Genomic DNA, 115343 nt, shown 5'->3' with positions numbered 1-115343 from the left:
GCGTATCTGGTTGAAAAGGCGCGCTTTTTGCATCACCCGGTCATGTCCGGCCGGGTCCCGCCGGCGCAGCCCTGTTCAGGCGTTCGCGGCCGCCTCGACGATCCACGCCGCGGCGCGTTCGGCCAGCATGATCGTGGGGGCATTGGTGTTGCCGCTGACCAGGGTCGGCATTACCGAGGCGTCCACCACCCGCAACCGGCGCAGGCCGTGCACGCGCAGCTGCGGGTCGACCACGGCCTCGGCATGGGTGCCCATCGCGCAGGTGCCGACCGGGTGGTAGATGGACTCGGCCTTGGCGCGGATGAAGGCGACCAGGGTCGCATCGTCCAGGTTGTCGCCGGGCGGAAAGATCGGTGCGCCACGCCAACGGTCGAAGGCGGGCTGGCCCAGGATCGCCGCGGACATGCGCACGCATTCCTTCATCATCGCCAGGTCCACGCCCTCGGGATCGCCCAGGTAGTTGGCCTCGATCCGCGGCGGCGAGGCCGGGTCGGCGTCGCGCAGGCGGATCCGACCCCGGCTGCGCGGGTGCAGCGCGCAGGCATGCAGGGTGTAGCCATCGCCGGGCAGGCGGTGGCGGCCATGGTCATCGAGCATGGCGGGCACGAAGTGGAACTGCACATCGGCGCGTGCGTCGCTGGCCAGCGCGGAGCGGGCGAAGCCGCCGGCTTCGGCGATGTTGCTGGTGCCGGCGCCGCGATGACCGCGCAGGAAATAATCGATGGCGATGCGCAGCTGGTTGCTGCGGTCGTAGCTCACCCCGGGATGGGTGTGGACCAGGGTGCAGATGTCCAGGTGGTCCTGCAGGTTGCCCCCCACCCCGGGCAGGTCCGCGCGCGGGCTGATGCCGTGCCCGCGCAGTGCCCTGGCCGCGCCGACGCCGGACAGCATCAACAGCTGCGGCGAGTGGACCGCACCGCCGCAGAGGATTACTTCGTTGCGGGCCGCGGCATGCCGGTGCTGGCGACCGTGGCGGTAGTACACGCCGGTCGCGGTGTCACCGCGGAAGCTGAGCACGGTGGCACGCGCGCCGGTCAGCACGGTCAGGTTGCGGCGCGCGCGTGCGGGGTGCAGGTACGCGGTCGCGCTGGAACAGCGCGCGCCATCGCGCTGGGTGACCTGGTACAGGCCCACGCCGAGCTGCCGCGTGCCGTTGAAGTCGTCGTTGCGGGCGTGCCCGGCCTCCGTGGCGGCCGCCAGGAACGCGTCGGACAGGGGGTTGTGGTGGCGCAGGTCGGACACCGACAGCGGCCCCGCATCGCCGTGCAGCGCGCTGGCGCCGCGGCTGTTGGCTTCGCTGCGCACGAACCACGGCAGCACCTGCGCCCAGTCCCAGCCGGTGGCCCCGGCGGCGGCCCAACCGTCGTAATCGGCGGCCACCCCGCGCACGTAGCACATCGCATTGATCGAACTGGAGCCGCCGAGCACCTTGCCGCGCGGCCACCACAGGCGGCGCCCGTCCAGGGCGGGCTCGGGCTCGGTGTCCAGGTTCCAGTTGATGCGCCGGTTGTTGACCAGGCGGGCCAGGCCGGCCGGCATGTGGATGAAGGGATTGCGGTCGCGCGGCCCGGCTTCGAGCAGCAGCACCCGGCAGTGCGGGTCGGCGCTGAGCCGGTTGGCCAGCACGCACCCGGCCGACCCGGCGCCCACGATGATGTAGTCGTACATGGTTCCCCTCGAAGACGGACCGCTCCCCAACGGTGCCCTGCGAGCATAGGGCAGGGCGGCCGGCAGCGGGGGACCGGATTGCGGCCACGCTGCGTTGCGCGGATGAGCCGGCAAAGGCTGGCGATGTTGCGGTGCATCGTTTACCTTGCGCGCTCTGCTGCCGGGAGTTGCCACGATGCCGCCGTTGTCACGCCGCCCGAACCGGGAGTGGGTGCGATGAGTGCTGCAGCACCGGCACCGGTGCGGTCGGGGCTGCGGGGGGCGCTGCGGCAATCCCCGCCGCTGATCTGGGCGTGCCTGTACTTCTTCTGCCTGCTCAGCGGCTACTACGTGCTGCGCCCGGTGCGCGAGGCGATGGCCGCGTCGGCCGACCCGAGCGCGGTGTTTCCACCGTGGCTGATCGACTGGTTCAGTGCGCACGGCATCGCCCTGCAGGACTTCGTGCTGCAGGTCCTGTTCACCTGCGTGTTCCTGATCATGCTGGTGCTGCAACCGCTGTACGGCGCGGTGGTCAGCCGCTATCCGCGGCGGGTGTTCCTGCCGGCGGTGTACGTCTTCTTCATCGTTTGCCTGCTCGGGTTCTATCTGCTGTTCGACAGCGGCGTGCCCGGGCGCGGCATGGCGTTCTTCTTCTGGGCGGCGGTGTTCAACCTGTTCGCGGTCGCGGTGTTCTGGAGCTTCATGGCCGACGTGTTCTCCAACACGCAGGCACGTGCGGTGTACGGCTACATCGGTGCCGCCGGCACCGTGGGCGCCTTCCTGGGGCCGATCATCACCTCGGCGCTGGTGCAGCGGATCGGCATCGCCAACCTGATGCTGGTCTCGGCCGGCTTCCTCACCGCCTGCCTGGGGTGCATCTGGCGACTGCGGCTGTGGGCCGTGGCGCGCGAGCAGGAGCAGCAGCTGGCCTCGGGCGAAACCCCGATGGGCGGCAGCGTACTGGACGGCCTGAAGCTGATCGCGCGCGAACCGCTGCTGCGCTGGCTGGCGGTGCTGGTGCTGTTCGGGGTGGGCATCGGCACGCTGCTGTACAACGAGCAGGCCTCGATCGTGCGCCGCCTGTACACCGACCCCGCGGCCAGCACGGCGTTCTTCTCGCGGGTGGACCTGGCCGTCAATGCGCTCACCCTGCTGCTGCAGCTGGGCCTGACCCGCTGGCTGTTGTCGCGCCACGGCATCGCCCCGGCGCTGCTGATCCCCGGCTTTGCGATCATCGTCGGCTTCTCGGTGCTGGCCGCCTCGCCGTTGCCGATGCTGGTGGCGCTGGTACAGATCATGACCCGCGCCAGCGAGTTCTCACTGGCCAAGCCCGCACGCGAGACGATCTTCACCCGTGTGGACCGCCAATGGCGCTACAAGGCCGGCGCGGCGATCGACACCGTGGTGTACCGCGGCGCGGACCTGACCTTCGCCTGGGTGCACAAGGGGCTGTCGCTGTTCGGGTCGCACGCGGTGTTCGTCGGCGGCCTGGTGGTGGCCGCTGCGATGACCACGGCCGCGTTCGGCCTGCTGCGCGAAGAAAAGAAGCTGCCCGGCGAACGGCCGGAGTAAGCTCTGCTCAACTCATCGAGGCCTGCCCATGTACTGGACCGCACTTTCCCTGACCCTGCTGGTCGCCTTGCTGCACGTGTACTTCCTGGTCCTGGAAATGTTCCTGTGGACGCGCCCGCTGGGCCTGAAGACCTTCCGCAATACGCCGGAGAAGGCCGAGACCACCCGCGTGCTGGCGGCCAACCAGGGCCTGTACAACGGCTTCCTGGCCGCAGGCCTGTTCTGGGGCGTGTTCGATCACCTGCCGATGCTGGTCAACTTCATGCTCGGCTGCGTGATCGTGGCCGGCTGCTACGGCGCCTGGAGCGTGAACAAGCGGATCTTCTTCGTCCAGGCCGTGCCGGCCCTGCTGGCCGTGGCCGCGTGGTGGATGGTGCCGGCCTGACCGGTGCCACCGGCCCCTCGATGGGGGGCGCGGTGGCAACGATCAACGCTTGAGCGGCGACACCCACATCTGGATGTGCGCGTCGAACACCGGGGTGCCCGCGTCGTCGCGCACCTGCACATGGACCGGCAGCGCGTAACCGGCGTCGGCGGCCACGATGGGCTGGGCCGGCGTGGCCACGGCATGCTGGGTTCCGGTGGCCTTGGCCAGGTACGTCACCTCCATGCCCTTGGGGATCCAGCGCATGCCCTTGGGCAGCGACGCATCCACCATCAGCCCGGCGGTGAGCTCGGCCAGGTTGCACAGCGCGATCGCGTGCACGGTGCCGATATGGTTGGTGACCTTGCGGCGATGCGCGATGCGGCCTTCGCAGCGACCGTTCTCGAGCAGGGTGATGCGCGGGGCGATGCTGGCGAAGTAGGGCGCCTTGAAGCACACCGCGCGCGAGAACAGCCAGGTGCCGGCAGGCCAGCGCTGCAGCCGTTGGTAGAGGTTCAACAGGGGAGCGGACATGGACGTCTCTCAAAAAAACGGCGGACCGAAGTCCGCCGTTGTTGCTCACATGGCTGCGTGGATCATGCCGCTTCCTGCGACTGCTGGTCCTTGCGTTCGCGGTCGTAGTAGCCGGCCGAACGCAGCTCGTGCGGATCGAAATCGTCCACCGTGATCGTTTCCAGGGTCAGCGCGCGCAGCTCTTCCAGCAGCGTGCGCTCGTCCTGGGTGATCACGCCTTCGGCCACGGCTTCGTCCAGCTGGGTGGTGAAGTCCAGGGCTTCGATACCCTTGGTCTTGACCGCCTTGATGAACTTGCGCTCGACCGGCTCGGCCATGATCGCCTTGGACAGGTAGCTGTTGATGCGGCCACCCGGGTTGTTCTCGCACGGGGTCAGGAACACGCCACTGGCCAGACGGTCGCGGGCTTCGTTGGGCGCCATCAGCAGCGCGGCCACGCGGTGGCCCAGGCGATCGCCCGGTGCTTCGGCGCGGCGGCCGAACGGGAAGATCAGCAGCCACATCAGCCAGCCGATCGGACGGATCGGGAAGTTGCGCAGCGCCGCCGACAGCGAGGTCTCGATCGTGTGCACGCTGTCATGGAAGGCCCAGGCCAGCAGCGGCTGGTCGGCGACGGGGGCGCCTTCGTCGTGGTAACGCTTGAGCATGGCGCTGGTCATGTAGATGTGGCTCAGCACATCGCCCAGGCGGCCGGACAGCGATTCCTTGAACTTCAGCTTGCCGCCGAGCGTCATCATCGAGATGTCGGCCATCAGCGCCAGGTTGGCCGAGTAACGGTCCAGCTTGCGGAAGTAGCGGCGGGTGTAGGCATCGCCCGGGGCCGCGCCGAAGCGGGCGCCGGTCAGGCCGAACCAGAACGAACGCACGGCGTTGGAGATGCCGAAGCGGATGTGGCCGAACAGGCTGCGGTCGAAGTCCTGCAGGCCGGCCTTGGTATCCGGATCCTGCGCGGCCTTCATTTCCTTCAGCACCCACGGATGGCACAGGATCGCACCCTGGCCGAAGATCAGCAGGCTGCGGGTCATGATGTTGGCACCCTCCACCGTGATCGCGATCGGCGCGGCCTGCCAGCTGCGGCCGGCGAAGTTGCGCGGCCCCAGGATGATGCCCTTGCCGCCGATCACGTCCATCATGTCCGAGATCACCTCGCGGCTCATGGTGGTGCAGTGGTACTTGGCGATCGCCGACGGTACCGACGGCACATCGCCGCGGTCCACGGCAGCGGCGGTGGCCTGGCACAGCGCGCTGATCGCATACGCCTTGCCGCCGATCCGGGCCAGCGCTTCTTCCACGCCCTCGAAGCGCCCGACCGACAGGCCGAACTGCTTGCGGATGCGTGCGTACGCGCCGGTGATCACCGCGCCGGCCTTGGCACCACCACTGGCGGTGGAGGGCAGGGTGATCGAGCGGCCCACGGCCAGGCACTCGTTGAGCATGTTCCAGCCCTTGCCGGCCTTCTCGGCGCCGCCGATCAGCTGGGTGAGCGGAATGAACACGTCCTTGCCGCGGATCGGACCGTTCTGGAAGGTCGAGTTGAGCGGGAAGTGGCGACGGCCGATTTCCACGCCGGCGGTGTCACGCGGCAGCAGCGCCAGGGTGATGCCGATATCGCGGGTGCTGCCGATCAGGCCGTCCGGGTCGTACATGCGGAACGCCAGGCCGATCAGCGTGGCCACCGGGGCCAGGGTGATATAGCGCTTGTCGAAGGTGAGCTTGACGCCGAGCACCTGCTCGCCGTTCCACTCGCCCTTGCAGACGATGCCGTAATCGGGGATCGAGGTGGCATCGGAGCCCGCGAACGGACCGGTCAGGCCGAAGCAGGGCACTTCGCGGCCATCGGCCAGGCGCGGCAGGTACTGGTCCTTCTGCGCCTGGGTGCCGTAATGGTTGAGCAGCTCACCCGGGCCGAGCGAGTTGGGCACGCCGACGGTGGAGCTGACCACGCTCGACACCGAGGCCAGCTTCTGGATCACCTTGTGGTGGGCCAGCGCGCTGAAGCCCAGGCCGCCGTATTCCTTCGGGATGATCATGCCGAAGAACTTGTTCTTCTTGATGAAGCTCCACAGTTCCGGCGGCAGGTCGGCGTAGACGTGGGTGATCTCCCAGTCGTTGACCATCTTGCACAGCTCTTCGACCGGGCCATCCAGGAAGGCCTGTTCCTCGGCGGTGAGCTGCGGCTTGGGGTAGTTCAGCAGGATGTTCCAGTCCGGGTCACCGGTGAACAGCTGGCCTTCGAAACCGACCGAACCGGTTTCCAGCGCGATGCGCTCGGTCTGCGACAGCGGCGGCAGCACCTTGCGGAACACCTTCATCATCGGTGCGGTCAGCAGCGGCTTGCGGATGAAGGGCAGCAGCAGCGGCACGGCGATGACCGCCACGATGGCGGCGGCAACGAGGGTGGCGGTCTGGTTGACGTACGGAATGAACCAGCAGGCGGCCAGCAGCACGAGGCTGACGATCGTCCAGGTGATCAGCCGCATCCGATGGTAGGCGACGAAGGCGCCCGCCAGCAGGATGGCCAGGAAGGGAACGACAATGCTCATGAGCGTGCTCCGGTGACGTGCTCGGTAGTGGCGGACTGTGCCACGGCGGAGGCCGAGGGCAACACGTCCAGATAGTCCAACACAGTAGCGGTAAAGGCGTTGTTGTCGTCACCGGCGACCATGTGCGTGGCCTCCGGCAACTGCACATGGCGCGCATGCGGCACCAACGCGAGGAATTCGGCCACCGTCTGCGGGGTGACCAGGGTGCTGCGCCCGCCGCTGACCAGCAGCAACGGGCATTTCACCTGGCGCGCCGCCTCGGCGAGCGCGTCCTGGTGCTGTTCGCTGTCGCGTGCCAGTTCGGCGACCAGGCGCGGGTCCCAGTGCCAGCGCCAACGGCCGTGGCCGTCCTCGCGCAGCAGCGCGCGCAGGGAATCGTCGGACTTGCGCGGGCGGTGCGGCATGTAGGCCGAGATCACATCGGCGGCCTGCGACAGGGAGGCGAAACCGTCCGGGTGGGCGGTCATGAACATCAGGATGCGTTCGACCCCGGCGGTATCCCAGCGCGGAGTGATGTCCACCAGCACCATCGCCGAGAACAGGCCCGGCCAGCGCGATTCGGCCAGCAGCCCGAACAGGCCGCCCATCGAGGCGGCGACCAGGATCGGCGGCTGCGGTTGTTCGCCGGCCAGCACGATCAGGTCATCGGCGAACTGTTCGCCGTGGTAGGCACGTTCGGCCGGGTTCCAGTCCGAGTCGCCGTGGCCGCGCGCATCATAGGCAAGCGTCTGGTAACCGGCCGCCGCCAGCGAGTGGGCGGTGGCATTCCACGCATGCCGGGTCTGGCCGAAGCCATGGGCGAACAGCACCGTGCCACGGCGCCCCGGCGAGGAGCGGGTAGCGGCCAGCACGGCGTCATGCGCGCCGGTCAGTCGCTCATCTTCAAAACGGGGCAGGGTAGCGGAAGGATTGACCATACTCGCTAGTATGGACCTGGCCGGTGGCATGTCAATACTTGGGGGTATGGTGATGGCGGCCGTGGTCCGCGAACGCCGCCACGGCAGGGCTGGCGAGGGCCCGGGCACGGTCCCGCACCGCGCTTTTGGCGGACACGGACCCCGGCGTATGGTTAAATCGTCGGCATGAATGAACCTGACGCTTCCGCCGGCGAGCCACGTGCCGGCCGCAACAGCCGCCTGAGCGCGGAAGACTGGGCCCAGGCCGCCCTGGACCTCATTGCAGAACAAGGCGTTGGTGCGGTGGCGGTCGAGCCGCTGGCGCGTCGCCTCGGGGTGACCAAGGGCAGTTTCTACTGGCATTTCCCCTCGCGCGATGCCCTGCTGCAGGCGGCGCTGGAGCGCTGGGAGCTGTTCGAGCAGGAGCAGGTGTTCGGCAGCCTCGAAGACGTGCCGGACCCGCGCGTGCGCCTGCGGCAGCTGTTCCAGGTGGTGGCCCACGAAGTGCAGCCGCACATCATCTACAGCGAGCTGCTCAAGGCGCTGGACCACCCGATGGTGCGCCCGGTGATCGACCGCGTGTCGCACCGCCGCCTGGAGTATCTGGTGGCCTCCTTCCGCCAGGCCGGCCTGAGCCGTACCGATGCGCAGCACCGCGCGCGCCTGGCCTATGCGGCCTACGTCGGCTTCCTGCAGTTGTCGCTGCAGTTGCAGCAGCCCAAGCAGGCGCGCGAGGATTTCGAGGCGTATGTGGAGCACGTGATCGAGACGCTGATCCCGATCGGCTGAAGCAGCGCCGGGTTGCAAGCGAAAAGGCCGCGGAGACGCGGCCTTTTTCGTGTCCGGCCGCTGCGCACGATGTACGTGGGCCGGAAAAGACAACGGCCCCTTTCGGGGCCGTTGCTTCAGGACATCAGATCGCGTGCAGCGGCGATCAGAAGCGCTGGGTGTACTGCATGAAGAAGTAACGGTCGAAGTCCAGCATCGGATCGATCGAACCGGAGCTGTTGTTGGTCTGCGAGTAGCTCATCGGCGGCTGCTTGTTGAAGATGTTGCGCGCACCGACGGTGACCGTGCCATTCCACGGCGCGGCCCAGCTGACCGAGACGTCCTGGTAGGAGATCGAGCCCTTCTTGTTGGCACCTTCGCCGCCGCCCCAGCCACCGTTCGGGGTCAGGTAGGTCGGGTCGTTGCACTGCTCGGCCGAACCATCGAAGCAGAAGTCGCGGTAACCACCGTAGTAGCGCATGTTCCACTGTGCCGACAGGTCACCCTTGGCCCAGTTGACGCCCAGGGTGGCGCGCACGCGCGGGAAGTTCCAGTAGCCGGCGTAGTTGTCCCAGTCGGCCGTGGCATCGCTCTTCTGGCGGTAGGCCACCAGGTAGTTGCTGTCCAGGTGCACCGAGAACTGACCGACCGCGAACTCCGGCAGGCGGTAGTTGGCGCCGAAGTTGTAGCCTTCGGTTTCCAGCGAACCCAGGTTGGTGTTGCCGCGGCTCAGCGAAACGACCTGGCCACTGGCAGCGTCACGGGTGTAGTTACAGAACGAATCGACGCCGTTGTAGCACTGCTGCAGGACGTAGGTCGCCGACACGGCGGTGATCACGTTGTCGATGGTGATCTTGTACCAGTCCAGCGAGAAGTCCAGACCCTGGACCCAGCGCGGGCTGAACACCAGGCCGACGGTGCGGGTCTTGCTGTATTCCGGCTCCAGATCCGCGTTACCCACACCGGCCTGGAACGGCGCGATGCTCTGGCTTTCGCGGGCGGCAACCGGCGCGCCTGCGCTGTCTTCCTGGCGGAAGTTGGCCGGCAGGCCTTCGCCGGCGCAGCGGGCAGCCGCGGTCGCGTTACCGGTACGGATGCCCAGCAGCGAGTCGCACGGATCGGTGAAGTAATCGAAGGTCTGCGAACCGCCACCGAAGGTGTCGTCCAGGGTCGGGGCGCGGAAGCCCTTGCCGTAGGTGGCGCGGACCAGCAGGTCTTCGACCGGCTTCCAGGTCAGGCTGAACTTGCTGTTGGTGGTGTCACCGAAGCGGTCGTAGTCGGAGTAGCGGCTGGCCACGTCGAACGACAGTTCCTTGGCGAACGGCAGATCCTTCAGGACCGGGATCATCAGCTCCAGGTAGACTTCATCGGTCTTGTAGCGGCCGCTGGTGGCGCCGGCAGCAAGATCGGTGGTGTAACCGGCAGCGGACAGCTGATCCGGGTAGTCATAGCCTTCGACGGTGCGGTGTTCCACGCCCGCTGCGAAGGCGAATTCGCCCGCGCCGCCCGGCATGTCGAACAGGCCGCCGGTGATGTTGGCGAAGTACTGCTTGCTGACGCTCTGCTGGGTCGCCTGGCTGATGGTGTTGACGTACTTCAGCGCATCGGCGGTGGAGGCCGACGGGCCGCCCAGGATGTTGAACGGGGTGCACTGGCCGGCCGACAGGCTGGTGCCCAGCGCGATCGGGTTCAGCGCGCTGCCGCACTGGACCACGCCCTGGCTGTTCAGGAACGACGGGCCCAGGGCCTTTTCGAGGGCCAGCAGGTTGATGTTGCCGGTGCTGATCTGGGTGACATCGAACTTGTTGTAGTTCATGCCCACGTCCCAGTTCCAGCCGTGGGAGCCGACGTCGAAGGCACCTTCAAACGCGCCGTCGAAGTGGTAGGACTTCACGTTGTTCTGCGAGACGCGCGGAATCTCGATGGTACGGCGGTACCAGTCGGTGATTTCGACGCCCACCGGGTTGTAGTAGCTGTCGGCGCTGATGTAGACCGGGTAGGTCGGCTGCGCGTTGGCGCTCAGCGGGTAGCCGGCGACCTGGCGGGTCGAGTCGCGCTCGGAGTACATCACGGTCGACTTGAAGCTGATGTTCGGATTGAACTCGTAGCCCACCGAGGTGAAGATCGACTTGGTCTCCGACTCCTGCTGCAGCATCATCTGCTGGGTGGAGTTGAAGCGGTCGTCGCGGGTCACGCCGGCGTGGTAGTTGGCGATGTTGCGCGAGTCCGCGCCGACGCCGACGCCATCGAAGGTGCCGGTGTGGTTGATGACCTGCATGTTCGGCGTCCAGACGCCGTCAGCGGCACCGACGATATCGCCATCGTCGTTGAGGTAGTTGCCGGCGCCCGGGGTGCCTTCGGCGCGCGGATCGGAGAAGCGACCCCACGGACCGGTGGCGCTCAGGCCGGCGTACGGGAAGTTCGGGCCGTAGGTGTAGCGGGTCAGCTCACGGTCCTTGGCCCACACCGGATCTTCCTTGGTGTAGCTGGCGCCGAACACGATCGAGGCACGCTCGCCGGTGGTGCCGGCGGTGAACGAGTACGACTGCTTCTGGCCATCGCCGCGACCGTTCTGGCCGATCAGCGCGGAGGCTTCAGCGCCTTCGAAGTTCGAGCGCATGATGATGTTGACCACGCCGGCGACGGCATCGGAGCCGTAGATCGCCGAGGCGCCGTCCTTCAGCACTTCGATGCGCTCGATCAGCGCGCTCGGAATGGTGGACAGATCGGTGTAGCCGGCCAGGCTGGAGGTCCAGCGCTTGCCGTTGACCAGCACCAGCGTGCGGTTCTCGTTCAGGTTGTACAGGTTGACGTACTGGCCGCCCTGTTCCGGGTTGGAGGTCAGCACCGCAGCCTTGCTGAAGTTCTGGGTGCCCGACACCGACAGGTTCTGCAGGATGTCGCCGACACTGACCAGGCCCGACTTCTTGATGTCCTCGGAGGACACGGTGAAGATCGGCTGCGCGGTTTCCACGTCGACCGAACGGATGCGCGAACCGGTGACCTGGATGCGATCCAGGTTGGTTGCGCCGGTGGCCTCCTGGGCCTGGGCGGTGCCGCCGGCGGCGGCGCTCGCGACCAGCGCGACAATCACCGCGTCGCGCAGCTTGTTGGACTTAAAGTTCATTGCTCTCTCTCTCCAAGGGAATCTTGGGTATTCACTGGGGTGTTTGCCTGTAGCGGCACCAAAACGGCAGCGCCAACAACCACGAGGCTGACTCGATAGTAACTGCGGATTCCCAAGAATTAAAGTCGCGTTAATACAGGCTGTGAGCGACTTCACCTGTTTCAAACTCCTTCCAAATCAATCACATCACCCTACACATTGCCCAATTTCGTCTCGTTGGTTAAGCAATGGTGAAGAAAATAGTTGCAATTGATTTGTCACGGTTTGTATCAACGCGTGTCTCATCACGTCATTGGGCACGGTCATGCCTTGACGCGCGCAGCCAATGCATGTCACCGCGCGGGCGCGAAATCCTATTGAAATCAGGCATCAACGCCATTGCTGCGGCATCGCCGACCGGTCCACCGCCAGGCCGCGGTGCCCTGGAGGGGCTCACCCTGCGCGTCGTGCGTGCCTCGCGCGCAGAAGGAAGAACCAAAAAAAACGCGCCGGCGGGCGCGTTTCTTTCGACACACTCCGGGCGCGCCGGATGCGGGGGGCTCAGAGATCCTGTTCGTAACGGACGTACGGCACGGTGCCTTCGTCGGTGCTCTCGTTACGCGGTGCGAACGGGTTCTTGCCACGGGTAATGACGTTTTCGGCGCCGACGGTGAGCTGGCCACTCCACGGGGTCCGCCAGGTCAGGCCAACGCCCAGGCCTTCCCACTTGCCGGGCTGCCCCGGCACATCGACCACGCGGCCGATGATGTTGCCGCTGAAGTTGCCGTAGCCGGCACCGATGGTGAGGCTCTTGCTGTCCCAGCGGTCCACGATGGCCGGCGAGGCGTCGGACAGCGGGACCAGGCGCGCCTTGGCGTAGGTGCCGCCAATGGACACAAAGCCTTCGCGGCCGATGTTCTTCTGGCCGAACACGGTCAGGTCATTCTGCTCGGCGCGCAGCGCCGGCGACTTGTTCGGCGCTGCCAGCCAGGCCGGCAGGGTGTCGCGGCCGCTGCCGGCAGTGATGCCGACACGCCCGCCCGGGCGGTTGAAGGCCGCGGTGCCGGTGACCCGGCGGCTGATCGAGGTGGTGTCGTCGTCGTCGCCCAGGCTGGCCAGCATGCAATGGCTGGCCAGGCCGCTGATGCTGGTGCCGCGGCTGCTGTTGCAGAGCAGGCCCAGCGAATCGCCCGAGGACAACCCGAAGGCGGCATCCAGCGAGCTGCGGCCGAAATGCCAGCGTGCCCCGGCCGACTGTTCGCCGGTGGGCTCCAGGTACAGCAGGGCCTCGACCTTGCCGCTGCCCTTGTTCCACACCGGCAGCACCGTGCTGTCCTGGCGGGGCTTGGTCTGCGCATGCGCGCCCGGGATCGCGGCAAGGGCGATCACAAGGGCCAGCGGTAGACGCAGAAGGGAGCGCATGGGAACTCTCAGACAGCAGGGGTGAGCACAAGTTCCCGCCGAAGCGGGAGATTGATCCTAGGATGTTTATGATTTCTTAACAAGTCTTGGTTCTCCCCAGAACAAAACTCGTGCGGCGATTACTGAAGCCGTTCAGGTGCCGGCGCGGATACGGCGGCATCGCTGAACAGTATGGCGAATTCCGTCAAGGGAAAGTGATACTCCCGTCCGCAGAATTCGCAGCGCACTTCCACCGCCCCGGTCGGCTCGGCGGCGGCGCGGGCCTCGGCTTCCCCCAGCGACTGCAGCATGCCCTCGACCCGCTCGCGCGAGCAGGAGCAGTCGAAGCGCAGGGGGCGTTCGCCCAGCAGTTCCGGCTTCTCTTCATGGAACAGGCGGTGCAGCAGCACGTTGCCGGCCACCTCCAGCAGTTCCTGCTTGCCCAGGGTCTCGAACAGCGCACTGGCACGCGACCAGCCGTCGTGGTCGCCTTCGTCCCCCGGCAGCTTCTGCAGCAGCAGGCCGGCGGCACGCTCGCCATCGGCGGCCAGCAGCAGGCGGGTGGGCAGCTGCTCGGACTGGCGGAAGTAGTCTTCAAAGGCCTCGTCCAGGCCTGCGGCGGTCAGCCCGACCAGGCTCTGGTAGCGCTGCGGTTCGCGCGGGTCCAGGCCGGGGTTCTCGATGGTGATCGCCAGCAGGGCGTCGTCGCCCAGCGCGGTCAGGTCGCGCGGGGCGTCGCCACCGCCCTCGGCCAGCTGCACGATCCCGCGCAGGGTGCCGGCGGCGGTGCATTCGGCGAACAGGGTGCGCATGGCCGTGTTGCTGCGCAGCTGGATCGACAGGCGTCCGTCGACCTTGGTGTGGCCGGTGAACAGCGCCGAGGCCACGCTGGCCTCGCCGAGCAGCTCGGCGGCGGCCGGCGGGTAGGTGGCGTGGGACAGGATCTCGCGCCAGGTGGCATCGAGGTGCACGTGCACGCCGCGGACGCCGGCATCGGGAAGCAGGAAACGGACAAGGGTGTCGGATTGGGCGGTCATCGGTTCGGTGGCTGCGCTTAAAGGGGGGCGGTTGCCGGATAATGCGCCGACAATCGTGCAAGCAAAGGATGCACCACTAATGGGGGCAGAGCGCAGCAACCTCAAGGCCGAGCCAGGCCTGGACCCGTCGCGTCCGCGGCGTTGGCACTGGAAGCGCCTGTTGTGGCTGCCGGTGCTGTTCGCCGCCTTCAGCGTGCTGCAGGTGCTGGTGCTGCGGTTCGTCGACCCGCCGCTGTCCACGGTGATGCTGTGGCGCTACGGCGAGGCGCTCGGCCAGGGCGAGTGGGACTACCGGCTTCATTACCAGTGGCGCGACCTGGACCAGATGGCCCCGAGCCTGCCCATCTCCCTGGTGGCCGCCGAAGACCAGCGCTTCCCCGAGCACAATGGCTTCGACCTGCAGGCGATCGAGAAGGCGCGCGACCACAACGCAAAGGGCGGGCGCCTGCGCGGGGCCAGCACGATCAGCCAGCAGGTGGCCAAGAACCTGTTCCTGTGGCAGGGACGCAGCTGGGTCCGCAAGGGCCTGGAGGTCTGGTACACGGTCCTGATCGAGGCGCTGTGGCCGAAGGCGCGGATCCTGGAGATGTACGCCAACATCGCCGAGTTCGGCGATGGCATCTACGGCGCGCAGGCGGCGGCCCGCCAGTACTGGGGCAAGGACGCGGCGCGCCTGAGCGCGGCGGAAAGCGCGCGGTTGGCGGCCGTGCTGCCCGCGCCTCGCCGCTACAACGCAGCCAGGCCGGGCCCGTACGTGCAGCGGCGCGCGGCCTGGATCCAGCGCCAGGCGCGGCAGCTGGGCGGTCACGCCTACCTCGGCGAGGATTGAGCATTCATGCAGGTGATGGGCTGACGCTACAATCGCCGCATGAATCCCCAGCGCCTTACCGTCGTCGTTGCCGCCCACAATGAGGCCCTGGTCCTGCCGATGCTGCACCCGCGCCTGCGCGCGGTGCTTGACGGCCTGGCGGGCATCGACGGCCGCGTGCTGTATGTGGATGACGGCAGTACCGACACCACCTGGGCGGTGATGCAGGCCCTGGCCGAGGCCGATGCCTCGGTCGGTGTGTTGCGCCTGTCGCGCAATTTCGGCAAGGAGGCGGCACTGACCGCCGGGCTGGATTTCGTCGACGACGGCGCGGTGATGATCCTCGATGCCGATGGCCAGGATCCGCCCGAGCTGATCCCCGACTTCGTCGCGTTGTGGCAACAGGGCTACGACAACGTGTACGGCACGCGCCTGGTGCGGGACGGCGAAAGCTGGCTAAAGCGTTCCACCGCCAAGGTGTTCTATCGGGTGATCGGGCGCTTGTCGAAAACGCCGATCCCGGCCGACACCGGTGATTTCCGGCTGCTGTCGCCGCGCGCGCTGGCCGCCCTGGGCCAGCTGCGTGAACGCCACCGGTTCATGAAGGGGCTGTTCGGCTGGGTCGGGTTCCGGCGCAAGGCGTTGCCCTACCACCGCCATGCGCGGCTGGTGGGGGAGAGCAAGTTCGGGCTGTGGAAGCTGTGGAACTTCGCGCTGGAGGGGATCACCGGTTTTTCCACCGCGCCCTTGCGGATCACCACCTACCTGGGCCTCGCCGCTGCCGGCTTCGCGTTCGTGTTCGCCATGTGGATCGTGGCCAAGGCCGCGCTGTACGGCGACCGGGTGGCGGGCTGGCCGACCATGATGGCGGTGATCCTGTTCCTGGGCGGGGTGCAGCTGATCGCGCTGGGCCTGATCGGGGAATACCTGGGGCGTTTGTACGAGGAATCCAAGCAGCGCCCGCTGTACCTGGTTGACACCTGGCATGCACCGTTCGTGGCAGACTCGGGCCTGCATCCCATCGGTGGAGAGCAGCGAGATGACCACGGTACGGCAGCTGTTGGAAGGCAAGTCCCCTGAGGTTTTCGCGGTCGCCCCGGACGCGGCGGTGATCGACGCGATCCGGTTGATGGCCGACAAGGGCATCGGCGCGGTGGTGGTGATGGACGGCCGGCAACTGGTCGGCATCCTGTCCGAGCGCGATTACGCGCGCAAGATCGTGCTGCACGAACGTTCCTCGCGGACCACGCGGGTGAGCGACATCATGACCGCCAAGGTGGTGACGGTGGCGATGACCGAACAGGTCGAGCACTGCCTGCAACTGGTCACCGACTTCCGCATCCGGCACCTGCCGGTGGTGGAGGCGGGCAGCGTGGTCGGGGTGATCTCGATCGGTGACCTGGTCAAGTCGGTGATCGACGAACAGGCGCAGAAGCTGGACCAGCTGCAGCAGTACATCGTGGCCGGGTGACCTGCACGCGCGCCGCACGTGCGGCGCCGTGACGACGAACGAGCCCGCTGGCGCGGGTATCCGGGCAGCATGGGCCAGCCCGCGTTACTTCGCGTAGCGGCCGCCGCAGTTGGTGTCCTTGCCGGGGCCGGTTTCCAAGGTGGCCAGCAGCGCGGCTGGCGGGGTGATGGTGGCCAGGGTGACGGCGATCGCGCCGCGCAGGCCCAGCGCCTTGAAGTCCGGGCGGAACGAGGGATCCTTGAACGACCCACCGATCCGCAGCGGCGAGCGCAGGGCGAGGATGCTGATGTCCTTCGGGCGCGGGCGCAGCAGCAGGTCCAGCTGTTCCTGCCTGAGATCCACGGTGCCACTGCCGACGATCAGCGTATCGCTGGTGTCGAAGGCGAGCGCGCGCGAGGTCATCACGCCGTTGTCCACGCCGAAGTCGCCGAACGCGCAACGCAGCGGAATCTGCTTGTCGCCGGTGAACAGGAATTTCAGCGACTCGGCGACGTCCAGGCCGGCCAGTTCCATGATCAGGTTGCCGACATGCCCGCGGCCGATGCCGACAGCGACGTTGCCGTCGGAGCTGCCGAGCATGGCGGCCACCGAGTTGCCGCTGCCGGCCAGGTCGACGTCACCGCTGACGCCGCCGGAGGCCTGCTCGGCCAGCTTGGAATCGGGCATCAGCTTGCCGAGCTGGATGTTGCGCAGGCTGGCCTTCAATTGCGTGGAAATGGTGTCCTTGCGCGCGTCCATGCGGATGGTGCTGCGGATGTCGCCGCCAGCGACGCCGAAGTTGAGCGGGTCCAGGCGCAGCAGGCCGGCGTCGAGCTTGAGGTGGGCGTCCATGTCGTCCAGCGGCAGCGCGGGCGAATTGATGCGCTGTGCCTTCCAGCGCACGTCGGCATCCATGGCGCGCAGCTTGGTGAGGTTGTACGGCGTGTCGGGCAGGATCCGGGCGCGGGCGGCGAGAGCAGCCGCCTTGGCCTTCTGTTCGGCGTTGGCGGTTTCGCCGGCGCCGGTGCGCGGCGGGGCCCCGATGAAGCCGGCGAGGTCATCGAAGTCCAGGCGCTTGGACACCAGGTCGGCCTTGAGGAACGGGCGCGCGCCGCCGACATCGATCTGCGCGGTGCCGCCAAGGTCGCTGTCGCCGGCGGTGCCGGTGAAATCCTCGTAGCGCCAGATGTCGTTGTCGCGCTTGAGCCGGCCGTTGAGGCGGTATGGCGGGGTGGAGGGCATGGCCACGCCGATCAGCGGGAACAGGTCTTCCATGTCCTGGCCGCTGAGCATCAGCTGCAGGTTGAACACGCGCAGGGCGAACGGGTTGGTGAGGGTGCCGCTGGCGATGGCATGGGTGCCACCGGCGCGCCCGTCCAGATGGATGCGGAACGGGTGGTCGCTGTTGGTCAGTTCCAGCGGTGATTCGGTGTTGCCGTCCAGCGAGAAGGCGTTGCCCTTCCAGCGGCCCTTGCCCTTGACCAGCAGCGGCGGCGCGCTGTCTTCGTTCCGCGGCTTGCCGCTGTTGAGGGCGACCAGCACGTCGGTGCGGCCGGCGGCGTCGAGGAACTGCAGGCGGCCATCATCGATGCGCAGGCGCTGCAGTTGCGGCGGGTTGCCGGTGGACGGCCCGAGGAAGTCCCAGTTGCCGGGGGTGTCCTTGCCGGGCCCGGTTTCGAGGAGGAGGTCCGGGCGGGTGAGGCGCACCTCGGGAATGTGGACCTGGCCGCGCAGCAGGGGCCAGACGCGGAGGGCGATTTCAACGCGGTCGGCGCTGGCCATCTGCGGGGTCTTGGCCCAGTCGGCGTTGGCGAAGGTGATGCGGTCGGCGCGGATCGTCGTGGTGCGGCCAAGGTCGACGTCGAGGTCGCCATTGATGTGCAATGCGCGACCGGTCTTGGCCTGTACGGCGCGCTCCACCGGGCCCTTGAACCAGTTCCAGTCCCAGAGCGCGATCAACAGCAGCAGGGCCGCGAACAGGAACAAGAAGAGGGCAAGCCAGCGCTGCCCGCGCTTGCCAGGACGCTGCCAGCGCCAACGGCGGGCGGCAGGGGACGGAGCGGGGGAGTCGACAGTGTTCACGCGCTCCATCCTTGCCTGTTCATCGTGCAGGGGGCGCGAAGCATTGGTAAGGATGGTGTCAGGGTGGGGTGTTTTTTGCTTTGGAGGCGTCGGATCAAGCCCTCAAAGAATCTGCGCCGTCACCGCAACGAAATGACAGACGCTGCCGCCGATCACGAACAGGTGCCAGATCGCGTGCGAGTAGGGGATCGATTCGCGGTGGTAGAAATAGGTGCCCAGCGTGTAGGACAGGCCGCCGGCAAGCAGCCAGCCCAGCGTCCAGCCATCGATCGAGGCCCACATCGGCTTGATCGCCACCATCACCATCCAGCCCATCGCGATGTAGATGATCGTCGACAACAGCTTGAAGCGGCCGGTGAAGAACAGTTTGAAGATCACCCCGGCAAAGGCCAGCGCCCAGATCGCGGTGAACATGCCCCAGCCCCACGGACCGCCACGCAGCCCGATCAGAGTGAACGGCGTGTACGTGCCGGCGATCAGCAGGTAGATCGCGCAATGGTCGAACACCTTCAGGCGACCCTTGACGACCGGGTGCTGGACCGCGTGGTACAGGGTGGAGGCGGTGTACAACAGCAGCAGCGCTACCCCGAACACGATTGCGCTGGCCAACTGCCAGCCATCGCCGTAGATCGCGGCCAGGGTGATCAGCACCGCACTGGCGGCGAGCGCGGCCACCGCGCCGAGCCCGTGGGTCAGCGCGCTGGCGATTTCTTCACGTACCGAAGCAACTGTAGTCATGGCGATCGACAATGCGGGGAGGGGGGACCCGCTCCCCCCTATCATCGCCGCGTTGGCGCGCGCATGCACGCGCGCCTGTTCAGTCGCCGTGTCAGGACACCGAAATACTGTGTGCCGCTTCGCGCGTGGCGGCGAAGCGCACATCCGGCGCGCGTTCCTGCGCCAGCTGCAGGTTGACCCGCGTCGGTGCCAGGTACACCAGGTGCCCGGCGGCGTCGATGCTGAGGTTGCCCGCGTTCTTCTCGCGGAACTCCTCCAGTTTCTTCTCGTTGCTGCAGGTCACCCAGCGCGCGGTGGTGACGCTGACCGGCTCGAAGGTGGCTTCCACGCCGTACTCGTCCTTCAGGCGGTAGGCGGCCACGTCGAACTGCAGCACGCCGACTGCACCGAGGATCAGGTCGTTGCTCATCAGCGGGCGGAAGAACTGCGTGGCGCCTTCCTCGGACAGCTGGGCCAGGCCCTTCTGCAGCTGCTTGAGCTTGAGCGGATCACGCAGGCGCGCGCGGCGGAACAGCTCCGGGGCGAAGTTCGGGATCCCGGTGAAGCTGACGGCCTCGCCTTCGGTGAAGGTGTCGCCGATGGAGATGGTGCCGTGGTTGTGGATGCCGATCACATCGCCCGGCCACGCCTCGGCGGCGATCTCGCGATCGCTGGCCATGAAGGTCAGCGCGTTGGCCAGCTTCATTTCCTTGCCGGTGCGCACGTGGAAGGTCTTCATGCCGGCCACGAAGCGGCCCGAGCAGACCCGCATGAAGGCCACGCGGTCACGGTGCTGCGGGTCCATGTTGGCCTGGATCTTGAACACGAAGCCGGTCAGCTTGGATTCTTCCGGGGCGATCACCCGGCCAGTGGTGGCGCGGGCCTGCGGCGACGGCGCGTGCTCGACGAAGAAGTCCAGCAGCGGCTGCACGCCGAAATTGTTCACGCCCGAGCCGAAGAACACCGGGGTCTGCTTGCCGGCCAGGTAGGCCGCCAGGTCGAACGGGTGGCTGGCGCCCTGCACCAGCTCCAGCTCGTCGCGCAGGTCGGCCAGCATGCGCTCGCCGATCTTTTCGGCCAGGCCCGGCGAGTCGATCGACGGGAAGATGGTCGAATCCTGGCGGGTGAAGTTGCGGCCCTGTTCGTACAGGTGCACTTCGCCGCTGATCAGGTGGACCACGCCCTTCAGGCGCTGGCCCATGCCGATCGGCCAGGTCACCGGCGCGCACTGGATGCCGAGCACGCTCTCGACCTCGTCCAGCAGGTCGATCGGCTCCTTGCCCTCGCGGTCGAGCTTGTTGATGAAGGTCATGATCGGGGTGTCGCGCAGGCGGCACACTTCCATCAGCTTGATGGTGCGCTCTTCCACGCCCTTGGCCACGTCGATCACCATCAGCGCCGAGTCCACCGCGGTGAGCACGCGGTAGGTGTCCTCGCCGAAGTCGGCGTGGCCGGGGGTGTCGAGCAGGTTGACGATCTTGCCCTCGTAGGGGAACTGCATCACCGAGGAGGTGACCGAGATCCCGCGCTCTTTTTCGAGCGCCATCCAGTCGGACGTGGCGTGGCGGGCGGCCTTGCGGCCCTTCACCGAGCCGGCCATCTGGATCGCACCGCCGAACAGCAACAGCTTTTCGGTCAGCGTGGTCTTGCCGGCGTCAGGGTGGGAAATGATGGCGAAGGTGCGGCGGCGCGCGGCTTCGTTGGCGACTTCGGACATGGCGTGACGCGCCCGCCCGGGGCGCTTTTCTTGGAGATGAGCCCTCCAGTATAGCGGGGGCTGGACGCAACCGGGGTCAGGGTGCGCCCGGCGCGCCGTCGCTGTCGCTCTCGCGGGCGAAGTGCAGCTCGCCCTGCGGGGCCACGATCCGCACCGGCACCGAACGCAGCTGCATGCCGCGATTGGCCTGGACCACGAAGTGCAGGTGCGGGGCGGTGCTGTAGCCGGTGTTGCCGGACAAGCCGATGCGCTGGCCGGCCTCGACCCGCTGGCCGCCGCGCACCAGCACGCCGTTGGCCTGCAGGTGGGCGTAGACGGCCATGCTGCCGTCCTCGTGCAGGACCCGGATGAAGTTGGCACGCTCGCGGTCGCGGCTCGGATCGCGGCCGTTTTCGTGGAAGTTGCCCTGCACCTGCATGACCCGGCCGGCGCGCGCGGCCAGGACCGGGGTGCCTTCGGCGAGGGCGAAGTCGACCGCGTCGCGGTTCTCGGCATCGGTGTGGCTGAAGCGCCCGCGCGGGGCCTGGGTGACCTGGAAGCGCCTGGCGTCGAACGGAAGCAGGTAGGCGACGTCCTGCGGGCTGGCGGCCGGGTCGCCGGGCACCGCATCCAGCAGCAGGTCCAGCCGCGGCACCTCGGCCGGGAGCTGCAGGCGCGAGACCACCACGCTGGCCGAGCCCGCCAGCACCGTCTGCAGCGGCAGGCCCGGCAGGGCGGCGGCGCCGGTCGGCTGGCGCAGCGCGACCTGGACCGGGCCGAACAGGTGGTTGTCCACCCGTGCCTGCCAGTGGCCGCCGCCGCCGTCGAGCCTGACCGTGGCGATGCCGGCACCGCCGGTAAGCGTCGGCCGGTCGGCCGCAGCCTGATCGACGAGCCCCCAACCGGCACGCCACGCGGTGGCGTCGGCGGGAGACGCGGCCTGGGCGGCCAGGGGGGACAGCAGCAGGGTCAGCAACAGCGTGCGGCGCATGGCGGGCTTCCGATGGCGATGGCGGCGACTGTACGCAACTGCCTCTGTTCAGGAAAGCGGCCAAGCCCGTGCGGCGGGGCGGGGCCGCCGGCCTGATGAGAAAAAACTATATCGCTTCATCCCGATGAAAGGATTGACATATGCGGAAAGGGCTGGCATCGTGGCTCCACCATCGAGACCGGCAGAGGGACAGGCCCTTTGAAGCCGGGGCAGCCCGCAGACGCGCAAGCGACCTGCGTAGGTGCCAAATCCTGCGGAGACCGTTGGCGTCTTCCGAAAGATGGTTCGACCCGTGCACCGTGCGTGCACCTCGAACGCGAGCTCCGCGAAAGCTCGATGGCCGTTTTCCTACTTTGGATACCGCCATGGGTTTCGCCACCGCTACCGCTGTTGCCACCGACGCCTTCGCCCCGATCAGCGTCCCGCTCGACGCCCACCCGCACGCCGTGCGCGGCGAGATCGCCGCGGTGCTGTCGATGCGCCACGCCGGGGTGCGCCCGGTGCGCCTGCGTTATGAGCTGGTCGGCCGTGCCGGCGCGCCGGTGGTGGTCCTCGCCGGTGGCATCTCCGCCCACCGCCACGTGGCCGCCAATGTGGACTTCCCCGAAAAGGGCTGGGCCGACGGGCTGGTTGCCCCGGGTCGCGCGCTGGACCCGGCGTCGCTGCGCGTGCTGGCGTTCGACTTCATCGGCGCCGACGGGGCGCTGGACGTGCCGATCGACACTGCCGACCAGGCCGATGCGCTGGCCCTGCTGCTCGACCATCTCGGCATCGCCCAGCTGCAGTGCTTCGTCGGCTATTCCTACGGTGCACTGGTGGGCCAGCAGTTCGCCATCCGCCATCGCCAGCGCCTGCTGAAGCTGGTTGCCGTCAGCGGCGCGCACCGCCCGCATCCGTATGCCGCCGCCTGGCGCGCGCTGCAGCGGCGTGCGGTGGCGCTGGGCCAGCTGCAGTGTGCCGAAAGCCATGGGCTGGCGCTGGCCCGCCAGTTCGCGATGCTCAGCTACCGCACCCCGGAGGAGTTCGGCGAACGTTTCGATGCGCCGCCGGAGCTGGTCAACGGCCGCGTGCGCGTGGCCGCCGAGGACTATCTGGACGCGGCCGGCGCGCAGTACGTGGCGCGCACCGCAGTGGATGCGTACCTGCGGCTGTCCGAATCGATCGACCTGCACCGCGTCGACCCCGCCGCGCTGCTCGTGCCCACCGTGGTGGTCGCCGTGGAAGGCGATCGCCTGGTGCCGCTGGCCGACTGCGTCGGCCTGGTCGAAGGGCTGGGCCCGCGCGGCAGCCTGCGCGTGCTGCGCTCGCCCTATGGCCACGACGCCTTCCTCAAAGAAACCGATCGCATCGACGCGATCCTCGCCACCGCCATCCGTTCCCTGGGAGAAACCGCATGAGCCAGTCCACCGGTACCGAGCCGACCTGTAGCCGCGTCACCGCCGCCGTGCGCGCCGGCATCGACCGCGACACCGCCCACGGCGCGGTGACCCCGCCGATCGTGCTGTCCTCCAACTTCAGCTTCGATGGCTTCGGCAACAAGCGCCAGTACGACTACACGCGCAGCGGCAACCCGACCCGCGACCTGCTGGGCGAGGCCCTGGCCGAGCTGGAAGGCGGCGCGGGCGGGGTGATCACCTCCACCGGCATGGGCGCGATCAACCTGGTGCTCAACGCGCTGCTGCAGCCGGGCGACACCCTCGTGGTGCCGCACGACGCCTACGGCGGCAGCTGGCGGCTGTTCAACGCGCTGGCGAAGAAGGGCCACTTCGGCCTGATCACCGCCGACCTGACCGACCCGCGCTCGCTGGCCGACGCGCTGGCGCAGTCGCCGACGCTGGTGCTGATCGAGACCCCGTCCAACCCGCTGCTGCGCATCACCGACCTGCGTTTCGTCATCGATGCCGCGCACAGGGCCGGGGCCAAGGTGGTGGTGGACAACACCTTCCTGTCGCCGGCGTTGCAGCAGCCGATCGCGTTCGGCGCGGACGTGGTGCTGCATTCGACCACCAAGTACATCAACGGCCACAGCGACGTGGTCGGCGGCGCGGTGATCGCACGCGATCCGGCGGTGCACGAGCAGCTGGTGTGGTGGGCCAACGCGCTGGGCCTGACCGGCTCGCCGTTCGATGCCTTCCTGACCCTGCGTGGCCTGCGCACGCTGGGCGCGCGCCTGCGCGCGCACCAGGAGAACACCGCCGAGGTGGTCGACCTGCTGGTGGCCAGCGACGCGGTCGCCAAGGTGTATTACCCGGGCCTGGCCGACCATCCCGGGCACGCGATCGCGGCGCGCCAGCAGGACGGCTTCGGCGCGATGCTGTCCTTCGAGCTGGCCTCGTGCCCGGGCGATGACCCGCACGCGGCGGTGCGCGCCTTCGTCGATGGCCTGCGCTGTTTCACCCTGGCCGAGTCGTTGGGTGGGGTGGAGAGCCTGGTCGCGCATCCGGCCACCATGACCCACGCGGCGATGACCCCCGAAGCGCGCACGCACGCCGGCATCAGCGACGGCCTGCTGCGGTTGTCGGTAGGGATCGAGGCCGCCGAGGACCTGGTTGCCGACCTGCAGGCCGGGCTGGAGCGCGCGCAGGCGGTGATCGACCTGCACGCCAAGGCGGCGCTGCGCAAACAGGTGGATGCATGAGCGCGGTGCTGGACCTGCATCCGCCTGCCACGCGCGGGCGGCGGCTGGCGCTGCTCGGCACCGGCACGGTCGGGACCGCCTTCGTGCAGCGCTACCAGTCGCTGCAGGCGCGTGGCCTGCTGCTGCCCGCGTTCTCCTGGCTGGCCAATTCACGCACGGCGCGCGCCTGCGAACAGGCCCCCGAGCACGAACTGCAGCAGGCCAACCTGGCCACGCGCGGGGCGCCGGCCCTGCAGCCGTGGGCCGAGGCGGAAGGCCTGCAGCGCGGCGACGTGGTCGTGGATGCGACCGCCAGCGACGAGGTGGCCCACTGGCACGAACACTGGCTGGCGCGCGGCGTGCACGTGGTCACCGCCAACAAGCTGGGGCGCGGCGCGCAACTGGCGCGCGCGCAGGCGATTGCCGACAGTGGCCACGGCGGCGCGGCGCATTACGGCGACAGCGCCACCGTGGGGGCGGGGCTGCCATTGCTGAGCAGCCTGCGTTCGCTGGTGGCCGGGGGCGACCGCATCCATCGCGTGGAAGGCGTGCTGTCCGGGTCGTTGGCCTGGCTGTTCCACCACTACGATGGCCAGCGGGCGTTTTCCGCGTGGGTGCGCGAGGCCGCAACGGCGGGCTACACCGAGCCGGACCCGCGCGTGGACCTGTCCGGCGAGGACGTCCGCCGCAAGCTGCTGATCCTCGCGCGGGCCAGCGGCATCGCGCTGCGTGCCGAGCAGGTGCAGGTGGATTCGCTGGTGCCGGCGGCGCTGGCGCAGCTGGCGCCAGCCGATGCGTTGGCGCAGCTGTCGCTGCTGGACGCGCCGTTGCAGCAGGCCTGGCAGCAGGCACGCGGGCAGGGCGGCTGCCTGCGCTTCGTCGGTGGTTTCGACCATGACGGTGCCTCGGTGGGCCTGCGCATCCTGCCGCAGGACCACCCCCTGGCCGGCGGCGCACAGACCGACAACCGCGTCGCCATCCACAGCGATCGCTACCAGTCCCAGCCGCTGCTGATCCAGGGGCCGGGGGCCGGCGCCGACGTCACCGCGGCAGCACTGCTGGATGACGTGCTGGCGATCGTGCGTCGGTAGGCAATGTGTCGCTGGTGGCAGGTAGAACCGAGCCACGCTCGGCTGCCATTAGCGCGATAGACGACCGCACCGACAGGGAGAGCCGAGCCACGCTCGGCTGCCCTTAGCGCGATGGCCGACCGCACGGGCAGGTAGAACCGAGCCACGCGCGGCTGCCGTTCGCGCGATAGACGACCGCATCGACGGGTAGAGCCGAGCCACGCTCGGCTGCCGTTCGCGCGATGGCCGACCTCACAAGCAGGTAGAGCCGAGCCACGCTCGGCTGCCGTTCGCGCGATGGCCGACCGCATCGACGGGTAGAGCCGAGCCACGCTCGGCTGCCGTTCGGGCGATAGACGACCGCACCGACAGGTAGAGCCGAGCCACGCTCGGCTGCCGTTCGCACGATAGACGACCTCACAAGCAGGTAGAGCCGAGCCACGCTCGGCTGCCGTTCGCGGGATAGACGACCGCACCGACGGCGCCAGAGATGCAGCCGAGCATGGCTCGGCTCTACCGGTGGGCGTCCTTCAGCGCCTTCAGCAACGCTGCGTTGAATCGCTTCGGGTCCTGCACCTGCGGCGAGTGGCCCAGATCGTCGAAGCTCACCAGCGTGGCCCCGGGGATGGCGGCGGCCGCCGCCTTGCCCAGCGCGGGATAATCGCCCAGCGTGGCCTTCAACGCGGGAGGGGCGAGGTCGCGGCCGATCGCGGTGCGGTCGGTCTGGCCGATGAACAGGGTGGTCGGAACGGTGATCCGCGGCAGTTCGTAGACCACCGGCTGGTTGAACACCATGTCCGAGGTAAGCGCCTGGCTCCAGGCCACGGCCTGCTTGCCCGGGCCGTCGTACATGCGTGACTGCATGCTTACCCACTGCGCGTACGCGGGCTTCCATTGGCCGTTGTAGTACACCTCGAGCTGGTACTTTTTGATGCTGTCGAAGCTGGTCTTCAATTCGCCGGCATACCAGGCATCCACGCTGCGCCACGGCACGCCCTTGGCCTTCCAGTCTTCCAGCCCGATCGGGTTGACCAGCGCCAGGTGGCGCAGCTTCTGCGGGTACATCAGCGCATAGCGCGCGGCAAGCATGCCGCCCATCGAATGGCCGACCAGGTCGACCGTCGCCGCGTCCAGGCCGAGGTGGGCGAGCAGGGCGTGGGTGTTGGCGGCGAGCTGGCCAAACGAATACTGGTAGCGCTCGGGCTTGCTGGATTTGCAGAAGCCGATCTGGTCCGGGGCGATCACCCGGTAGCCGGCGGCGGTGAGCGCGGCGATGCTGTCCTTCCAGGTGGCCGCGCAGAAGTTCTTGCCGTGCAGCAGGACCACGGTGCCGATCGGTGTGCCGCGCGGGGCAACGTCCAGATAGGCCATCTCCAATGGCTGGCGCTGCGATTCGAACGCGAAGATCTTGACCGGGTAGGGGTAGTCGAAGCCTTCCAGGCGCGGGCCGTAGGTGTCGGCGGCGAGGGAAGTCAGCGGCAGGCAGGCGAGCAGGGCGGCGGCCAGGATGCGCATGGCGGTCTCCGGAGGGGGAAGCCCGACTTTACTCGAGCCGCCGCGATGACGCTGCCGCGTAGAGCCGACCGTTGGTCGGCTGCATTTCCCCGGGATGGTGGAGCAGCCGACCAACGGTCGGCTCTACGTGGGGGATTTGAGCGGCCGACCGGCGGTCGGCTCTACCTGGGGATTCGAGCAGCCGACCAACGGTCGGCTCTACGTGGGGGATTCGAGCGGCCGACCGGCGGTGGGCGCTACCGGGATTCGGGCAGCCGACCAACGGTCGGCTCTACGTGGGGGATCCGAGCAGCCGACCAACGGTCGGCTCTACCGGGGAGCGGCTCAGCACTCGATGACGTTGACCGCGAGGCCGCCGCGGCTGGTTTCCTTGTACTTGTCCTGCATGTCGCGGCCGGTGTCGCGCATGGTCTTGATGACCTTGTCCAGCGAGACCTTGTGCTTGCCGTCGCCGCGCATGGCCATGCGCGAGGCGTTGATCGCCTTGACCGCGCCCATCGCATTGCGCTCGATGCAGGGGATCTGCACCAGCCCACCGATCGGGTCGCAGGTAAGGCCGAGGTTGTGTTCCATGCCGATCTCGGCGGCATTCTCGATCTGGCTGGGGTTGCCGCCCAGCGCGGCCACCAGGCCACCGGCGGCCATCGAGCAGGCCACGCCCACTTCGCCCTGGCAGCCGACTTCGGCGCCGGAGATGGAGGCGTTTTCCTTGTACAGGATGCCGATCGCCGCCGAGGTCAGCAGGAAGTCGAAGATGCGTTGTTCGTTGGCGCCGGGGCAGAAACGGTCGAAGTAATGCAGCACCGCCGGCAGTACGCCGGCCGCACCGTTGGTCGGCGCGGTGACCACGCGGCCACCGGCGGCGTTTTCCTCATTGACCGCCAGGGCGTACAGGTTCACCCAGTCCAGCGTGGTCAGCGGGTCGCGCATGCCCGCTTCCGGCTTGGACGACAGCTCGCGGTACAGCGCCGGTGCGCGACGCGACACATGCAGGCCGCCGGGCAGGGTGCCTTCCTGGCGGATGCCGCGGGCCACGCAGGCCTGCATCGCGCCCCAGATCTCGCGCAACTGCTCGCGGATCTCGTCTTCGCTGCGCCAGCACTTCTCGTTCTCGAACATCATCTGGGCGATGCTCAGCCCGCTGCGCGCGGTCTGCGCGAGCAGTTCGTCGCCGCTCTTGAACGGATACGGCAAAGGGGTTTCATCGGGGACGATGCGGTCGTCGGCGGCATCGTCCTGGTTGACCACGAAGCCGCCGCCCACCGAGTAGTAGTCGCGGGTGGCGATCACCTGTTCGTCGGCGTCATAGGCGGTGAAGCGCATGCCGTTGGTGTGGTAGGGCAGCTTCTGGCGCTTGTTCAGCCCCAGGTCGCGCTTCTCGTCGAAGGCGATTTCGTGGGTGCCCATCAGGCGGATGCGCTTGCTGCCGCGGATGCGGTCCAGCGTTTCGGGGATGATGTCCGGGTCGATCAGGTTCGGGCGCTGGCCTTCCAGGCCGAGCAGCACGGCCTTGTCGGTGCCATGGCCGCGCCCGGTCAGTGCCAGCGAGCCATACACGTCGGCACGGATGCGCACCACGTCCTGCAGCCTGCCCGGGTCCAGCAACCAGCGGTGCACGAAGCGTTCTGCAGCCTTCATTGGTCCCACGGTATGCGAGGAGCTCGGGCCAATGCCGATCTTGAAAACGTCGAACGTGCTGACAGCCATGATTGCCAAACTGCGGGTATCGGATGGAGCGCTATTCTATGCTGTCGCAGGCGCCGACCTTGATTGCGGCGCAACATTTCCCAAGGCGGGTGGGCCGGTGTTTACCTTGTTCCAGCGTGATGACTGCCATCTGTGCGACCAGGCCCTGGCGGTGCTGGCACAGGCCCGCGTGGCCGGACTGGACAGTGTGTTCATCGATGACGAGCCGGCCCTGGAGGCCCGCTACGGCCTGCGCGTGCCGGTGCTGCGCGACGCGCAGGGGCGCGAGCTGGACTGGCCGTTCGACGTGAAGACGTTGCAGGCCTGGACCGGAGGCAAACCGTAGAGCCGACCGTTGGTCGGCTGCCCTGAAGCGCCGGCTGCCCTGAAACCCGGGCTGCCCTGAAACCCCGCCTGCCTTGACTGCCCCGGCTGTTTGACCGCTTTGCCTGCCCTGGCTGCCGTGACGGCGCGAGGAGCGAGGGTAGCCGACCAACGGTCGGCTCTACGGGGTTGGATCCTCTTTACGCAGCGCCGGCCAGCGGCCGGCGCATCCCGCCTTACTTCGCTTTCAGCACGACCTTGGTGCTGATCGCGGTTTCGTTGGGGATGGTCTTGGTGTCGGTCCAGTCGCCGCCGCCCACGCCGAAGTCCAGACGCTTGACCGTGGCCTTGCCGCTCAGCACCGGCTGCGCGCCCGGGGTCCAGGTGAAGGTAAGCGTGACCGGCTTGCTCACCCCGCGCAGTTCCAGCGTGCCGTCGGCGGCGTACTGGTTGTTGCCCAGCGAGCGGAAGGTGGTGGCGCTGTACTTGGCCTGGGCAAACTTGCCGACGTTGAAGAAGTCCGGCCCCTGCAGGGTGGAATCACGGTCGCTGTTGCCGCTCTTGGCGCCGGCCAGCGGGATGGTCACGTCCAGCCGGGAACCGTCCAGTTTGGCCGCGTCGAAGCTGAGCTTGGTGTCGAAGCCGGGGAAGGTGCCGGTGAACACTTCACCGTCGTACTTGGTGGCAAACACCAGCACCGAGCCGGGGGCCTGCACGTAGTCGGCGGCCAGCACCGGTGCGGTGGCCATCAGCCCGGCAAGGGCGGCGGCGACAGCCGCGGGAGTGGTGAGCTTGATGTTCATGGTCAATCCTTCTGGGGGGAGGCAAGCCAGCCCTGCGGCAGCATGCGCGCAAGGGTGGCATCGCGTTGGTAAAAATGGTGGTAAAGCGCGGCGCCGGCATGCGCCAGCACCACGGCGATCAGCAGCCAGAAGCCCCATTCGTGGATGGCGTGCGAGACCTGGGTCAGGCCTGGGTCCGGCCCACTGAGCTTGGGCACGTCGACCAGGCCGAACCAGCGGAACGGGCGCAGCCCGCTGGCCGAGTCGTACAGCCAGCCCGACAGCGGGATGGCGAACATCAACACGTACAGCAGCCAATGCGTGGCCGATGCGATGCGCTCCTGCCAGGTGGGCGTGCCGGGCACCGGCTGCGGTGCCCCGGCGTACAGCCGCCAGCCAAGCCGGGCCGCCACCAGCACCAGCACGGTGATGCCCACCGACTTGTGCAGGGTGTAGATCCAGAAGTACTTCGGCGTCTTGGGGAACTCACCCATGGTCAGCCCGAGGATGCCCATGGCAAGGATCAGCAGGGCGATCAACCAGTGCAGGGTCTGGCTGACGCCTCCCCAACGGGTCGCGGTGTTCAGGGCTGTCATGGCGTGGTCTCCTGGACCGGCGGTGGGGATGGGGCGTTGGAGGGGGACTGCGGCGATGGAGTTCCCTCGGCATCGACCGGCGGTGTGTCCTGCGGATCAGCGGCAGAGCGGTCACGCACGGCCTCGGCCTCGATGCGCAGGTCCACCGCGTCGCCGATCATCGACGGCCAGCCCGCCACGCCGAAGGCGCTGCGGCTGAGCGTGGCGGTGGCGGAAAACCCGGCGGTGCGGCGGAACGGCGGCAGTGGATGGCGCTTGAGTGCATTGAGGGTGACCGCCAGGGTGACTTCGCGGGTCACGCCATGCAGGGTGAGCTGGCCGACGACGTTGGCGTGCCCGGCATCGATCGGTTCCACCCGGGTGGACACGAAACGCGCCTCGGGGAAACGTTCGCCATCGAGCAGGTTGCGCGCCAGGGTGGCGGTGTTCCACTTCGCATCGCCCAGGTCCAGGCGCTGGATCGGGACGGTCACGTTGAGCGTGGCCGAGGCCCAGTCCTGCGGGTCGAACACCAGCACGCCTTCGCTGCCCGACACGGTGCCCAGCGCATGCGAGAAGCCGGCATGCTCCACCGCGAACAGCACGCGGGTATGCACCGGATCGAGCCGGTAGGAATCGGGCGCGGCCAGCGCCGCCAGCGGGGTGGCGCACAGCAGCAGGGCAAGGGTCAGGCGCTGGATCACGGGCCGGGCTCCATGGAGGTCTGGGCCGATCATACGCACAGCGCCGTCATGCCCAGCAGTGCCATGGCTGCAACAGATCGTGGTGGGCCCGGAAACAGCGCTGCATGCGGTGCGGCGTGGTGCGGGCCGCGATCACAACGAGGTGTTCCCGCGGTGTCGGCATCGGTGCGGGCGAGCTCCCGCGCCGCCCCCACGCGCCGGCCGCGCGGGCGCGCGCGCAGGCGCTGTGGGACAATCAGCCGCTACAGGGAGATCTGGATGGCGATGGGGACGCGTAGCGGGTGCGCGGGCATCGTGTTGCTGCTACTGGGCATGTGCACGGTACCGGCAGCGTCGTGGGCCGCGGGGATAACGGCAGGAACAGCGGTAGAGACGCCGCGCATGCGCCGGCTGGGTGCCGCCGAAGGCATGCCCTCGCGCATGGTGCTGGCATTGGCCCAGGACCGCCAGGGCTACGTCTGGGCCGCCACCGATGATGGCCTGGCGCGCGTGGACGGCGTCGGCCTGCGCGTGTGGCGGCATGACCCCGGCGATCCCGACTCGATTCCCGGCAACGAAGTCGAAACCCTGCTGGTGGACCCGCTGGACCGGGTCTGGGTGGGGGCCAACGGCGTCGGCCTGAGCATGCTGGCCCCGGGCCGCGAACGCTTCGAGCGCTTCCCCGACCTCAACGCGCGCTGCGACGGCCAGTTCTGGGCGCTGGCGTATGCGGCCAAGTCGCTGTGGATCGGCACCAACCGGCACGGCATCTGCCGCCGCGAGGAAGACGGCACGCTGGTGCAGTACCACGCCGACCCGGCCGACCCGGCCAGCCTGCCCGATGACACCATCTATACGCTGCTGGCCGACCCGCAGGGGCGGGTATGGGTGGGCACCGGCAGCGGCGTGGCGCGCTGGGACGGCAAGCGCTTTACCCGGATCGCGCCGGACCAGCTGGGCGGCAAGAGCGTGTTCCGGCTGACCCGCGAACCGGACGGCACGGTCTGGGCCGGCACCCAGGAGGGGCTGTTCCGGATCGACGCCGACGACAGCGTGCGCAAGGCGCCCTGGACCCTGAGCGCGGACGTGCGCGCGGCCACGGTGGTCCATGATCGCAACGGCGGCTACTGGCTGGGTACCGCCGATGGCCTGTACCGCGGCGACCAGGACACGGCTCACCTGTTGGCCGGCGATGCCGGCAGCGGCTTCCTCACCGCACGCAGCGGCGTGCTGGACATGCTGCAGGACCATGAAGGCGGCCTGTGGATCGCCATGCTCACCCAGGGCCTGGCCTACCTGCCACCGGACTGGAAGCGCTTCTCCACCTGGTACCAGCTCGACGGCAAGCCGCTGGACAGCGTGTACCTGCTCAGTGCCGCCGCGGCCGACAACACCTTCTACATCGCCGGTGCGCACGGCATCTACCAGTTGGACGCGCGCGGCACGCTGCGCCAGATCGCCGACGACACCCGCTTGGGCGTGGGCGCCAACTGGTCGCTGTTGCCGCGCGCCGATGGCGCGTTGTGGATCGGCCGTGCCGGTCGCCTGGGCCTGTACCAGCCGCGTACCGGGCAGCTGCGCGAGTGGAAGATCGGTGGCGGCTCGGATGTGCGCCAGCGCATCGACCTGATCCGCCAGGCGCCGAACGGCGAGCTGTGGCTGTCGATCATGAACTTCGGCATCCAGCGCCGCGATGCCGACGGCAAGGTGCTGGACACCATCCGTATCGACGAAGGGCGCGGACTGACCGAAAACCCGGTCGAACAGATGCTGTTCGACCCGCGTGGACAGCTCTGGATCATGGGGGACATGGGCCTGCTGCGGTGGAGCGAGGGACGCTTCGAGCAGGTCCCGGGCATCTCGCGCGGCAGCATCTTCGACATCGCCTGGGCCGGTCCCGACGAGCTCTGGCTGGCGCGCAACGGTGCATTGGAACGTTACCGCTGGGACGGCCTGAGCATGACCCTGCGCGAACGCGTCGGCGCGGCCGAGGGCCTGCCGGCGGTGTCGATGGGCGGGGTGGTGATCGGCCGCAAGGGGCAGGTGTGGGCGACCACGCCGCGTGGGCTGGTGCGCTGGGACGGCCCCCAGCGCCGGTTGCGCATCTATGGCGAGCGCGATGGCCTGCCGGACGTGGAATTCAGCGGTCGCCCGCCGGTGCGCGCGGCCAATGGCCGGGTACTGGCGGTCACCGCGACCGGCTTGGTCAGCTTCGATCCGGACGCGCCGGACCTGCCGATACCGCCCTCGCAGTTGGTGATCGACAACGTGCAGGTGCGTCGCGACGATGCGCAGGGGCAGCAGTCACTGCCACCGGATGCGCCGATCGTGCTGGGCCCGCAGGACCGCGACCTGATCATCACCGCGCGCCTGCTGTCCTTCGCCAATCCGCAGGGCAACCGCTACCGCTACCGGGTCTCGGGGTACGACCAGAACTGGGTGATGCAGGCGGCCGACGGCGAGCGGATGCTGTCGCGGCTGCCATCGGGGCAGTACGCCATCGATGTGCAGGCGGCCACGCCGCAGGGGCAGTGGACGCCCGCGCGCACGCTCAGCGTGGAGGTGCTGCCGCCGTGGTGGCGCAGCGGCTGGGCGATCGTGGCCTACGTGCTGTTGTGGCTGCTGCTGGTGGCCGCGCTGGCCTATGTGGCGCGGGTGCGCCTGCGCCGACGCCAGCAATGGCAGCTGACCGTGCACAAGCAACAGATCGCCGAGCAGGCCTCTCAGGCCAAGAGCCAGTTCCTGGCCACGCTCGGGCACGAGGTGCGCACGCCGATGACCGGCGTGCTGGGCATGAGCGAACTGCTGCTGGCCACGCCGCTGGACGAACTGCAGCGCGGCTATGCCGCCTCGATCCAGCATGCGGGCACCCACCTTCTGCGCCTGGTCAACGACGCGCTGGACCTGGCGCGCATCGAAGCGGGGCGCCTGGAGCTGGACATCCGTCCCTTCGACCTGATGTCGATGCTGGCCCAGGTGCAGGCCCTGATGGAGCCGATGGCGCATCACCGCGGGCTGGCCTTCGAGCGCAGCTTCGACCTGCCGGGGCCGGTGCAGGTGAGTGGCGATGAAATGCGCGTGCGCCAGATCCTGATGAACCTGCTCGGCAACGCGATCAAGTTCACCGAGCGCGGCCACGTCGGGCTGGGCGTCACCCTGCTCGAGGGCGGCCTGGGCGTGGCGTTCGAGGTCTCCGACACCGGGCCGGGCATCAACGCCGACCAGCAGCAGCGCTTGTTCCATCGTTTCGAACAGGCCGATGGCCCGCGCACCGCGTCGCGCTACGGCGGCAGCGGGCTGGGGCTGGCGATCTGCCAGGAACTGGCGGTGGCGATGGGCGGGCGGATTGCCATCGACAGTCGTCCCGGCCATGGCGCGCGCTTTACCGTGCAGTTGCCCTTGCCGTGGTCGCTGCACGGCAGCGCGGTGCCCGTTGATGCCCAGGACACCGCGCGGATCGCGTTGCCGCCGCTGCGGATACTGCTGGTGGAAGACGACCCCACCGTGGCCAAGGTGATCACCGGGCTGTTGCGGGCACGTGGCCATGAGGTGTTGCACGTGCTGCATGGGCTGGCGGCATTGTCCGAAGTGTCGGCCGGTCGTTTCGACGTGGGCCTGCTCGACCTGGACCTGCCGGCGCTGGATGGCATCGCCATCGCGGGGCAATTGCGTGCGATGGGCTACGAGCTGCCGTTGATCGCGGTCACGGCCCGCTCCGATGCCTATGCCGAGCAGCAGGTGCTGGAGAGCGGATTCGACGGGTTCCTGCGCAAGCCGGTCACCGGCGACCTGCTGGTCGATGCGATCGCCAAGGCGCGTGCACTGCGACAGGCCGACGCCTGAAACGGCACGGTCGCGCTGCAAAATAGGCGGCCTGTTTTGATCGGCTCTGTTCGATGTGAACTGGCGCTGGAAAAAGTGTGATCTGCCGCAATTGCGGGCCGCCTCGCGCGGCGCGAACGCTTTATCGTCGCCCCGATGATTGTGATGGGGTGGATGTAGGTCGTGGCCTGGAAGGTGGCACGGGCGTGCGCAGGCGCGTTCGGGTTGGCAGTGCTGCTGGCCGCGGCGCCGTATGTGATGGCCTCGAACGTGCTCGACCTGCCGTGGCCGCGCCCGTTGGAACGCAGGGATGGCTTCACCGGGATCGGTGTCCGCGCGATGGCCGAAGATGCCACGGGCTATCTGTGGATGGCCGGCAGCGACGGACTGCTGCGGTTCGACGGACGCCGGGCACGGGTCTGGCGGCGCGAGGACGGGTTGATCGATGAGGCGCTGTACGCGCTGCACATCGATGCCCGCGACCGCCTGTGGCTGGGCACGGCGTCGCACGGGCTGGTGATGATGTCCGCCGACCGGCAGCGTTTCGAGCATCTGCCCGACCATGCACCGCGCGCGCTGCGCCACGGTGCCATCCGCGCGATTGCCAGCGATCACACCGGCGCGCTGTGGGTGATCGGTGCGGACCGCCAACTGTACCGGCGCCTGGCTGACGGCCTGGCGTGGCAGCCGGTGGCGGTGGACGCCGCGGCGGCGACCGCATTGGCCCGTGATCGCGATGGCGTCGTATGGGTGGGCACCGACCACGGCGTACGCCGTCTGCGCGGTGGGCGCGCCGAGCGGATGGGCGCGCTCGCTGGTGCGGTCACCGCGCTGTGGGCCGATCCGCGCGGCGGCGTGCACGTGGCCAGCGCCGCGGGGTGGACGCTGCTCGACGGCGCCGGGCGGGCGCATCCGCCGCCGGTCCGCGGGCAGCCACTGCTGCGCAGCGAGGAGGGTGCGTTGTGGTTGCAGCAGGACACCGGGCTGGTTCTGCAGGAGGGCGTGCGCACCCAGGCGATTCCCCTGCGCCCCTTGCACGGTCCGCGCACCGACGGGGTGGAGATGCGCCAGGCCTTGCAGGATCGGCACGGCGATATCTGGTTGCTCAGCCGCGCCCATGGCCTCTGGCGCTTGCCGGCGCATTGGCGTGCATTCACCGCGCTGCCGAGCGCCGAAGATGGCCTGCCCGGCCTGCGCAGCCACTACGCGCTGGCCCTGGCCGGCGCCGCGGACGGGCGATTGTGGGTGGCCGGCAGCCAGGGCCGCCTGCAGCGGATCGACCTGCGCACCGGTGCCAGCAGCGATCACCTTGAGTACGCGCACGCCGGTTTCAGTGCGACCGCGGTCGGCATGGCTGAAGACAGCCAACACCGGCTGTGGCTTGCCAGTGGCGGGCAGATGCTGCGCTACGACGCGGTGCGCAGGACCGTTCGGCGCTGGCCACTGGGCCTGGCGCCCGGCAACGCGGCGTTGCAGCTGCAGCCCTGCGCCGACGGCAGCGTGTGGCTGGCCCATCCGGCGCAGATCCAGCAGTGGTCCGCACAGGGCGTGCGCGAACGGGCGCAGTCGCCGCAGGCACTCGGCCTGGCCGCTGGCATGGCGACGCGGCAATTGCTGTGCGATCGCGAGGGCCGGTTGTGGGCCACCGACCGGGACGGGCTGAAGCTGTGGGACGCCACGCGCGGGCGCTTCAGCGCCGCCGAGCCGCCGGGGCCCGCGGTGGCGGCTGTCGCCGAAGCCGACGATGGCAGCCTGTGGCTCAGCCGGCAGGATGTGCTGGAGCGCTACCGCTGGGACGGCGATGCGTTGCAGCGCATCGATCGCATCGACGCGGCGGTCGGGTACCCGCAGGTGCGTGCGGAGGCGCTGGTGGTGGACGCCCGCGGGATCGTCTGGGCGGGGGCCGCGCGCGGCCTGGTCCGGCTCGATCCCGCGCACCGCCAGGTGCGTGTGCTGGGCAGCGCCGATGGCCTGCCGGCGCAGGAAATCCTTGGCCAACGGCTGGTTCGCCTGCGCAACGGGGTGCTGGCCGCCGCGGTGCGCGAGGGCGGGCTGCTGCTGCACGAGCCCGGCAGCATGCCGCAGCGCCCGGCGCCGCCCGCACTGGTGGTCAACGCGGTGCGGCTGCAGCGCAACGACACGGCCGTGAGCCTGCGCCCGGACAGCGAACCGATCCTGCTGGGCAGCGGCGATCGCAACATCCAGGTGGCGGTGAACCTGCTGGGGCGCGGCGACCCCGATCGCATCCAGTACCGCTTCCGCCTGCCCGGGCACGATCGCGACTGGATCGATACCGGCGCGGTCGCCCAGCGCATCTTCGACAGGCTGCCGGTCGGCGAGCATCGCCTGTTGATCCAGGCACGCCACGGCGAGGGGACGTGGTCGTCGGCGCACGTCGTGCTCGGGGTCGCCCCCGCGTGGTGGCAGACCCCTGCGGGCAGGCTGGGGCTGGTGGTGGCGGCGTTGCTGGTGCTGCTGGCAGGCGGGCGCGGGGTGCGCTGCCTGCTGCGGCGGCGGCAGCGGCGCGATGCCTTGCGGGGGCGCTACCGCAGCGCCGAACAGGCCTCGGCCGAGCGCACCCGCTTCCTTGGGCAACTGGGGCAGCGCATCCGTCTGCCGATGACCGCCGTGTCCGGTTGGAGCGCGTTGCTGCTCGACGGCCCGCTGTCGCCCCGGCAACGCGCGCAGGTGGACAGCCTGCACCAGGCGGGGCTGCACCTGGTACAGCTGGTGGACGACGCGCTTGACCTGGCCAGCATCGAAGCCGGGCGCGTGCACCTGCAGCCGGCGCCGTTCGTCCCTGCGCTGTTGTTGCAGGATCTGCACGCGCTGTTGCAGCCGGTGGCGCAGGCCAAGTCGCTGCGGCTGGAATGGCACAGCACGCTTGCCGCGGATTGCTGGCTGCACGGCGATGCGCGCCGGCTGCGGCAGATCCTGTTGAACCTGGTCGGCAATGCGCTCAAGTTCACCCGGCACGGGCGGGTCGAGGTCGCTGCGCGCCGCGGCGATGCCGGTGACGGGCTGGTGCTGGTGGTGACCGACACCGGGCCCGGAATGACGGCCGCCCAGCTGCAGCGCCTGTTCCAGCGTTTCGAGCAGGCCGACGGCGCGGCCACGCTGGCGCGCCACGGTGGCAGCGGCCTGGGGTTGGCGATCAGCCGCGAACTGGCGCAGGCGATGGGCGGTGACATCGAGGTTCACAGCCAACCCGGCACCGGCAGTTGCTTCCAGGTCTGGCTGCCGCTGGCAGACGCGCGTGCGCCGCTGCTGGCTGCTGCGGGTGAGACCGGCCCGGTGGTGGCCCTGCGGGTGCTGCTGCTGTGGCACGGGCCGACCGCGGAGGTCATCGCCGCGCTGCTGGCGGCGCAGGGGCTGGAGGTGAGCTGCCCGGACCTGCACGCAGGCGAGCGACCGCAATGGCAGGGCCCGCACTGGGACCTGGTGGTGGCCGACCCGGACCGGCGCATCGACGCCGCGCCGATCGGCGCGCTGCTGTCGCAACGGCTGCCGGGCGTGGCGCGGCTGGCGCTGACTGCACGCGCCGATACCGGTGCCGAGCGTGACGCCTTGGCCGCCGGATTCGATGCTTTCCTGCGGCTGCCACTGGAACGTCGCGCATTGCGCGCCGCGTTGATGCACTGCATGGCGTCGCGATGAACGCCTGCGTGTGCCGTCGTGCGGGATGGGGCTGGGTGCTGCTGCTGTTGGCCGCGCTGATCTGCGAAGGTGCGGCGCAACCGCTGGAAGCGGTGCGCTTCACCACGGCCGACGGCCTTCCGTCCAATGCAGTGCACCAGGTGGTGCAGGACCGCCACGGCTACCTGTGGTTCGCCACCGAGGATGGGCTGGCGCGCTTCGACGGACGCCACTTCCGTGTCTGGCAGCGTGAGCAGGGGCTGGCTGGCACGGTGCTGACCCGGCTTGCGCTGGATGCGCAGGACCGCCTGTGGATCGGCACCGCGCAGGGGGCGGTGATGCGCTTGTCCGCCGACCGCACGCGGATCGACCCGGTGGTCGGCGTGCGTGGCGCGGCGATCAGCGCGCTGCTGGCCGACGGCGACGGGGTGTGGTTTGGCGTGCGTGGCGGCGGGTTGTACCAGTGGCAGGCGCCGCACCGGCTGCGCCATTACCTGCCCACCCTGCGCGGTGATGGCGTGCCCGCTGGCGATGTCGAACACCTCCAGCCCCATCCTGCCGGCGGGGTCTGGGTCGGCACCAGCGGCGGGCTTGCCCTGTGGCGCGACGGCCGCTTCCGGCGCCCCGCGGCGCCAGGCCTGGCCACGGCGGCGATCACCGGGATGGCCGGTGATGCGGCCGGCACGCTGTGGATCAGCACTGCGACCGGACGATGGCGCAGCGAGGGCGACAGTGCGGTGCAGATCGTGGCGGGGGCCGCGGGGTCGCGCGTGTTGGGCATGGGCGCGGACGGCGCGCAGTGGCTGGCCGATGGGGGACGGGTGTGGCGGCAAGCGGGCGACGGCAGCGCAGTGGCAGAGGTCGGCCTGGCGGTGGTGGGACGCGAGGCACCGCCGCACCTGCAGAGCGTGTTCGAAGACCGCCAGGGAGGGGCGTGGTTGTTGGGGCGGTACCTGGGCGTGTGGCGGCTGCCGCCGCTCTGGCAGCACTTCCGCGCGCAACCGGCGCCGGCCCGGCGACAGGGCGTGGATGGCGTGATTGCCGCGGCCGGCAGGATCCGCGCTGAGCTGGCCTGTGCGGGGGACCAGCAGTGGCGGCTCCATGGCGAGCGGCTGGAACGGCGCGTCGCCGGCGGGCACTGGCAGCGCGTGCGCTGGCCCCTGGCAGGCAGTGCGGCCGAACACGGCGCGGTGTCGCTGCACTGCATGCCCGAGGGCGGCGTATGGCTGGGGGGCCGGCACGGCCTGCTGCGCTGGGACGGCGAGCGCCTGGTGAGCGTGGAGGGCGCGCCCGGGGAGGTCAGCGCGCTGCACGTGGCTGCGGATGGCGCGCTGTGGGTCGCCGTGCCCGGTGCGCTGCAGCGCTACGCCTGGCACGACCTGGCATTGCGGCCCGGTCTACGGCTTGATCACCGCGATGGCGTGCCGGCCGGCCAGCTGCACGCCATCGCCACCGATGCCGCCGGCGTGGTGTGGGCAACCTCCGGCAGCGGCCTGTTGAGGATCGCGCCGGACCGCCGCGAGGTGCGTGCGTACTCGCGCGATGACGGCATTCCCGAGGCCGTGCTGCAGGCGGGCCTGCAGGCGCAGGGCACGCAGATGCTGGCGATCGGCCGCAACCGGGCCACGCTGGCGTTCGCACCGGACGCGCTGGAGCGTCCCGCCTCGCCACCCGCGCTGGTGATCGAACGCGTGCAGTTGCGGCGCGGTGGCCAGCGGATCAGCGTGCCGGTACTGCCACCGCTGCGCCTGCATGCCGATGACCGTGACATCCAGATCACCGCGCGGGTGTTGTCCGCGCAGCTGGACCCGCGCCAGCAGTATCGCTTCCGGCTGCGCGACGGCGCGCAGCGCTGGAGCCATACGCGCAGCCGCGGCACGATCGGTTTTCCGCAGCTTGCACCGGGCGCGCATGTGCTGCAGTACCAGCAGCGCGGCGGCGATGGGCACTGGTCGGCGGTGCAGGAACTGCCGCTGCAGGTGCAGCGCACGGGCTGGCAGCATCCGCTGGTACACCTGCTGCGCGCGCTCGCGTTGATCGGGGTGTGCGGGGTGGCCGGCTGGCTGTGCCGGCGCGCGCTGGCCCAGGCACGGCGGCGGCGCACGGCGCTGCAGCGGCGACGCTGGGCCGAGCAGTCGGCGCAGGCCAAGGCACGCTACCTGGCAACCTTCGGGCATGAACTGCGCACGCCCCTGACCGGGGTGCTGGGGATGAGCGAACTGTTGCTGGCCGACGTACAGGACCGCGTGCAGGCGCAGCGTCTGCGGCGCATCCAGGAGGCGGCCCGCGCGTTGCTGGGGATCGTCGACCAGGCGTTGGACGATGCGCGCATCCAGGCCGGGCGATTGCCCTTGCAGTCCGCCCGCGTGGATCTGCTGGCAGTGCTGCAGGGCTGGCAGCGCTGGGCATGCGAGGCGTTGCCCGTGCAGGGCAGCGGCCTCACCCTGCAGGCGCACCTGCCGGGCCAGCGCTGGGTGCAGGCGGACCCGCACCGGTTGCGGCAGTTGCTGGAGAGCGCGCTGCAGGCCGCGGTCGAGGCGTGGCGGTCCGGCCCGCTGATTGCGCGGGTCGCCTGGCTGCCCGGGCGGGCCGGCATCCTGCTGGAGATCCTGGCGCCGGTGCGCGCCGTGGCCCGGTCCGCTGGCGTGGTATCCGGCGCGGCCCTGGTGCGGGCGCAGGCCTGTGCCCGCGCGCAGCACGGCCACCTGCGGCTGCACGCGGTGCCGGGCGGCGGCGGACGGCTGGTGCTGAGCCTGCCGCTGGCCGCCGCCGATGCGGACGACCGTGCCGACCGGGTCGACACAGGCCCCACGGGCGACGGCGCGTGCGAGGGCAGGGTGCTGCTGGTCGAGGACGATCCGCTGGTGGCCGAGGTCCACGCCGGGCTGCTGGCCGCGCGCGGGGTGCAGGTGGTCGTCGCCGCGCACGCGCTGGCCGCGCTGTCCGAGCTGGCCACGGCCGACGTCGACATGCTGCTGCTCGACCTGGACCTGCCGGGCATGGACGGCTGGCAACTGCTGCAGGTGCTCCAGGCGCAGCACTGCCAGGTGCCGGTCGTGGTGCTCACCGCCCGGGCCGACCCCGACCTGGCCGAGCGCGTGGCCACCGCCGGGGCGGTGGGCCTGCTGCACAAGCCCGCCGCTGGCGACGCGCTGCATGCCGTGGTGCGTCAGGCCCTGCGCCGCTGAGCGGATCGTCGCCACGCGGCGAACCGTTTACCATGCGGGCCTGGCCCCAGGCTTCGGCACGCCGCGTCCACGCGGCTTCGATCCGCTGGCGCGCCTTCCACGGACGACTCGGGAGATCCATTGGTGGTGCCTTTGCGTTGGCTGCTCCTGATCGGGATCGCGTGGCTCTGGCCGTTGCTCGGCCATGCCCAGCCGGTGCCGCCAACGCCGCGCCAGCTGACCGTGTTCGATGGCCTGCCGTCCAACACGGTCAACCGCATGGCCGAGGATGGCTACGGCTACCTGTGGATCGCCACCAACGATGGCCTGGCGCGCTACGACGGCCGCACCTACCGGGTATGGCGCGCCGAGGATGGCCTGCGCGACAACCACGTGTGGAGCGTGCACGTGGACGCACGCAACCAGCTGTGGATCGGCACCGAGAATGCCGGGCTGGCGATGATGTCGGCCGACCGCCGCGAACTGCGCTTCTTCGACCGCGCCAGCCACCCGGTGATCGGCAGCAACACCATCTGGAGCATCACCTCCACCGCCGATGGCGCCGTCTGGTTCGGCACCTATGAAGGGGGCCTGCATCGGCTGGACCGCAGCGGCAACGTGACCCGCTACATGCCCGAGCATGGCAACCCGCGCAGCCTGCCAGCCGCGTCGGTCACCCAGTTGGCCACCACCCGCGATGGCAGCCTGTGGGTAGGCACCAAGGCGGGGCTGGCGCGCTGGACCGGGCGCGACTTCGAGCGCATCGCCAGCCGCGACATCCCGCACGAGATCATCAACGGGCTCACCGCCGAACTGGACGGCAGCCTGTGGATCGGCACCAACTCGGGGGTGAAAGTGCGGCGTCCGGACGGCCAGTTCGAGCCTGCACCGTGGCAGGTGACGCCCGGCGACCAGGTGCTGGGCATGATGCTGCGCGATGAGCAGGGCGGGTACTGGCTGGATACCCGTTCCGGCCTGGGCCGCGCCTACGACAATCAATACCAGCAGGTGCCGCTGTACAGCGCGGTGGCGCGCGGCCAGGTGCGACCGAACTGGACCGGTGCCTACGAGGACCGCGAAGGCGGCATCTGGCTGGCCAGCATCAATGGCGGGCTGTGGCACCTGCTGCCGCGCTGGTGGCAGTTCTCGGTGCTGTCGCGGCTGGAGGACGATCCGGGTTCGTTGCGCAATGCCTACGTGCTGGGCATGGGCGCGGCCGCCGATGGCGGGGTCTGGACGGTGGGCACGCACGGTGCGCTGGACAAGTTCGATCCGGTCACCGGCACCGTCACCCAGCATCGCACCTGGGTGGATGGCACCGAGTGGCTGCAGTCGGTGCTCGAGGACCCGCGCGGGCAGGTCTGGATCGGCTCCAACAACGCATTGCTGCGCTATGACCCCCGGCAGGACGCACTACGCCGCTGGGGCCGTGATGCGGCGGTGGATGCGGCCATGGAGGGCCAGGTGGAATCGCTGGCGCTGTGCGATGGCGGGCGGGTATGGAGCGCCGCCTCGACCGGGCTGCAGCAGCGCGACCTGGACGGCCGCGTGCTGCATCGGATCGTGAGCGGCCACGCCGGCCTGGCCGCGGGCCAGTTGGCGTTGGACCTGGTCTGCGGCAGCCAGGACCATCTGTGGGTGGCCACCAACCAGGGCCTGCTGCAATGGGTGCCGGCACGGTCGCGCTTCGAGCCGGTGCCGGGGGCGCCGCCGGCGGCGATCCATGCGCTGGCCATCGCCGATGACCAGAGCGTGTGGCTGTCCGAGGAAGGGCGCCTGAGCCAGTACCGCTGGCAGAACGGGCGCCTGTTGCTGCAGGCCGTGATCGGCGGCGGTGCCGGCTATCCGGAAGTGTCGGCCACCGGGCTGGTGGTCGATGCCCAGGGCGTGATCTGGGCCGCCAGTGCGCGCGGCCTGATCCGGGTCGACCCGCAGATGGGCAACGTGCGCCTGTATGGCGTGCACGACGGCCTGCCGAGCCAGGAGTTCCGCCGCAGCACGCTGACCCGTACCGCCAGCGGTCGCATCGCCGGGGGCACCCCGGCCGGGGTGGTGGTGTTCGATCCACGCCAGGTGCGCCCGTCCAACCGGCGCGCGCCGCTGGTGATCGAGCGCGTGGAAGTGCGCCGCGGCGACCGCGTCGCCGACCTCACCCACCTGACCCCGCTGGAGATCGCCGACGCCGACCGCGACCTGCGGATCGTGGCGCGGTTGCTGTCCTTCGCCGATTCGTCCTCCAACAACTACCGCTATCGGCTGGCCGGGTACGACCCGGACTGGGTGGAAGTGGGCCCGGCCGGCGAGCGTGTGTTCTCGCGGCTGCCGCCCGGGCGCTACCGGCTGGAAGTGCAGGCGCGTTCGGCCGACCAGGTGTGGTCGCGGGTGCAGTCGCTGGAGTTCCGGGTGCAGCCGCCGTGGTGGCGCAGCCTGTCCGGGCTGCTGGTGATGACCTCGATGGCGCTGCTGCTGATGAGCCTGTTCGCCTGGCTGTACCGGCGCCGCCTGCAGCGCAAGCATGCCTATCAGCTGGCCCTGCACAAGCAGGAGCTGGCCGAGCAGGCATCGGCGGCCAAGACCCGCTTCCTGGCCAACCTGGGCCATGAGGTGCGCACGCCGATGACCGGGGTGCTGGGCATGAGCGAGCTGCTGCTGGGCTCTGCGCTGGACCCGCAGCAGCGCAGCTGGACGGCGTCGATCCGGCATGCCGGCGAGCACCTGCTGCACCTGGTCAACGACGCGCTGGACCTGGCCCGGATCGAATCGGGCCGGCTGCAATTGCAGGCGCAGCCGTTCGACGTGCACAACGTGGTGGACGATGCCTGCACGCTGATGGCCGCGCTGGCCGAGCAGAAGCACCTGCGCTTCGTGGTCGACAACCAGTTGCCGGCGGGGTTGGGCAGTGTCGGCGATGCGGTGCGCGTGCGGCAGATCCTGCTCAACCTGCTGGGCAACGCGGTCAAGTTCACCACCCACGGCGAGGTGCGCCTGACGGCGACCACGCTGGCGGCCGACCGTGGCCTGCATTTCGAGGTGTCCGACACGGGCCCGGGGATCAGCAGCGACCAGCAGCAGCGCCTGTTCCGCCGCTTCGAGCAGGCCGACGGCGCACGCACGGCGGCGCAGTACGGCGGCAGCGGGCTGGGCCTGGCGATCTGTCGCGAACTGGCGTTGGCGATGCAGGGCCAGATCGGGGTGGAGAGCCAGCTCGGGGTTGGCACGCGCTTCAGCGTGACCCTGCCGTTGCCGCTGCACATCGCCGCGGTATCGAGCGGGCTCGACGGCCAGGGCCTGGGACAGCGGCTGCCGCCGTTGCGGATCCTGCTGGTGGAAGACGACGCCACCGTGGCCAGCGTGATCACCGGTCTGCTGGGCGCGCGCGGGCACCACATGGTGCATGCCGAACACGCACTGGCGGCGTTGCGCGAGGTCAGCGAGGCGCCGTTCGACGTGGCGCTGCTGGACCTGGACCTGCCGGGCCTGGGCGGGATCGAACTGGCCGGGCACCTGCACAACCAGGGCTATGACATGCCGATGATCGCGGTGACCGCGCGCACCGATCCGGACATCGAACAGCAGGTCCGTGCGGCCGGGTTCCGCGGCTTCCTGCGCAAGCCGGTGACCGGCGAACTGCTCGTGGACGCGATTGCGCGCGCACTGCGGGCCGCGCGCGGGCAGGGGCAGTGATCGGCCGCCGGAGCGGCGGTTCGCAACGGTCATCGGGCCAACGGCCCGCGACGACTACTCGGCAACCTCCTCCACATCGCGCGGGGAGGGGCGGGTGTCGGGCAGTTGCCAGAAGATGACGGTGGAAGTGAGGGTAATGGCACCGACGCAGACGAAGGTGGCATGCAGGGCGGCGGTGGCACCGCGCAGCGCGTCGAGATGATCGAAGGCGGCCAGCAGGCTGCCGGCGGCGGCCGCACCGAAACCGGTCGCCAGCATCATCACCATCGACAGCAGGCTGTTGCCGGCGCTGGCGAAGTCGCGGTCCAGGTCACGCAGGGTGACGGTGTTCATGACGGTGAACTGCAGCGAATTGACCGCGCCGAACAAGGCCAGCTGGATGACGCGCACCCACAACGGCTGGCCGGGGGTCATGAAGATGAAACTGGCCATGGCCAGGCCGACCAGCACGGTGTTGACCATGAGCACGCGACGGTAGCCGAAGCGTTCGACCAGTTTGACCGCGTAGCGCTTGGAGAGCATGCCCGCGGCGGCCACGGGGATCATGAGCAGGCCGGCATTCATCGGGCTCATGCCCATGCCGACCTGCAGCAGCAAAGGGATCAGCAGCGGCATGGCGCTGCTGCCGATCCGCGAGAACAGGTTGCCGAGGATGCCGATGCGGTAGCTGGGCACGTGGAACAGGGCCAGCGAAAACAGCGGTGCCGTCGAGTTGGCGGCATGCAGCCAGTAGCCGACCAGGGCGGCGAGGCCGGCAACGGTCATCAGCATGACCAGGGCATGCGGGGTGGCCATGCCGGAGATGCCGTCCAGGGCGAGGGAGAGCACGACCATGCCGAAGGCGAGCATGAGGTAGCCGGCGATGTCGAAGCGGGTGCGGTGTTCGGCGTAGTGGTCGGGCATGACCTTCATGGCGGCGATGTAGCCGATGACGCCGATGGGCAGGTTGATCAGGAAGACCCAGTGCCAGGAGGCGACTTCGACCAGCCAGCCGCCGAGGGTCGGGCCGATGAGCGGGCCGATCAGGGCGGGGATGGCGATGAAGCTCATGGCGCGCAGGAATTCTTCGCGCGAGACCGAGCGCATGACGGCGAGGCGGCCGACCGGCAGCAGCATGGCGCCACCGATACCCTGCAGGACGCGGGCGCCGACCAGCTGGTGCAGGGTCTGGGCGAGGGCGCAGGCGAGCGAGCCGAGGGTGAACAGGATGATGGCGACGAGGAAGGTGCGGCGGGTACCGAAGCGGTCGGCGATCCAGCCGGAGGCGGGGATGAACGTGGCGACGGCGAGGGCGTAGCTGAAGACCACCGACTGCATCTGCAGGGGGCTTTCGCCGAGGCTGCGGGCCATGGCGGGGAGGGCGGTGTTGACGATGGTGGAATCCAGCATCTGCATGAAGATCGCCAGCGATACCAGCCACAACAGGGGCCGGATCGAGGCGTAGCTGCTGGTCGTCATCGTGCGCACCCTCATCAACGAGGGGCACATGATCGCCGATGTGGGGTCAGGGCGCGGTCAAGGCGGTGTTTCGGACCGGTTCGGCAAAGCCGGCGATCGCGTGGATCGTGATGCCGCACTGCGCGCGGTATCCACGCATGGCGTGGATCTACGGGGTTTTTACGTCGTGGCTCATTGGCGGGGCGGTGTGCACGCGGATCCAATCATGGATCCACGCCATGCGTGGATGCTCTCCGTTCCGACGCCATGAACCTGGGCGGTCTTCTTCGGCTGGGGGTGAACGTCGGACGGGTTGATTGCGCCGTGGTCGCGCGGCTTCGGCTGGCGTTGCCGCGCTGCGCGCGGTATCCACGCATGGCGTGGATCTACGGTGGAACGTCACGGGTCATTGGCGGGGCCGTATTGACGCGGATCAATCGTAGATCCACGCCATGCGTGGATGCTCTTCGTTCCGGCGTCATGAGCCCGGACGGTCTTCTTCGGCCGGGATTGAACGTCGGGCGGGTTGGTTGCGCCGTGGTCGCCCAGGCTTCGGCTGGCGTTGCCGCGCTGCGCGCGGTATCCACGCATGGCGTGGATCTACGGGTTTTTACCTTGCGGTCATTCGCGTAGATCCACGCCATGCGTGGATGCATTCCGTTCCGGTGCTGCGCGGCCACCGCTGGGGTGGCGTTACGGGCGCTGGCTGATGCGGTGCACGGCGTCCACCAGCACGCCGACGTGGTCGGGATTCATGTCCGGGGACATGCCGTGGCCGAGGTTGAAGACGTGGCCCTCGCGGGAACCGCCGTTGCCCTGGGCGTAGCTGTCGAGCACGCGGCCGGCGGCGCGTTCGATGGCGTCCGGGTTGCCGTAGAGGGTGGCCGGGTCGAGGTTGCCCTGCAGGGCGACGCGGCCGCCGGTGCGGGCCACGGCGTCGGACAGGTCCAGGGTCCAGTCGACGCCGAGGGCGTCGGCGCCGGTGTTGGCCAGGTCGGCCAGGTGCAGGCCGGTGCCCTTGCCAAACAGGATCAGCGGGGTGCGCTGGTCGCCTTGGCCGCGCTCGAGTTCCTGCGCGATGCGGGTGAGGTAGCGCAGCGAGAATTCACGGTACATGCCGGGGCTGAGCACGCCCCCCCAGGTGTCGAACACCTGCAGGACCTGGGCGCCGGCGGCGCGCTGGGCCGACAGGTAGGCGATGACCGCATCGGTCACCACCGAGAGCAGCTGGTGCAGGGCGGCCGGTTCGTTCAGGGCCATCGCCTTGATGCGGGCGAAGTCCTTGCTGCCGCCGCCTTCGACCATGTAGCAGGCCAGCGTCCAGGGGCTGCCGGAGAAGCCGATCAGCGGGACCTTGCCGTCCAGTTCGCGGCGGATCACCCGCACCGCGTCCATCACATAGCGCAGTTCGGTTTCCATGTCCGGCACCGCCAGTTTGGCGATGGCGGCAGCGTCGCGCACGGGATGGCGGAACTTGGGGCCTTCGCCGTCGACGAAGTACAGCTCCAGGCCCATCGCGTCGGGAATGGTGAGGATGTCCGAGAACAGGATCGCGGCATCCAGGTCGAAGCGACGCAGCGGTTGCAGCGTGACTTCGCAGGCGATGTCCGGGTTCTTGGCCATGGCCAGGAAGCTGCCGGCCTTGGCGCGGGTGGCGCGGTACTCGGGCAGGTAGCGGCCGGCCTGGCGCATCAGCCAGACGGGGGTGCAGTCCACCGGTTCGCGGCGCAGGGCGCGCAGCAGGCGATCATGGCGGGAGGGGCTGGTCACGGAACGCTTCCTTGGGATCTGGTGGCGCGGGGCCGAATGGGGTGAGTGCGGCGGTGGCCGCTCAGTGCGGCGGATCGCCGCTGGTGTAGGTCACTTCGTAGCCGCGGTGCAGGTGCGCATCGCGCGCCTTGTCGAACGCGGCCAGCGCCAGGTCTTCCTCCAGGTACAGCTCGCGGCGCAGTTGCCCGCGCCCGCCGATCGGGCCGGACTCGAGCAGCAGCTCCCAGCCACCGAACAGGTCCGGTTGCAGGGTGAGCTGGAGATAGCGGGCCGGATCGGCACCGCGGGCGTGTTGGTGCAGGAAGACGCGCATGCCCCGATTGTAGCCGTGAACGCCGGAGGCGGCCGTCAGCGACGGGGCAGGTGCGGCGGAACGTCGCAGGCTCAGCCGGCGGCGAGCACGCGCAGCACGTCGGCCTCGTCGACATCGCCGACCACTTCGGCGTGGCCGATCCCACGCCACAACACCAGGCGCAGGCGCCCGGCGACGTTCTTCTTGTCCAGCCGCATCCGCGCCAACAGCGCCTCGGCGGCCAGGCCGGCGGGAATGGCCACCGGCAGTTCGTAGTGCAGCAGCAGGTCGCGCAGCTGCGCGGTATCGGCCTCGCTGCTCATGCCCAGCTGGGCGGACAGGCGCGCGGCCAGCACCATGCCCACGGCAACCGCTTCGCCATGGTTGAGGTTGTCGTTGCCGGGCGCACCGTAGCCCTGTTCGGTCTCGATGGCATGGCCGAAGGTATGGCCGAGGTTGAGCAGGGCGCGTTCGCCCTTCTCCAGCGGGTCGCGGGCCACGATGTCGGCCTTGTGTTCGCAGCTGCGCGCGATCGCCTGGGCCAGCGCGGCGTCATCGCCGGCCAGCAGCGCGGCACGCTCGGCCTGCAGCCACTGGAAGAAGAGCGGGTCGCCGATGGCGCCGTACTTGATCACCTCGGCCAGCCCGGCACGCAGTTCGCGGGGCGGCAGGGTGCGCAATGCCGCGGTATCGGCGATCACCGCGCGCGGCGGATGGAACGCGCCGACCAGGTTCTTGCCTTCGGGGATGTCCACCGCGGTCTTGCCGCCCACCGAGGAGTCGACCATCGCCAGCAGCGAGGTGGGCAGCTGTATGCAGTCCACCCCACGCATCCAGCACGCTGCCGCAAAGCCGGCCAGGTCGCCGACGACACCGCCGCCGAGGGCCAGCACGCAGGCATCGCGGGTGGCGCCGAGGGCCGCCAGCGCGGCGATCGCCGCGCCGAAGTTGGCCAGGGTCTTGGAGGCTTCGCCGGCGGGCAGCACCAGTTCGCCGATCCGCAGGTCCGGGCGGGCAGCGAGCAGGGCCGACTTCACCCCGGCCAGGTACAGCGGGGCCACCGAGGAATCGCTGAGCACCAGCACGTGGCGGCCGCGCACATGCTGGGCCAGCAGCGCGCCCTGGCCGAGCAGGCCCGGGCCGATGTGGATGGTGTAGGGGGTATCGCCGCCAACGGCGACGGTGCGGGGGGAGGTCATGCGGAGGTGTCCTGTCGCTGCCATTGCGCCGCCAGGCGCAGGACCAGCTGCGCGGTGGCGTCGGCGGGGGTGTAAAGATCGGTGTCCAGGGTCAGGTCGGCCAGCTCGCGGTACAACGGGTCGCGCAGGGCCGCCATCTCGTGCAGCACCTGTTCGCGGTCCGGGCGCTGCAGCAGCGGCCGGGTGCGGTCGCGCGCCAGCCGCTCCAGCTGGGCGGCCACGCTGACCCGCAGGTAGACCACGAAGCCGCGGCGCGCGATCGTGGCGCGGTTGCCGGCATCCAGCACCGCCCCGCCGCCGGTGGAGACCAACTGATTGCGCCCGTCCAGCACGGCCTGCAGCACCTGCCGCTCGTGCTGGCGGAAGCCGGCTTCGCCGGAGTGCTCGAAGATCGTGGGAATGCTGGCGCCGGCGGCATCGACGATGGCCTGGTCGGCATCGACGAAGTCCAGCGTGAAGCGCTCGGCGAGGCGGCGCCCGATGCAGGTTTTGCCGGCGCCCATCGGGCCGATCAGGATCAGGTTCGGAGCGGGATTCATTACCCGCGATCCTAACATCTCCGTGCCGCGGCCTTTACGCGCCGGCCCCCATGGTGGATGGCGCGGAATCTCCCGCGCGCAACCGGAGCCTGTCCATGTCAGTGGCCAAAATCATCGAGATCAACGCCTCCTCCAAGACCAGCGTCGAAGACGCGGTACGCAGTGGCCTGAAGAAGGTGTCCGAGACGGTCAAGGGCATCCAGGGCGCCTGGATCAACGAGACCAAGGTGGTCACCGACGGCGAGGGCAACATCACCGAGTGGCGGGTGAACCTGCGGGTGACCTTCCTGGTCAGCTGAGTGGCCGCACCTGTCGCTGGTCATCCAGTGCGATGACCCGGTCGGCCAGCGCCGGCAGGGTGCGCAGCGCCTGGCGGCTCACCCGCTCGTAGTACTGCACGAACCGCTCCAGCTGGGCGCGGCTCATGCTGCTGCGTTCGGGCTGGGCGGCCTGCAGGTGTTGTTCCTGCTGCCAGCGCCAGCGCGGCACGACGGCGAAATCCGGCGGTTGCAGGAACCACAGCCGGTCGCAGCGCTGCCACAGGGCGGGGTAGTCCTCGGCCAGGGCCTGGTTGCACCAGCGCCGCCAGCGCCCATCGGCGTCGGCGTCGCGTTCGAGCGCGTTCAACGGCGGTTCCAGCGCATCCTCGGCCTGTGCCGGGGTGCCCAGGAACCAGCCTTCGAACACCAGCAGATCCAGCGCGGCGTCCACGCGTGGCCAGTCGGCCGGCGCTACGCGTTCGTCGGCCAGTTTGTCGAAGCGCGGCAACGCCACCGGCTGGCGCGCGGCGATCGCCGCCAGGGTGGCGTGCGCCAGTGGCAGGTCGTGGGTGCCGGGCGGGCCGCGGGTAAGCAGCAACGGGTGCACCTGCCGTGCCAGTCGCTGGCGCTGCGCGCGGGTGAGGTAGAAATCGTCGATGGACAGCGTGGCCGCGCGCAGGCCGCGTTGGCCGGCCAGGGCCACCACCTGCGCGGCCAGCGTCGATTTGCCGCTGCCCTGCAGGCCGCTGATCGCCAATACTGGCACTCCCGTGCCCGCCGCCAGCGCTTCGTCCAGTGCCTGGGCGACCAGTGCATCGGGAAATCCCTTGTTGCGGGGCATGTACGCGGTGGCAGGCATGCGGTGACAATAAACCCAAATCGAATGGCAAGAAACCAACCATGACCGATCTGTATACCGAAGCACTGTCCACCTTCGCCGCGCTGTTCGAGGAGGCCCGGCACAGCGCGGAAGTCGAACCCAATGCGATGACCGTCGCCACCGCCGACAACAGCGGCCAGCCCTCGGCGCGCACCGTGCTGCTCAAGGCGTTCGATGCACGCGGCTTCGTCTTCTACACCCACCTGGACAGCCACAAGGGGCGTGAGCTGCGTACCAATCCGCGTGCGGCGCTGCTGTTCCTGTGGCGCAGCCTGCGGGAAGCGGGCATCCAGGTGCGGATCGAAGGCAGCGTCGAGCAGGTGGCCGATGCCGAAGCCGATGCCTACTTCGCCTCGCGGCCGCGCATGAGCCAGATCGGCGCGTGGGCCTCGCTGCAATCGAAGACGTTGGCCTCGCGCGAGGAATTCGACGCGCGCGTGGCCACCGCCGAAGCCAGCTTCGCCGATCGTGAGGTGCCGCGCCCGGACGGCTGGAGCGGGTTGCGCGTGGTGCCGCAGCGGATCGAGTTCTGGTATGGCGCGCAGTTCCGCCTGCACGAGCGCTGGTGCTATGAGCGCGATGCCGACGGGCAATGGACCAAGCGGTTGCTGTTCCCCTGACCGCCGGCAGCCCGGGCACGGCATCGGGATCTGGGTAGCCCCTGGCCGATCGCGACGCGCGGTGCTGCGGGGCACGCTGGCCGCCGCCGCAGGCCGAGCGCGGCATGGTCAGCCTGCGTGCGGTGGTGCGCGGCATGCGCGCGCCCTCCGGCCGGGGTGGGACGTGGCGGTGGGCAGCGGCCGATGGGCGTGGGAAGCGCCCTCGGCGCGCTAGCCGAGCCCGGCCTCGCGCAGCCGTCGCCACAGGGTGGTGCGGGAAATGCCCAGTTCGGCGGCCAATCGGGCCCGGTTGCCGTCAAAGCGCGCCAGCAAGCTCGGCAGGCTGTCCGCGCCTGCGGCCGGGGGCGCGCGCGCAGGCACTGCAGCGCCTGCCCGACCCGTGGCGTCCAGTTCCGGCAGCCACGCCAGCATCGTCGCTGCTGACAATGCGCCGCGCTCGGGCGGCCAGTGGATGCGCAGGCGATCGACCATGTTGCGCAGTTCGCGCACGTTGCCCGGCCACGGGTACTCGCGCAGCCGTGCCAGCGCCTCCACCGACAGCGGTGCATCGGTGCCGGCCAACTGGCGGAAGAAGTGGGCGACCAGCAGCGGGACATCCTCGTGGCGTTCGTGCAGGGTCGGCAGCGCGATCCGCAACGCAGCCAGGCGGTAGTAGAGATCGCGGCGGAAGCGCTGCGCGTCCACCAGCGTCTCCAGGGTCTGCAGCGTGGCGGCCACCACGCGCACGTCCACCGCAGTCGGCTCGGTAGCGCCCACGCGCAGTACTTCGCGCTCTTCCAGCACCCGCAACAGCCGGGTCTGCAACGGCAGCGGCAGTTCGCCGATCTCATCGAGGAACAGGGTGCCGCCCTCGGCGGCTTCGACCAGGCCGACGCGCCCGCCGCGCCGGGCGCCGGTGAACGCCCCTTCGTTGTAACCGAACAGCTCCGCTTCCAGCAGGGATTCGCTGATCGCCCCGCAGTTCAGTGCGACGAAGCGGCCCCGGCGGCCACTGGCGGCATGCAGTTGCCGCGCCACCAGTTCCTTGCCGGTGCCGGTGGCGCCGGTGATCAGCACGGTGCTGTCGTAGGGCGCATACAGTGCGATGCGCTCGCGCACCTGCTGCATCGCCGCGCTGTCACCGAGCAGGGCGTGGTCGGTATCGCGCGGCCTGGCCGGTGTCCGTCGCCGTGGTGATGGCGCGCCGGAGCGGGCCAGGGTCTGGGTCAGCTCCAGCGCGTGTTCGAACGCCTGCCGCACTGAATCGGCCGAGTACAGCAGCACCCCGGGCAGGCCCACCTGCTCGGCATGGTCGATGGCCATGCCGGTGCCCACGATCACTTCGATGCCGTTGGCGCGCAGGTCGGCGATGCAGTCGCGCGCGTCTTCGCGGGTGACGAAGCGGCGATGTTCGATGTCCAGCTCGAAGCTGTGCTGGAAGCTGCCGAAGGTCGGCACGTCGGTGGCATGGGTGACCAGGCCGATCCGCGGGGCGATCCGGCGCGCGCGGGCCAGCGCTTCCATCAGGTCGAAACCGTTGGCCTGGATCGGCACCAGCGGCACCTCCAGCCGGCTGCGCAGGTAGGCCGCATTCGAGCCGCCGGCGATCACCACGTCGCAGTGTTCGCGGCGCAGTCGCTGGCCGATCACATCCACCGCCTCCTCGAAGCCAAGGTTGATCGGCACGATGCGCGCGCGGCGGTCGAACTCCGGGATCACATCGCCGAGCAGCCCGGTCAGGCGCGACACGCTGACGGTCCAGATCACCGGAAGCTGGCCGGCATCCGGGTCAGACAGGCGGGAACGGTGGCGGGGCAGGCTGATCGACATGGCGATGTTTCAATGTTTCAGTTGCAGCATGGTACAGATGTTTCAATGTTTCATGGTGAAACGCCGCGGTCACGGTGATGTCGCAATGAAATCAGACACTTGCAAGCTGGCACGGCCCTTGCGCCTGTCACCCCGTCAACCACGATGGAATGCCGCATGAGCACCCCTGTTTCCTCCGCTGGCGCCCGGTTCCGCGCCGCCCTGGCTGCCGAATCGCCGTTGCAGGTGATCGGCGCGATCAACGCCAACCACGCCCTGCTGGCCCAGCGCGCCGGCTACCGGGCGATCTACCTGTCCGGCGGCGGCGTCGCGGCCGGCTCGCTGGGCCTGCCGGACCTGGGCATCAACACCCTGGAAGACGTATTGATCGACGTGCGCCGCATCACCGATGTGTGCGACCTGCCGCTGATGGTGGACATCGACACCGGCTTCGGGCCGAGCGCGTTCAACATCGCGCGCACCGTGAAGTCGTTGATCAAGGCCGGCGCGGCGGCCTGCCATATCGAGGACCAGGTCGGCGCCAAGCGCTGTGGCCACCGCCCCGGCAAGGAAATCGTCACCCAGGGCGAGATGGTCGACCGGGTCAAGGCCGCCGCCGATGCCAAGACCGACCCGGACTTCTTCCTGATCGCGCGTACCGACGCCATCCAGGTGGATGGGGTGGACGCGGCCATCGAGCGCGCCATCGCCTGCGTGGAGGCCGGCGCCGACGGTATCTTCGCCGAGGCTGCCTATGACCTGGCCACCTATCGCCGCTTCGTCGACGCGGTGAAGGTGCCGGTGTTGGCCAACATCACCGAGTTCGGCAAGACCCCGCTGTTCACCCGCGATGAACTGGCCTCGGCCGGCGTCGCCATCCAACTGTTCCCGCTGTCTGCGTTCCGCGCCGCCAACAAGGCCGCCGAGAACGTGTATGCGACCATCCGCCGCGACGGCCACCAGCGTAATGTGGTCGATGCGATGCAGACGCGCGAAGAACTGTACGACCGTATCGGCTACCACGCCTTCGAGCAGCAGCTCGACGCGCTGTTCGCCGCCAAGAAGTAACCCGGCACCATTTGTTTTCTGGAGGGATCATGAGCGAAGCAACCACCGCCCCCGGCTTCAAGCCGAAGAAATCCGTCGCCCTGTCCGGCACCGCTGCGGGCAACACCGCGCTGTGCACGGTGGGCCGCAGTGGCAACGACCTGCACTACCGCGGCTATGACATCCTGGACCTGGCCAACACCAGCGAGTTCGAGGAGATCGCCCACCTGCTGGTGCATGGCAAGCTGCCCACCCGTGCCGAGCTGGTGGCCTACAAGGCCAAGCTGAAGTCGCTGCGCGGCATCCCGGCCGCGGTCAAGGCCGCGCTGGAAGAGCTGCCGCCGTCGGCGCACCCGATGGACGTGATGCGCACCGGCGTGTCGGTGCTCGGCTGCGTGTCGCCGGAGAAGGACGACCACAACCACCCCGGCGCGCGCGACATCGCCGACAAGCTGATGGCCTGCCTCGGCTCGATGCTGCTGTACTGGTACCACTGGAGCCACAACGGCCGCGCCATCGACGTGGAAACCGACGACGACTCCATCGGCGGCCACTTCCTGCACCTGCTGCATGGCGAAAAGCCGCAGGATTCGTGGGTGAAGGCGATGCACACCTCGCTGATCCTGTACGCCGAGCACGAGTTCAACGCCTCCACCTTCGCCTGCCGCGTCATCGCCGGCACCGGCAGCGACATGTACAGCTGCATCACCGGCGGCATCGGCGCGCTGCGTGGCCCCAAGCACGGTGGCGCCAATGAAGTGGCCTTCGAAGTGCAGAAGCGCTATGACAGCCCCGATGACGCCGAGGCCGACATCAAGGCCCGCGTCGAGCGCAAGGAAGTGGTGATCGGCTTCGGCCATCCGGTGTATACGGTCAGCGATCCGCGCAACAACGTGATCAAGGAAGTGGCGCGCGAGCTGTCGGCCGAGCAGCAGAACGTGAAGATGTTCGACATCGCCGAGCGCCTGGAAACGGTGATGTGGGACATCAAGAAGATGTTCCCGAACCTGGACTGGTTCAGCGCGGTCAGCTACCACATGATGGGCGTGCCGACGGCGATGTTCACCCCGCTGTTCGTCATCGCGCGCACCTCCGGCTGGAGCGCGCACATCATCGAACAGCGCATCGACGGCAAGATCATCCGCCCCAGCGCCAACTACACCGGTCCGGAAGACCAGGCCTTCGTGCCGATCGACCAGCGCAGGTAAGACCGACGTACCGCACCCGTTCGCGGGTGCTTTGCGGAACAGGCCGGCGCGATGCCGGTCTGCTCCGTTGCGGCGTCGCTACTCCTTCTTTGCCGGTGTCACGACGCCCCGGCCCGCCAACAAGCAGCTATCGCCAGCCATGAATACTCAGTACCGCAAGAACCTCCCCGGCACGTCGCTGGACTATTTCGATACCCGCGCCGCCGTCGATGCCCTCCAGCCCGGTGCCTATGCCACGCTGCCGTATACCTCGCGCGTGCTGGCCGAAAACCTGGTGCGCCGCTGCGACCCGGCCACGCTGGAGCCCTCGCTGCGCCAGCTGATCGAGCGCCGCCAGGACCTGGATTTCCCGTGGTTCCCGGCACGCGTGGTGTGCCATGACATTCTCGGCCAGACCGCCCTGGTCGATCTGGCCGGCCTGCGCGACGCCATCGCCGATGCCGGCGGTGACCCGGCGCAGATCAATCCGGTGGTCCCGACCCAGCTGATCGTCGATCACTCGCTGGCGGTGGAATTCCCGGGCTTCGACAAGGCGGCGTTCGAGAAGAACCGCGCCGTCGAGGACCGCCGCAATGAAGACCGGTTCCACTTCATCAACTGGACCAAGAAGGCGTTCAAGAACGTCGACGTGATTCCGCCGGGCAACGGGATCATGCACCAGATCAACCTGGAGAAGATGTCGCCGGTGGTGCAGGTGCGCGATGGCGTGGCCTTCCCCGATACCTGCGTGGGCACGGACAGCCATACCCCGCACGTGGACGCCCTGGGTGTCATCGCCATCGGCGTGGGCGGCCTGGAAGCGGAGAGCGTGATGCTCGGCCGTGCCTCGTGGATGCGCCTGCCCGACATCATCGGCGTGGAACTCACCGGCCGCCCGCAGCCGGGCATCACCTGCACCGACGTGGTGCTGGCGCTGACCGAGTTCCTGCGCAAGGAGCGTGTGGTCGGTGCATGGATCGAGTTCTACGGCGAGGGCGCCAATGCGCTGACCATTGGCGACCGCGCCACCATCTCCAACATGACGCCGGAGTTCGGCGCCACCGCGGCGATGTTCTACATCGACCAGCAGACCCTGGACTACCTGCGCCTGACCGGCCGCGAAGACGCGCAGGTTGCCCTGGTGGAAACCTACGCCAAGGCCACCGGCCTGTGGGCCGACGATCTGGTCACCGCGCAGTACGAGCGCGTGCTGCAGTTCGACCTGTCCACCGTGGTGCGCAACATGGCCGGCCCGTCCAACCCGCACAAGCGCGTGGCGACCACCGACCTGGCCGCCCGCGGCATCGCCGACGAAGGCAAGCTCGCCTCGGGCAAGCTGGAACAGGCCGATGGCCTGATGCCCGACGGCGCGGTGATCATCGCCGCGATCACCAGCTGCACCAACACCAGCAACCCGCGCAACGTGATCTCCGCCGCCTTGCTGGCGCGCAACGCCAACCGCGCCGGCCTGACCCGCAAGCCGTGGGTGAAGAGTTCGCTGGCGCCCGGTTCCAAGGCGGTGCAGCTGTATCTGGAAGAAGCCGGCCTGCTGACCGAACTGGAGCAGATGGGCTTTGGCATCGTCGCCTTCGCCTGCACCACCTGCAACGGCATGAGCGGCGCGCTGGACCCGAAGATCCAGCAGGAAGTGATCGACCGCGACCTGTATGCCACCGCCGTTCTCTCGGGCAACCGCAACTTCGACGGCCGCATCCACCCGTACGCCAAGCAGGCGTTCCTGGCCTCGCCGCCGCTGGTGGTGGCCTACGCGATCGCCGGCACCGTGCGCTTCGACATCGAGAAGGATGCGCTCGGCCACGACGCCGACGGCCACCCGATCACGCTGAAGGACCTGTGGCCGAGCGACGCCGAGATCGATGCAGTGGTCAAGGCCTGCGTCAAGCCGGAGCAGTTCCGCAAGGTCTACGACCCGATGTTCACCTTCAAGGTGGAACACGGTGCACCGATCAGCCCGCTGTACGCCTGGCGCCCGCAGAGCACCTACATCCGCCGCCCGCCGTATTGGGAAGGTGCGCTGGCCGGTGCCCGCAGCCTGACCGGCATGCGCCCGCTGGCGGTGCTCGGCGACAACATCACCACCGACCACCTGTCGCCGTCCAACGCGATCATGGCCAGCAGCGCGGCCGGCGAATACCTGGCGAAGATGGGCCTGCCCGAGGAAGACTTCAATTCCTACGCGACCCACCGTGGCGACCACCTCACCGCGCAGCGGGCGACGTTTGCCAACCCGAAGCTGATCAACGAGATGGCCGTGGTCGATGGCCAGGTCAAGCAGGGGTCGCTGGCGCGCGTGGAGCCGGAAGGCGAGGTCACCCGCATGTGGGAAGCGATCGAAACCTACATGGAGCGCAAGCAGCCGCTGATCATCATCGCCGGTGCCGACTACGGCCAGGGCAGTTCGCGCGACTGGGCCGCCAAGGGCGTGCGCCTGGCCGGCGTGGAGGCGATCGCGGCCGAAGGCTTCGAGCGCATCCACCGCACCAACCTGATCGGCATGGGCGTGTTGCCGCTGGAGTTCAAGGAAGGCGTCAACCGCAAGACCCTGGGCATCGACGGTACCGAAACCTTCGACGTGCTGGGCGAGCGCGTGCCGCGCGCCGAGCTGACCCTGGTCATCCATCGCCGCAACGGGGAACAACTGCGGGTGCCGGTCACCTGCCGTCTGGATACCGCTGAAGAGGTCTCCATCTACGAGGCGGGCGGCGTGCTGCAGCGGTTCGCCCAGGACTTCCTGGAATCGGCGCAGGTCGCCTGATTCCCTCCGCATCGCGACGGCCCGGCGACGGGCCGTCTTTCCATCAGGACTTCGACATGGCGTTTCTCCCCCAGCTCCGCATCCCCGCCACCTACCTGCGCGGGGGCACCAGCAAAGGTGTCTTCTTCAGGCTGACCGACCTGCCTGCCGCTGCGCAGGTGCCCGGCCCGGCGCGCGATGCCCTGCTGATGCGCGTGATCGGCTCGCCGGACCCGTATGCCAAGCACACCGACGGCATGGGCGGGGCCACCTCCAGCACCAGCAAGTGCGTCATCATCGCCGCCGCGTCGGTGCCGGCGCATGACGTGGACTACCTGTACGGCCAGGTCGCGATCGAGACCGCGTTCGTGGACTGGAGCGGCAACTGCGGCAACCTCAGCACCGCGGTCGGCCCGTTCGCGATCAGCAACGGGTTCATCGACCCGGCGCGCATCCCGCACAACGGCACCTGCACGGTACGCATCTGGCAGGCCAACATCGGCAAGACCATTCTGGCGCACGTGCCGATCGTGGATGGCCAGGTGCAAGAAAGCGGTGATTTCGAGCTGGACGGGGTGACTTTCCCGGCCGCGGAGATCCAGCTGGAGTTCCTCGATCCCTCCGACGATGGCGAAGGCGATGGCGGGTCGATGTTCCCCACCGGCAACCTGGTGGACACCCTGGACGTGCCCGGCGTGGGCAGCTTCCCGGTGACGATGATCACCGCCGGCATTCCCACCATCTTCCTCAACGCCGCCGACCTGGGCTACACCGGTACCGAGCTGCAGCCGGCGATCAACGAGGACAAGGCCGCGCTGGCCCGCTTCGAAGCGATCCGCGCGCACGGCGCGGTGCGCATGGGCCTGATCGACAGCATCGACCAGGCCGCCACCCGCCAGCACACGCCCAAAGTGGCCTTCGTCGCCCCGGCCCAGGACTACGTGTCCTCCAGCGGCAAGCAGATTGCCGCCAGCGCGATCGACCTGCACGCCCGCGCGCTGTCGATGGGCAAGCTGCACCACGCGATGATGGGCACGGCGGCGGTGGCGATCGGCACGGCGGCGGCGATCCCGGGCACGCTGGTCAACCTGGCCGCGGGCGGTGGCGCGCGCGAGGCGGTCACCTTCGGGCATCCCTCCGGCACGCTGCGGGTGGGCGCCGAAGCGCGCCTCGTTGACGGTCAGTGGACGGTCACCAAGGCCATCATGAGCCGCAGTGCACGCGTCTTGATGGAAGGCGCGGTGCGGGTACCCGCCGACACGCTATAGCTTCAACAGGAGATCACGATGTCCGGTCACGACCGCAACGCGAACCAACGGCCGCCGTGGGATGCGGTCATGACCGACATCGTCGACTACGTGCGCGACTACCGGGTGGAGTCGCCGCTGGCCTACACCACCGCGCGCCACTGCCTGATCGATTCGCTGGGCTGTGGCCTGGCCGCGCTCGCGTTCCCGGCCTGCAGCAAACTGCTCGGACCGCTGGTGCCCGGGATGCGCGTGGTCAACGGCGCGCGCGTGCCGGGAACCCGCTTCGAGCTGGACCCGGTGCAGGGCGCCTTCAACATCGGCGCGATGGTGCGCTGGCTGGATTTCAACGACACCTGGCTGGCCGCCGAATGGGGCCATCCGTCCGACAACCTGGGCGGCATCCTGGCCACCGCCGACTGGCTCAGCCGTAACGCCGAGGCATTGCGGCGACCGCCGCTGACCATGCGTGACGTGCTGGCCGCGATGGTCAAGGCGCATGAGATCCAGGGCTGCCTGGCGCTGGAGAACGCCTTCAACCGGGTCGGGCTGGATCACGTGGTGCTGGTCAAGGTTGCCTCCACCGCCGTGGTGGCGCATCTGCTGGGCCTGGACCGCGAACGCATGCTCAACGCGGTCTCGCTGGCCTGGGTTGACGGCCAGTCGCTGCGCACCTACCGCCACGCGCCCAACACCGGCTCGCGCAAGAGCTGGGCGGCCGGGGATGCGACCAGCCGCGCGGTGCGGCTGTCGTTGATGGCCGCAGCCGGCGAGATGGGGTACCCCAGCGCGCTCACCGCGCCCACCTGGGGCTTTTACGACGTCTCCTTCGGCGGCCAGCCGTTCCGCTTCCAGCGCCCCTATGGCAGCTACGTGATGGAGAACGTGCTGTTCAAGATCAGTCATCCGGCCGAGTTCCATGGGCAGACCGCAGTGGAAGCGGCCATGCAGCTGCACGCGCGCATGCGCGCGGCGGGCCGGCGCTGCGAGGACATCGCCCACATCACCCTGCGCACCCAGCAGGCCTGCCTGCGCATCATCGACAAGCCCGGCCCGCTGCATAACCCGGCCGATCGCGACCATTGCGTGCAGTACATGGTGGCCATCGCGCTGATCTTCGGCCGGTTGGTCGCCGAGGACTACGAGGACGATGTCGCCGCCGACCCGCGCATCGATCCGCTGCGCGCGAAGATCACCTGCGTGGAGGAGCCGCGCTACACCGCCGACTACCTGGACCCCGACAAGCGCAGCATCGCCAACGCGCTGGAGGTGGTGTTCGCCGACGGCAGCCACCTCGACGCCGCCGTCGAGTACCCGCTGGGCCACGCCCGCCGCCGCGCCGAAGGCATCCCGCTGCTGGAGGACAAGTTCCGCGCCCACCTGGCCGCCACCTTCCCGACCCGGCAGCAGCGACGCATCCTCGATGCCTCGCTCGACCCGGTGGTGCTGGAGGCGATGCCGGTGCACGACTATGTGGAGTTGTACGTAGCCGGGTAGCGCCGAGCCATGCCCGGCTGCCCGTTGCGAGGCAGGGACCGGGTAGAGCCGAGCCATGCTCGGCTGCTCGTCGCGGGGCAGGCACCGGGTAGAGCCGAGCCATGCTCGGCTGCTCGTCGCGGGGCAGGGACCGGGTAGAGCCGAGCCATGCTCGGCTGCTTTTGCCGGCCGAGTTCGCGTACGCCGGACATCCAGCGCCTGCCCGCGTTTCAACCTCGGCGAAGCCGCACCGGTCGGCCGGGGAAAGGCTTCGGGCGATTTGCCGCGCTGGCGCGCGGGTGCCGAGCATGGCTCGGCACTACCGGTGCGCGTCGGGCGCCCGGGCGACGGCACCGCTCGGTTCCTGGACGCGGGCAGGCACCCGGGTAGAGCCGAGCCATGCTCGGCTGCTCTTGCCGGCCGAGTTCGCGTACGCCGGCCATCCGACGTGTGCCCGCGTTTCAACCTCGGCGAAGCCGCATCGGTTGGGTGGGGAAAGGCTTCCGGCGGGTTTCCCGCGCTGGCGCGCGGTTGCCGAGCATGGCTCGGCACTACCGGTGCGCGTCGGGGTGCCCGGGTGACGGCACCGCTCGGTTCCTGGACGCGGGCAGGCACTCGGGTAGAGCCGAGCCATGCTCGGCTGCTCTTGCCGGCCGAGTTCGCGTACGCCGGCCATCCGACGTGTGCCCGCGTTTCAGCCTCGGCGAAGCCGCGTCGGTCGGCTGGGGAAAGGTTTCGGGCGGGTTTGCCGCGCTGGCGCGCGGGTGCCGAGCATGGCTCGGCACTACCGGTGCGCGTCGGGGTGCCCGGGCGACGGCGCCGCTCGGTTCCTGGACGCGGGCAGGCACCCGGGTAGAGCCGAGCCATGCTCGGCTGCTCTTGCCTGCGGACTTGGCATACGCCGGACATCAAGCTGCCCGCATTTCAACCTCGGTGAACCCGCGCCCGTCGGCCGGGGCAAGGCTTCGGGCGGTTTGCCGCGCTGGCGCGCGGTTGCCGAGCATGGCTCGGCACTACCGGTGCGCGTCGGGGTGCCCGGGTGACGGCACCGCTCGGCTGCTTGTCGCGGAAGGTACCCGGGTAGAGCCGAGCCATGCTCGGCTGCTCTTGCCGGCCGAGTTCGCGTACGCCGGCCATCCGACGTGTGCCCGCGTTTCAGCCTCGGCGAAGCCGCGTCGGTCGGCTGGGGAAAGGCTTCGGGCGGTTTGCCGCGCTGGGGCGCGGCTGCCGAGCATGGCTCGGCACTACCGGTGCGCGTCCGGTTCCCCGGGCGACGGCGCCGTTCGGGCCGGCCCGGCCCTTATACTGGCCGCCTTGTTCAAGGAGCGACATCATGGCTATCCGCAGTCGGGTCGGGCAGTGGGGCTGGAAGGGAATCGTGGGGCTGGCGCTGGCCGCCGGCCTGGCCGTCGGCATCGGCGGCTGCAAGCGCAACGAGAGCGGGCAGTTGCCCACACCCTCCGGTGCGCCGATCGCGGCCAAGGCCGAGAAGGTGAGCGGGTTCACCCTGGTGCGGGCCTATCCCGACCAGAAGGGCGACGGCGTCTCGCTGGCGCTGGAATTCTCGCGGCCGCTGGTGGGGACCCAGGACTTCGACAAACTGGTCCGCTTCGCCGAAAAGGTGGGCACCGAGGACAGCAGCTGGACGCTCTCCGATGACGGCCTGACCCTGCGCTACCCGTTCGTGGAGGCGGCCAAGGAGTACAACCTGATCGTCTCGCCCGACCTGCTCGCCGCCGACGGTAGCCGGATCGGCAAGGAATTGCGCCAGAAGGTGTTCAGCGGCGAGCTCAAGCCGGTCGCCGGCTTCGCCTCGCAGGGTAGCGTGCTGCCGGCTAAGGACAGCCGCGGCCTGCCGGTGGTGTCGGTGAACGTGCAGGAAGTGGACGTGGAGTTCCTGCGCGTGCGCGAGAAGGAACTGCCGCGCTTCTTCAGCCAATACCAGCGCGGCGGGCGCCGTGGCAGCTGGGAACTGGACAGCGAGTACGGCGACAAGACCCCGATGTCGCAGCTGGCCGAGCCGGTGTACGTCAATCGTTTCGTGCTGGGTGGCAAGCAGAACGAGCGCGTCCTGACCTACCTGCCCACCCAGGACATCAAGGAGCTGCAGGAGCCGGGCCTGTACTTCGCGGTGATGAAGCGCAGCGGCTCGTTCGACAGCGAGTTCGACACCGCCTTCTTCACCGTCAGCGACATCGGCCTGCACACCCGCGCCTACAAGGACAAGCTGTTCGTGCACACCGCCTCGCTGCAGAGTGGCGCGGCGCTGAAGAAGATCGAGCTGCGCATCCTCGATGGCAAGGGCGAGGTGGTGCTCAAGGGCAACACCGATGGCAATGGCAACGCGCTGCTCAATTACACCCTGGACGCCAGCCACGTGCTGATCGCCAGCAGCGGCGCGGACACCTCGATGCTGCCGTTCAACCAGCCCGCGCTGGACCTGAGCGAGTTCGCGGTGGCCGGTCGCGACAATGCCTGGTTCGACGTGTTCGCCTGGTCCGGGCGCGACCTGTATCGCCCCGGTGAAACCGTGCGCATCTCCGCGCTGCTGCGCGACAACGATGGCAAGCCGACCAAACCGCAGCCGGTGTTCCTGCGCCTGAAGCAGCCCGATGGCAAGACCTTCCGCGAGACCCGCCTGCAGCCGGGCGAGCAGGGCTACCTGAGTTTCGAGCAGCTGATCCCGGCCGAGGCGCCGACCGGGCGCTGGCAGGTGGAATTCCGCACCAATCCGGCCAGCAAGGACGCCATCCAGGGCATGACCCTGCGCATCGAGGAGTTCCTGCCCGAGCGCATGAAGCTGGACCTGGACAGCGCGCAGAAGACCCTCAAGCCCGGCGAGCCGCTCAAGCTGATCGCCGATGCGGCCTACCTGTATGGCGCGCCGGCCGACGGCAACCGCTTCACCGCGCGCCTGGCCGTGGCCGCCGAGCAGTCCCCGGTGGAATCGCTGCCGGGCTACTTCTTCGGCGACCCGACCACCGAGCTGCCGCGTGAAGCGCGCGACATCATCGACACCGAATTCCCCGCCGACGGCAAGCTGCGCCAGGACGTGGCCCTGCCCGACGAGGTCAAGCCGACCGCGCCGATCGCGGTGGTGCTGTCCGGCAGCGTGTACGAAACCGGCGGCCGCACCGTCACCCGCACCCTCAAGCGGGTGATGTGGCCGGCGCCGGTGCTGGTGGGCGTGCGCCCGCTGTTCAATCCCGACGACGGCGCCGATGCCAACGGCAACGCCCGCTTCGAGCTGATGCGCGTGGACGCGGGCGGCAAGCCGCAGCCGGCCAAGGGCCTGAAGGTCACCCTGGTGCGCGAGCTGCGCGACTACCACTGGACCTTCAACGACAACCGCTGGGACTACGACTTCACCCGGCGCTTCGAGAACAAGGAGACCCGCACCGTCGATGCCGGCAGTGCGGCGGTGGCCATCGATGTCCCGGTGGAGTGGGGCGAGTACCGCCTGGACGTGTTCGATCCGGGCACCGGGCTGACCAGCCGCTATCCGTTCCGCGCCGGCTGGAGCTGGAACGACGACAACCGTGGCCTGGATGCCCGCCCGGACAAGATCAAGCTGGGCCTGGACAAGACCGGCTACAAGGCCGGCGACACCGTGCGCGTCACCGTCACCCCGCCGCACGCCGGCAAGGGCATCCTGATGGTGGAAAGCGACAAGATGCTGTACGTGCAGGAGATCGACGCCAAGCCGGGCAGCACCTTCGACATCCCGGTCAGTGCCGAGTGGGAACGCCACGACGTCTACATCACCGCGCTGGTGTTCCGTGGCGGCAGCGCGCCCAGCAAGATCACCCCGGCCCGCGCGGTCGGCGTGGTGCACGTGCCGATGGATCGCAAGGCGCGCCAGGTCGCGGTGGGCCTGTCGGTGCCCAAGCAGATGCGCCCCGAGCAGACCCTGCCGGTGGCGGTGAGCGCACCGCAGCTGGCGGGCAAGGTCGCGCACGTGACCGTCTCGGCGGTGGACGTGGGCATCCTCAACATCACCCGCTTCCCGGTGCCCGATGCGGCCGGCCACTTCTTCGCGCAGCGGCGCCTGGGCGTGGATGCCTATGACATCTACAGCCGGGTGATCGAGAGCTTCGACGGCAGCAGCGGCAAGCTCAAGTTCGGTGGCGACATGGCGCTGGCGGCGATGCCGCAGGCCAAGCGACCGACTGCGCGGGTGCAGACCGTGGACCTGTTCTCCGGCCCGGTGAAGCTCGATGCCAAGGGCATCGCCCGGATCGCGCTGAAGGTGCCCGATTTCAACGGCACCCTGCGCGTCTCCGCGGTGGTCTACTCCGATGACCAGTACGGCAAGCGCGACATGGAGACCGTGGTGCGCGCGCCGATCCTGGCCGAAGCCAGCATGCCGCGGGTCCTGGCCCCGGGCGACCGCAGCACGGTCACCCTGGATGTGCAGAACTTCACCGGCAAGCCGGGCGAGTTCAAGGTGCAGGTCGATGGCATCGGCCCGCTCACCCTGGGCGAACCCAGCCGCACCCTGCAGCTCAAGGCCGACGCCAAGAGCACGCTGAGCTTCCCGCTGAGCGCGCGCGAGGGCTACACCGTGGCCAAGGTGCGGGTGCGGGTGGACGGCAACGGCTTCAAGGTGGACCGCCGCTATGACCTGCCGGTGCGCGCGGCCTGGCCGCAGGTACTGCGTGCGCAGACCCGTACGCTGGACCCGCTGGCGGCCGTGGAGATGGGCACCGGCCTAGCCGATGGCCTGATGGACGACTCGGTGACCGCGCGGATGCTGGTCAGCGCGTTGCCGCCGATCCCGTTTGCCAGCGCGCTCAATGGCGCGTTGAAATACCCCTACGGCTGCGCCGAGCAGACCACCAGCAAGGGGTATGCCGCGCTGATGCTGGACGAGGCGACCTCGGCCATGCTCGGTGCCGACGGCCTGGATGCCAAGAGCCGCCGCGAACGCATGGAAGGCGCGTTCGGCCGCTTGGCCTCGATGCAGGTGGCCAACGGCAACTTCTCGATGTGGGGCGACGACGGCTACGTCAATCCGTGGCTGACCCCGTACATCGCCGAGTTCCTGCTCGATGCCAAGGACGCCGGCTTCGCGGTACCCGATGGGGTGCTGCAGAAGGCATTGAACCGCCTGAGCGAAGACCTGTTGTCCGGCGGCAACCAGTTCTACGGCGAGGACCGCCGCGAGAACCTGAAGTTCGCCAACCAGGCGTATTCCGGTTACGTGCTGGCCCGGGTCAACCGTGCCCCGCTGGGCACGCTGCGCGCGCTGTACGACAACGAGCGTGGCAAGGCGCTGACCGGCCTGCCGCTGGTCCACCTGGGCATCGCGTTGTCGCTGCAGGGCGATCACAAGCGTGGCGATGCCGCCATTGCCGCCGGCTTCGCCAAGCCGAGCAGCGAGCGTCCGCAGTACTTCGGTGACTACGGCAGCGCGGTGCGCGACGATGCGTTGATGATCGCGCTACTGCACGAGCGCAAGTTGTCCAAGCCGGCCTATGACGCACGCGCGGTCGACCTGGGACGGGCACTGGACGCGCGCCGCAACAGTGGCTGGATGTGGCTGAGCACCCAGGAACAGGTCGCCATCGCGCGCCTGGGCAAGGCGCTGGCGGCCAACCAGAAGAAGCTGGTGTCCGGCGAGCTGGCGGTGGGCGGCGAGGTGGAGGCGATTGCCGCGCGCCGCATGTTCGGGCGCAGCTTCGACTACGCCGCGCTGGCCAAGGGCGTGCGTTTCAGCCCGCAGGGCGAGCCGCCGATGTTCGCCAGCCTGGAAGTGGCCGGCATCCCGCGCACCGCGCCGGAGCCGGACAACCGCCACCTGGGCGTGGAACGCACCTGGTACACCACCGACGGCAAGCCGTGGACGCCGCGCGCGCTCAAGGAAGGCGAGGCGCTCATCGTGCGGGTCAGCATCACCCCCAACCTGGACATGCCCGATGCGCTGCTCACCGACCTGCTGCCGGCGGGCCTGGAGATCGAGAACTTCAACCTCGGCGATGCCAAACAGTGGGCCGACGTGGTGGTGGACGGACTCAACGTCAACGACCGCGGCGATGCGGCCACGCTGCGCCACGAGGAGTTCCGCGACGACCGCTACGTGGCCGCGCTGAAGCTGTCCAAGGGCAGCACCGCCAAGGTGTTCTACCTGGTGCGCGCGGTCACCCCGGGCACCTATACCGTGCCGCCGCCGCTGGTGGAGGACATGTACCGCCCCGACCTGCGCGGGGTGGGGCGCAGCAACCCGACCACGCTGACCGTGGTCCAGCCCTGAGCCGGGCGCGGGCCGTCGCTCCGGCGATGGCCCGCACGTTGCCGGCGTCGATGTGATGAAGTCTTTCCTTTCCCCGCGCTTCACCGGTCCTGCGCGGCGCTGGCTGTTGCCTGCGCTGCGGTGGGGCACCGCCGTACTGCTGGCCCTGCTGCTGGTGCTGGACCTGGCGTTCCCGCCGCCGCTGCCCAAGGCGCGCGACACCAGCACGCTGGTGGTGGCGCGCGACGGCACGCCGCTGCGCGCGTTCGCCGACGGCGACGGCGTCTGGCGCTATCCGGCAGCGGCCGACAGCGTCTCCCCGCTGTACCTGCAGGCCTTGCTCAACTATGAAGACCGCTGGTTCTGGCGGCACCCGGGCATCAATCCCTGGGGCATGCTGCGCGCCGGCAAGCAATGGCTGCTGCAGGGCCGGATCGTGTCCGGCGGGTCGACCCTGACCATGCAGGTGGCACGCATCCTGGACCCGCATTCGCGCACGCCGTGGGGCAAGGCCAAGCAGATGCTGCGCGCGGTGCAGCTGGAAGTGCACCTGAGCAAGGCGCAGATCCTGGCGCTGTACCTGGAGCGCGCGCCGTACGGCGGTACCATCGAAGGCGTGGAGGCGGCGAGCTGGGCCTACCTCGGCAAGCCGGCCGCACGCCTGTCCCAGGCCGAAGCCGCGCTGCTGGCGGTGCTGCCACAGGCGCCCAGCCGGCTGCGTCCGGATCGCCACCCCGAAGCGGCGCAGCGCGCCCGCGACAAGGTGCTGGAACGGATGGTGTCCCTGGGCGTGTGGACGCGCGAAGACGTGGATGACGCGCGCATCGAACCCGTGGTCACCCGCGCGTTGCAGCCCCCGCTGCATGCCGCCCTGCTGGCCCAGCGCCTGCGCACGGCACAGCCACGCGCGGCGCGGATCGAAAGCACCCTGGACATCGACCTGCAGCGCACCCTGGAAGAGCGGGTGTCCTCGTATTTCTCGCAGTTGCCCGAGCGCACCTCCGCCGCGCTGCTGGTGGTGGACAACCGCACCCTGGAAGCGCGCGCCTACGTGGGCTCGGTGGCCTTCGGCGACAAGCAGCGGCTGGGCCACGTGGACATGGTGCAGGCCTGGCGATCGCCAGGCTCCACGCTCAAGCCGTTCCTGTACGGGATGGCCCTGGACGACGGGCTGATCCATTCGGAAAGCCTGATGGTGGACGCCCCACAGGCCTTCGGGGGCTACCGCCCGGGCAATTTCGATGCGGCGTTCAACGGCCCGGTGAGTTCGGCCACCGCGTTGCGGCTGTCGCTCAACGTGCCGGCGGTGGACCTGCTGGACCGGGTCGGCTCGGCACGCTTTGCCGCGCGGCTGTCGCATGCCGGCATCAACCTGCGGTTCCCGCACGGCAGTGCGCCCAACCTGTCGCTGATCCTGGGCGGCACCGGCGCGCGGCTGGAGGACCTGGTCGGCGCATTTGCCGCTTTCAACCGCAACGGCATCGCCGGGCGCGTGCGCTACACCGCGGCCGATCCGGTGATCGAACGCCGGCTGATGTCGCCGGGTGCGGCCTGGATTACCCGCGAGGTGCTCGAATCCAATCCGCGCCCCGGCTACGGCAGCGGCACCTTCGATGTGACCGGGCGCCCGCGCGTGGCCTGGAAGACCGGCACCAGCTACGGCTACCGCGACGCGTGGGCGATCGGCGGCACCCGTCACTACACGGTGGGCGTGTGGGTGGGACGGCCGGATGGCACGCCGCTGCCGGGGCAGTACGGCGCGGTGACCGCGTTGCCGTTGATGTTCGAGGTGGTGGACAGCCTGCCACGCCAGGCCGGCGATGCCAGCGCGGCGGCGACGCCGGCGAACGTGACCCGCGAGACGATCTGCTGGCCGACCGGTGAGCTCGCCGAACGCACCGAAGACGCGCTATGCCAGCGTCGCCTGGATGCCTTCATCCTGGACGGCGTGGTGCCACCGACGTTTGCCGAGCGCGATGCGCGCCTGTGGCAGCCCGGCCGCCAGCGCTTCAACGTGGATGCACGCACCGGGTTGCGGCTGTCGCCGGATTGCCGCCTCCCGCATGAGATCGAGACGCGCGAGATCGCGCGCTGGCCCGCCTTGCTGTCGCCCTGGCTGCCGCAGGCGCAGCGGCATGCGGCGCAGTTGCCGGCGCTGTCGCCGGACTGCAGCGACGATGGCCGCGAGAGCGGTGGCAGCCTGCACATCGATGGCCTCAACGACCGCGCCACGCTGGCGCGCGCGCCCAATGCCGAACACGGCGTGCGCCTGCAGCTGCGAGCGTTGGGCAATGACAACAGCGTGGACTGGTTGCTGGACGGGCGCTGGATCGCGCGTACCGAAGGCGCGCGCCTGTTCCAGCGTGACTTCGAGGAAGTGGGCGAGCATACGCTCACCGCACTGGCCGCCGATGGCGCCTGGACCCAGGTGCGGTTCCGCATCCTGCGCTGACGTGCCCGCCGCAGGTCGCGCACTAGCGCCGGCCAACGGCCGGCACCAGCGTTCCGGGATGCCCGGGGGCTGCAGCCGCGGGGTTATTCCCCGATCCACCCATCGAGCAGGTCGGCGAACTCGTCGGCGTGTTCCTCTTCCTGCGCCAGGATCTCTTCGAGGATGCGCTTGGTGGTGGTGTCCTTGTCGCCCACGAAGTTGATCATCTCGCGATAGCTGTCGATGGCGATGCGTTCGGCGATCAGGTTCTCGCGGACCATGTCGCGCAGGTCCTTGCCTTCCTTGTACTCGGCATGCGAGCGCGCGGTCAGCGTGGCCGGGTTGAGGTCCGGTTCGCCACCGAGCTGGACGATGCGTTCGGCCAGCTTGCCGGCGTGCGCCTGCTCCTGCTGGGCGTGTTCGAGGAACTCGGCCTTGACCGCGTCGGCGAGCATGCCCTTGGCCATGAAATAGTGGCGGTAGTAACGCAGCACGCACACGTACTCGGTGGCCAGGGCATCGTTGAGCAGCTTGATCACCGCCTGGCGATCGGCGGTGTAGCTGTCGGTGATCGCACCATCCTCGATGTCCTTGCGCGCCTTGGCGCGCAGCGTGGCGGTATCGCTGATGCCCGGCGGCCGTGCGGCGTCCTGGGCGGGGTGGTCGTTGGCGGCGGGTTGCGGGGTGTGCTTGGCTGGCTTTGACATGGCTGGCCGGGTTCCTTTGTTGCGTGGGTTCAGCTGGGCAGATGCGCCAGCACGTAAGTTGCCGAGGACACCTCGAACTGGCCGGGGTCCTCGATGAAGGCCTGCCGCACCACGCCGTCCTCGACATACAGCGCGAAGCGGCGCGAGCGCAGGCCCATTCCCGAGCTGCTGGCATCCATTTCCAGGCCGAGCGCGCGGGTCAATTCACCATTGCCGTCGGACAGCAGCTGCAGGCCATCGGGTACATGCTGGCTTTCGCCCCAGGCCTTCATCACGAACGGATCGTTGACCGCCATGCAGAACACGTCGATACCGCGATGGCGGAAATCGGCGAAGTGCTCCACATAGCCGGGCAGGTGGCGGGCCGAACAGGTCGGGGTGAACGCGCCGGGTACCGCGAACAGCACCGCGCGGCGGCCGTCGAACAGGGCATGGGTATCGATGGTCTCCATGCCCTCGCGGATACGCTTGAGGGTGACTTCGGGAATGCGGTCGCCTGCTTGGATGGTCATGCGGACTCCTTGGACGCGCCCAGCGTAGTGAGCGGGGTGGGATGGCGGCGTCAAAACGTTGAAAGCCGGTGCTGCAGACCCATGTCAACGGCAACGCGGTGCAGCAGGGGCCAGCATGGGCGCCCTGCGGCGTGGGCGCATTGCGCAGGATCATGCCGGGGCGTCACGGCACGGCCGGCGCCAGCCGCTAGAATTGTCGGGACGGTGCCCGCCGGCGCGGGCGACCGAACTTATTCGAGGTGTATCGATGGAATTCAAGGATTACTACGCCACGCTCGGGGTGGAACCGAGCGCGGGCGACGCGGAAATCAAGACCGCCTACCGCCGGCTGGCGCGCAAGTACCATCCCGACGTCAGCAAGGAGGCCGGCGCGGAAGACAAGTTCAAGGCCGTCAACGAGGCCTATGAAGCGCTGCGCGACCCGCAGAAGCGCGCCGCCTACGACCAGCTCAAGGCGCAGGGCTACCGGCCCGGCGAGGAGTTCCATGCGCCGCCGAACTACGGCGGCGGGCAGGGCTTCGACTATGAGGAAGTGTTTGGCGGCGGGGCCGGCGGTGGCGGCTTCAGCGACTTTTTCGAGAGCCTGTTCGCGCGCCAGCGCGGCGGTGGCGGCCGCGCCAGTGGTTTCGGCGGCGCCAGCCAGGGCCCGCAGCCCACCCGCGACACCCGCGCCAAGCTGTCGGTGCCACTGGAGGCCGCCCACCAGGGTGACAGCCTGCGCATCAACGTCAACGGCAAGCAGCTGGATGTGCGCGTGCCCAAGGGCATCCGCCCGGGCCAGGTGATCCGCCTGACCGGGCAGGGCACCGGCGGCGGCAACCTGCTGCTGGAAGTGGAGTACGCCGAGCACCCGCAGTTCGAGGTGGACGGCCGCAACATCCTGTACACCCTGCAGGTGACGCCGTGGCAGGCCGCACTCGGCACCAGCATCAGCGTGCCCACGCTGGGCGGCTCGGTGGAGTTGAAGGTGCCGGCCGAGTCCGATGCCGGGCGCAAGCTGCGCCTGCGTGGGCGGGGTCTGCCGGGCAATCCCGACGGCGACCAGATCGTCGAACTGGAAATCGTGGCCCCGGCGCCCACCGAAGAGGCGCAGAAAAAGGCCTACAAGGCGCTGGCCAAGGCATTTGGCGAGAAGGTCTGATTGACGGGCGTACCGGCCAACGGTCGGTACGTGCCGCAGGTGGGTACCGGCCGACGGCGGGTACCTGCGGGCGCCGCATGCCGACCCGGCGTCGGCATGCGGCGCGCCGCGGCGCTTACGGCGCCGGCGGTTCCTGGTTGCTGAATACCCGCTCCAGCACCTCGGACAGCTCGTCCTCGGAGAACGGCTTGGTGATGTAGGCCTTGGCGCCCTGGCGCATGCCCCACATGCGGTCGGTGTCCTGGTCCTTGGTGGTCACCAGGATCACCGGGATGTGCTTGGTGCTGGCATCGCGGGCCAGTGTGCGGGTGGCCTGGAAACCGTTGAGGTTGGGCATCACCACATCCATCAGCACCAGGTCCGGCAGCTGCGCCTTGGCCGCTTCCACGCCGGCCGCACCATCGGTGGCGGTCAGAATCTGGTGCCCGAGCTTTTCGACGATGCGCTGTATCCCCAGCAGCTGCGACGGTGAATCGTCGACGATCAGAATGCGTGCCATGTTGTTCCCCATGTGATGCCCAGCAGTGTAGTGCTGCGCGCGCATGGCCGGGAAGCTCCCGGCCTGCCGTCCGTCGCCTGCCTGCGACGCTCAGTCGATCCGCACCACGGTGCGCCCCAGCGAGCCGCCGGCCAGCATCGCCTCGAACACCGCCGGCAGCCCGTCCAGGGCCACTTCGCGCGTGCAGATCGCCGCCAGGTGGCCTGGCTTCCACTCGCCGGCGAGGCGTTGCCAGACCTGCTCGCGCAACGCGCGCGGGGCCGCTGCCGAGGACACCCCGAGCAATGACACGCCGCGCAGGATGAAGGGCATGACCGTCATGTCCAGCGCCGGGCTGGCCGCCAACCCGGCGCTGACCACGCTGCCGTAGGGCACGGTCTGCGCCAGCAGGCTGGCGAGCATCGGCCCACCGGCATTGTCCAGGCCGCCACCGAAGCGCGCCGATTCCAGCGGGCGGGCCGAGGCCAGCGCGTCGCGCGGCAGCACCTGGCTGGCGCCCAGGCCGCGCAGGAAGTCGGCCTGGTCGGCCTTGCCACTGATCGCGTGCACCTCGAAGCCGGCGCGGCTGAAGATGGCCACTGCCAGCGAGCCGACCCCGCCGGTCGCGCCGGTGACCGCCAGCGGCCCGTGGGCCGGGGTGAGCCGGTTGTCGGTCATGCGCAGCAGCGCCAGCGCGGCGGTGAAGCCGGCGGTGCCCAGCACCATCGCCTCGCGCGGGCTCAGGCCGGCGGGCTGGGCGATCACCGCGGCCGATTCCAGCCGGACGTACTGGCTGTAGCCGCCATCGCGGGTCTCGCTGAGCCCGCAGCCGGTGGCCAGCACCGCGTCGCCCTCGCGGTACGCGGGGTCGGTCGAGGCCACCACCGTGCCGGCCACGTCGATCCCGCCCACCAGCGGGAACCGGCGCAGGATCCGGCCCTGGCCGGTGCCGGCCAGGGCGTCCTTGTAGTTCACCGAGGACCAGTGCGCGCGGATCACCACCTCGCCCGGGTTGAGCTGGTCCAGCGCGACCGACTCGATGCCGCTGCGGTGGCCGTTGTCGTCCTGGTGGATGCGGAAGGCGTTGAACCGGTCGGGGATAGCCATGAAGATGCCTGACAGGGGAAGGATGGACCACCTTACCCGCAGTGGCCCCCGGCGGCGGCGCGGGATGAATCGCGCCCCGCTGCGGCCTTGCCCTTCCAATCCTGTCGATCGGCCCCATCTTGTAGAATCGAGCAGGATTCACGGTTGACGGTGCGGAATGACCCGCAGGCAACCTTTCACTGATGGAGCGTGCATGGCCTGGAATACACCCGGCGGCAACAAGGGCGGACAAGGTCCCGACGAGAATCGACGGGGGCCGTTCGGTCCCCGCGGCAGCGGCAACGGGGGCGGTTGGGGCGGTTTTCCCGGTCCGCTCAAGGACATGTTCGACGGCAATGTCCTGCGATGGGTCGCCGGCGCGGTGGTCCTGCTGCTGGTGTTCTCCAGCTTCCAGTTGATCGGCGAACAGGAACGCGGGGTCGTGCTGCGCTTCGGCCAGTTCTCGCGGATCCTGCAGCCCGGCCCCAATATCAAGCTGCCGTGGCCGATCGAGTCGGTCGACAAGGTCAACGCCACCCAGATCAAGACCTTCAGCAGCCAGGTGCCGGTGCTGACCCGTGACGAGAACATCGTCAACGTGTCGGTCAACGTGCAGTACCGCATCGACGATCCGCGCCTGTACCTGTTCGGCACGGTCGCGGCCGACCAGGTGCTGGAGCAGTCCGCGCAGAGCGCGGTGCGTGAGCAGGTCGGCCGTGCCGACCTCAACGCGGTGCTCAACAACCGCGGCCCGCTGGCCGTGGTCGCCGAAGAGCGCCTGCAGGCAGCGCTGAAGGCCTATCGTACCGGTCTGTCGGTGACCGGGCTGACCCTGCCCGACGCGCGTCCGCCGGAAGAAGTGAAGCCGGCCTTCGACGAGGTCAACGGCGCCCAGCAGGTCAAGGAACGCCTGATCAACGAAGCCCAGGCCTACGCGGCCAAGGTGGTCCCGGAAGCCCGCGGCCAGGCCTCGCGTGCCCGCACCACCGCCGAAGGCTACAAGCAGGCCGTGGTCTCCAAGGCCCAGGGTGATGCCGAGCGCTTCAGCCTGCTGCAGGTCCAGTACAAGGACGCCCCGGAGGTCACCCGCAAGCGGCTGTGGCTGGAAACGGTGGAGCAGGTGCTGGGCCAGAACCGCAAGATCATCGGTGGCGATGGCCGCCAGCTGATCTACGTGCCGATGCCGGCCGACAACCGTACCGGCGCCGCCCCGGCCGCCCCGGCCATCACCCCGGAAGTGATGCTGCCGTCGCTGCCGGCCAGCACCCCGGTGGACGGCGTACGCAACACCGAGCGCCCGACCACCCGCCCGACCGGTCGTGAAGGAGTCAGCCGATGAAGAGTTCCCTTTGGATCGGGCTGGCCGTGGCCGCCCTGCTGGCCCTGCTGGGCTCGGTGTACGTGGTCCGTGAGGACCAGACCGCGATGGTGCTCAACCTGGGCAAGGTGGTCCGTGCGGACATCAAGCCGGGCCTGCACTTCAAGGTGCCGCTGGTGGAGACCGTGCGGGTGTTCGACCGTCGCTTCCAGGTGCTCGACACCGCGCCGGCGCGCTACTTCACCGCCGAGCAGAAGGACGTCAGCGTCGACTTCTTCGCCATCGGCTACATCTCCGACGTGCGCGACTATTACCGCGCCACCGGCGGCGATGCCAGCGTGGCCAACGCCCGCCTGGCGCCGATCATCACCGACTCGCTGCGCAACCAGATCAACTCGCGCACGCTGCAGCAGCTGGTCTCCGGTGACCGCAGCGAACTGATCGCCAACCAGCTGACCGGCATCAACACCTCGGTCAAGGACCTGGGCATGCAGATCATCGACCTGCGCATCAAGCAGATCGACCTGCCCACCGACAGCCAGGTGATCAACGATGTGTACGAGCGCATGCGCGCCCAGCGCAAGCAGGAAGCGGCCAAGCTGCGCGCCGAGGGTGAGGAGCAGTCGCTGACCATCCGTGCCCAGGCCGACCGCGACAGCACCGTGATCGTGGCCGAAGCAGAACGCGATGCGCAGCAGATGCGCGGTACCGGCGATGCCGAAGCCGCCCGCATCTATGGCAAGGCCGGCGCGGCCGATCCGTCGTTCTACGCGTTCTACCGCAGCCTGGAGGCGTATCGCGGTTCGATGGCCGACGGCAACGGCGTGATCGTGCTCGACAAGAACGACCCGTTCCTGCAGTACCTCAAGAACGATCGCTGAGGCGACATCGCCAGGGTCGCGTCCGCTCGATCCTGCGTCCACGGGGCCCGGTCACACAACCGGGCCCCGTGCTTTTTCCGGAGTTGCATGCATGAAAGACCTGTTTTCGGCCGTGTGTCTGGTCGCCGTCCTCGAAGGCCTGTTCCTGTTCGCCGCACCACGGGCCTGGAAGCGCATGGCCGAACACCTGTTGATGCTGCCCAGCGTCGCCCTGCGCCGCTGGGGCGGGGTGATCCTGCTGGCCGGCCTGACCACCTTGTGGTGGCTGAGACACTAGGCGGCGCGGCCGCGACCGGATCGGTGCCGGCCCGCCTGGCCGGGCGCGACAGCGCAGGGCTGAGCGGCGGGTGAAGACGGCCGCGGCCAGGGTGGCACCGGACCCCGGAAACCCGGATAATGCACAAAAGCCGGACGGGCCTCCCCGTTCGGCTTTTTCCGTGTCTGGGCCTTCCATCGCCGGCCGCTCCCCGTTTGGAGCCGCCACCCCCGCGCTGGCCAGCCCTGCCATGGTTTACCCGTCCGCGGCCCCGATGGCCGCAACATATGAGGAGCCCATCATGGGTCAGTCTGTCGTAGTGCTTGGTGCCCAGTGGGGCGATGAAGGCAAGGGCAAGATCGTCGATCTGCTCACCGAGGAAATCGGTGCCGTAGTGCGTTTCCAGGGCGGCCACAATGCCGGCCACACCCTTGTCATCAATGGCAAGAAGACCGTGCTGCACCTGATCCCGTCGGGCATCCTGCGTGCCGACGCGCTGTGCCTGATCGGCAATGGCGTGGTGATCTCCCCGGCTGCCCTGCAGAAGGAAATCGCCGAGCTGGAAACCTCCGGCGTGGAAGTGCGTTCGCGCCTGAAGATCTCCCCGGCCGCGCCGCTCATCATGCCGTACCACATCGCCCTGGACCAGGCGCGCGAACGCGCTGCCGGTGGCAAGGCGATCGGCACCACCGGCCGTGGCATCGGCCCGGCGTACGAAGACAAGGTGGCGCGCCGCGGCATCCGCATCGCCGACCTGCATTACCCCAAGCAGCTGGAAGAACTCCTGCGCACCGCGCTGGATTACCACAACTTCGTGCTGACCAATTACCTGAAGACCGACGCGGTCGACTTCCAGAAGACCTACGACGAAGCGCTGGCCTTCGGCGAGTACGTCGAGCCGATGAAGTCCGACGTCGCCGGCATCCTGCACGACCTGCGCAAGCAGGGTAAGCGCGTGCTGTTCGAAGGCGCCCAGGGCGCGCTGCTGGACATCGACCACGGCACCTACCCGTACGTCACCAGCTCCAACACCACCGTCGGCGGCGCACTGGCCGGTGCCGGCGTGGGCGCGGACGCGATCGACTACGTGCTGGGCATCGCCAAGGCCTACGCGACCCGCGTCGGCGGCGGCCCGTTCCCGACCGAGCTGGATGACGAAATCGGACAGGGCATCCGCGATCGCGGCGCCGAGTACGGCGCCTCGACCGGCCGTCCGCGTCGCTGCGGCTGGATGGACATCGTCGCGCTCAAGCGCGCCGTGGCCATCAACGGCATCAGCGGCCTGTGCATCACCAAGCTGGACGTGCTGGACGGCATGGAAAAGCTGAAGGTCTGCATCGCCTACGAATACCGCGGCAAGCGCACCGAATACGCGCCGCTGGACGCGCAGGGCTGGGAAGAGTGCACCCCGGTGTACCTGGAGTTCCCGGGCTGGACCGAGAACACCCATGGCATCACCAACTGGGACGACCTGCCGCCGGCCGCCCGCGCCTACCTGCGCGCGCTGGAAGAGCTGGCGGGCTGCCCGGTGAGCATCGTCTCCACCGGCCCGGACCGCGACCACACCATGGTCCTGCAGGATCCGTTCGCCTGAGCCCCGGTCGTGCCGAGCCATGCTCGGCACCGCCAACCGGCCATACGTAACGCAACAGCGAAAAGCCCCGCGAACGCGGGGCTTTTTCGTTGTGCCAGGGCCACGCGCCTGGAACCTGAGCTGCTTGCAAATACCCAATATGGGTATTAACGTACCCAATATGGGTACGAAATCTCCCGCACCTCGCCTTCCGTCCAACCGATCATCTGGCTTGGCTGACGCTCTGTTCACCCAGACCCAGCAACGCGTGTTGGGGATGTTGTTCGGACAGCCGCATCGCGCGTTCGGGGTAGCGGAGCTGATTGCATCGATCGGCGCGGGCTCCGGTGCGGTACAGCGGGAGTTGGCCAAGCTGGCCGCTGCCGGCTTGGTCAGCGTCAGGGCATCGGGGAACCAGAAGCGCTACCAGGCCAGCGCCGAGTCTCCGATCCATGACGAACTGGTGGCGATCGTGCAGAAGACCGTCGGTCTGGCCGCGCCACTGCGCGAGGCGTTGCTGCCGCTGCAGGAGCAGATCTCCGCCGCGTTCGTGTACGGCTCCATTGCCAAGCGTACCGATACCGCACGCAGCGACATCGATCTCATGATCCTGTCCGACACGCTCGGCTATGCCGAAGTGATGCAAGCGTTGGATGGGGCCGAGGGGCGGCTGGGGCGACCGGTGCATCCGACGCTGTATTCAAGCGCTGAATTCACATCGCGGGTTCACGATCAAAATTCCTTCTTGATGCGCGTGCTGGAGCAGCCCAAGATCTGGATCATTGGAGAACATGATGATCTCAGCGCTGGACAATCTGGCCGGACCGGGTAAATCACTCAGCGCCGAACGGCCTGATCCGCGGGAAATCGCAGGGTTGCAGCGATCAGGACTGGCCCGGCTGCACGATGCACGCAATACCTCGCTTTCCCTGGAGAGCCGCTTCGACCTGGCCTACAACGCGGCGCACGCGCTGTGTTTGAGCGCGCTGCGACAACACGGCTTTCGGCCGGCGCAGCGCTACATTGTTTTCCAGGTCCTTCCGCATACGCTCGGCTTGGGGCCAGAGGTATGGCGTGTGCTGGACAAGTGCCATCAGCAGCGCAATGTCGCAGAGTACGAGGGCGAACTGGACGTCAGTGAGCGTCTGGTGCTGGATTTGATCATCGCCTGCGACCAGGTGCGCCGGGCAATGGGGCTGAACGACTGAGCGGGCGCCTGCGGCCTGGTGCTGAGCCCATCAGCCATGCCCACCCCCAAACGTGAACCGACGCCGTTCCGTTAAGACTACGTGATCAAGAACGCGCCCGCGTGGGCCGATAACCCGGCACCCCCCACGTTTGGATGCAGTCATGGATTTCTTGAGGAACGTCAGCGTCGTCTGGCGTCTAGGTATGGGCTTCGGCCTGTTGCTGCTGCTGGTCGCGGCCGTGGTCGCCACCGGCGCCACCGGCAGCGCGGTGCAGAAGCATGCGATGCAGGACGTGGTCGACGTCGGCGTGGCCAAGGTGCGGCTGCTGTCGGAGATGCTCGACGCAAACAACCAGATGATGGTGGTGCGCCGCGAGATGCTGATCCGCCAGGGGCAGGGCCGCGACGCCGACGAGGCGCGCATCGCCGACCTGGTCAAGCGCTACGAGGCCAGCTGGACCGCCTACCAGGCGCTGCCGGGCGATGCGGCGGGCAAGAAGATCGGTGAGCAGATCGCGGCCAGGCGTGCGGTCGCGCGCCCGTTGAACAAGCAGACCAGCGAGCTGATGGGGCAGGGCGACTTCCCAGCGGCGGTCGCCCTCACCCTGGGCCCGGTGCAGGAAGCGGCCAACGGCTGGAACAAGGCGCTCGCCAACGGCGTGGCGTATGAGGAAAAGGAAAGCCGCGCGGCAGCCGCCGAGGCGATCCGTCTGGGCGAACGCACCCTGCTGCAGCTGCTGGTCCTGGGCGGGATCGCGCTGCTGGTCGGTATCGCCGCCTCCGTGCTGATCGGCCGCAGCCTGACCGGGCCGCTGGCACGTGCGGTGGGCCTGGCCGACCGCATGGCCCGTGGCGAGCTGGACCAGGACTTCCGCCTGGGCGGACGCGATGAACTGACCCTGCTCGGCAATGCCATGGGCAGCGTGCGCCAGAACGTGCAGGCCGCGATCACCGCGCAGTTGCAGATGGCGCAGCAGCACGAAGCCGGTGCGATCAGCTACCGCATGGATGCCGCCGCATTGCCGGGCGACTACGGGCGCATGCTGCGCGCGACCAACGAACTGGTCGGCTCGCACGTGGACGTGCAGTCGCACATGGTCGATGTGATGGGCGAGTACGCCATCGGCGAGCTCAGCCGCGACCTCGACAGTTACCCGGGCGAGAAGGCGCTGCTGACCCGCACCATGGCCACGGTCAAGGCCAGCCTGATGGCGATCAACCAGCAGATCGACACCCTGGCCAGCGCCGCGCGCGCCGGCGATTTCTCGGTGCGTGGCGATGAGGCCGCGTTCCAGTTCCAGTTCCGCGCGATGGTCGCCAACCTCAACGGCATGATGGCCAGCTCGCAGTCCAGCATCGCCGACCTGTCCCAGGTGCTGCGCGCGATTTCCACCGGCGACCTGACCTCGCGCATGACCGGCCACTACGAAGGCGTGTTCGCACAGATGCGCGACGACGCCAATGTCACCGCCGCGCAGCTGACCGGCATCGTCCAGCAGATCCAGGGCGCGGCCGGCAGCATCAACGACGCCGCGCAGGAACTGGCGGCCGGCCACAACGATCTGTCGCGCCGCACCGAACAGCAGGCCGCCAACCTGGAAGAGGCGGCTGCCTCGATGGAAGAACTGACGTCCACCGTGCGCCAGAACGCCGAACTGGCCAACCAGGCCGACCACGAAGCGCACGCGGCCGGTGCCGCGGTACGCGCCACCGAGCAGGCGATCGCGCAGATGGCCAAGGTCATGAGCGAGATCGACACCTCCTCGGCGCGCATCGGCGAGATTTCCTCGGTGATCGATGGGATCGCGTTCCAGACCAACATCCTGGCCTTGAACGCGGCGGTGGAAGCTGCCCGCGCCGGCGAGAACGGCCGCGGTTTCGCCGTGGTCGCCAGCGAAGTGCGCACCCTGGCCCAGCGCGCCGGCACCGCGGCCAAGGAGATCAAGGACCTGATCGACGCGTCCAGCGAGAAGGTCAGGACCGGGCTCAGCGTCACCGTGGAATCGGAGGCGGCGATCGCGCGCCTGACCCAGGCCAGCGCGCGCACCAACCAGTTGATGAGCGATATCGCTGCCGCCACCAAGGAGCAGGCCGCGGGCATCGAACAGGTCAACCAGGTGGTGGTGCAGATGGACCAGGTGACCCAGCAGAACGCGGCCCTGGTCGAAGAGGCCACCGCGGCCAGCCGCTCGCTGGAGCAGCAGGCGCACGCGCTCACCGAATCGGTGGCCGTGTTCAAGCTGGAGCAGGGCCACCCGCTGCGCACGGCGGCCAAACGCGCGGCCTGACCGCGCGGTATCGACGCACGCCGGAGGCGTGGTGCATGCCCCCCGCGTGCGTGGCGCCGGCCACGCGCGCGTTTTCAGCGACGACAGGCAGTGCGGGCGACGGGGCAACGTGACCTCGCCCGGCCCGGCCCGGATGGCCCGTCCCACTACCCGGTGAAGTTGGTGCCGCGCCTGCAGGCGCTGGACGCGTTGCAGGGTGAAGGGTGCCCGCTCAAGGCCAGCGCCGCTGGGCGGGCCGGCCACGTGGCGCAGCACCGCCGGATCGGTCTGCGTCGGGGAGGGCTGCGACGCGCATGGGTACCGGGCATCGCAACGGAGCTCACCCCGATCCGCGCGCAGGCGCTCGAGCGGACCGCGCGTCCGTGCCTGGTTCGGCCCGGGTGCAGCGCCCTGAGCGCATCACCCCGGGAGCATCAGCCGCGGCAGGTAGAACCAGGTCACCAGCAGCATCAGGCTGCAGAACAGGGCACTGAAGTAGTTCAGTGCGGCCAGTGTGGCCAGCACGAAGGCGCGATGCGGTGCGCCGCGCTGCGCGCGCCAGACGTACAGGGCGGCCAGCAGCGTGGCCACGCCGACGCCGCAGAGCAGCAGCGGCGACTGCGGCAGCCACTGCGCGTTGAAGCGGGTCATGAGCGGGAGGTGGCCGCCCGGGCCGGTCAGGGACGCGGCCGGAAACAGTGCCAGCACGCCGGACAGGTGCGAGGCGGTGACCAGCACCGCGATCAGGCTGGAGAGGTACAGGAACGCGCCGATCCAACGGGTCATGTTGTTTTCCTTGGGTCTCGATGCTGGCGATGCAGCGTTCGCTGCGAGCGCGACGGTGCCGAGGCGGCGTCAGCGAACATTGAAGGTGGCCTGCAGCGGTAATGCCACGCCGCGGTTGGCGTCGGTCAGGGTGATCCTCACCGTCCAGGTGCCGCGCGGGTCGGTGGCTTCGGCAAGGAAGCGCACGCCCTCGGAGGACAGGTAGATCAGGCCCGGATCGGCCCCGGGCCGGCCCTGGAAGCAGGGCAGGTCGCGCTGGTCCATGGTCGCGCTGCCATCCGGGCGGTTGACCCGCACGTCGCAGCGCACGTTGCTGGTGCCATCGGCGCCGGGCAGCGGATTGGACAGGAAGGCCACGATGTACAGTTCGCCGCCGTTGCGCACGTCCTGGGCGGCCTCGAAGCGCGGTTGGTCGCCGGTGGTGGCGTCCCAGATGGCGCGCCATTGCGGGTTGTCGGTGACCACCAGACTGGCGCTGAAGCCACGCGCGGCGGCACTGGCCGAGCGCTGCGCCATCGGCGTGCCGTCGGCATTGCGCCAGTCGCTCTGGGCCAGGCCGTTGAAGGGCAACAACAGGGCCATCATGGCCAACAGCGACGGACTGCGCATGCGTGCTCCTCGGGGGCCGCGGGTGGCGGCGTGCGGGGAGTATCGCCGATGCCGGGCCGTCCATGCCAAGGCCGGGGCCCCCAAGGCCGCCTTCCACCCCGTGCCGATATCGGCGATGCTCTGGCCGGGGCAACAGGGGACGATATGGACAACCGGGAACAGGGCGACATCCACGGCGATGTGCCGGCCATCGCGCACCTCGGTGCCGCGCCGCTGCCGGCGCCGGCAGACGGCACGCCCACCGACTGGTCGGTGCTGCCGGCGGTGCGGGGCAATGAAGACTCGGTGGTGATGGAACTGTGGCGGCTGCTGCGCCAGGAACCGGCGCTGATCGTGAGCGCCGGCTACGTGCTGCTGTCGCTGCTCGGCCTGTGGTCGAGCTATTTCTTCTACCTGCGCTTCCAGTTGTCGATCCTGGATTACCTGCAGATCAGCGACTTCCTGGTCGCCGGCCTGCGCGATCCGGCCTACGCCGGCATCCTGGGCGGCGGCATGCTGCTGGCGATCCTGGTGACCTGGCCGGACACGCTGCGCCGGCGCAACCCGGACAAGGTGGAGGCGCTGCGGGCGCGGCACTGGGCATGGCGCGTGGTGTTCTCGCGCTCCTGGCTCACCAGTTGGGACATTTCCGGGCTGCGCCCGTTGACCGGCGTGTCCGTGGCGGTGGTCTGCTACATGGCCCTCGGCGCGGCGATCTACTCGCTGAACAAGGCCGAGAACATCCGCGATGCGGGGCAGGGCACCCGGGTGGTGGTCCACCTCGCCGGTGATGGTGCGCCGCTGCCGGGCGACGCGCGGCTGCTCGGCAGCAGCAGTGCGTTCGTGTTCCTGTGGTGGCCGCAGCAGCATCGTGCGGAGGCCGTGCCGATCTCGGCGATCAAACGCATGCAGTCGGTGGTGGTGCCACCAACGGGCGCCGTTGCGCCGGCGCCAAGGCCGGCCGCCGCCGCACGCTGAGCCCCGCGCCGGGCGGGCAATGCGCGCGGATGCTGCAGCCTGGGCTGCAGCATCCACGCGTTGTTTCAGCGCGCGGTCTTCTTCTTCGTTGCGCTCTTGCTGGCCGCAGTCTTCTTCGTGGCTGTCTTCTTCACCGCTGCCTTGCTGGCCGGCGCATGCTTCTTGCCGCCGCCGTCCTGCTTGTTCACCGTCGCCCAGGCGATGCGCGCGGCGGCGTCCTCGCCGCGCCCCTGTTCCTTCTCGCTCTCTTCGATGTGTTCGGCCTGGCGCTTCTGCGCGTCGGTATAGCCGGATTTGTCACCGCGGGGCATGCGCGCGCTCCTGTGATCGTCGAATGTGCTCAGGCCAGCGTGCGCACCTTCGGCTCGCGTGCCCACTGCCGGGTGCCTGCGGCCGCGAGGAAGCCCTTGGCATCCTCGGCCTCGACCACGCCGCCATCGTTGCCCACGCGCGCGGCCTTGAGCAGGGCCTGCGCGCCCTCATCGGCGGCAATCGCCTTCAGGTGCGCCCATGCGTCGGCCACGAAATCGATCGCCGCCGATTCCTTCTGCAACCGCTTGGCCGCGTCGTTGCTGAGCACCACCGCCACCGCGTCGAACACCACCGACGGCGTGCCGGCAAGCTGGCCATCGGCCGCCAGCGTCTTGCCATCGCTGAGCTTGCCCCCGCCGATCTTCGGCGCGACCAGCTTGACCTTGGCCCCGGCTTTTTCCGCGGCCTTGCGCAGGTTGTTGATCAGACCCGCATCCGAGCCTTCGTCGAACAGGATGCCGATGCAGCGCCCTTTCAGCAGGTCCTTGGTGCGGCCGATCACGCGGACTTCCGGCGCCCGCGGGAAATCCTTGGCCGGGGTGGCGGTCGGTGCCGGATCCGGCAGGGCCGGCATCGCCAGGCCGGCAGCGACCCGTTTGGCCAGCGACTCGTCGATGTTGCGCAGGTGGCTCACGGTGCGCTCGCGCACCTTGACAGTTTCCACCTTGGACAGCTCGAACACCAGTGCCGAGGCCAGGTGCGCCTGCTCGGGCACTTCCAGGCTGCGGAAGAACATCCGGGCCTGGCTGTAGTGGTCGGCGAAGCTGGCCGCGCGCACGCGCCCCTTCACCCCATCGTCGGGCGCGGTGGCGTGGCTGGGGAAGCCGTCGCGCGTCTCGCGCGGGCTGTCGTCCTGCAGCGAGCTGGGGTCATACGCTACCCGGCCCTTGGGAATGCCCATCTGCATGTGGCCATCGCGCTGGTGATTGGCGAACGGGCACTTGGGCGCGTTGACCGGGATCTGGTGGAAATTGGGGCCACCGAGGCGGCTGAGCTGGGTGTCCAGGTAGGAGAACAGCCGCCCCTGCAGCAGCGGATCGTTGCTGAAGTCGATGCCCGGCGGCACGTTGGCCGGGCAATAGGCCACCTGCTCGGTCTCGGCGAAGAAATTGTCCGGCCAGCGATCCAGCACCATCCGCCCGATCACGGTCAGCGGCACCAGCGACTCGGGAATGATCTTGGTCGGGTCCAGGTGGTCGAACGGGAACGCCTCGGCCTCTTCCTCGCTGAACAGCTGCACCGCCAGCTCCCACTCGGGGAAGTCGCCGCCGGTGATCGCCTCGAACAGGTCGCGGCGGTGGAAGTCGTTGTCGGCGCCCTGCAGCTTCACTGCCTCGTCCCACACCGTGGACTGGATGCCTTGCTTCGGCCGCCAATGGAACTTCACGAAGGTCGACCCACCCGCGTCGTCGAGCAGGCGGAAGCTGTGGATGCCGAAGCCTTCTATCGTGCGCAGCGAGCGCGGGATGGTGCGGTCGCTCATCGCCCACATGATCATGTGCATCGACTCGGGCATCAGCGAGACGAAATCCCAGAAGGTGTCGTGCGCGCTGGCCGCCTGCGGGAAGGCGCGGTCCGGTTCCATCTTCACCGCGTGGATCAGGTCGGGGAACTTGATCGCATCCTGGATGAAGAACACCGGGATGTTGTTGCCGACCAGGTCCCAGTTGCCTTCCTTGGTATAGAACTTCACCGCGAAGCCGCGCACGTCGCGCGGGGTGTCCACCGAACCGGCGCCGCCGGCCACCGTGGAGAAGCGGGTGAACACGGGGGTGCGCACGCCGACCTCGGTGAGCACGCGCGCGCGGGTGAACTCGTGCAGCGAGCGGGTCAGCTCGAAGTAGCCGTGGGCCGCGCTGCCGCGCGCGTGCACGATGCGCTCGGGGATGCGCTCATGGTCGAAGTGGGTGATCTTCTCGCGCAGGATGAAGTCTTCCAGCAACGTCGGCCCGCGCGGGGTATCGCGCAGCGAGTTCTGGTTGTCGGCCACCGGGATGCCCTGGTTGGTGGTCAGCGCGGGATGGCCGGCGCCGGCGTGCTGGTGCAGTTCGTCACCCTCGCCACGGCTGTCGGTGGGCGGGGCGGGTTTGGTGCGGGGCTTGCTGGCGGCCATGAGGCACTCCGGGGGCTGGCGTGGGTTCAACGCCTCACAGTGGCGGTGCCCGCGTTAATCGCCAGTGCGAAAACCGGGCGGGGCATGCACCCACGCTTCACATGCGGCCGTCGGGCGCTGGGTCGGGCGCGGCCAGGCGCGTATCCTTGCCGGGTGTCCATCCGCCTCCCGCTGCCGTATGCGCGTTGAACCCGCCGACATCGAAGCCCTGTTTGATGCGATCCCCGACGTGCTGTTCTTCATGAAGGACCGCGACGGGCGCTATACGCACATCAACCAGACCATGCTGCGCCGGCTGGGGCTGAAGTCGCGCAAGGAGGTGATCGGACGCACCGCCGCGGAAATCTATCCCACCGGGCTGGGGGCCGACTACGCCACCCAGGACGAGCAGGTGCTGGGCGGCCGGGTGATCGAGAACCTGATGGAGCTGCACCTGTTCGCCAACCGCGAGCCGGGTTGGTGCCTGACCTGCAAGCGGCCGCTGCTGGTCGATGGCCAGGTCAAGGGCCTGATCGGCATCTCGCGCGACCTGGGCCAGAAAGACAGCCTGGGCACCCAGTACGAGCAGCTGCGGCTGGCGCTGGCGCATCTGAACGCGCATTACGCCGAGAACGTGCGCATGCAGACCCTGCTGGACATCACCGGGTTCTCGCTGTCCAAGCTGGAGCGCACCTTCCGCAAGGTGTTCCAGATGACGCCGCAACAGGTACTCACGCGCCTGCGCATCCAGATGGCGGTGCACCTGCTGCACGGGCCGGACAGCATCGCCAGCATCGGCCAGGCCTGCGGGTTTACCGACCAGAGCGCGTTCACCCGCAAGTTCAAGGCCGAGGTCGGGGTCTCCCCGCGCGGCTACCGGGCGCAGATCGGCGAGCGCAGCGAAGCCTGAGGCCGGCCGGGCCGTGTGGCCTATCCCGCCGGCCGGCTGGACAGGGTATCGTGTCGCACCTGTTGCCCGCCTGCGATTCCGATGCCCGCATCCCAGACTCCGCCGCCCGCCACCACGCCCGCCGATACCCGCCTGGGCCACGCGCTCAAGCCCCGCCAGCTGATCATGATGGGCCTGGGCAGCGCGATCGGCGCCGGCCTGTTCCTGGGTTCCGGCGTCGGCGTGCAGGCCGCCGGGCCGGCGGTGCTGCTGTCCTATCTGGTCGCCGGTGCGCTGGTGATCATCGTGATGAACGCGCTCGGCGAAATGGCCGCGGCCAAGCCGACCAGCGGCGCGTTCTCGGTGTATGCCGCCGACGCCATGGGCGCCACCGCCGGGGCCACCGTAGGCTGGTTGTGGTGGGTGCAGCTGGTGATCGTGATCGCCGCCGAGGCGGTGGGGGCGGCCGGGTTGCTGGCCACGGTCTGGCCGGTGGTGCCGGTGCCGATGGCGGCGCTGGCCTTCATGCTGTTCTTCACCGCGATCAACCTGCTCGGGGTGAAGAATTTCGGCGAGTTCGAATTCTGGTTCGCGATCCTCAAGGTGGTGGCGATCATCGCCTTCATCCTGATCGGCGTCGCGCTGTTGATGGGTTGGCTGCCGGACGTGGCCTCCCCGGGCTTGTCCAACTTCACCGACCACGGCGGCTTCGCGCCCAAGGGCCTGGCCGGCGTCGGCGCGGCGCTGCTGGTGGTGGTGTTCGCCTTCGGCGGCACCGAGATCGTGGCGGTGGCCGCCGCCGAAACCGAAGACCCCGAGCGCAGCATCGCCCGCGCCATCCGCACCGTGGCCTGGCGCATCCTGGTGTTCTACATCGGCTCGCTGAGCGTGATCATCGCGGTGGTGCCGTGGACCAGCGAAGCGCTGAAGTCGCCTTTCGCCGCCGTGCTGCAGGTGGCCAACATCCCGGGGGCGGCCACGGCGATCACCTTGATCGCGGTGATTGCGCTGCTGTCGGCGCTCAACGCCAACCTGTATGGCGCCTCGCGCATGATGTACTCGCTGGCCCAGCGCCAGGAAGCGCCGGCGGTGCTGGGCTGGGCCGACCCGCGCCAGGTGCCGATCATCGCGGTCCTGGCCAGCGTACTGTTCGGCTTTGCCGCCACCGTGATGGAGCTGCTGTTCCCGGACAGGGTGCTGCCGGTGCTGCTCAACATCGTCGGTTCCACCTGCCTGCTGGTGTGGACGATCTCGCTGCTGTCCCAGCTGATCCTGCGCCACCGCGCCAACCGCGACGGCACCCGCCTGCCGTTCCGGATGGCCGGCTACCCGTACCTCACCGTGATCGGCCTGGGCGTGCTCGCGCTGATCTTCGGCCTGCTGCTCTCCGAATCGCACACCCGCCTGCAGTTCCTGTCGATGGCCGCGCTGACCGCGGTGATCGCGATCAGCAGCGAAATCGCCCGACGCGTGCGCCGAAAGAACGGCGAGGCCTGACACACCGGCCCCGCCCATGGCTCGTGGCTCGTGGCGTCCCACGGTGGATCCACGCCAATGACCGCGACGTAAAAAACCGTAGATCCACGCCATGCGTGGATACGGCCCCAGCAATGATCCGCGACGTAAAAACCCCGTAGATCCACGCCATGCGTGGATACGGCCCCAGCAATGACCCGCGACGTAAAAACACCGTAGATCCACGCCATGCGTGGATACCGCGCGCAGCGCGGCAAAGCCCCCCGAAGCCGCGCGACAACGGCGCAACCAACCCGTCCGACGTTGACCCCCGGCCGAAGAAGACCGCCCGGGTTCATGGCGCCGGAACGAAGCGCATCCACGCATGGCGTGGATCTACGATTGATCCGCGTGCACACCGCCCGGCCAAAACCCCATGACGTTCCACCGTAGATCCACGCCATGCGTGGATACCGCGCGCAGCGCGGCAAAGCCCACCGAAGCCGCGCGACCACGGCGCAACCAACCCGTCCGACGTTCACCCCCGGCCGAAGAAGACCGTCCGGGTTCATGGCGCCGGAACGGAGAGCATCCACGCATGGCGTGGATCTACGATTGATCCGCGTCCATACGGCCCCGCCAATGACCCGCGACGTTCCACCGTAGATCCACGCCATGCGTGGATACCGCGCGCAGCGCGGCAAAGCCAGCCGAAGCCGCGCGACCACGGCGCAATCAACCCGCCCGACGTTCAACCCCGGCCGAAGAAGACCGTCCGGGTTCATGGCGCCGGAACGGAGAGCATCCATGCATGGCGTGGATCTACGATTGATCCGCGTCCATACGGCCCCGCCAATGACCCGCGACGTTCCACCGTAGATCCACGCCACGCGTGGATACCGCGCGAAGCGCGGCAACGCCCGCCGACGCCCAGCGACCACGGCGCAACCAGACCGTCCGACGTTCACCCCCAGCCGAAGAAGACCGCCCGGGTTCATGGCGCCGGAACGAAGCGCATCCACGCATGGCGTGGATCCACGATTGGATCCGCGTGCATACCGCGCGGCCAAAAGCCGATGACGTTCCACCGTAGATCCACGCCATGCGTGGATACCGCGCGCAGCGCGGCAAACCCCCTCCGCAGCACACGACCCACCCACCGCCCGCAACAAAAAACGGCCCGCTTGCGCGGGCCGTCCTTCGTTGCAGCCGGGCGGGGTGGCTCAGACCTCCACGCCCTCGTCTTCCTTGTACGCATCCACCGGGATGCACGCACACATCACGTTCTTGTCGCCGTACACGTTGTCCACGCGCGCCACCGGCGGCCAGTACTTCTGCTGGCGCAGGCTCGCCAGCGGGAAGGCCGCCAGCTCGCGCGGGTAGGCGTGCGCCCACTCGCTGGCCGACACCGCGGTGGCGGTGTGCGGGGCGTGCTTGAGCGGGTTGTCCTCGCGGTCCAGGCGGCCGTCCTCGATCGCGGCAATCTCTTCGCGGATCTGGATCATCGCGTTGATGAAGCGGTCCAGCTCGTGCAGAGATTCGCTCTCGGTCGGTTCCACCATCAGCGTGCCGGCGACCGGGAAGCTCAGGGTCGGGGCATGGAAGCCGAAATCGATCAGGCGCTTGGCCACGTCCTCGGCGCCGATGCCGGAGGTCTTCTCCAGCGGTCGCACGTCCAGGATGCACTCGTGCGCCACCAGCCCGTTGCGGCCGGTGTACAGGGTCTTGAAGTGCGGGGCCAGGCGCTTGGCGATGTAGTTGGCGTTGAGCAGCGCGACCTGGGTCGCCTTGCGCAGGCCGGCGGTGCCCATCAGGGTGATGTACATCCAGCTGATCGGCAGGATCGAGGCGCTGCCGAAGCTGGCCGCGCTGACCATGCCGACATCGCCTTCGCCGCCCAGCACCTTGGGCAGGAACGGGGCGAGGTGCGACTTGACCGCACACGGGCCGACGCCCGGGCCGCCGCCGCCGTGCGGGATGCAGAAGGTCTTGTGCAGGTTCAGGTGCGACACGTCCGAGCCCCACTTGCCGGGCTTGGCCACGCCGACCAGGGCGTTCATGTTGGCGCCGTCGGTGTACACCTGGCCACCGTGCTTGTGCACGATCTCGCAGATGTCCACCACCTCTTCCTCGAACACGCCGTGCGTGGACGGGTAGGTGATCATCAGCGCGGCCAGGCGGTCGCTGTACTTCTCCGCATTGACGCGGATGTCATCCAGGTCGACGTTGCCGTTGGCATCGGTCTTGGTCACCACAACCTTCATGCCGCACATCTGCGCCGAGGCCGGGTTGGTGCCGTGCGCCGAATCCGGAATCAGGCAGACATCGCGGTGGCCTTCGCCGCGCGAGCGGTGATAGGCGCGGATCGCCAGCAGGCCGGCGTACTCGCCCTGCGCGCCGGAGTTCGGCTGCAGGCTCACAGCGTCATAGCCGGTGCACTCCACCAGCATCGCTTCCAGCCCGTCGATCAGTTCCTTGTAGCCGGTGGCCTGGTCGGCCGGGGCCAGCGGGTGGATGTTGGCGAACTCCGGCCAGGTGACCGGGATCATCTCGGCGGTGGCGTTGAGCTTCATGGTGCAGCTGCCCAGCGGGATCATGGTGCGATCCATCGCCAGGTCCTTGTCCGCCAGCGAACGCAGGTAACGCAGCAGTTCGTGCTCGCTGTGGTGGGTGTTGAACACCGGGTGGGTCAGGAAGGCGCTGGTGCGCACCAGGCCGGCCGGCAGTGCATCGGCGGTGGTCGCATCGAGCGCCTCCACATCGACGCTGGCACCGAACAGCTCGCCCAGCGCGATGATGTCGGCGCGGGTGGCGGTTTCATCCAGGCTGATGCCGACCGCGTCGCTGTCGATCGCGCGCAGGTTGATGCGCGCAGCCGCGGCCTTGGCGTGGATCGCCTTGGCGTCGATGCCCTTGACGTGCAGGGTGTCGAAGAAGTGCTCGCCCACGTTGACGCCGGCGCCGCGCAGTGCCGCGGCCAGGATCGCGGCCAGGCGGTGCGTGCGGCGGGCGATGCGGGTCAGGCCGTCCGGGCCGTGGTAAACGGCATACATGGAGGCCATCACCGCCAGCAGCACCTGCGCGGTGCAGATGTTGGAGGTGGCCTTCTCGCGACGGATGTGCTGTTCGCGCGTCTGCAGGGTGAGGCGGTAGGCAGGATTGCCCTGCGCATCCACCGACACGCCGATCAGGCGGCCCGGCATCGAGCGCTTGTAGGCGTCGCGGCAAGCCATGAAGGCGGCATGCGGGCCGCCGAAACCGAACGGCACGCCGAAACGCTGCGAGTTGCCGACCACGATGTCCGCGCCCCATTCGCCGGGCGCGGCGATCAGGGTCAGGGCGAGCAGATCGGTGGCCACGGCCACCAGGCCGCCACGCGCGTGCACGGCGTCGGCCAGGGCCTTGTAGTCGCCGATATGGCCGAAGGTGTCCGGGTACTGCAGCAGCACGCCGTAGGCTTCGGCGTCCATCGCCTCGGCCGGGGTGCCCACGCGCAGCACGATGCCGAGCGGTTCTGCGCGGGTGCGCAGCAGTTCCAGCGTCTGCGGGTGCACGGCGTCGTGCACGAAGAAGGTGTCGGACTTGCTCTTGGCCGAGCGCTTGGCCAGGGTCATCGCTTCGGCGGCGGCGGTGGCTTCATCCAGCAGCGAGGCGTTGGCGATCTCCATGCCGGTCAGGTCGGCGCACAGGGTCTGGAAGTTGATCAGCGCTTCCATGCGGCCCTGCGAAATCTCGGCCTGGTACGGGGTGTAGGCGGTGTACCACGCCGGGTTCTCCAGCACGTTGCGCAGGATGACGTTCGGGGTGAGCGTGCCGTAGTAGCCCTGGCCGATGAAGGTGCGGAACACCTGGTTCTTGTCGGCGATGGCGCGGATCTTGGCCAGCGCCTGCACTTCGGTCAGCGACTCGGGCAGGTCCAGCGGTGCCGGCGACTTGATCCCGGCCGGGACGATCGCATCGGTCAGCGCGTCCAGCGAGGCGTGGCCGACCACGTCGAGCATCTGCGCGATTTCGGCGTCGTTGGGGCCGATGTGGCGTTCGACGAACGCGTGGCTGTGTTCAAGCTCGCGCAGGGTAGGGGCACGCTGGGCGGAGGTATTCGGGGACATGGCTGGCATCTCGGAGAGTGGGCACGCACGTTCGGAAGGCGGCCGGGTCGAGGTGCTTCGCAGACGCGCGCGAACCACCGGACCTTGCGGTCTTCCTGGGTGCCCCTCTGTCCTTTTGCCTGAGAGTTTAAAAGCGCGCATCTGCGTGCTTCGTGCCCCTTCGGCGCCGGCAGTGGCCGGTCTCTCCAGAGTTTTGCTGCGGGTGGTATCGGGCCTGAGCGATTACGGGCGTTGCGCCTTCGGCAGCGGGTGTCCGCTTCTCCCACCATGGTGCCCGGCGATTATAGCCCAGCGTCCCCGCCGGCAACGGCCTTATGGCACATGAATGAGGGACGCCGGAGCTGCGTCGATGGCCTTGTCGGCATGGTGCCGGGGCCGGCAAAGGCCTATCATGGCCGGATCCTCGTATTCATCTGGCGCCGCCCGTTCCGGGCTGGCGCCCGCCGTGCGTTCACGCATGGCCCAGACGGAAGACCGCATGACGCCCGCCTCGCCCTCGACCCGCCGCCTGGCCCTGCTGCTCGCAGGCCTGGCGATGTTCGGTCCGTTCTCCATCGACACCATTTTCCCGGCCTTCCTGCTGCTCGGCGAGCGCATGCAGGTCGACCAGGTGGCGGTGCAGCAGACCATCAGCGTGTACCTGCTGTTCTACGGCCTGATGAGCCTGGCCCACGGCCCGTTGTCCGATGCGTTCGGGCGCAGGCGGGTGATCATCGGTGGGCTGGTGCTGTTCATCGGTGCCTCGATCGGCTGCGCGCTGTCGCGCGACATGACCACGCTGCTGGTGTTCCGCGCGCTGCAGGGCGTCACCGCGGGGGTCGGGGTGATCGTCGGCCGCGCGGTGATCCGCGACCTGTACCACGGGGCCGACGCGCAGCGGCTGATGAGCCAGGTGTCGATGATCTTCGGCGTCGCCCCGGCGATCGCGCCGATCATCGGCGGCTGGATCCTGCTCGGCGGCGGCGACTGGCCGCTGATCTTCTGGTTCCTGGTGCTGTTCGGCGTGGTCCTGCTGCTCGCCACCGGCAAGTGGCTGCCGGAAACCCACCCGGTGGAGGCGCGCACGCCGCTGTCGATGCGCGAACTGCTGCGCAGCTATGTGCGGATGGGCTCCAACCCGCGCCTGCTGCGCCTGGCCGCCGCCGGTGCATTCAATTTCTCCGGCATCTTCCTGTACATCGCCTCGGCGCCGGTGTTCGTGATGCAGCACCTCAAGCTGGGCGAGGGCGGCTTTGCGTGGCTGTTCATTCCCACCATTGGCGGCATGACGATGGGCTCGTTCCTGTCCGGTCGCATGGCCGGGCGCCTCACCGCGCAGCGCCAGATCGCGATCGGCTTCGGCCTGTGCGCGGTGTCGGCGCTGCTCAACCTGGGCTACGTGTTCTCGGTGCCGCAGATCATGCTGCCGTGGGCCGTGCTGCCGATCTTCCTCGGCGGCGTCGGCATGGCGCTGATCTTCCCGATCCTGGCGCTGGCGGTGCTGGACATGTACCCGCACCAGCGCGGGTTGGCCTCGTCGATGCAGATGTTCATCCAGTTGATGATCAACACCGTGGTGGCCGGCGTCGTCTCGCCGCTGCTCAGCGCCAGGCCGGTGCATCTGGCGCTGGGTTACGCCGGCTTCTTCGCCATCGGCGCCTCGTTCTGGTACTGGGAACGGCACCGCGAGCGGCGTCGCGACGTGCTCACCCCGATCGAGTAAGCCGCGTGCACGCCACGCGTGCGCGCCGTGCACGCGTGGCGAGGCCGGCATTGCCACGCCGCGGCACCGGCGTATCCTGTGCGCTCGCCAGCCAGTTCGTGTACCACGACAGCCAATACGCTCCCCTGCGGACCCCGTGTCCGCCGCACTCCAGGGTGATTGCATGGCTGCACAGCCGACCTACCGCCTGTTCGACGTCGCGCTCAAGCAGCGCACCGTCCTTTCCCCGTCGCTGACCCGCATGGTCTTTGCCGCGCCCGACGTGGCCAACATGAAGACCGAGGGGCCTGACCAGCGCATCAAGGTGTTTTTCCCGTTGCCCGGCCAGGAGGCGCCCGACGTGCCGCAGGGCGCGGACTGGTACGCCCGCTACCGCGCGCTCCCCGATGGCGAGCGCGCGCCGATGCGCACCTACACCCTCCGTGCGCTGCGCCCCGAACTGGGCGAGGTGGACGTCGATTTCGTCCTGCACGGCGAGACCGGCCCCGCATCGCGCTGGGCCATGCACGCCCGCATCGGCGACCGCATCGGCCTGCTGGCGCCGGACGCGCAGGTGGCCGAAAGCAGCCAGGGCTGCGAATGGAAGCCGCCGGCCGGCGTGCGACGCGTCCTGCTGGTGGCCGACGACACCGCATTGCCGGCCGTGGCCGGGATCCTCGAGGCGCTGGCGCAGTGGCCGCATCCGCCGCAGGTGCAGGCGTTCCTGGAAGTGCAGCACGAGGCGGACGTGCTGCCGCTGGCGGCCCCGCGGGGGGCGCAGTTGTTCTGGCTGGTACGCGAGGGCGCCGCACACGGGCAGCGGCTGCAGGAGGCGGTGCGCGCGCGGATCGGGCCCGCCGCAACCCGCAGCGCCGACCAGACGCTGGCCGAGATCGACATCGACCAGGACATCCTCTGGGAGCAGGCCAGTGCCGAAGCCACCGGCCTGTACGCCTGGGTGGCAGGGGAGGCCGGCGCGGTGATGGCCATCCGCCGCCACCTGGTGAAGGACTGCGGCATCGACAAGCGGTCCATCACGTTCATGGGCTATTGGCGCCACGGCAAGGTCCTCGACTGAGCCGACAGGTCCAGCATCGGCGGGCCCGCCAGGGCCCGTGCGGTATCCTTGGCACTTTGCCGCAGTCCGGATTTCCCCCATGTCCACCACCTCCAAACTGCGCCGCGACATCCGCCGGCGCCGCGAAACCCAGGCCGCCAACCGCGAGCAGGCCAACGCCACGCCGGTCGAACCGCATGCGGAACTGCGCGACCAGCAGCGCACGCTGCTGGCCGGCATCGTCCGCCGGGATGGCGAGTGGGTGCTGGGCATGGATGGCCGTATCGCCGGCCAGACCCCCAGTGCAGCGCGGGTGCTGGCCCTGATCATGCAGGCCGCCGAACTGCACGAACGCGAAGGCACGCCGGTGCGACTGGTGTATTCCGATGCCTTGAAGGATGCCGCGCATGCCGAAGCAACGGCCGACGGCAAGGATTTCGAGCAGTTCAAGGTGGAGCTTGCCGCCAGCCTGAAGCGCCCGGCGCATTCCTGAGCGGGCGCCACGCGACGCGTGGGTGCCTGTAGTGCCGATGACGCCTGATGCGCGGTACGGGTTGCGTGTTGCGGGTTGCGCGTTGCGCGTTGCCGAGCATGGCTCGGCACTACGGATTCGATAGCACCCGTAGAGCCACGCCATGCGTGGCTGCTTTTCGTGCCGATGCGGATGACGTCTGACGCCTGCCGTCTGAGGCCTGACGTACGGTGCGGGTTGCGCGTTGCCGAGCATGGCTCGGCACTACAGATTGGATAGCACCCGTAGAGCCACGCCATGCGTGGCTGCCTTTCGTGCCGATGCCGATGACGTCCGAGGCCCGACGTACGGTGCGGATTGCGCGTTGCCGAGCATGGCTCGGCACTACCGATTCGATAGCATCCGTAGAGCCACGCCATGCGTGGCTGCCTTTCGCGCCGATGACGATGACGTCTGAGGCCTGACGTGCGTTGCGCATTGCGCGTTGCCGAGCATGGCTCGGCACTACCGATTCGATAGCACCCGTAGAGCCACGCCATGCGTGGCTGCTTTTCGTGCCGATGCGGATGACGTCTGAGGCCTGACGTGCGTTGCGCATTGCACGTTGCCGAGCATGGCTCGGCACTACAGATTCGATAGCACCCGTAGAGCCACGCCATGCGTGGCTGCCTTTCGTGCCGATGCCGATGCCGATGCCGATGACGTCTGACGCCTGCCGTGCATTGCACGTTGCCGAGCATGGCTCGGCACTACAGATTCGATCGCGTCCGTAGAGCCACGCCATGCGTGGCTGCCTTTCGCGCCGATGCCGATGACGTCTGAGGCCTGACGTACGGTGCGGGTTGCGCGTTGCCGAGCATGGCTCGGCACTACCGATCGAAAAAAAGCCGGCCCTTGGGCCGGCTTTTTGGTTCATCGACGTGCGCGAACGGTCAGCGTGCCGCTGGTGCTGCCGCTGCCGGCTTGGCCGCCGCGGTTGCGCCCGGGGCCTTCCAGCCGCACATCTGGCCCTGGTTCTGCTGCTTGAGCCACTCGTTGACCGGGGTGAAGTACTCGATCATCGGGCCGGCATCGAGCTTGTCGCCGCCGGTGATCTCACGCAGCGTGGCCTGCCACGGCTGGCTGGCGCCCTTGCTCAGCATCGCCCAGAACTTCTGCCCGGCTTCCTTGTTGCCGTAGAAGCTGCACTGGTGCAACGGCCCCTTGTAGCCGGACGCATCGCACAGGCCCTTGTAGAATTGGAACTGCAGGATCCGCGCCAGGAAGTAGCGGGTGTACGGAGTGTTGCCCGGCACGTGGTACTTGGCGCCCGGGTCGAAGAACTCTTCGCCGCGTGCGCTGGCCGGGGCCACGCCCTGGTACTTGGCCTTCAGCTCCCACCACGCCTGGTTGTAGTGGTCCGGTGTGATCGAGCCATCGAACACGCCCCAGCGCCAGCGGTCGATCATCAGCCCGAACGGCAGGAACGACACGCCGCTCAGGGCCATGCGCATCTGCGCGTTGATGGTCGCCTCGCGGCTTTCCTGCGGCTTGTCCACCAGCCCGATCGAGTTGAGGTACTGCGGGGTCATCGCCAGCACGATGGTGTCGCCGATCGCTTCGTGGAAGCCATCGTTGGCGCCGCCCTGGAACAGCGGCGGCAGCGGGTTGTAGGCCAGGTCGTAATAGATGTGGCCCAGCTCGTGGTAGATCGTGGTGAAGTTCTCTTCGGTCGGCTTGATGCACATCTTGGTGCGCACGTCGCCGTCCATGTTCATGTCCCACGCGCTGGCATGGCAGACCACGTCGCGGTCCAGCGGCTTGATGAACTGGGTCTTGTCCCAGTACGACTTGGGCAGCGCGGGCATGCCCAGCGACACATAGAAGTCCTGTGCGCGCTCGGTCATCTGCTTGGCGGTGCGCAGCTCGGCCTCGCGCTGCGCTGTGTACAGCGCTTCCACGTTCGCACCGCTGCCGGCCTTGGCCAGCGCGCCGCTCAGGTTGGCCTGGTACTGCTTTTCCAGCGCGGCGGTGATGTCCAGGCTGCCGGCGCCGGGGTAGGGTTCCAGCTGGTCCCACAGGTTGGACCAGTCCTGCTGCCACATGTTGCCCAGCAGGTGGGCGGCGATCAGGCCGCCCTCGGTCTCGGCCTTGTCCTTGCCGTAGGTCGTGTCGAGCTTGTTGCGCGCGTAGCAGTGCAGCTGTTCGTACATCGGCTTGACCTGTTCCCACAGGCGGTCGGTTTCCGGGCCGATCTGTTCCGGCGGCATGTCATAGCCGCTGCGCCACATCTGGCCGGCATCGGCGAAGCCCATTTCCTTGGCACCTTCGTTGACCAGGCCGACGAAGCGCTGGTAATCGGCGCGCATCGGCTTGGTGGTGGCGTGCCAGCCCTGCCAGGCATCCAGTTGCTTGTCGTAGTCGCGGCTGCTGGCCAGGACCTGCTCGAGGTCGCCGAGCTGGCGGCAGCTCTGCGGGTTGGCGGCGTCGGTGCAGTACTTGCCCGATCCGTACGCGCCTTCCATGCGGCTGGCGATGCGGGTCAGCTCGGAGAGCTTGGCCGGGTCGCGCGGCGCCGGCATGGAGGTCATCAGCTTGAGCAGGTGGATCTGGCGCTTGGTGTCCTCGCTCATCGGCTGGCCGTCATAGGTGCCGGCCTGCGTGATCCAGCCATTGAGGACGGTCAGCCAGCGCTCGTTGGCCTTGGCCGCCACGCGCTCGGAATCCTCGTTGATGTAGGTCGAGGACAGCCACTGCGCCGAGGTCATTTCCGGGTACATGGCCTTGTACTCGGCGTTGACGCGGGCGATGAACTGGTCCGCGGTTTCGCCCGGTTTGGCGCTGGTCGCGGCTGGCGCATCGGCCGGGGTGGGTTCCTTCTGGCAGGCCGCCAGCGTCAGTGCGGCAGCACCGACAGCCAGGGCCAGCAGGAGCGGGCGGTGGTTCACGGGGACATCCTTGGGTGGTGACAGACCGGCGAAGGCTAGTGAAGCGCCGGGCGCACCGCAAGGGGCAGGGCAGCACGGTCCCGGCAGACCGGATAGCGTCAACGTCGGCGGCGAGGTGTCACTGCATCTTGGTTCGGGTCGGCGCGGGCGGGTTGTCGGGACCCGCCGTGAACCCCGCTCCGCCGTCCGGCCCAGCCGCTGGCGGCTGGGCGTTCGGGCACGCGCGAAGCAGGGCATCGCAAGCGGAGCACCCTCACCCTTGGGGTCTCGATATGCGCCCTCCATGGCGCATAACGGTGCCGCCAACCCACCCACACCGCCCCGTCGACAGTGGGTCGGTGCGTATGGAGAAACAACGGCGTTCCGAACGAACGTTGGCTGTCCCAACGAATGCTCCCGCGTTCGCCCGCCTATCGACAACACAATCTGTGGGGGCGAGGCGGGCCATACCGTGGCGGGACCGTCGGGCGCCATGGAGGGCGCACGTCGAGCCCCCAGGGATGGGTTTACGGCGCGTCCCGCGACGGTATGGCCTGCCTCGCCCCAAACGGAAGAGCGAAAAGCTGACAGCTCTCCACTTCAGGCGCCGGACACTCAACCACGCGTTGAACGGGTCAAACCTCGCACCCAGCAAACAGATCGCGGTCACGCGCATACACCGACGTCTTGACCTGCATCAATCCCAGGACCGACGGAAACAGGTTGTCGTGGTCGGTGTACTTGCCTGCGCGCTCGCGCACGCAGGCCAGGTTGAGCCCGCGGCTGGCCGCGAACGAGGGCGAGAACCACATGGTCATCGGCACCCGGGTCTGCTCCTGCGGGGCGATCGCATAGGGAACGCCGTGCAGGTACAGCCCCTTCTCGCCCAGCGATTCGCCATGGTCGGACAGGTAGATCATCGCCGTGTCGTAGTCGTCCATGCCCTTCAGGGTGCCGATCGTGCGCGCCAGCAGGTGGTCGGTGTACAACAGCGCATTGTCGTAACTGTTGGTGATCTCCTCGCGGCTGCACTTGCCCAGGTCCGGGGTGTCGCAGGTGGGGGTGAAGCGGCGGAAGCGCGCCGGATACCGTTCGAAATAACTCGGCCCGTGGTTGCCCAGCTGATGCAGCACCACCACCCGGTCGCCGGGTCTGGCGCGCACCTGCGCGGCCAGCGCGTCGATCAGGATCTCGTCCATGCAGCGGCCGTTGGCGCACAACGGCGGGTTCTTCGCATCATCCAGCGGCTGCATCGCCAGGCCGTCGCAGACACCCTTGCAGCCGGACTGGTTGTCACGCCACAAGGTCGTGATGCCGGCGTGTTCCAGCACGTGCAGCAGCGACTGGTGCGCGCGGATCTTCTTTTCGTCGTAGTCGTGGCGGCCGTACGGCGAGAACAGGCACGGCAGCGATACCTCGGTGCTGGTGCCACAGGCGTGCATGTCCGGGAAATTGATCACGCTGGCCTGTGCCAGTTCCGGCGTGGTCTGTTTGGCGTAGCCGTTGAGCCCCCAGTTCTGCGCACGGGCGGTCTCGCCCATCACGATCACCAGCAGCCGCGGCCGGCTGCCCGCCGCGCGCGGCGTGGCCTGGGCATCGGTGCCGATCGGCAGCTTCGGCGCGCGCTGGATCGGGTTGTCACCCCGCAATGCCTTGGGCAGGCCCAGCAGGACATTGCCGGGCGTGGCCAGGTAGCGCACTTCGCGCTGGTTGCGCATCAACGCCGACATCTCCTGGAAGGACAGCATCGCCCCGCCCAGGGCCACCAGCAGCGACGCCAGCAGGAACCCGGCACGCCACAACAGCGCCTTGCCCCAGCTGCGCTTCACCAGTTGCACCCGCCACAGCACCAGCATCGGCAGCAGCGCCAGCAACAGCAGCGGGGCGATCAGCGCCGGGGTCATCAGCTCCCGGCTTTCCTTGTGGTCGGTCGCCAGCACGTTGCGCAGCATGTCCGCATCCAGGTAGATGTGGTAGCTGCCCATGTAGTGCGCCGCCATCGCCGTGCACAGCAGCAGCACGCCCACCACCCCCTTCGCATTCCAGCGCCAGACCAGCAGCCCCATCAGCAGGCAGTGCGCCCCCACCAGGAACAGCAGCAGCGAGGTCGCAAAGCGCAGGCTGCCGGGATGGGTGGCCATCGCGCTGTGCCAGAACAGCCCATTGCACGCCAGCGCGAAGAACACGCTGGTGACCACGATCAGGGTTTCGGTCGACCATTGCGGACGCCAGCTGCGCCACCTTGCCCGTTCACCCAGGCGCGCGGCGCGCGATACCGATGCATTCATGCCTGCTCTCCCGCTGGCATCGTCCGATGGGGACTCCGGGAGCGTTGCAGCAGCGGTTGCACGGCCAGGTACAGCGATAGCGACACCAGCCAGCAGGTGGCCAGCGTCCACAGGTCATGCGACAGGAAGTGCGCGCCGCGCAGTTGCTGCGACAGGCCGAACACGCCGCCGGCGACCAACCCCACCGCCAGCCCGCGCCAACGCCACGCCGGGCGCACCATCAGGGCGAAGAAGTACAGGCTGATCCAGGCGAACCCCGCGCTGGAGTGGCCGGCGGGAAAACACAGGCCACGGGCCATGGCGTGCGGTCGTGAAGCGAACAGGCCGATGTACTCGCGCGTGCCGCCATAGCGGGCCAGGTCCCACGGGCAGTCCATGTTGGTGACCGACTTGAGCCACGACACCACGCCGGTGCCCAAGGCGACGGCGAGCACCAGGTACAGCAGCGGCCAGCGCCAGGCCGCCAGGCGCTGGCCGCGCCACGCCTGGGTGCACAGCACGATGGCGACCAGCGCCGCCGCCGTGCTGGTCCACTTGCCCACCCGGTGCACCAGATGCGCGGTCACCCAGGCGTTCTGCAACGCCCAGTGCTGGCCCTCCAGGCGATACCACTGGTCGGCCACCCACTGGTCGCCCCCGAGGCTCATCAACAGCGTGCTGAGTACCAGGGTGGCCAGCAACGGCTGCAGCAGGTGCGCGCGCAGGAAGCGCGGGTCGCGCAGGGCCGGCGCCTTGGCCAGGGGGAGGGAGACAGCGGGCACTGAGGACATGGGCGGGGAGGTCGGCGGGATGATCCGCGGCCATGGTCGTCAGCGCGTTGTCGGAGACTGGTCGGAGCGGTGTTGGCCATCGGTTAAACCGCGGCCAGGGACGACATTCGTTCAGTCCTGCCCGTCGTCGGCCGCGTCCGACGGCAGATGCGACTGGCAGTCACTGCGATAGGCGGCGCCCGGCACCAGCACCCAGCGATTGCGGTTGCTGCTGCCGATGGCAATGGTCCGCGCGCGGTCCACGCACGGGCTCACCGCCTCGTCCAGCACCAGCAGCCAGCGCCGTGCCGGGGCCTGCGCAAGCCACGGCCCGGCATCCTGCCATTGCTGGTCCCACGGGCGCTTGAAGCCGAATTCGGCAACCTTGCGGTCGGCCTGCAGCAGGTTCTGTTCGCGCCAGGCCACCAGCCCCAGTTCCGCGTCCGGCCCGATCCGTTGCCCCACGCGCTGCATCAACGCGGAGGCGGAGCTGTACGGGTCCAGCGCCGGCATCAGTCCCCAGCCATACAGGTTCCAGAGCAGCAACGCGGTCAGCACCACCAGCAGCCCCGCGCGGCGCTGGCGCAGCCACAGGGCCAACCCGCCCAGCAGCACGCCGAAGCCAAGCAGCCAGCCGCCCAACAGCGGTAGCAGGCTGTCGGGCATCTCACGCCGGGCCAGTTGTGCGTGTGCCCATGCGCTGCCCGCGAGCAGTTGCCCGCCGATCACCAGCGCGGCCACCGCAAGCACGACCACGTAGGCAAGCAGCAGCCAGCGCGCGCCCGCGCGACGCAGCAGGCCCGGCAGCAGGGGCGCGGCGGCCGCGCACAGCAGGGGCAGCATCGGGAAGATGTAGACCTCGCGCTTGCCCGGGCTGGCGCTGAAGAACAGCAGGACCAGCACCGCCCAGCCCAGCAGCAGCCAGTAGCGCCCGTCCAGCCGCTTCAGGCGCCGCCACCAGGCCGGCAGAAGGGCCGGCAGCAACAGGCTGCCGGGCAGCCACAGCGTGGCCATCACCTGCAGGTAGTACCAGGCCGGTTGCACGTGGTGCCAGGCATTGGCGTAGCGGGTACCGGTCTGCTTGAACAGCAGTTCGCGTGCATATGCCTGCAGGGTCGGATCGGGGTCCAGCAGCAGGGCGATCCCGAGCGGTGCCAGCCATACCGCCGTGCCCAGCAGGAACGCCGGCAGCAGCCACCACAGCGCCGGCCCGCGCCCGCGCCGGCCGTCGTCCACGCCGCGCATGCGCCAGCGCCACAGCGCCCACGGCAGCAGCACCAGCAGCGGCAGGAAGCCCACCCCCTTGGTGACCGTGCCCAGCCCGGCGGCGGCGCCGGCGATCCACAACGCACGCCGGTTGGGGGCCTCGAGCAGGTGCCGCATCAGGCCCCACATGGCCAGCGTGGTCATGCCCACCAGCACCATGTCGATCTGCGCGCGCTTGGCCATCAGGCCGAACTGCAGGCAGCTGAACAAGGCGAGCACTGCCCACCCGGCCACCCGTCGGTTCCACAGCCGTCGCGCCAGGTCCCAGGTCAGCCAGAGGGTCAGCAGGGCCGCCAGCAGCGAAGGCACCAGGAAGGCCAGGTTCCAGCCGCCGAACACGGCGTGGCTGGCCGCCTGCATCCACATGAAGACCGGCGGCTTCTCCGCATAGAGCTCGCTGCCCCGGTGCGGCAGCAGCCAGTGGCCGCTGTCCACCATCGCGCGGGCGGCCAGCACGAAGCGTGGCTCGTCCGGCGGGGAGGGCTGGCGCATGCCGATCCCGGCCAGCAGGGCCAGCACGATGCCCGCGCAGAGCAGGATCCGCCAGCGGTGGCGCAGCAACGATGCGTCGGGCATGTCAGGGCTCTTCGGCAAAACCGCCACTGTCTCCCCGACAGCGTAGGAAAAGCGTCGGAACGGCCCATTGCGACCGGATTCCGACATGGATCGGGCTACCATGCGCCGATCCGTCCACGAGAGTCTGCCATGCGGCTCCTTGTCATTGAAGACAACCGCCAGCTCGTCGCCAACCTGTTCGACTACTTCGAATCGCTGGGCCACGTGCTGGACGTCGCGCCGGACGGCGTCACCGGCCTGCACCTGGCGGTGAGCCACGCCTACGACGCGGTCATCCTGGACTGGATGCTGCCGCGCATGGAGGGGCCGGAAGTGTTGCGCCGGCTGCGCGCCGAACATGGTTCGGAAGTGCCGGTGATCATGCTCACCGCGCGCGATGAGCTGCCCGACAAGATCGCCGGCTTCCGCGCCGGCGCCGACGACTACCTGACCAAGCCGTTCGCGCTGCCCGAGCTGGAAGTGCGCCTGGAGGCGCTGATGGTCCGCGCGCATGGGCGCAATCCGCGCAAAGTGCTGGAAGTGGCCGATCTCAAGCTGGACCTGGCCACGCTGGACGCCTATCGCGACGGCAAGGTGCTGCACCTGTACCCGGCCTGCCGCAAGCTGCTGGAAGTGCTGATGCGCGCCAGCCCCGCCGCGGTGACCCGGCAGCAGCTGGAGTTCGCCTTGTGGGGGGATGAGCCGCCGGATGGCGACCTGCTGCGTTCGCATGTGTACGAGCTGCGTCGCAGCGTGGACGGCGCCTCCGCGCAGAAGTTGATCCACACCCTGCCGCGCGTGGGCTACCGGCTGGGCCTGGTCGGCACGGACGCCAGCAATGAAACCGCGTAAGCCCGCGCCCCTGCATCGCCGCCTGGTGTGGTGGCTGCTGGCGTACCTGGCGATGATCTCGATCGCCGTCTTCAGCGTCGGCAACTACGTGCACGAACACGCCGAGCATTCGGCCTGGCGCGCACTGCTCAATTCCGAGCTGGACAGCATCGTCAACCACATCGAGCACGAACCGCATTACCGCTGGCAGGACTCGGACACGCTGCGGCTGTTCACCATCGACGGCAGCGCCGGCGTTCCCGAGAGCCTGCGCACGCTGCATCCCGGGCTGCACGACGGCGTGCTGGTCAACGATCGCGCGAGTGCGGTCATGGTCCGCGATACCGGGAGCCTGGGCCGGCTGGCGCTGGTGCTGGATATCAACGATTTCCACGAACTGGAGGAATTCGCCACGCGCTGGGTGATGCTTGCCGGCGTGGTGATGATCATCGTGACCGTGCTGATGGCGTCGTTCGGTGTCAGCCGGCTGGTGCGTCCGCTCAGCTCGCTGGCCACGCGCATCGACCACCTCAAGCCCGGGGTGCCGGGGCAGCGGGTGGTGGTGGACCCGCGCGGCAGTTCGGAGTTGTATGTGATCGCCGACGCGGTCAACGATTACCTGGCCCGCAACGAGCAGTTCGTCGAACGCGAGCGCGCCTTCATCACCACCACCAGCCATGAGCTGCGCACCCCGATCGCGGTGATCACCGGCGCGGCCGAACTGGCGTTGGGCCAGCCCGCCCTGCCGGACCGCGCGCGGGTACAGATGCAGCGCGTGCATCGCACCGCGCAGGGCGTGGAGCAGCTGATCCAGCTGCTGCTGGTGCTGGCGCGCGATCCGGCACGCCTGGTCGCGCTCGGCGAGCGCATCGCGCTGCAGCAGCTGGTGCCGGACATCATCGAGGACCACCGCCACCTGATGGGCGACAAGGACCTGCGCATCGAGGTGGACGGGCTGGCACCGGTGGAGATCTTCGCGCCGCTGGGCGTGGTGCAGGCAGCCATCGGCAACCTGCTGCGCAATGCGATCGAGAACAGCGGCCGCGGCACCATCCACATCCAGTTGTCGGCCGCGGCCGTGGTCACGCTGCAGGACCCCGGCCACGGCATGAGCCCGGAGGAGATCGCCGCGGTGCATGCGCGGATGGCGCGCGGCGATCGCAACGAGCAGGGCGGCATCGGCCTGGAGCTCATCGCCAAGCTCTGCGATCACCTCGGTTGGGCGCTGCAGATCGAACCCTGCGCGCCGCGTGGCACCCGCGTCATCCTGGACCTGGGCGCATCGCTGCCCGGCGGCAGGCCTGCGGCGACGTAGCGCGGCGCGCGCTGCAGCGCAGGGTGGCGCAGCGTGAAGATGATGTTAACCTCTGGATCGCGCCGCTTTATGCGGCGCTTTTTTTTCTTCGATCGACAGAGGATGGCAAGATGCCGACCGAAACCAGTACCGCCCTGATCAGCAGCGACATCGTCGGACTTGGCCTCATCGCGGCCACGCTTGCGGTGATTTTCTGGGCCGCCAGTGGCCCGACGCCGCTGCTGAAGAAGATCTTCGCCTGGGTGCCAGCGCTGCTGCTGTGCTACTTCATCCCGGCCATCTACAACACCACCGGCCTCATCGATGGCCACAACACCGCGCTGTACAACCCGATCGCACGCGACGTGCTGCTGCCTGCCGCGCTGGTGCTGCTGACCCTGTCGATCGACCTCAAGGGCGTCATCAAGCTCGGTCCCAAGCTGCTGATCATGTTCTGCGTCGGTACGCTGGGCATCATGCTTGGCGCGGTGGTGTCGTTCCAGCTGATGTCCTGGATCCACCCGGAAACCGTGGCCGGCGACACCTGGGCCGGCATGGCCGCACTGGCCGGCAGCTGGATCGGTGGCGGTGCCAACATGGTGGCGATGCGCGAAGTGTTCGGCACCGACGCCACCACCTTCGGGCAGTTCGCGGTGGTCGACGTGGCGTGCGCCAGCCTGTGGATGGCCGTGCTGCTGTTCCTGGCCAACCGCGCCCAGCAGATCGATACCCGCAACGGTGCCGACACCCGCGCCATCGATGAAATGAAGGCGCGGATTTCGGCTTACGAGGCGCAGAACGCCCGGATTCCCACCCTGACCGACCTGATGGTGATCGTCGGCGTTGCGCTGGGGGGCGTCGGCCTGGCGCATGCCATCGCCGCGCCGCTGAGCGGCTGGTTCAAGGCCAACGTCAGTTGGGCCAGCCAGTTCAGCCTGGACAGCGCATTCGTCTGGGTGGTGCTGCTGTCCACGGCACTGGGCCTGGGCCTCAGCTTCACCCGTGCGCGCCGGCTCGAATCGGCCGGGGCCTCGCGGCTGGGCACGGTGTTCCTGTATTTCCTGATCGCCTGCATCGGCATGCAGATGGACCTGCTCTCGCTGCTGGATCGCCCGTGGCTGTTCGCGCTCGGCGCGATCTGGATGCTCACCCACATCCTGGTGCTGTGGATCGCCGCCAAGCTGCTGCGCGCGCCGCTGTTCTTCTTCGCCATCGGCTCGCAGGGCAACATCGGCGCGGCCGCCTCGGCACCGGTCGTGGCCGCTGCGTTCCATCCCAGCCTGGCGCCGGTTGGCGTGCTGCTGGGCACCGTCGGCTATGCCACCGGCACCGGCCTGGCCTACGTCACCGGCCTGATCCTGAAATGGATGGCCGGGGCCTGATCCGTTCGGGGATTCGCACGTTCCGCAGGAAAACCCCGCGCTGCGGTTGAACTGTGGATTGGTTATCGGTCGTTGCCGCGATTGCCCCGTAAGGTGCGGTCGATGCGCCGCCGTAGGGTTGAGGAGCATCACGGATGGCAGTCACCGCCGATGGCAATCGGCATCCAGACAGGATGTTGCATGAAACCGCAGACCCTATTCCGCTACTGCGCCGCCGCGCTGGTCATGTTGGCCAGCGCAGCGGCATCTGCCCAGGTCACCCGCGCCGAGCGCGCCGATGTCCATGGCCTCACCGATGCCAGCGCCCGTGAGGTAGCCACGCTCATCGCCCAACCGGGCTTCGCCACGGCCGTGACCGGGACCCTGGCCGACCGCCCCGAACGCGGCGTTGCCCTGTCCGCGGTCATGGCGCGTTTCGACCCCGGCGCCCGCACCCAGGCCGCGCGGACGCTGGCCGCGCAGGACCGCCAGTTGCGCCAGCGCAAGGGCCTGCCGGCTGACGGCGCCGACCTGTTGCAGGTACGGGCCTATGTGCCGGCGGGCCGCAGGCTCGCCGATCTGCCGGCGTCGCAGCTGTGGGTGGCGGTGTTGCCGCGCGGCGACGACCGCCACTGGACCGCGCTGACCGCATACGACGCGCAGGGCCGCAGCCACGTGCTCGACGCTCGCATCGCCCCCACCTTCCCGGTCCTGATCGTCGACATCGACACACGCAGGGCGGTGCAGGAGGGCATGGCCGTGGTCAACGCCGGGCTGCAGGCGCGCGGCCTGCAATCCCCGGACCGGATCCGCGTGGCGGCCGATGGCACGGCCTCGCTGGACCTCACCCGGCTCGATCGCATCCGCCTGGCCGATGACCAGGAGCCCTGGGCGCTCGGCGGCGCGGAGGTGTTCGCGGTGGTCTCCGGCCTGCAGATCGGTGCGGCCGAGCCGGAAATGGCGACGGTCACCCTGCCGTGGCTGGATCACGACAACACCGACTACACGCCTGGGCAGCCGCTGGTGATCTGGGGCAACTACCGTTTCGATGCAGCCAACGTGCAGTTCTTCGAGGACGACGGCGATACCAACTACCAGGCGCTGCTGATCGCACTGACCGATGGCGTCAAGGCCGCGCTCGGCGTGTTCGTGCCGGAGTACGCGGTGGTCGCCGACATTGCCGGGGCCATCCTCAAGGCGATGCCGACATCGTGGTTCGCCAACGATACCGATTACCTGGACAGCCTCTACCTGCTGCGCCGTGGCGAGAATTACCCCGATCGCATGGGCGCGGCCAACGACGCCAAGGTGACGCTGTCGGCGGTGACCCTCACCGAGTGATGCGCGCGCGGCCGGTGTCGGCGCGGATCGCATCGCAGCCCAGAAAAAAACGGCGGCGCTTTCGCGCCGCCGTTGTCTGTTTCAGTCGCACGCCCGGCTCAACAGCAGCGGCCGCCATTCCTGCCGCCGTAGCGCGCCTCCTGGCGCTCGCGGAAGAAGGTCTTGTAGTCCATCGGCACGCGGTCCGGGTGGTTCTCCAGCACATGGCGCACGTAGTTGTCGTAGTCGGGAATGCCGCAGCACAGGCGCGCGGTCTGCACCAGGCGCCGCCACAACCGGCGATGCGCCTGGTACTGCCCAACGGGAACCAGTTCGGTACTCATCACAGGTCCGCCATCTGGTGCGGCTGCAGTGCCACGTACGGGGTTTCCTTGTCAGTGCGCTGCGGGGTGCGTCGCGCCTGCACGATGGTCTTGATCGCATAGAACAGGATCGAGAACACCACGAACAGGAACAGCACCGTCAGGCTCGTATTGACGTAGGCATTGACCACGATCTGGTGCATCTGGTCCAGGCTCTTGGCCGGCGCGGTGATGGTGCCGGTGGCGATCGCGTCCTGGAACTTGTGCGCCTGCGCCAGGAAGCCCTGGGCCGGATTCTTGTCGAAGATCTTGATCAACCCGGCGTAGGTGGTGCAGATCAGCAGCCACACCGCCGGCACGCCGGTCACCCAGGCAAAGCGCTCGCGCTTCATCTTGAACAGCACCACCGTGCCGAGCATCAGCGCGATACCGGCCAGCATCTGGTTGGAGATGCCGAACAGCGGCCACAAGGTCTGGATGCCGCCGAAGGGATCCTTGACGCCGGTGTACAGCAGGTAGCCCCACAGCGCCACGCAGCCGGCCGTGGCGATGATGTTGGCCGTCCACGACTCGGTCTTCTTCAGCGCGGGGATGAAGTTGCCCAGCAGGTCCTGCAGCATGAAGCGGCCGGCACGGGTACCGGCGTCGACCGCGGTCAGGATGAACAGCGCTTCGAACAGGATCGCGAAGTGGTACCAGAACGCCATCATCGCGTTGCTGCCGCTGGGGATGGCCTGGTGCAGGATCTGCGCGATGCCCACCGCCAGCGTCGGCGCGCCGCCGGCACGGTGCAGGATGGTCGGCTCGCCGATCGCCACCGCCGTGGCCTCCAGCTGCTCGGGGGTGATCGCAAAGCCCCAGGTGGTGGAGATGTAGTGCGCGGCCGACACCGCATCCGGACCGATCACCGATGCCGGGCTGTTCATCGCGAAGTAGATGCCCGGATCGATGATCGAGGCCGCCACCAGCGCCATCACCGCGACGAAGGATTCCATCAGCATGCCGCCGTAGCCGATGTAGCGCATGTGGCGCTCATTGGCCAACAGCTTGGGCGTGGTGCCCGAGGCGATCAGCGCGTGGAAACCGGAGACCGCGCCGCAGGCGATGGTGATGAACAGGAACGGGAACATCCCGCCCTTCCACACCGGGCCGTCACCGCTGGCCGCGAACTGGGTCAGCGCCGGCATCTTCAGTTCCGGCATCACGATCAGGATGCCGATCGCCAGCGCCACGATGGTGCCGATCTTGAGGAAGGTGGAGAGATAGTCGCGCGGGGCCAGCAGCAGCCACACCGGCAGTACCGAGGCGACGAAGCCGTAGCCGATCAGCATCCAGGTGATCTGGATGCCGGTGAAGGTGAAGGCCGGGCCCCAGGTCGGATCAGCGGCGACCTTGCCGCCGAACCAGATCGCGGCCAGCAGCAGGATCAACCCCACCACCGAGATCTCGCCGATCTTGCCGGGCCGGATGTAGCGCATGTACACGCCCATCAGGATCGCGATGGGCATCGTCGCGATCACCGTGAACATGCCCCATGGACTCTCGGCCAGCGCCTTGACCACCACCATCGCCAACACCGCCAGGATGATGATCATGATCAGGAAGGCGCCGAACAAGGCGATGGTGCCGGGTACCTGGCCCATTTCCTCGCGGACCAGGTCACCCAGCGAACGCCCGTTGCGGCGGCTGGAGATGAACAGCACCATGAAGTCCTGCACCGCGCCGGCCAGCACCACGCCGACGACCAGCCACAACAGGCCGGGCAGGTAACCCATCTGTGCGGCGAGCACCGGGCCGACCAGCGGGCCGGCGCCGGCGATGGCGGCGAAATGGTGGCCGAACAGCACGTGTTTGTTGGTCGGGACGTAGTCCAGGCCATCGTTGTTGAGTACCGCCGGGGTGGCCCGGGTCGGATCCAGCTGCATCACCTTGTCGGCGATGAACAGACTGTAGAAACGGTAGGCGATCAGGTAGATCGACACCGCCGCGACGACGATCCACAACGCGTTGATGTGTTCGCCGCGGCGTAGTGCGACTACGCCCAGACAGAACGCACCGAGCAGCGCGAGCACCGCCCAGCCGAGCTTGGAAAAACCTTTCATGAGATTGCGTCTCCCTGGAGATCGTCGTAAGAGTCTGCCCTGGCACCGACGGGGTCAATGCAAACGCAGGTGCTTGCCGCTAGTACTTTGGTCGTAGGTCGCAACGGGATCGACGCCGCGGCACGGCCACCGGCTGCGTCCACGCCGGCCTCTGCACGGGCTGCGAACGCCACGGCTGGAACAATCGGTTGCGGGCGTGGCGATTGGCCCTTGGGCGGTGTGCGCCCATCTTGTTGGCTGGTGTTCTTCTTGCAGGAGTGGAAATGAGCAGCCCAACCCCCGTGCGCGTGCAGCGCACCATCCGTGGCATGGCCACCTCCGACGGTGCCGGCGTGCGCCTGACCCGGGTGATCGGTGGCCCGTCGCTGCCCGACCTGGACCCATTCCTGCTGCTGGACGAGTTCGGCACCGACCGGGCCGAGGACTACATCGCCGGCTTCCCGAGCCATCCGCATCGGGGCTTCGAGACGGTCACCTACATGCTCGACGGGCGCATGCGGCACAAGGACAACCATGGCAACGAAGGCCTGCTTACCCCGGGCAGCGTGCAGTGGATGACCGCCGGGCGCGGGCTGGTGCATTCGGAAATGCCCGAGCAGGAATCGGGGCAGATGCGCGGTTTCCAGTTGTGGGTGAACCTGCCGGCGCGCGACAAGATGACCGACCCCAAGTACCAGGAATTCGCGCCGGAGCGCATTCCGGTCGCCACCCCGGCGGCGGGCGTGCAGGTGAAGGTGATTGCGGGCCAGGTCGGTGACGTGGCCGGGCCGATCGCGCAGCCGGCGACCGATCCGGTCTACCTGGACATCACCCTGGCCGCAGACGCGCGCTGGGACTACGCGCTGCCCGAGGGGCACAACGCGTTTGCCTACGTGTTCGAAGGCGGGGTGACAGTGGGGCAGGGCGAGGAAGCGCGCCCCGTGGCGCGCCAGGAACTGGCGGTGCTGGGCGGGGGCGAGTTGCTCCAGCTGCAGGCCGGTGCCGAGGGGACGCGTCTGATCCTGGTGGCGGGGCGCCCGTTGCGCGAACCCGTGATGCGCCACGGTCCGTTCGTGATGAACACCCGGCAGGAACTGATGCAGGCCTTCGTCGATTTCCAGGAAGGCCGCTTCTGACGCCAGCGTCACGGGAGTAGAGCCGAGCCATGCTCGGCTGCTTCCCATTCCGGTGCCGATCTCGCGGGCAGCCGCAGGGCAGCCGCCGGGCAGGATGACGCCACGCGCCGAGCATCGCTCGGCGCTACCAGTGACGTCGACGCCGTGGGTGACGCGCGGGGATGGCGGCGTCATCCCCATCCCCGTCAGCGCCCTGCGGCAACCGCCGTCGGGTTCAGGTTCATGCCTTGGGTCAATGTCTGCAGCGAACCCAGCTCCTGCGCATCGCCGGCGTACAGCGAGATCTGCGCATAGCGGTTCTTGTCGAATTTCACCACCGTGATGCGGCGGTTTGCATAGCCCGGGGGCTCCTGGCCGCCCAGGTCGGGCTGGTACCAGTACAGCGATTCGCCCGCGAACACGCCTTTTTCCTGGCGCAGTGGCCGGGTCAGCGGCACGTCCGGGTTGCGCGCGCTGAGCAGCAGGCTCAACACCTCGCGACCGTCGCCGGTGGTGGCCTTGCACAGCAGGAAATCGGCTTGCGCCTGCTGCTGCCATTGCAGGCCGCTGCTGGCGGGAAGGGACGGACATTCGGTCGGCGACTGGGCCGACGCGGCCGCAGCGGACAACGACAGGCTCAGGCACAGGGCAGCGCGCAGGATGTTCATTGGTTCCCCCAAGGTCGGAATGGCCGCACGGTCGCCTGGCAGGTGATTCCGGTGGCCGCAGACAACCCATGCCGACAGTGCGCCATCCCCGTGCGCGTCCGGAACCCCCCGTCTGCCAAGTGACGACGCGGTGATTCTGACCTTAACGGAATGTGACTGGATCTACAAATAACCGTTTCAAGTGATCCCAATGGTGGCCGGGAGCCCCAGGCGGCCCCCGGCCGGAAACACTCAGCGCGGCTCTGCCCCGATCCACTTGTAGGCGATGCCGCCGATCATCCCGCCCAGCAACGGGGCCAGCCAGAACAGCCACAGCTGGCCCAGCGCACCACTGCCGGCAAAGACGGCCACGGCGGTGGAGCGGGCCGGGTTTACCGAGGTGTTGGTCACCGGGATGCTGATCAGGTGGATCAGGGTCAGGGCCAGGCCGATGGCGATCGGCGCGAAACCTGCCGGGGCCTTGCCGTGGGTGGCGCCCATGATCACCACCAGGAACACGGCGGTGAGCACCACTTCGCACAGGAACGCGGCGGCCACGCTGTAGCCGCCGGGCGAGAGCGCGCCGTAGCCATTGCTGGCAAACGCACCGGCCTGGCTGCCATCGATGGCGAAGCCGGGCGCGCCGGAGGCAATCTGCAGGAGGATGGCGCCGGCGAGCAGTCCGCCCAGCACCTGGGCGACGATGTAGGGCAGCAGGTCGCGGGCGGGGAAGCGGCCGCCGGCCCACAGGCCCACGCTGACCGCCGGGTTGAAGTGCGCGCCGGAGACGTGGCCGAACGCGTAGGCGCCGGTCAGTACGGTCAGGCCGAAGGCCAGTGCCACGCCAAGGAAACCGATGCCCAGCGGATTGCCATCACCGCCGAACTTGGCCGCCAGCACGGCGCTGCCGCAGCCGCCAAGGACCAGCCAGAACGTGCCGAGGAACTCCGCGGCCAGACGTTTGCCCATGCTCATCGATCGTTCTCCACGAGATGCCCGGGTCGGGCAGGCAGAACGTAGCTGAATCACGGTTCATCTGGGTGAAGGCGCCGTCAAGACGCCGACCAACGGTTGTCCGCTCAGTAGCTGGGCAGCGGAATGAATTCCTTGTCGTCGCCGGGGATGGTGCCGAAGCGGCCGGCGTCCCAGTCCTGTTTGGCCTGCTCGATGCGCTCCTGCGAGCTGGAGACGAAGTTCCACCACAGATGGCGCGGGGCATCGAGCGGCTCGCCCCCCATCAGCATCGCCTTGACCGGGGTCTTGGCGCGCAGGCGGCCGCGCGCGTTGTGCTCGGGGATGATCAGGTGCTGGGCAGGCAGGTCCACGCCGTCCAGCTGCGCTTCGCCTTCAAGGATGTAGAGCGAGCGCTCCACGTGGCCGGTGTCCAGATCGATTTCCGCACCGGGGTCCAGGTCGATGGCCACGTTGAGGGTGTCGGCGAACACCTTCACCGGGGATTCCTCGCCGTAGGCACGGCCGGCGATGATGCGCAGCCAGGCGCCGTCGCGGCGCTGCTGGGGCAGGGTGGCGGCGGCATGGTGGTAGAACGCCGGGTCGGTTTCTTCGGCGCTTTTGGGCAGGGCCAGCCAGGTCTGCATACCGTGGATGGGGTGGTCGTGTTCGCGTTCCGGCGGCGGGGTACGTTCGGAGTGGGCGATGCCGCGGCCGGCGGTCATCCAGTTGACGTCGCCGGGGCGGATCACCTGGTCCGAGCCGAGGGTGTCGCGGTGGCCGATGGCACCGGACCAGAGGAAGGTGACGGTGGCCAGGCCGATATGCGGGTGCGGGCGGACATCGATGCCGGTGCCGGGGGCGAGGACGGCCGGGCCCATCTGGTCGACGAACACGAACGGCCCGACGCTGCGCGCCTGCAGGGTGGGCACGGCGCGGCGCACCTGCAGGCCGCCGATGTCGTGGACGCGGGGGGCGATGATGGTGGTCATGCGGGCTTTCTCGCTGGCGTGGGCAGGGGTGCAGGATGGCACGCAGGCGGGGCCGCCGCATGCCCCACCCGGGTAACAGGGTGTTGCGCTGGGCGCCCCAAAAACGCAGGGTTCCTCTGCCTTCCTCATTGCAGGCAGAAGCGTGCTTTGACTCTTTCCAGGTGCGGCTGTCGGTGGATCGGGCGCTGGGTGCCATGCCCTTTCCAGCGACGCCCCGGCGTCGGCCTGCGGCCGGCCCTTCCTCCTTTATTTCGCCTCCAGCGCCCGACCCACCGACAGAAGTCAGAGAAGCCTCGCTCCTCACCGGTACCGCAAGCCGAGCCCCGTAGCAGCCGGTAGGCCCCTGGGCAAAATAAAGGAGGAGGTCGCTACGCGGCCGGGGGACACTACGCCAGGGGCCTACCGGCTGCTACGGGGCCCCTCACGCTCGCGACAGACCCGAGCGAAGACAGAGCCCGGCACTGCTCGTCCACCCGCGCGTCGTGCCGACTCTGCGAACGCCCT

Annotated in this window: 83 protein-coding genes, 1 pseudogene and 2 riboswitches; of the genes and pseudogenes, 43 read left to right on the top strand and 41 right to left on the bottom strand. The window is 68.8% G+C overall.

The window, feature by feature from the left end:
* Positions 1 to 75: 75 nt before the first annotated feature.
* Complete coding sequence (locus tag M2421_RS09455; protein ID WP_259206254.1) at positions 76 to 1668, bottom strand: choline dehydrogenase; 1593 nt, start codon at positions 1666 to 1668, stop codon at positions 76 to 78.
* Between the two features lie 216 nt (positions 1669 to 1884).
* Between M2421_RS09455 and M2421_RS09450 the strand changes: the two genes are divergently transcribed.
* Both M2421_RS09450 and M2421_RS09445 read left to right on the top strand, forming a co-directional pair.
* Complete coding sequence (locus M2421_RS09450) at positions 1885 to 3219, top strand: MFS transporter (protein ID WP_259206253.1); 1335 nt, start codon at positions 1885 to 1887, stop codon at positions 3217 to 3219.
* A gap of 28 nt (positions 3220 to 3247) precedes the next feature.
* Entirely contained in the window at positions 3248 to 3604 is a 357-nt protein-coding gene (locus M2421_RS09445; RefSeq protein WP_259206252.1) for a DUF1304 domain-containing protein, read from the top strand.
* A gap of 42 nt (positions 3605 to 3646) precedes the next feature.
* Here the strand turns inward: M2421_RS09445 and M2421_RS09440 are convergent, their stop codons facing one another.
* The 3 genes from M2421_RS09440 to M2421_RS09430 form a co-directional block, all read right to left on the bottom strand.
* Positions 3647 to 4117 (bottom strand): hotdog fold domain-containing protein, encoded by a 471-nt coding sequence (locus M2421_RS09440; RefSeq protein WP_259206250.1) that lies wholly within the window; start codon positions 4115 to 4117, stop codon positions 3647 to 3649.
* Between the two features lie 62 nt (positions 4118 to 4179).
* Entirely contained in the window at positions 4180 to 6660 is a 2481-nt protein-coding gene (locus M2421_RS09435) for an acyl-CoA dehydrogenase (protein ID WP_259206249.1), read from the bottom strand.
* The gene (locus M2421_RS09430; RefSeq protein ID WP_259206248.1) at positions 6657 to 7577 is read right to left on the bottom strand and encodes a lysophospholipase; all 921 of its coding nucleotides are present in this window, start codon (positions 7575 to 7577) and stop codon (positions 6657 to 6659) included. Before M2421_RS09430 ends, M2421_RS09435 begins: the two co-directional genes overlap by 4 nt.
* A gap of 165 nt (positions 7578 to 7742) precedes the next feature.
* Between M2421_RS09430 and M2421_RS09425 the strand changes: the two genes are divergently transcribed.
* Positions 7743 to 8345, top strand: coding sequence for a TetR/AcrR family transcriptional regulator (locus M2421_RS09425; protein ID WP_259206247.1), 603 nt, complete (start codon positions 7743 to 7745; stop codon positions 8343 to 8345).
* Positions 8346 to 8490: 145 nt separating this feature from the next.
* Here the strand turns inward: M2421_RS09425 and M2421_RS09420 are convergent, their stop codons facing one another.
* The 3 genes from M2421_RS09420 to M2421_RS09410 form a co-directional block, all read right to left on the bottom strand.
* Positions 8491 to 11451 (bottom strand): TonB-dependent receptor, encoded by a 2961-nt coding sequence (locus tag M2421_RS09420; protein ID WP_259206246.1) that lies wholly within the window; start codon positions 11449 to 11451, stop codon positions 8491 to 8493.
* A gap of 540 nt (positions 11452 to 11991) precedes the next feature.
* A complete protein-coding gene (locus M2421_RS09415) occupies positions 11992 to 12852 on the bottom strand; it encodes a hypothetical protein (RefSeq protein WP_259206245.1) in 861 nt (286 codons plus the stop codon).
* A gap of 119 nt (positions 12853 to 12971) precedes the next feature.
* Positions 12972 to 13868 carry an Hsp33 family molecular chaperone HslO gene (locus M2421_RS09410; protein WP_259206244.1) on the bottom strand — a complete coding sequence of 299 codons (897 nt, stop codon included), beginning with the start codon at positions 13866 to 13868 and terminating at the stop codon, positions 12972 to 12974.
* 79 nt (positions 13869 to 13947) lie between these two features.
* On the opposite strand from M2421_RS09410, the gene mtgA reads away from it, so the two are divergent.
* Genes mtgA through M2421_RS09395 form a run of 3 tightly spaced genes read left to right on the top strand, consistent with a single transcriptional unit; the run spans position 13948 to position 16147 of the window.
* Complete coding sequence (gene mtgA, locus M2421_RS09405) at positions 13948 to 14697, top strand: monofunctional biosynthetic peptidoglycan transglycosylase (protein ID WP_259206242.1); 750 nt, start codon at positions 13948 to 13950, stop codon at positions 14695 to 14697.
* A gap of 39 nt (positions 14698 to 14736) precedes the next feature.
* Positions 14737 to 15756: a glycosyltransferase family 2 protein gene (locus tag M2421_RS09400; protein ID WP_259206240.1), complete on the top strand. Its 1020-nt coding sequence runs from the start codon at positions 14737 to 14739 to the stop codon at positions 15754 to 15756.
* Entirely contained in the window at positions 15716 to 16147 is a 432-nt protein-coding gene (locus M2421_RS09395) for a CBS domain-containing protein (RefSeq protein ID WP_259206239.1), read from the top strand. The genes M2421_RS09400 and M2421_RS09395 overlap by 41 nt, the downstream gene beginning before the upstream one ends.
* 84 nt (positions 16148 to 16231) lie before the next feature.
* On the opposite strand, the gene M2421_RS09390 is transcribed toward M2421_RS09395, so the two are convergent.
* The 4 genes from M2421_RS09390 to M2421_RS09375 form a co-directional block, all read right to left on the bottom strand.
* A complete protein-coding gene (locus tag M2421_RS09390; protein WP_259206238.1) occupies positions 16232 to 18217 on the bottom strand; it encodes an AsmA family protein in 1986 nt (661 codons plus the stop codon).
* Positions 18218 to 18310: 93 nt separating this feature from the next.
* Positions 18311 to 18952, bottom strand: coding sequence for a hemolysin III family protein (locus M2421_RS09385; RefSeq protein ID WP_259206522.1), 642 nt, complete (start codon positions 18950 to 18952; stop codon positions 18311 to 18313).
* 85 nt (positions 18953 to 19037) lie between these two features.
* Positions 19038 to 20642 carry a peptide chain release factor 3 gene (locus M2421_RS09380; protein ID WP_259206237.1) on the bottom strand — a complete coding sequence of 535 codons (1605 nt, stop codon included), beginning with the start codon at positions 20640 to 20642 and terminating at the stop codon, positions 19038 to 19040.
* Between the two features lie 76 nt (positions 20643 to 20718).
* Positions 20719 to 21612: a M23 family metallopeptidase gene (locus tag M2421_RS09375; RefSeq protein ID WP_259206236.1), complete on the bottom strand. Its 894-nt coding sequence runs from the start codon at positions 21610 to 21612 to the stop codon at positions 20719 to 20721.
* Positions 21613 to 21778: 166 nt separating this feature from the next.
* Positions 21779 to 21899: riboswitch (SAM riboswitch) on the top strand.
* 78 nt (positions 21900 to 21977) lie between these two features.
* On the opposite strand from M2421_RS09375, the gene M2421_RS09370 reads away from it, so the two are divergent.
* Genes M2421_RS09370 through M2421_RS09360 form a run of 3 tightly spaced genes read left to right on the top strand, consistent with a single transcriptional unit; the run spans position 21978 to position 25320 of the window.
* Positions 21978 to 23009 (top strand): homoserine O-succinyltransferase, encoded by a 1032-nt coding sequence (locus M2421_RS09370; protein WP_259206235.1) that lies wholly within the window; start codon positions 21978 to 21980, stop codon positions 23007 to 23009.
* On the top strand, positions 23006 to 24250 hold the full coding sequence (locus tag M2421_RS09365) for an O-succinylhomoserine (thiol)-lyase (RefSeq protein WP_259206234.1): 1245 nt from the start codon (positions 23006 to 23008) through the stop codon (positions 24248 to 24250). Before M2421_RS09370 ends, M2421_RS09365 begins: the two co-directional genes overlap by 4 nt.
* Positions 24247 to 25320 carry a homoserine dehydrogenase gene (locus tag M2421_RS09360; RefSeq protein ID WP_259206233.1) on the top strand — a complete coding sequence of 358 codons (1074 nt, stop codon included), beginning with the start codon at positions 24247 to 24249 and terminating at the stop codon, positions 25318 to 25320. The genes M2421_RS09365 and M2421_RS09360 overlap by 4 nt, the downstream gene beginning before the upstream one ends.
* A 492-nt stretch (positions 25321 to 25812) precedes the next feature.
* On the opposite strand, the gene M2421_RS09355 is transcribed toward M2421_RS09360, so the two are convergent.
* Positions 25813 to 26814 (bottom strand): alpha/beta hydrolase, encoded by a 1002-nt coding sequence (locus M2421_RS09355; RefSeq protein ID WP_259206232.1) that lies wholly within the window; start codon positions 26812 to 26814, stop codon positions 25813 to 25815.
* 324 nt (positions 26815 to 27138) lie between these two features.
* Positions 27139 to 28521, bottom strand: a complete 1383-nt coding sequence (locus M2421_RS09350; protein ID WP_259206231.1) for an L-serine ammonia-lyase — start codon at positions 28519 to 28521, stop codon at positions 27139 to 27141.
* A 97-nt stretch (positions 28522 to 28618) separates the two neighbouring features.
* Between M2421_RS09350 and M2421_RS09345 the strand changes: the two genes are divergently transcribed.
* Complete coding sequence (locus M2421_RS09345; RefSeq protein WP_259206230.1) at positions 28619 to 28846, top strand: glutaredoxin family protein; 228 nt, start codon at positions 28619 to 28621, stop codon at positions 28844 to 28846.
* A 214-nt stretch (positions 28847 to 29060) separates the two neighbouring features.
* Here M2421_RS09345 and M2421_RS09340 read toward each other — a convergent pair whose 3' ends face one another.
* The 3 genes from M2421_RS09340 to M2421_RS09330 are packed head-to-tail and all read right to left on the bottom strand — an operon-like array spanning position 29061 to position 30918.
* Positions 29061 to 29627 (bottom strand): YceI family protein, encoded by a 567-nt coding sequence (locus M2421_RS09340; RefSeq protein WP_259206229.1) that lies wholly within the window; start codon positions 29625 to 29627, stop codon positions 29061 to 29063.
* A 2-nt stretch (positions 29628 to 29629) separates the two neighbouring features.
* On the bottom strand, positions 29630 to 30202 hold the full coding sequence (locus M2421_RS09335) for a cytochrome b (RefSeq protein WP_259206228.1): 573 nt from the start codon (positions 30200 to 30202) through the stop codon (positions 29630 to 29632).
* Positions 30199 to 30918: a YceI family protein gene (locus tag M2421_RS09330; RefSeq protein ID WP_259206227.1), complete on the bottom strand. Its 720-nt coding sequence runs from the start codon at positions 30916 to 30918 to the stop codon at positions 30199 to 30201. The genes M2421_RS09335 and M2421_RS09330 overlap by 4 nt, the downstream gene beginning before the upstream one ends.
* Positions 30919 to 31197: 279 nt before the next feature.
* On the opposite strand from M2421_RS09330, the gene M2421_RS09325 reads away from it, so the two are divergent.
* The 4 genes from M2421_RS09325 (at position 31198) to M2421_RS09310 (ending at position 45173) form a co-directional block, all read left to right on the top strand.
* Positions 31198 to 34707: an ATP-binding protein gene (locus tag M2421_RS09325; protein ID WP_259206520.1), complete on the top strand. Its 3510-nt coding sequence runs from the start codon at positions 31198 to 31200 to the stop codon at positions 34705 to 34707.
* A 162-nt stretch (positions 34708 to 34869) separates the two neighbouring features.
* Positions 34870 to 38343, top strand: coding sequence for an ATP-binding protein (locus M2421_RS09320; RefSeq protein ID WP_259206226.1), 3474 nt, complete (start codon positions 34870 to 34872; stop codon positions 38341 to 38343).
* Between the two features lie 8 nt (positions 38344 to 38351).
* Positions 38352 to 41510, top strand: coding sequence for a response regulator (locus M2421_RS09315; protein WP_259206225.1), 3159 nt, complete (start codon positions 38352 to 38354; stop codon positions 41508 to 41510).
* 126 nt (positions 41511 to 41636) lie between these two features.
* The gene (locus tag M2421_RS09310; RefSeq protein WP_259206519.1) at positions 41637 to 45173 is read left to right on the top strand and encodes a two-component regulator propeller domain-containing protein; all 3537 of its coding nucleotides are present in this window, start codon (positions 41637 to 41639) and stop codon (positions 45171 to 45173) included.
* Positions 45174 to 45227: 54 nt separating this feature from the next.
* On the opposite strand, the gene mdtD is transcribed toward M2421_RS09310, so the two are convergent.
* Positions 45228 to 46631 carry a multidrug transporter subunit MdtD gene (mdtD, locus tag M2421_RS09305; RefSeq protein ID WP_259206224.1) on the bottom strand — a complete coding sequence of 468 codons (1404 nt, stop codon included), beginning with the start codon at positions 46629 to 46631 and terminating at the stop codon, positions 45228 to 45230.
* A gap of 1 nt (position 46632) precedes the next feature.
* Between mdtD and M2421_RS09300 the strand changes: the two genes are divergently transcribed.
* A complete protein-coding gene (locus M2421_RS09300) occupies positions 46633 to 46881 on the top strand; it encodes a hypothetical protein (RefSeq protein WP_259206223.1) in 249 nt (82 codons plus the stop codon).
* A gap of 422 nt (positions 46882 to 47303) precedes the next feature.
* On the opposite strand, the gene hemE is transcribed toward M2421_RS09300, so the two are convergent.
* From hemE to M2421_RS09280, 4 genes are all read right to left on the bottom strand, one after another.
* The gene (hemE, locus tag M2421_RS09295) at positions 47304 to 48380 is read right to left on the bottom strand and encodes a uroporphyrinogen decarboxylase (protein WP_259206222.1); all 1077 of its coding nucleotides are present in this window, start codon (positions 48378 to 48380) and stop codon (positions 47304 to 47306) included.
* A gap of 61 nt (positions 48381 to 48441) precedes the next feature.
* The gene (locus M2421_RS09290) at positions 48442 to 48693 is read right to left on the bottom strand and encodes a WGR domain-containing protein (protein ID WP_259206221.1); all 252 of its coding nucleotides are present in this window, start codon (positions 48691 to 48693) and stop codon (positions 48442 to 48444) included.
* A 71-nt stretch (positions 48694 to 48764) separates the two neighbouring features.
* Positions 48765 to 49871, bottom strand: a complete 1107-nt coding sequence (aroB, locus tag M2421_RS09285) for a 3-dehydroquinate synthase (protein ID WP_259206220.1) — start codon at positions 49869 to 49871, stop codon at positions 48765 to 48767.
* Complete coding sequence (locus M2421_RS09280) at positions 49868 to 50410, bottom strand: shikimate kinase (RefSeq protein ID WP_259206218.1); 543 nt, start codon at positions 50408 to 50410, stop codon at positions 49868 to 49870. The genes aroB and M2421_RS09280 overlap by 4 nt, the downstream gene beginning before the upstream one ends.
* Before the next feature lie 95 nt (positions 50411 to 50505).
* Between M2421_RS09280 and M2421_RS09275 the strand changes: the two genes are divergently transcribed.
* Positions 50506 to 50709, top strand: coding sequence for a dodecin family protein (locus M2421_RS09275; protein WP_019186071.1), 204 nt, complete (start codon positions 50506 to 50508; stop codon positions 50707 to 50709).
* Here M2421_RS09275 and M2421_RS09270 read toward each other — a convergent pair.
* On the bottom strand, positions 50702 to 51529 hold the full coding sequence (locus M2421_RS09270) for a kinase (RefSeq protein ID WP_259206216.1): 828 nt from the start codon (positions 51527 to 51529) through the stop codon (positions 50702 to 50704). The two genes, M2421_RS09275 and M2421_RS09270, sit on opposite strands and share 8 nt — an antisense overlap.
* A 41-nt stretch (positions 51530 to 51570) precedes the next feature.
* On the opposite strand from M2421_RS09270, the gene pdxH reads away from it, so the two are divergent.
* Entirely contained in the window at positions 51571 to 52170 is a 600-nt protein-coding gene (pdxH, locus tag M2421_RS09265) for a pyridoxamine 5'-phosphate oxidase (RefSeq protein ID WP_259206213.1), read from the top strand.
* A gap of 210 nt (positions 52171 to 52380) precedes the next feature.
* On the opposite strand, the gene prpR is transcribed toward pdxH, so the two are convergent.
* Positions 52381 to 53979 (bottom strand): propionate catabolism operon regulatory protein PrpR, encoded by a 1599-nt coding sequence (gene prpR, locus M2421_RS09260; protein WP_259206209.1) that lies wholly within the window; start codon positions 53977 to 53979, stop codon positions 52381 to 52383.
* A 156-nt stretch (positions 53980 to 54135) separates the two neighbouring features.
* Between prpR and prpB the strand changes: the two genes are divergently transcribed.
* From prpB to pbpC, 7 genes are all read left to right on the top strand, one after another.
* On the top strand, positions 54136 to 55026 hold the full coding sequence (prpB, locus tag M2421_RS09255) for a methylisocitrate lyase (RefSeq protein WP_259206207.1): 891 nt from the start codon (positions 54136 to 54138) through the stop codon (positions 55024 to 55026).
* Positions 55027 to 55055: 29 nt separating this feature from the next.
* Complete coding sequence (prpC, locus tag M2421_RS09250) at positions 55056 to 56213, top strand: 2-methylcitrate synthase (RefSeq protein WP_259206206.1); 1158 nt, start codon at positions 55056 to 55058, stop codon at positions 56211 to 56213.
* A gap of 139 nt (positions 56214 to 56352) precedes the next feature.
* Positions 56353 to 58968, top strand: a complete 2616-nt coding sequence (acnD, locus tag M2421_RS09245; RefSeq protein ID WP_259206204.1) for a Fe/S-dependent 2-methylisocitrate dehydratase AcnD — start codon at positions 56353 to 56355, stop codon at positions 58966 to 58968.
* A gap of 56 nt (positions 58969 to 59024) precedes the next feature.
* Positions 59025 to 60215 carry a 2-methylaconitate cis-trans isomerase PrpF gene (gene prpF, locus M2421_RS09240; protein WP_259206201.1) on the top strand — a complete coding sequence of 397 codons (1191 nt, stop codon included), beginning with the start codon at positions 59025 to 59027 and terminating at the stop codon, positions 60213 to 60215.
* A gap of 18 nt (positions 60216 to 60233) precedes the next feature.
* Positions 60234 to 61691, top strand: a complete 1458-nt coding sequence (locus M2421_RS09235) for a bifunctional 2-methylcitrate dehydratase/aconitate hydratase (protein WP_259206200.1) — start codon at positions 60234 to 60236, stop codon at positions 61689 to 61691.
* Between the two features lie 1312 nt (positions 61692 to 63003).
* Positions 63004 to 67923 (top strand): alpha-2-macroglobulin, encoded by a 4920-nt coding sequence (locus M2421_RS09230; RefSeq protein WP_259206197.1) that lies wholly within the window; start codon positions 63004 to 63006, stop codon positions 67921 to 67923.
* Between the two features lie 55 nt (positions 67924 to 67978).
* Positions 67979 to 70354, top strand: coding sequence for a penicillin-binding protein 1C (gene pbpC / locus M2421_RS09225; protein ID WP_259206196.1), 2376 nt, complete (start codon positions 67979 to 67981; stop codon positions 70352 to 70354).
* An 83-nt stretch (positions 70355 to 70437) separates the two neighbouring features.
* Here pbpC and M2421_RS09220 read toward each other — a convergent pair whose 3' ends face one another.
* Together M2421_RS09220 and M2421_RS09215 are read right to left on the bottom strand one after the other, a co-directional pair.
* The gene (locus M2421_RS09220; protein ID WP_259206194.1) at positions 70438 to 71040 is read right to left on the bottom strand and encodes a ferritin-like domain-containing protein; all 603 of its coding nucleotides are present in this window, start codon (positions 71038 to 71040) and stop codon (positions 70438 to 70440) included.
* Positions 71041 to 71069: 29 nt separating this feature from the next.
* Positions 71070 to 71552 carry a peroxiredoxin gene (locus tag M2421_RS09215; RefSeq protein WP_259206190.1) on the bottom strand — a complete coding sequence of 161 codons (483 nt, stop codon included), beginning with the start codon at positions 71550 to 71552 and terminating at the stop codon, positions 71070 to 71072.
* A 247-nt stretch (positions 71553 to 71799) separates the two neighbouring features.
* Here M2421_RS09215 and M2421_RS09210 point away from each other — a divergent pair, with 247 nt between their 5' ends.
* A complete protein-coding gene (locus tag M2421_RS09210) occupies positions 71800 to 72693 on the top strand; it encodes a DnaJ C-terminal domain-containing protein (protein ID WP_259206188.1) in 894 nt (297 codons plus the stop codon).
* 115 nt (positions 72694 to 72808) lie between these two features.
* Here M2421_RS09210 and pilH read toward each other — a convergent pair whose 3' ends face one another.
* The gene (gene pilH / locus M2421_RS09205; protein ID WP_259206187.1) at positions 72809 to 73192 is read right to left on the bottom strand and encodes a twitching motility response regulator PilH; all 384 of its coding nucleotides are present in this window, start codon (positions 73190 to 73192) and stop codon (positions 72809 to 72811) included.
* A 90-nt stretch (positions 73193 to 73282) separates the two neighbouring features.
* Positions 73283 to 74278: a YhdH/YhfP family quinone oxidoreductase gene (locus tag M2421_RS09200; RefSeq protein WP_259206186.1), complete on the bottom strand. Its 996-nt coding sequence runs from the start codon at positions 74276 to 74278 to the stop codon at positions 73283 to 73285.
* Between the two features lie 193 nt (positions 74279 to 74471).
* On the opposite strand from M2421_RS09200, the gene hflK reads away from it, so the two are divergent.
* The 7 genes from hflK to M2421_RS09165 all read left to right on the top strand — a co-directional run bounded on the left by hflK (position 74472) and on the right by M2421_RS09165 (position 81762).
* Positions 74472 to 75596: an FtsH protease activity modulator HflK gene (hflK, locus tag M2421_RS09195; protein ID WP_259206185.1), complete on the top strand. Its 1125-nt coding sequence runs from the start codon at positions 74472 to 74474 to the stop codon at positions 75594 to 75596.
* Positions 75593 to 76456 carry a protease modulator HflC gene (locus M2421_RS09190; RefSeq protein WP_259206182.1) on the top strand — a complete coding sequence of 288 codons (864 nt, stop codon included), beginning with the start codon at positions 75593 to 75595 and terminating at the stop codon, positions 76454 to 76456. The genes hflK and M2421_RS09190 overlap by 4 nt, the downstream gene beginning before the upstream one ends.
* A gap of 91 nt (positions 76457 to 76547) precedes the next feature.
* Positions 76548 to 76733 carry a DUF2065 family protein gene (locus M2421_RS09185; protein ID WP_259206181.1) on the top strand — a complete coding sequence of 62 codons (186 nt, stop codon included), beginning with the start codon at positions 76548 to 76550 and terminating at the stop codon, positions 76731 to 76733.
* Between the two features lie 280 nt (positions 76734 to 77013).
* Positions 77014 to 78306: an adenylosuccinate synthase gene (locus tag M2421_RS09180; RefSeq protein WP_259206180.1), complete on the top strand. Its 1293-nt coding sequence runs from the start codon at positions 77014 to 77016 to the stop codon at positions 78304 to 78306.
* A gap of 211 nt (positions 78307 to 78517) precedes the next feature.
* The gene (locus tag M2421_RS09175; RefSeq protein WP_259206179.1) at positions 78518 to 79117 is read left to right on the top strand and encodes a transcriptional regulator; all 600 of its coding nucleotides are present in this window, start codon (positions 78518 to 78520) and stop codon (positions 79115 to 79117) included.
* The gene (locus M2421_RS09170) at positions 79080 to 79493 is read left to right on the top strand and encodes a hypothetical protein (protein WP_259206176.1); all 414 of its coding nucleotides are present in this window, start codon (positions 79080 to 79082) and stop codon (positions 79491 to 79493) included. The genes M2421_RS09175 and M2421_RS09170 overlap by 38 nt, the downstream gene beginning before the upstream one ends.
* 142 nt (positions 79494 to 79635) lie before the next feature.
* Positions 79636 to 81762 carry a methyl-accepting chemotaxis protein gene (locus tag M2421_RS09165; protein WP_259206174.1) on the top strand — a complete coding sequence of 709 codons (2127 nt, stop codon included), beginning with the start codon at positions 79636 to 79638 and terminating at the stop codon, positions 81760 to 81762.
* Between the two features lie 399 nt (positions 81763 to 82161).
* On the opposite strand, the gene M2421_RS09160 is transcribed toward M2421_RS09165, so the two are convergent.
* Positions 82162 to 82527 carry a hypothetical protein gene (locus M2421_RS09160; RefSeq protein WP_259206172.1) on the bottom strand — a complete coding sequence of 122 codons (366 nt, stop codon included), beginning with the start codon at positions 82525 to 82527 and terminating at the stop codon, positions 82162 to 82164.
* A 69-nt stretch (positions 82528 to 82596) separates the two neighbouring features.
* A complete protein-coding gene (locus tag M2421_RS09155; RefSeq protein WP_259206171.1) occupies positions 82597 to 83136 on the bottom strand; it encodes a hypothetical protein in 540 nt (179 codons plus the stop codon).
* Between the two features lie 144 nt (positions 83137 to 83280).
* On the opposite strand from M2421_RS09155, the gene M2421_RS09150 reads away from it, so the two are divergent.
* Positions 83281 to 84093, top strand: coding sequence for a hypothetical protein (locus M2421_RS09150; RefSeq protein WP_259206169.1), 813 nt, complete (start codon positions 83281 to 83283; stop codon positions 84091 to 84093).
* A gap of 68 nt (positions 84094 to 84161) precedes the next feature.
* Here M2421_RS09150 and M2421_RS09145 read toward each other — a convergent pair.
* Positions 84162 to 84404 (bottom strand): annotated as a pseudogene (locus tag M2421_RS09145) (HupB); the annotation flags it as partial.
* A gap of 29 nt (positions 84405 to 84433) precedes the next feature.
* The gene (locus M2421_RS09140) at positions 84434 to 86518 is read right to left on the bottom strand and encodes a catalase (protein ID WP_259206167.1); all 2085 of its coding nucleotides are present in this window, start codon (positions 86516 to 86518) and stop codon (positions 84434 to 84436) included.
* A gap of 178 nt (positions 86519 to 86696) precedes the next feature.
* Between M2421_RS09140 and M2421_RS09135 the strand changes: the two genes are divergently transcribed.
* The gene (locus tag M2421_RS09135; RefSeq protein ID WP_259206164.1) at positions 86697 to 87407 is read left to right on the top strand and encodes an AraC family transcriptional regulator; all 711 of its coding nucleotides are present in this window, start codon (positions 86697 to 86699) and stop codon (positions 87405 to 87407) included.
* A gap of 81 nt (positions 87408 to 87488) precedes the next feature.
* Positions 87489 to 88883: an amino acid permease gene (locus M2421_RS09130; protein WP_259206161.1), complete on the top strand. Its 1395-nt coding sequence runs from the start codon at positions 87489 to 87491 to the stop codon at positions 88881 to 88883.
* A gap of 1181 nt (positions 88884 to 90064) precedes the next feature.
* On the opposite strand, the gene gcvP is transcribed toward M2421_RS09130, so the two are convergent.
* On the bottom strand, positions 90065 to 92959 hold the full coding sequence (gene gcvP / locus M2421_RS09125) for an aminomethyl-transferring glycine dehydrogenase (RefSeq protein ID WP_259206159.1): 2895 nt from the start codon (positions 92957 to 92959) through the stop codon (positions 90065 to 90067).
* A gap of 88 nt (positions 92960 to 93047) precedes the next feature.
* Positions 93048 to 93149: riboswitch (glycine riboswitch) on the bottom strand.
* Between the two features lie 279 nt (positions 93150 to 93428).
* Here gcvP and M2421_RS09120 point away from each other — a divergent pair.
* The 3 genes from M2421_RS09120 to M2421_RS09110 all read left to right on the top strand — a co-directional run bounded on the left by M2421_RS09120 (position 93429) and on the right by M2421_RS09110 (position 96181).
* Positions 93429 to 94652 (top strand): multidrug effflux MFS transporter, encoded by a 1224-nt coding sequence (locus tag M2421_RS09120; RefSeq protein WP_259206155.1) that lies wholly within the window; start codon positions 93429 to 93431, stop codon positions 94650 to 94652.
* A 163-nt stretch (positions 94653 to 94815) separates the two neighbouring features.
* Positions 94816 to 95709 carry a siderophore-interacting protein gene (locus M2421_RS09115; RefSeq protein WP_259206153.1) on the top strand — a complete coding sequence of 298 codons (894 nt, stop codon included), beginning with the start codon at positions 94816 to 94818 and terminating at the stop codon, positions 95707 to 95709.
* Between the two features lie 79 nt (positions 95710 to 95788).
* Positions 95789 to 96181 (top strand): hypothetical protein, encoded by a 393-nt coding sequence (locus tag M2421_RS09110; RefSeq protein WP_259206151.1) that lies wholly within the window; start codon positions 95789 to 95791, stop codon positions 96179 to 96181.
* A gap of 911 nt (positions 96182 to 97092) precedes the next feature.
* Here M2421_RS09110 and M2421_RS09105 read toward each other — a convergent pair.
* The 4 genes from M2421_RS09105 to M2421_RS09090 form a co-directional block, all read right to left on the bottom strand.
* The gene (locus M2421_RS09105; RefSeq protein WP_259206148.1) at positions 97093 to 99087 is read right to left on the bottom strand and encodes a M2 family metallopeptidase; all 1995 of its coding nucleotides are present in this window, start codon (positions 99085 to 99087) and stop codon (positions 97093 to 97095) included.
* 614 nt (positions 99088 to 99701) lie between these two features.
* Entirely contained in the window at positions 99702 to 101354 is a 1653-nt protein-coding gene (locus M2421_RS09100) for a phosphoethanolamine transferase (RefSeq protein ID WP_259206145.1), read from the bottom strand.
* The gene (locus M2421_RS09095; RefSeq protein WP_259206140.1) at positions 101351 to 102124 is read right to left on the bottom strand and encodes a phosphatase PAP2 family protein; all 774 of its coding nucleotides are present in this window, start codon (positions 102122 to 102124) and stop codon (positions 101351 to 101353) included. Before M2421_RS09095 ends, M2421_RS09100 begins: the two co-directional genes overlap by 4 nt.
* 111 nt (positions 102125 to 102235) lie before the next feature.
* Positions 102236 to 103945 (bottom strand): glycosyltransferase family 39 protein, encoded by a 1710-nt coding sequence (locus M2421_RS09090; RefSeq protein WP_259206138.1) that lies wholly within the window; start codon positions 103943 to 103945, stop codon positions 102236 to 102238.
* Positions 103946 to 104074: 129 nt separating this feature from the next.
* Between M2421_RS09090 and M2421_RS09085 the strand changes: the two genes are divergently transcribed.
* The 4 genes from M2421_RS09085 (at position 104075) to M2421_RS09070 (ending at position 108751) form a co-directional block, all read left to right on the top strand.
* Positions 104075 to 104776, top strand: coding sequence for a response regulator transcription factor (locus M2421_RS09085; RefSeq protein ID WP_259206135.1), 702 nt, complete (start codon positions 104075 to 104077; stop codon positions 104774 to 104776).
* The gene (locus M2421_RS09080; protein WP_259206133.1) at positions 104763 to 106070 is read left to right on the top strand and encodes a HAMP domain-containing sensor histidine kinase; all 1308 of its coding nucleotides are present in this window, start codon (positions 104763 to 104765) and stop codon (positions 106068 to 106070) included. Before M2421_RS09085 ends, M2421_RS09080 begins: the two co-directional genes overlap by 14 nt.
* A 110-nt stretch (positions 106071 to 106180) precedes the next feature.
* Positions 106181 to 107431, top strand: coding sequence for a DUF819 family protein (locus M2421_RS09075; protein ID WP_259206131.1), 1251 nt, complete (start codon positions 106181 to 106183; stop codon positions 107429 to 107431).
* A 180-nt stretch (positions 107432 to 107611) separates the two neighbouring features.
* Positions 107612 to 108751, top strand: coding sequence for a DUF3103 domain-containing protein (locus M2421_RS09070; protein WP_259206127.1), 1140 nt, complete (start codon positions 107612 to 107614; stop codon positions 108749 to 108751).
* Between the two features lie 98 nt (positions 108752 to 108849).
* Here the strand turns inward: M2421_RS09070 and M2421_RS09065 are convergent, their stop codons facing one another.
* Together M2421_RS09065 and M2421_RS09060 are read right to left on the bottom strand one after the other, a co-directional pair.
* Complete coding sequence (locus M2421_RS09065; protein WP_256775765.1) at positions 108850 to 109074, bottom strand: CstA-like transporter-associated (seleno)protein; 225 nt, start codon at positions 109072 to 109074, stop codon at positions 108850 to 108852.
* Positions 109074 to 111155 (bottom strand): carbon starvation CstA family protein, encoded by a 2082-nt coding sequence (locus M2421_RS09060; RefSeq protein WP_259206123.1) that lies wholly within the window; start codon positions 111153 to 111155, stop codon positions 109074 to 109076. The genes M2421_RS09065 and M2421_RS09060 overlap by 1 nt, the downstream gene beginning before the upstream one ends.
* A 263-nt stretch (positions 111156 to 111418) precedes the next feature.
* On the opposite strand from M2421_RS09060, the gene M2421_RS09055 reads away from it, so the two are divergent.
* Positions 111419 to 112270 carry a pirin family protein gene (locus M2421_RS09055; protein WP_259206122.1) on the top strand — a complete coding sequence of 284 codons (852 nt, stop codon included), beginning with the start codon at positions 111419 to 111421 and terminating at the stop codon, positions 112268 to 112270.
* Between the two features lie 185 nt (positions 112271 to 112455).
* Here M2421_RS09055 and M2421_RS09050 read toward each other — a convergent pair whose 3' ends face one another.
* The 3 genes from M2421_RS09050 to M2421_RS09040 all read right to left on the bottom strand — a co-directional run bounded on the left by M2421_RS09050 (position 112456) and on the right by M2421_RS09040 (position 114839).
* Positions 112456 to 112917 (bottom strand): hypothetical protein, encoded by a 462-nt coding sequence (locus tag M2421_RS09050; protein WP_259206120.1) that lies wholly within the window; start codon positions 112915 to 112917, stop codon positions 112456 to 112458.
* A gap of 231 nt (positions 112918 to 113148) precedes the next feature.
* Entirely contained in the window at positions 113149 to 113871 is a 723-nt protein-coding gene (gene aqpZ, locus M2421_RS09045; RefSeq protein WP_259206118.1) for an aquaporin Z, read from the bottom strand.
* A 104-nt stretch (positions 113872 to 113975) separates the two neighbouring features.
* A complete protein-coding gene (locus tag M2421_RS09040) occupies positions 113976 to 114839 on the bottom strand; it encodes a pirin family protein (protein ID WP_259206116.1) in 864 nt (287 codons plus the stop codon).
* Positions 114840 to 115343 lie beyond the last annotated feature (504 nt).

The organism is Stenotrophomonas sp. BIGb0135, assembly GCF_024810105.1.
Classification (GTDB): Bacteria; Pseudomonadota; Gammaproteobacteria; order Xanthomonadales; family Xanthomonadaceae; genus Stenotrophomonas; species Stenotrophomonas maltophilia_AB.
This window is presented reverse-complemented; position numbering and strand designations above follow the sequence as displayed.

Bases quoted from the DNA above. Each gene is read 5' to 3' on its own strand.
- M2421_RS09455 (WP_259206254.1), bottom strand. From the start codon at position 1,668: ATGTACGACTACATCATCGTGGGCGCCGGGTCGGCCGGGTGCGTGCTG.
- M2421_RS09450 (WP_259206253.1), top strand. From the start codon at position 1,885: ATGAGTGCTGCAGCACCGGCACCGGTGCGGTCGGGGCTGCGGGGGGCG.
- M2421_RS09445 (WP_259206252.1), top strand. From the start codon at position 3,248: ATGTACTGGACCGCACTTTCCCTGACCCTGCTGGTCGCCTTGCTGCAC.
- M2421_RS09440 (WP_259206250.1), bottom strand. From the start codon at position 4,117: ATGTCCGCTCCCCTGTTGAACCTCTACCAACGGCTGCAGCGCTGGCCT.
- M2421_RS09435 (WP_259206249.1), bottom strand. From the start codon at position 6,660: ATGAGCATTGTCGTTCCCTTCCTGGCCATCCTGCTGGCGGGCGCCTTC.
- M2421_RS09430 (WP_259206248.1), bottom strand. From the start codon at position 7,577: ATGGTCAATCCTTCCGCTACCCTGCCCCGTTTTGAAGATGAGCGACTG.
- M2421_RS09425 (WP_259206247.1), top strand. From the start codon at position 7,743: ATGAATGAACCTGACGCTTCCGCCGGCGAGCCACGTGCCGGCCGCAAC.
- M2421_RS09420 (WP_259206246.1), bottom strand. From the start codon at position 11,451: ATGAACTTTAAGTCCAACAAGCTGCGCGACGCGGTGATTGTCGCGCTG.
- M2421_RS09415 (WP_259206245.1), bottom strand. From the start codon at position 12,852: ATGCGCTCCCTTCTGCGTCTACCGCTGGCCCTTGTGATCGCCCTTGCC.
- M2421_RS09410 (WP_259206244.1), bottom strand. From the start codon at position 13,868: ATGACCGCCCAATCCGACACCCTTGTCCGTTTCCTGCTTCCCGATGCC.
- mtgA (WP_259206242.1), top strand. From the start codon at position 13,948: ATGGGGGCAGAGCGCAGCAACCTCAAGGCCGAGCCAGGCCTGGACCCG.
- M2421_RS09400 (WP_259206240.1), top strand. From the start codon at position 14,737: ATGAATCCCCAGCGCCTTACCGTCGTCGTTGCCGCCCACAATGAGGCC.
- M2421_RS09395 (WP_259206239.1), top strand. From the start codon at position 15,716: ATGACCACGGTACGGCAGCTGTTGGAAGGCAAGTCCCCTGAGGTTTTC.
- M2421_RS09390 (WP_259206238.1), bottom strand. From the start codon at position 18,217: ATGGAGCGCGTGAACACTGTCGACTCCCCCGCTCCGTCCCCTGCCGCC.
- M2421_RS09380 (WP_259206237.1), bottom strand. From the start codon at position 20,642: ATGTCCGAAGTCGCCAACGAAGCCGCGCGCCGCCGCACCTTCGCCATC.
- M2421_RS09375 (WP_259206236.1), bottom strand. From the start codon at position 21,612: ATGCGCCGCACGCTGTTGCTGACCCTGCTGCTGTCCCCCCTGGCCGCC.
- M2421_RS09370 (WP_259206235.1), top strand. From the start codon at position 21,978: ATGGGTTTCGCCACCGCTACCGCTGTTGCCACCGACGCCTTCGCCCCG.
- M2421_RS09365 (WP_259206234.1), top strand. From the start codon at position 23,006: ATGAGCCAGTCCACCGGTACCGAGCCGACCTGTAGCCGCGTCACCGCC.
- M2421_RS09360 (WP_259206233.1), top strand. From the start codon at position 24,247: ATGAGCGCGGTGCTGGACCTGCATCCGCCTGCCACGCGCGGGCGGCGG.
- M2421_RS09355 (WP_259206232.1), bottom strand. From the start codon at position 26,814: ATGCGCATCCTGGCCGCCGCCCTGCTCGCCTGCCTGCCGCTGACTTCC.
- M2421_RS09350 (WP_259206231.1), bottom strand. From the start codon at position 28,521: ATGGCTGTCAGCACGTTCGACGTTTTCAAGATCGGCATTGGCCCGAGC.
- M2421_RS09340 (WP_259206229.1), bottom strand. From the start codon at position 29,627: ATGAACATCAAGCTCACCACTCCCGCGGCTGTCGCCGCCGCCCTTGCC.
- M2421_RS09335 (WP_259206228.1), bottom strand. From the start codon at position 30,202: ATGACAGCCCTGAACACCGCGACCCGTTGGGGAGGCGTCAGCCAGACC.
- M2421_RS09330 (WP_259206227.1), bottom strand. From the start codon at position 30,918: ATGATCGGCCCAGACCTCCATGGAGCCCGGCCCGTGATCCAGCGCCTG.
- M2421_RS09325 (WP_259206520.1), top strand. From the start codon at position 31,198: ATGTGCACGGTACCGGCAGCGTCGTGGGCCGCGGGGATAACGGCAGGA.
- mdtD (WP_259206224.1), bottom strand. From the start codon at position 46,631: ATGACGACCAGCAGCTACGCCTCGATCCGGCCCCTGTTGTGGCTGGTA.
- M2421_RS09290 (WP_259206221.1), bottom strand. From the start codon at position 48,693: ATGCGCGTCTTCCTGCACCAACACGCCCGCGGTGCCGATCCGGCCCGC.
- aroB (WP_259206220.1), bottom strand. From the start codon at position 49,871: ATGACCTCCCCCCGCACCGTCGCCGTTGGCGGCGATACCCCCTACACC.
- M2421_RS09280 (WP_259206218.1), bottom strand. From the start codon at position 50,410: ATGAATCCCGCTCCGAACCTGATCCTGATCGGCCCGATGGGCGCCGGC.
- M2421_RS09275 (WP_019186071.1), top strand. From the start codon at position 50,506: ATGTCAGTGGCCAAAATCATCGAGATCAACGCCTCCTCCAAGACCAGC.
- M2421_RS09270 (WP_259206216.1), bottom strand. From the start codon at position 51,529: ATGCCTGCCACCGCGTACATGCCCCGCAACAAGGGATTTCCCGATGCA.
- pdxH (WP_259206213.1), top strand. From the start codon at position 51,571: ATGACCGATCTGTATACCGAAGCACTGTCCACCTTCGCCGCGCTGTTC.
- prpR (WP_259206209.1), bottom strand. From the start codon at position 53,979: ATGTCGATCAGCCTGCCCCGCCACCGTTCCCGCCTGTCTGACCCGGAT.
- prpB (WP_259206207.1), top strand. From the start codon at position 54,136: ATGAGCACCCCTGTTTCCTCCGCTGGCGCCCGGTTCCGCGCCGCCCTG.
- prpC (WP_259206206.1), top strand. From the start codon at position 55,056: ATGAGCGAAGCAACCACCGCCCCCGGCTTCAAGCCGAAGAAATCCGTC.
- acnD (WP_259206204.1), top strand. From the start codon at position 56,353: ATGAATACTCAGTACCGCAAGAACCTCCCCGGCACGTCGCTGGACTAT.
- prpF (WP_259206201.1), top strand. From the start codon at position 59,025: ATGGCGTTTCTCCCCCAGCTCCGCATCCCCGCCACCTACCTGCGCGGG.
- M2421_RS09235 (WP_259206200.1), top strand. From the start codon at position 60,234: ATGTCCGGTCACGACCGCAACGCGAACCAACGGCCGCCGTGGGATGCG.
- M2421_RS09230 (WP_259206197.1), top strand. From the start codon at position 63,004: ATGGCTATCCGCAGTCGGGTCGGGCAGTGGGGCTGGAAGGGAATCGTG.
- pbpC (WP_259206196.1), top strand. From the start codon at position 67,979: ATGAAGTCTTTCCTTTCCCCGCGCTTCACCGGTCCTGCGCGGCGCTGG.
- M2421_RS09220 (WP_259206194.1), bottom strand. From the start codon at position 71,040: ATGTCAAAGCCAGCCAAGCACACCCCGCAACCCGCCGCCAACGACCAC.
- M2421_RS09215 (WP_259206190.1), bottom strand. From the start codon at position 71,552: ATGACCATCCAAGCAGGCGACCGCATTCCCGAAGTCACCCTCAAGCGT.
- M2421_RS09210 (WP_259206188.1), top strand. From the start codon at position 71,800: ATGGAATTCAAGGATTACTACGCCACGCTCGGGGTGGAACCGAGCGCG.
- pilH (WP_259206187.1), bottom strand. From the start codon at position 73,192: ATGGCACGCATTCTGATCGTCGACGATTCACCGTCGCAGCTGCTGGGG.
- M2421_RS09200 (WP_259206186.1), bottom strand. From the start codon at position 74,278: ATGGCTATCCCCGACCGGTTCAACGCCTTCCGCATCCACCAGGACGAC.
- hflK (WP_259206185.1), top strand. From the start codon at position 74,472: ATGGCCTGGAATACACCCGGCGGCAACAAGGGCGGACAAGGTCCCGAC.
- M2421_RS09190 (WP_259206182.1), top strand. From the start codon at position 75,593: ATGAAGAGTTCCCTTTGGATCGGGCTGGCCGTGGCCGCCCTGCTGGCC.
- M2421_RS09185 (WP_259206181.1), top strand. From the start codon at position 76,548: ATGAAAGACCTGTTTTCGGCCGTGTGTCTGGTCGCCGTCCTCGAAGGC.
- M2421_RS09180 (WP_259206180.1), top strand. From the start codon at position 77,014: ATGGGTCAGTCTGTCGTAGTGCTTGGTGCCCAGTGGGGCGATGAAGGC.
- M2421_RS09170 (WP_259206176.1), top strand. From the start codon at position 79,080: ATGATCTCAGCGCTGGACAATCTGGCCGGACCGGGTAAATCACTCAGC.
- M2421_RS09165 (WP_259206174.1), top strand. From the start codon at position 79,636: ATGGATTTCTTGAGGAACGTCAGCGTCGTCTGGCGTCTAGGTATGGGC.
- M2421_RS09160 (WP_259206172.1), bottom strand. From the start codon at position 82,527: ATGACCCGTTGGATCGGCGCGTTCCTGTACCTCTCCAGCCTGATCGCG.
- M2421_RS09155 (WP_259206171.1), bottom strand. From the start codon at position 83,136: ATGCGCAGTCCGTCGCTGTTGGCCATGATGGCCCTGTTGTTGCCCTTC.
- M2421_RS09150 (WP_259206169.1), top strand. From the start codon at position 83,281: ATGGACAACCGGGAACAGGGCGACATCCACGGCGATGTGCCGGCCATC.
- M2421_RS09140 (WP_259206167.1), bottom strand. From the start codon at position 86,518: ATGGCCGCCAGCAAGCCCCGCACCAAACCCGCCCCGCCCACCGACAGC.
- M2421_RS09135 (WP_259206164.1), top strand. From the start codon at position 86,697: ATGCGCGTTGAACCCGCCGACATCGAAGCCCTGTTTGATGCGATCCCC.
- M2421_RS09130 (WP_259206161.1), top strand. From the start codon at position 87,489: ATGCCCGCATCCCAGACTCCGCCGCCCGCCACCACGCCCGCCGATACC.
- gcvP (WP_259206159.1), bottom strand. From the start codon at position 92,959: ATGCCAGCCATGTCCCCGAATACCTCCGCCCAGCGTGCCCCTACCCTG.
- M2421_RS09120 (WP_259206155.1), top strand. From the start codon at position 93,429: ATGACGCCCGCCTCGCCCTCGACCCGCCGCCTGGCCCTGCTGCTCGCA.
- M2421_RS09115 (WP_259206153.1), top strand. From the start codon at position 94,816: ATGGCTGCACAGCCGACCTACCGCCTGTTCGACGTCGCGCTCAAGCAG.
- M2421_RS09110 (WP_259206151.1), top strand. From the start codon at position 95,789: ATGTCCACCACCTCCAAACTGCGCCGCGACATCCGCCGGCGCCGCGAA.
- M2421_RS09100 (WP_259206145.1), bottom strand. From the start codon at position 101,354: ATGAATGCATCGGTATCGCGCGCCGCGCGCCTGGGTGAACGGGCAAGG.
- M2421_RS09095 (WP_259206140.1), bottom strand. From the start codon at position 102,124: ATGTCCTCAGTGCCCGCTGTCTCCCTCCCCCTGGCCAAGGCGCCGGCC.
- M2421_RS09090 (WP_259206138.1), bottom strand. From the start codon at position 103,945: ATGCCCGACGCATCGTTGCTGCGCCACCGCTGGCGGATCCTGCTCTGC.
- M2421_RS09085 (WP_259206135.1), top strand. From the start codon at position 104,075: ATGCGGCTCCTTGTCATTGAAGACAACCGCCAGCTCGTCGCCAACCTG.
- M2421_RS09080 (WP_259206133.1), top strand. From the start codon at position 104,763: ATGAAACCGCGTAAGCCCGCGCCCCTGCATCGCCGCCTGGTGTGGTGG.
- M2421_RS09075 (WP_259206131.1), top strand. From the start codon at position 106,181: ATGCCGACCGAAACCAGTACCGCCCTGATCAGCAGCGACATCGTCGGA.
- M2421_RS09070 (WP_259206127.1), top strand. From the start codon at position 107,612: ATGAAACCGCAGACCCTATTCCGCTACTGCGCCGCCGCGCTGGTCATG.
- M2421_RS09065 (WP_256775765.1), bottom strand. From the start codon at position 109,074: ATGAGTACCGAACTGGTTCCCGTTGGGCAGTACCAGGCGCATCGCCGG.
- M2421_RS09060 (WP_259206123.1), bottom strand. From the start codon at position 111,155: ATGAAAGGTTTTTCCAAGCTCGGCTGGGCGGTGCTCGCGCTGCTCGGT.
- M2421_RS09055 (WP_259206122.1), top strand. From the start codon at position 111,419: ATGAGCAGCCCAACCCCCGTGCGCGTGCAGCGCACCATCCGTGGCATG.
- M2421_RS09050 (WP_259206120.1), bottom strand. From the start codon at position 112,917: ATGAACATCCTGCGCGCTGCCCTGTGCCTGAGCCTGTCGTTGTCCGCT.
- aqpZ (WP_259206118.1), bottom strand. From the start codon at position 113,871: ATGAGCATGGGCAAACGTCTGGCCGCGGAGTTCCTCGGCACGTTCTGG.
- M2421_RS09040 (WP_259206116.1), bottom strand. From the start codon at position 114,839: ATGACCACCATCATCGCCCCCCGCGTCCACGACATCGGCGGCCTGCAG.